Source organism: Devosia aquimaris (assembly GCF_020169335.1).
Taxonomy (GTDB): Bacteria; Pseudomonadota; Alphaproteobacteria; order Rhizobiales; family Devosiaceae; genus Devosia; species Devosia aquimaris.
Window position 1 is genome coordinate 447,220 of the sequence record NZ_JAIEZN010000002.1, and the last position, 112,593, is coordinate 559,812.

Annotated in this window: 108 protein-coding genes and 2 tRNA genes (2 of these 110 cut by a window edge); 66 read left to right on the forward strand and 44 right to left on the reverse strand. The window is 64.7% G+C overall.

Going from position 1 to position 112,593, the window contains the following annotated elements:
- The 3 genes from pyrF to K1177_RS15075 form a co-directional block, all read right to left on the reverse strand.
- Window positions 1–316 carry the 5' end (the start) of an orotidine-5'-phosphate decarboxylase gene (gene pyrF / locus K1177_RS15065; protein ID WP_224704202.1) on the reverse strand. It extends 383 nt beyond the left edge of the window, so the window shows 316 of its 699 coding nt (coding positions 1–316); the start codon lies at window positions 314–316; its stop codon lies beyond the left edge, outside the window.
- A 65-nt stretch (window positions 317–381) separates the two neighbouring features.
- Entirely contained in the window at window positions 382–987 is a 606-nt protein-coding gene (locus K1177_RS15070) for a histidine phosphatase family protein (RefSeq protein ID WP_224704204.1), read from the reverse strand.
- Between the two features lie 3 nt (window positions 988–990).
- Window positions 991–1,536, reverse strand: a complete 546-nt coding sequence (locus K1177_RS15075) for an NADPH-dependent FMN reductase (RefSeq protein ID WP_224704205.1) — start codon at window positions 1,534–1,536, stop codon at window positions 991–993.
- Between the two features lie 122 nt (window positions 1,537–1,658).
- Here K1177_RS15075 and K1177_RS15080 point away from each other — a divergent pair, with 122 nt between their 5' ends.
- Complete coding sequence (locus K1177_RS15080) at window positions 1,659–2,066, forward strand: VOC family protein (protein WP_224704212.1); 408 nt, start codon at window positions 1,659–1,661, stop codon at window positions 2,064–2,066.
- A gap of 209 nt (window positions 2,067–2,275) precedes the next feature.
- Here the strand turns inward: K1177_RS15080 and dnaJ are convergent, their stop codons facing one another.
- From dnaJ to K1177_RS15100, 4 genes are all read right to left on the reverse strand, one after another.
- On the reverse strand, window positions 2,276–3,406 hold the full coding sequence (gene dnaJ, locus K1177_RS15085) for a molecular chaperone DnaJ (RefSeq protein WP_224704214.1): 1,131 nt from the start codon (window positions 3,404–3,406) through the stop codon (window positions 2,276–2,278).
- Window positions 3,407–3,722: 316 nt separating this feature from the next.
- The gene (locus tag K1177_RS15090; protein ID WP_224704216.1) at window positions 3,723–4,181 is read right to left on the reverse strand and encodes a hypothetical protein; all 459 of its coding nucleotides are present in this window, start codon (window positions 4,179–4,181) and stop codon (window positions 3,723–3,725) included.
- An 80-nt stretch (window positions 4,182–4,261) separates the two neighbouring features.
- Complete coding sequence (gene dnaK, locus K1177_RS15095; protein ID WP_224704218.1) at window positions 4,262–6,175, reverse strand: molecular chaperone DnaK; 1,914 nt, start codon at window positions 6,173–6,175, stop codon at window positions 4,262–4,264.
- Between the two features lie 269 nt (window positions 6,176–6,444).
- A complete protein-coding gene (locus K1177_RS15100; RefSeq protein ID WP_224704220.1) occupies window positions 6,445–6,777 on the reverse strand; it encodes a hypothetical protein in 333 nt (110 codons plus the stop codon).
- A 132-nt stretch (window positions 6,778–6,909) separates the two neighbouring features.
- Here K1177_RS15100 and pabB point away from each other — a divergent pair, with 132 nt between their 5' ends.
- The 3 genes from pabB to K1177_RS15115 are packed head-to-tail and all read left to right on the forward strand — an operon-like array spanning window position 6,910 to window position 9,726.
- Window positions 6,910–8,679: an aminodeoxychorismate synthase component I gene (pabB, locus tag K1177_RS15105; protein WP_224704222.1), complete on the forward strand. Its 1,770-nt coding sequence runs from the start codon at window positions 6,910–6,912 to the stop codon at window positions 8,677–8,679.
- A gap of 22 nt (window positions 8,680–8,701) precedes the next feature.
- Window positions 8,702–9,337, forward strand: coding sequence for a bifunctional nicotinamidase/pyrazinamidase (pncA, locus tag K1177_RS15110; RefSeq protein ID WP_224704224.1), 636 nt, complete (start codon window positions 8,702–8,704; stop codon window positions 9,335–9,337).
- Window positions 9,334–9,726: a GFA family protein gene (locus tag K1177_RS15115; RefSeq protein WP_224704226.1), complete on the forward strand. Its 393-nt coding sequence runs from the start codon at window positions 9,334–9,336 to the stop codon at window positions 9,724–9,726. The genes pncA and K1177_RS15115 overlap by 4 nt, the downstream gene beginning before the upstream one ends.
- Before the next feature lie 49 nt (window positions 9,727–9,775).
- Here the strand turns inward: K1177_RS15115 and K1177_RS15120 are convergent, their stop codons facing one another.
- From K1177_RS15120 to hrcA, 4 genes are all read right to left on the reverse strand, one after another.
- Window positions 9,776–10,522, reverse strand: coding sequence for a class I SAM-dependent methyltransferase (locus K1177_RS15120; RefSeq protein ID WP_224704228.1), 747 nt, complete (start codon window positions 10,520–10,522; stop codon window positions 9,776–9,778).
- 70 nt (window positions 10,523–10,592) lie between these two features.
- Window positions 10,593–11,189, reverse strand: coding sequence for a nucleotide exchange factor GrpE (gene grpE, locus K1177_RS15125; RefSeq protein ID WP_224704230.1), 597 nt, complete (start codon window positions 11,187–11,189; stop codon window positions 10,593–10,595).
- A gap of 93 nt (window positions 11,190–11,282) precedes the next feature.
- The gene (locus K1177_RS15130; protein ID WP_224704232.1) at window positions 11,283–12,500 is read right to left on the reverse strand and encodes an MFS transporter; all 1,218 of its coding nucleotides are present in this window, start codon (window positions 12,498–12,500) and stop codon (window positions 11,283–11,285) included.
- 88 nt (window positions 12,501–12,588) lie between these two features.
- On the reverse strand, window positions 12,589–13,662 hold the full coding sequence (gene hrcA / locus K1177_RS15135; RefSeq protein WP_224704234.1) for a heat-inducible transcriptional repressor HrcA: 1,074 nt from the start codon (window positions 13,660–13,662) through the stop codon (window positions 12,589–12,591).
- A gap of 139 nt (window positions 13,663–13,801) precedes the next feature.
- Here hrcA and rph point away from each other — a divergent pair, with 139 nt between their 5' ends.
- Genes rph through hemW form a run of 4 tightly spaced genes read left to right on the forward strand, consistent with a single transcriptional unit; the run spans window position 13,802 to window position 16,446 of the window.
- Window positions 13,802–14,518 (forward strand): ribonuclease PH, encoded by a 717-nt coding sequence (gene rph, locus K1177_RS15140; RefSeq protein ID WP_224704236.1) that lies wholly within the window; start codon window positions 13,802–13,804, stop codon window positions 14,516–14,518.
- Window positions 14,515–14,661 (forward strand): hypothetical protein, encoded by a 147-nt coding sequence (locus tag K1177_RS15145; RefSeq protein WP_224704237.1) that lies wholly within the window; start codon window positions 14,515–14,517, stop codon window positions 14,659–14,661. Before rph ends, K1177_RS15145 begins: the two co-directional genes overlap by 4 nt.
- Window positions 14,658–15,299, forward strand: a complete 642-nt coding sequence (locus tag K1177_RS15150; RefSeq protein WP_224704239.1) for a non-canonical purine NTP pyrophosphatase — start codon at window positions 14,658–14,660, stop codon at window positions 15,297–15,299. The genes K1177_RS15145 and K1177_RS15150 overlap by 4 nt, the downstream gene beginning before the upstream one ends.
- Window positions 15,289–16,446 carry a radical SAM family heme chaperone HemW gene (hemW, locus tag K1177_RS15155; protein WP_224704241.1) on the forward strand — a complete coding sequence of 386 codons (1,158 nt, stop codon included), beginning with the start codon at window positions 15,289–15,291 and terminating at the stop codon, window positions 16,444–16,446. The genes K1177_RS15150 and hemW overlap by 11 nt, the downstream gene beginning before the upstream one ends.
- Here the strand turns inward: hemW and K1177_RS15160 are convergent.
- Window positions 16,443–17,642 carry a penicillin-binding protein activator gene (locus K1177_RS15160; RefSeq protein WP_224704242.1) on the reverse strand — a complete coding sequence of 400 codons (1,200 nt, stop codon included), beginning with the start codon at window positions 17,640–17,642 and terminating at the stop codon, window positions 16,443–16,445. The two genes, hemW and K1177_RS15160, sit on opposite strands and share 4 nt — an antisense overlap.
- Before the next feature lie 148 nt (window positions 17,643–17,790).
- Between K1177_RS15160 and rsmI the strand changes: the two genes are divergently transcribed.
- From rsmI to K1177_RS15180, 4 genes are read left to right on the forward strand one after another with little or no spacing between them, the layout of a single operon-like run.
- Window positions 17,791–18,678, forward strand: coding sequence for a 16S rRNA (cytidine(1402)-2'-O)-methyltransferase (gene rsmI / locus K1177_RS15165; RefSeq protein ID WP_224704244.1), 888 nt, complete (start codon window positions 17,791–17,793; stop codon window positions 18,676–18,678).
- Window positions 18,647–19,033 carry a YraN family protein gene (locus K1177_RS15170; RefSeq protein ID WP_224704246.1) on the forward strand — a complete coding sequence of 129 codons (387 nt, stop codon included), beginning with the start codon at window positions 18,647–18,649 and terminating at the stop codon, window positions 19,031–19,033. Before rsmI ends, K1177_RS15170 begins: the two co-directional genes overlap by 32 nt.
- Before the next feature lie 8 nt (window positions 19,034–19,041).
- On the forward strand, window positions 19,042–19,986 hold the full coding sequence (gene gshB, locus K1177_RS15175) for a glutathione synthase (RefSeq protein ID WP_224704248.1): 945 nt from the start codon (window positions 19,042–19,044) through the stop codon (window positions 19,984–19,986).
- Window positions 19,986–20,366: a hypothetical protein gene (locus K1177_RS15180; protein WP_224704249.1), complete on the forward strand. Its 381-nt coding sequence runs from the start codon at window positions 19,986–19,988 to the stop codon at window positions 20,364–20,366. The genes gshB and K1177_RS15180 overlap by 1 nt, the downstream gene beginning before the upstream one ends.
- Before the next feature lie 18 nt (window positions 20,367–20,384).
- Here K1177_RS15180 and K1177_RS15185 read toward each other — a convergent pair whose 3' ends face one another.
- Window positions 20,385–20,894 (reverse strand): hypothetical protein, encoded by a 510-nt coding sequence (locus tag K1177_RS15185; RefSeq protein WP_224704251.1) that lies wholly within the window; start codon window positions 20,892–20,894, stop codon window positions 20,385–20,387.
- Window positions 20,895–21,029: 135 nt separating this feature from the next.
- On the opposite strand from K1177_RS15185, the gene K1177_RS15190 reads away from it, so the two are divergent.
- On the forward strand, window positions 21,030–21,662 hold the full coding sequence (locus K1177_RS15190) for a MarC family protein (protein ID WP_224704253.1): 633 nt from the start codon (window positions 21,030–21,032) through the stop codon (window positions 21,660–21,662).
- Window positions 21,663–22,134: 472 nt separating this feature from the next.
- Here the strand turns inward: K1177_RS15190 and K1177_RS18435 are convergent, their stop codons facing one another.
- Together K1177_RS18435 and K1177_RS15195 are read right to left on the reverse strand one after the other, a co-directional pair.
- Window positions 22,135–22,257: a hypothetical protein gene (locus K1177_RS18435; RefSeq protein WP_263574972.1), complete on the reverse strand. Its 123-nt coding sequence runs from the start codon at window positions 22,255–22,257 to the stop codon at window positions 22,135–22,137.
- A 113-nt stretch (window positions 22,258–22,370) separates the two neighbouring features.
- Window positions 22,371–23,210 carry a glycoside hydrolase family 25 protein gene (locus K1177_RS15195; RefSeq protein WP_224704255.1) on the reverse strand — a complete coding sequence of 280 codons (840 nt, stop codon included), beginning with the start codon at window positions 23,208–23,210 and terminating at the stop codon, window positions 22,371–22,373.
- 177 nt (window positions 23,211–23,387) lie between these two features.
- Between K1177_RS15195 and K1177_RS15200 the strand changes: the two genes are divergently transcribed.
- Complete coding sequence (locus tag K1177_RS15200; RefSeq protein ID WP_224704257.1) at window positions 23,388–24,914, forward strand: YifB family Mg chelatase-like AAA ATPase; 1,527 nt, start codon at window positions 23,388–23,390, stop codon at window positions 24,912–24,914.
- A 215-nt stretch (window positions 24,915–25,129) separates the two neighbouring features.
- Window positions 25,130–25,768, forward strand: coding sequence for a DUF1294 domain-containing protein (locus K1177_RS15205; RefSeq protein WP_224704259.1), 639 nt, complete (start codon window positions 25,130–25,132; stop codon window positions 25,766–25,768).
- Window positions 25,769–25,810: 42 nt separating this feature from the next.
- Here the strand turns inward: K1177_RS15205 and aceA are convergent, their stop codons facing one another.
- Window positions 25,811–27,094, reverse strand: a complete 1,284-nt coding sequence (aceA, locus tag K1177_RS15210) for an isocitrate lyase (RefSeq protein ID WP_224704260.1) — start codon at window positions 27,092–27,094, stop codon at window positions 25,811–25,813.
- 132 nt (window positions 27,095–27,226) lie between these two features.
- Window positions 27,227–27,454, reverse strand: a complete 228-nt coding sequence (locus tag K1177_RS15215; RefSeq protein ID WP_224704262.1) for a hypothetical protein — start codon at window positions 27,452–27,454, stop codon at window positions 27,227–27,229.
- A gap of 156 nt (window positions 27,455–27,610) precedes the next feature.
- Here K1177_RS15215 and K1177_RS15220 point away from each other — a divergent pair, with 156 nt between their 5' ends.
- Entirely contained in the window at window positions 27,611–29,020 is a 1,410-nt protein-coding gene (locus tag K1177_RS15220) for a helix-turn-helix domain-containing protein (RefSeq protein WP_224704264.1), read from the forward strand.
- Here the strand turns inward: K1177_RS15220 and K1177_RS15225 are convergent.
- Entirely contained in the window at window positions 29,017–29,709 is a 693-nt protein-coding gene (locus K1177_RS15225; RefSeq protein ID WP_224704266.1) for a helix-turn-helix transcriptional regulator, read from the reverse strand. The genes K1177_RS15220 and K1177_RS15225 overlap by 4 nt on opposite strands.
- 212 nt (window positions 29,710–29,921) lie before the next feature.
- On the reverse strand, window positions 29,922–30,932 hold the full coding sequence (locus K1177_RS15230; RefSeq protein WP_224704268.1) for an aldose epimerase family protein: 1,011 nt from the start codon (window positions 30,930–30,932) through the stop codon (window positions 29,922–29,924).
- Between the two features lie 122 nt (window positions 30,933–31,054).
- Here K1177_RS15230 and K1177_RS15235 point away from each other — a divergent pair, with 122 nt between their 5' ends.
- From K1177_RS15235 to K1177_RS15290, 12 genes are all read left to right on the forward strand, one after another.
- Window positions 31,055–32,098, forward strand: coding sequence for a LacI family DNA-binding transcriptional regulator (locus tag K1177_RS15235; RefSeq protein WP_224704270.1), 1,044 nt, complete (start codon window positions 31,055–31,057; stop codon window positions 32,096–32,098).
- A gap of 92 nt (window positions 32,099–32,190) precedes the next feature.
- On the forward strand, window positions 32,191–33,654 hold the full coding sequence (xylB, locus tag K1177_RS15240; RefSeq protein ID WP_224704272.1) for a xylulokinase: 1,464 nt from the start codon (window positions 32,191–32,193) through the stop codon (window positions 33,652–33,654).
- Window positions 33,651–34,958 carry a xylose isomerase gene (xylA, locus tag K1177_RS15245; RefSeq protein WP_224704274.1) on the forward strand — a complete coding sequence of 436 codons (1,308 nt, stop codon included), beginning with the start codon at window positions 33,651–33,653 and terminating at the stop codon, window positions 34,956–34,958. The genes xylB and xylA overlap by 4 nt, the downstream gene beginning before the upstream one ends.
- Window positions 34,959–35,133: 175 nt before the next feature.
- The gene (locus K1177_RS15250) at window positions 35,134–36,759 is read left to right on the forward strand and encodes a glycoside hydrolase family 43 protein (RefSeq protein WP_224704276.1); all 1,626 of its coding nucleotides are present in this window, start codon (window positions 35,134–35,136) and stop codon (window positions 36,757–36,759) included.
- Between the two features lie 476 nt (window positions 36,760–37,235).
- Window positions 37,236–38,465 carry an MFS transporter gene (locus K1177_RS15255; protein WP_224704278.1) on the forward strand — a complete coding sequence of 410 codons (1,230 nt, stop codon included), beginning with the start codon at window positions 37,236–37,238 and terminating at the stop codon, window positions 38,463–38,465.
- A gap of 57 nt (window positions 38,466–38,522) precedes the next feature.
- A complete protein-coding gene (locus K1177_RS15260; protein WP_224704280.1) occupies window positions 38,523–39,440 on the forward strand; it encodes an ABC transporter substrate-binding protein in 918 nt (305 codons plus the stop codon).
- Window positions 39,441–39,830: 390 nt separating this feature from the next.
- A complete protein-coding gene (gene mutS, locus K1177_RS15265; RefSeq protein ID WP_224704281.1) occupies window positions 39,831–42,545 on the forward strand; it encodes a DNA mismatch repair protein MutS in 2,715 nt (904 codons plus the stop codon).
- The gene (locus K1177_RS15270) at window positions 42,526–45,321 is read left to right on the forward strand and encodes a [protein-PII] uridylyltransferase (protein ID WP_224704291.1); all 2,796 of its coding nucleotides are present in this window, start codon (window positions 42,526–42,528) and stop codon (window positions 45,319–45,321) included. The genes mutS and K1177_RS15270 overlap by 20 nt, the downstream gene beginning before the upstream one ends.
- A 45-nt stretch (window positions 45,322–45,366) precedes the next feature.
- Window positions 45,367–46,962, forward strand: coding sequence for a murein biosynthesis integral membrane protein MurJ (murJ, locus tag K1177_RS15275; RefSeq protein WP_224704293.1), 1,596 nt, complete (start codon window positions 45,367–45,369; stop codon window positions 46,960–46,962).
- Between the two features lie 61 nt (window positions 46,963–47,023).
- Window positions 47,024–48,055, forward strand: a complete 1,032-nt coding sequence (gene trpS, locus K1177_RS15280; RefSeq protein WP_224704295.1) for a tryptophan--tRNA ligase — start codon at window positions 47,024–47,026, stop codon at window positions 48,053–48,055.
- A gap of 12 nt (window positions 48,056–48,067) precedes the next feature.
- Window positions 48,068–48,538, forward strand: a complete 471-nt coding sequence (locus tag K1177_RS15285; RefSeq protein WP_224704297.1) for a universal stress protein — start codon at window positions 48,068–48,070, stop codon at window positions 48,536–48,538.
- Window positions 48,539–48,644: 106 nt separating this feature from the next.
- The gene (locus K1177_RS15290; protein WP_224704300.1) at window positions 48,645–49,211 is read left to right on the forward strand and encodes a NifU family protein; all 567 of its coding nucleotides are present in this window, start codon (window positions 48,645–48,647) and stop codon (window positions 49,209–49,211) included.
- A gap of 199 nt (window positions 49,212–49,410) precedes the next feature.
- Here the strand turns inward: K1177_RS15290 and K1177_RS15295 are convergent, their stop codons facing one another.
- From K1177_RS15295 to rpsO, 3 genes are all read right to left on the reverse strand, one after another.
- Complete coding sequence (locus K1177_RS15295; RefSeq protein WP_396120246.1) at window positions 49,411–50,046, reverse strand: L,D-transpeptidase; 636 nt, start codon at window positions 50,044–50,046, stop codon at window positions 49,411–49,413.
- 240 nt (window positions 50,047–50,286) lie between these two features.
- On the reverse strand, window positions 50,287–52,419 hold the full coding sequence (gene pnp / locus K1177_RS15300; RefSeq protein WP_224704302.1) for a polyribonucleotide nucleotidyltransferase: 2,133 nt from the start codon (window positions 52,417–52,419) through the stop codon (window positions 50,287–50,289).
- Window positions 52,420–52,788: 369 nt separating this feature from the next.
- A complete protein-coding gene (rpsO, locus tag K1177_RS15305) occupies window positions 52,789–53,058 on the reverse strand; it encodes a 30S ribosomal protein S15 (protein ID WP_224704304.1) in 270 nt (89 codons plus the stop codon).
- 277 nt (window positions 53,059–53,335) lie between these two features.
- Here rpsO and miaB point away from each other — a divergent pair, with 277 nt between their 5' ends.
- Together miaB and K1177_RS15315 are read left to right on the forward strand one after the other, a co-directional pair.
- Entirely contained in the window at window positions 53,336–54,739 is a 1,404-nt protein-coding gene (gene miaB / locus K1177_RS15310) for a tRNA (N6-isopentenyl adenosine(37)-C2)-methylthiotransferase MiaB (RefSeq protein ID WP_224704313.1), read from the forward strand.
- 22 nt (window positions 54,740–54,761) lie between these two features.
- Window positions 54,762–55,244 (forward strand): GNAT family N-acetyltransferase, encoded by a 483-nt coding sequence (locus K1177_RS15315; RefSeq protein WP_224704322.1) that lies wholly within the window; start codon window positions 54,762–54,764, stop codon window positions 55,242–55,244.
- Between the two features lie 9 nt (window positions 55,245–55,253).
- Here the strand turns inward: K1177_RS15315 and K1177_RS15320 are convergent, their stop codons facing one another.
- The gene (locus tag K1177_RS15320; RefSeq protein ID WP_224704324.1) at window positions 55,254–55,751 is read right to left on the reverse strand and encodes an SRPBCC domain-containing protein; all 498 of its coding nucleotides are present in this window, start codon (window positions 55,749–55,751) and stop codon (window positions 55,254–55,256) included.
- Window positions 55,741–56,094 (reverse strand): ArsR/SmtB family transcription factor, encoded by a 354-nt coding sequence (locus K1177_RS15325; protein ID WP_224704326.1) that lies wholly within the window; start codon window positions 56,092–56,094, stop codon window positions 55,741–55,743. Before K1177_RS15325 ends, K1177_RS15320 begins: the two co-directional genes overlap by 11 nt.
- Before the next feature lie 192 nt (window positions 56,095–56,286).
- On the opposite strand from K1177_RS15325, the gene K1177_RS15330 reads away from it, so the two are divergent.
- From K1177_RS15330 to K1177_RS15340, 3 genes are all read left to right on the forward strand, one after another.
- The gene (locus K1177_RS15330; RefSeq protein ID WP_224704328.1) at window positions 56,287–57,318 is read left to right on the forward strand and encodes a PhoH family protein; all 1,032 of its coding nucleotides are present in this window, start codon (window positions 56,287–56,289) and stop codon (window positions 57,316–57,318) included.
- Between the two features lie 137 nt (window positions 57,319–57,455).
- Window positions 57,456–57,932, forward strand: coding sequence for an rRNA maturation RNase YbeY (gene ybeY / locus K1177_RS15335; RefSeq protein WP_224704386.1), 477 nt, complete (start codon window positions 57,456–57,458; stop codon window positions 57,930–57,932).
- Between the two features lie 183 nt (window positions 57,933–58,115).
- Window positions 58,116–59,033: a hemolysin family protein gene (locus tag K1177_RS15340; protein ID WP_224704388.1), complete on the forward strand. Its 918-nt coding sequence runs from the start codon at window positions 58,116–58,118 to the stop codon at window positions 59,031–59,033.
- A gap of 74 nt (window positions 59,034–59,107) precedes the next feature.
- Here K1177_RS15340 and infB read toward each other — a convergent pair whose 3' ends face one another.
- The 4 genes from infB to rimP all read right to left on the reverse strand — a co-directional run bounded on the left by infB (window position 59,108) and on the right by rimP (window position 64,893).
- Entirely contained in the window at window positions 59,108–61,573 is a 2,466-nt protein-coding gene (gene infB / locus K1177_RS15345) for a translation initiation factor IF-2 (protein ID WP_449508576.1), read from the reverse strand.
- 358 nt (window positions 61,574–61,931) lie between these two features.
- The gene (locus K1177_RS15350) at window positions 61,932–62,633 is read right to left on the reverse strand and encodes an RNA-binding protein (protein WP_263574975.1); all 702 of its coding nucleotides are present in this window, start codon (window positions 62,631–62,633) and stop codon (window positions 61,932–61,934) included.
- Between the two features lie 28 nt (window positions 62,634–62,661).
- Complete coding sequence (nusA, locus tag K1177_RS15355) at window positions 62,662–64,269, reverse strand: transcription termination factor NusA (RefSeq protein ID WP_224704390.1); 1,608 nt, start codon at window positions 64,267–64,269, stop codon at window positions 62,662–62,664.
- Window positions 64,270–64,893, reverse strand: coding sequence for a ribosome maturation factor RimP (gene rimP / locus K1177_RS15360; protein WP_224704392.1), 624 nt, complete (start codon window positions 64,891–64,893; stop codon window positions 64,270–64,272).
- A 607-nt stretch (window positions 64,894–65,500) separates the two neighbouring features.
- Here rimP and K1177_RS15365 point away from each other — a divergent pair.
- A complete protein-coding gene (locus tag K1177_RS15365; protein ID WP_224704394.1) occupies window positions 65,501–65,776 on the forward strand; it encodes a hypothetical protein in 276 nt (91 codons plus the stop codon).
- 48 nt (window positions 65,777–65,824) lie between these two features.
- On the opposite strand, the gene K1177_RS15370 is transcribed toward K1177_RS15365, so the two are convergent.
- From K1177_RS15370 to K1177_RS15390, 5 genes are all read right to left on the reverse strand, one after another.
- Entirely contained in the window at window positions 65,825–66,208 is a 384-nt protein-coding gene (locus K1177_RS15370) for a winged helix-turn-helix transcriptional regulator (protein WP_224704396.1), read from the reverse strand.
- 116 nt (window positions 66,209–66,324) lie between these two features.
- Complete coding sequence (gene trmB, locus K1177_RS15375; protein WP_224704398.1) at window positions 66,325–67,047, reverse strand: tRNA (guanosine(46)-N7)-methyltransferase TrmB; 723 nt, start codon at window positions 67,045–67,047, stop codon at window positions 66,325–66,327.
- A gap of 153 nt (window positions 67,048–67,200) precedes the next feature.
- Window positions 67,201–68,529, reverse strand: a complete 1,329-nt coding sequence (gene metK, locus K1177_RS15380; RefSeq protein WP_396120224.1) for a methionine adenosyltransferase — start codon at window positions 68,527–68,529, stop codon at window positions 67,201–67,203.
- Between the two features lie 183 nt (window positions 68,530–68,712).
- Window positions 68,713–68,797: transfer RNA gene (locus K1177_RS15385), tRNA-Leu, on the reverse strand.
- A 57-nt stretch (window positions 68,798–68,854) separates the two neighbouring features.
- Window positions 68,855–69,277 carry a GFA family protein gene (locus K1177_RS15390; protein WP_224704401.1) on the reverse strand — a complete coding sequence of 141 codons (423 nt, stop codon included), beginning with the start codon at window positions 69,275–69,277 and terminating at the stop codon, window positions 68,855–68,857.
- Between the two features lie 134 nt (window positions 69,278–69,411).
- Here K1177_RS15390 and K1177_RS15395 point away from each other — a divergent pair, with 134 nt between their 5' ends.
- The 5 genes from K1177_RS15395 (at window position 69,412) to K1177_RS15415 (ending at window position 76,116) form a co-directional block, all read left to right on the forward strand.
- Window positions 69,412–70,407 (forward strand): complex I NDUFA9 subunit family protein, encoded by a 996-nt coding sequence (locus K1177_RS15395; protein ID WP_224704403.1) that lies wholly within the window; start codon window positions 69,412–69,414, stop codon window positions 70,405–70,407.
- Window positions 70,408–70,559: 152 nt separating this feature from the next.
- Window positions 70,560–71,288, forward strand: coding sequence for a PadR family transcriptional regulator (locus tag K1177_RS15400; protein WP_224704406.1), 729 nt, complete (start codon window positions 70,560–70,562; stop codon window positions 71,286–71,288).
- A gap of 117 nt (window positions 71,289–71,405) precedes the next feature.
- Window positions 71,406–74,321 (forward strand): FAD-binding and (Fe-S)-binding domain-containing protein, encoded by a 2,916-nt coding sequence (locus tag K1177_RS15405; protein ID WP_224704408.1) that lies wholly within the window; start codon window positions 71,406–71,408, stop codon window positions 74,319–74,321.
- 103 nt (window positions 74,322–74,424) lie between these two features.
- Window positions 74,425–75,621 carry a class I SAM-dependent RNA methyltransferase gene (locus K1177_RS15410; RefSeq protein ID WP_224704409.1) on the forward strand — a complete coding sequence of 399 codons (1,197 nt, stop codon included), beginning with the start codon at window positions 74,425–74,427 and terminating at the stop codon, window positions 75,619–75,621.
- A 105-nt stretch (window positions 75,622–75,726) separates the two neighbouring features.
- The gene (locus K1177_RS15415) at window positions 75,727–76,116 is read left to right on the forward strand and encodes a hypothetical protein (RefSeq protein WP_224704411.1); all 390 of its coding nucleotides are present in this window, start codon (window positions 75,727–75,729) and stop codon (window positions 76,114–76,116) included.
- Between the two features lie 84 nt (window positions 76,117–76,200).
- Here the strand turns inward: K1177_RS15415 and K1177_RS15420 are convergent, their stop codons facing one another.
- The 3 genes from K1177_RS15420 to K1177_RS15430 form a co-directional block, all read right to left on the reverse strand.
- Window positions 76,201–77,025 carry a sugar phosphate isomerase/epimerase family protein gene (locus K1177_RS15420; protein WP_224704420.1) on the reverse strand — a complete coding sequence of 275 codons (825 nt, stop codon included), beginning with the start codon at window positions 77,023–77,025 and terminating at the stop codon, window positions 76,201–76,203.
- Window positions 77,022–78,191 carry a dihydrodipicolinate synthase family protein gene (locus tag K1177_RS15425; protein WP_224704421.1) on the reverse strand — a complete coding sequence of 390 codons (1,170 nt, stop codon included), beginning with the start codon at window positions 78,189–78,191 and terminating at the stop codon, window positions 77,022–77,024. The genes K1177_RS15420 and K1177_RS15425 overlap by 4 nt, the downstream gene beginning before the upstream one ends.
- Before the next feature lie 99 nt (window positions 78,192–78,290).
- Complete coding sequence (locus tag K1177_RS15430; RefSeq protein WP_224704423.1) at window positions 78,291–79,442, reverse strand: Gfo/Idh/MocA family protein; 1,152 nt, start codon at window positions 79,440–79,442, stop codon at window positions 78,291–78,293.
- A 260-nt stretch (window positions 79,443–79,702) separates the two neighbouring features.
- On the opposite strand from K1177_RS15430, the gene K1177_RS15435 reads away from it, so the two are divergent.
- Window positions 79,703–80,410 carry a TetR/AcrR family transcriptional regulator gene (locus K1177_RS15435; RefSeq protein ID WP_224704425.1) on the forward strand — a complete coding sequence of 236 codons (708 nt, stop codon included), beginning with the start codon at window positions 79,703–79,705 and terminating at the stop codon, window positions 80,408–80,410.
- On the opposite strand, the gene K1177_RS15440 is transcribed toward K1177_RS15435, so the two are convergent.
- Complete coding sequence (locus K1177_RS15440; RefSeq protein ID WP_224704427.1) at window positions 80,407–81,333, reverse strand: LysR family transcriptional regulator; 927 nt, start codon at window positions 81,331–81,333, stop codon at window positions 80,407–80,409. The two genes, K1177_RS15435 and K1177_RS15440, sit on opposite strands and share 4 nt — an antisense overlap.
- 459 nt (window positions 81,334–81,792) lie before the next feature.
- Between K1177_RS15440 and K1177_RS15445 the strand changes: the two genes are divergently transcribed.
- The 9 genes from K1177_RS15445 (at window position 81,793) to K1177_RS15485 (ending at window position 91,253) form a co-directional block, all read left to right on the forward strand.
- Window positions 81,793–83,082 carry an ABC transporter substrate-binding protein gene (locus tag K1177_RS15445; protein WP_224704428.1) on the forward strand — a complete coding sequence of 430 codons (1,290 nt, stop codon included), beginning with the start codon at window positions 81,793–81,795 and terminating at the stop codon, window positions 83,080–83,082.
- Between the two features lie 3 nt (window positions 83,083–83,085).
- The gene (locus K1177_RS15450) at window positions 83,086–84,036 is read left to right on the forward strand and encodes a carbohydrate ABC transporter permease (protein ID WP_224704436.1); all 951 of its coding nucleotides are present in this window, start codon (window positions 83,086–83,088) and stop codon (window positions 84,034–84,036) included.
- Window positions 84,029–84,910 carry a carbohydrate ABC transporter permease gene (locus K1177_RS15455; protein WP_224704438.1) on the forward strand — a complete coding sequence of 294 codons (882 nt, stop codon included), beginning with the start codon at window positions 84,029–84,031 and terminating at the stop codon, window positions 84,908–84,910. The genes K1177_RS15450 and K1177_RS15455 overlap by 8 nt, the downstream gene beginning before the upstream one ends.
- 4 nt (window positions 84,911–84,914) lie before the next feature.
- On the forward strand, window positions 84,915–85,934 hold the full coding sequence (locus tag K1177_RS15460; RefSeq protein WP_224704440.1) for a Gfo/Idh/MocA family protein: 1,020 nt from the start codon (window positions 84,915–84,917) through the stop codon (window positions 85,932–85,934).
- Window positions 85,931–87,016 carry a Gfo/Idh/MocA family protein gene (locus K1177_RS15465; RefSeq protein WP_224704441.1) on the forward strand — a complete coding sequence of 362 codons (1,086 nt, stop codon included), beginning with the start codon at window positions 85,931–85,933 and terminating at the stop codon, window positions 87,014–87,016. Before K1177_RS15460 ends, K1177_RS15465 begins: the two co-directional genes overlap by 4 nt.
- Window positions 87,017–87,025: 9 nt before the next feature.
- Entirely contained in the window at window positions 87,026–88,078 is a 1,053-nt protein-coding gene (locus K1177_RS15470; protein ID WP_224704443.1) for an ABC transporter ATP-binding protein, read from the forward strand.
- 68 nt (window positions 88,079–88,146) lie between these two features.
- Window positions 88,147–89,259 (forward strand): NAD(P)-binding domain-containing protein, encoded by a 1,113-nt coding sequence (locus K1177_RS15475; protein ID WP_318153300.1) that lies wholly within the window; start codon window positions 88,147–88,149, stop codon window positions 89,257–89,259.
- A gap of 86 nt (window positions 89,260–89,345) precedes the next feature.
- Window positions 89,346–90,275, forward strand: a complete 930-nt coding sequence (locus K1177_RS15480) for an aldo/keto reductase (RefSeq protein ID WP_224704444.1) — start codon at window positions 89,346–89,348, stop codon at window positions 90,273–90,275.
- Between the two features lie 126 nt (window positions 90,276–90,401).
- Window positions 90,402–91,253, forward strand: a complete 852-nt coding sequence (locus K1177_RS15485) for a division plane positioning ATPase MipZ (protein WP_224704446.1) — start codon at window positions 90,402–90,404, stop codon at window positions 91,251–91,253.
- A gap of 95 nt (window positions 91,254–91,348) precedes the next feature.
- Here the strand turns inward: K1177_RS15485 and K1177_RS15490 are convergent.
- Window positions 91,349–91,423: transfer RNA gene (locus tag K1177_RS15490), tRNA-Gly, on the reverse strand.
- Window positions 91,424–91,628: 205 nt separating this feature from the next.
- Between K1177_RS15490 and K1177_RS15495 the strand changes: the two genes are divergently transcribed.
- The 3 genes from K1177_RS15495 to K1177_RS15505 are packed head-to-tail and all read left to right on the forward strand — an operon-like array spanning window position 91,629 to window position 93,536.
- A complete protein-coding gene (locus tag K1177_RS15495; protein ID WP_224704448.1) occupies window positions 91,629–92,579 on the forward strand; it encodes a thioredoxin family protein in 951 nt (316 codons plus the stop codon).
- A gap of 13 nt (window positions 92,580–92,592) precedes the next feature.
- Window positions 92,593–93,261: an LON peptidase substrate-binding domain-containing protein gene (locus tag K1177_RS15500; RefSeq protein ID WP_224704451.1), complete on the forward strand. Its 669-nt coding sequence runs from the start codon at window positions 92,593–92,595 to the stop codon at window positions 93,259–93,261.
- Window positions 93,261–93,536, forward strand: coding sequence for a Trm112 family protein (locus tag K1177_RS15505; RefSeq protein WP_224704453.1), 276 nt, complete (start codon window positions 93,261–93,263; stop codon window positions 93,534–93,536). The genes K1177_RS15500 and K1177_RS15505 overlap by 1 nt, the downstream gene beginning before the upstream one ends.
- On the opposite strand, the gene K1177_RS15510 is transcribed toward K1177_RS15505, so the two are convergent.
- Window positions 93,533–94,771 carry an FAD-dependent monooxygenase gene (locus K1177_RS15510; protein ID WP_396120247.1) on the reverse strand — a complete coding sequence of 413 codons (1,239 nt, stop codon included), beginning with the start codon at window positions 94,769–94,771 and terminating at the stop codon, window positions 93,533–93,535. The genes K1177_RS15505 and K1177_RS15510 overlap by 4 nt on opposite strands.
- Window positions 94,772–95,091: 320 nt before the next feature.
- On the opposite strand from K1177_RS15510, the gene K1177_RS15515 reads away from it, so the two are divergent.
- From K1177_RS15515 to K1177_RS15525, 3 genes are all read left to right on the forward strand, one after another.
- Entirely contained in the window at window positions 95,092–95,430 is a 339-nt protein-coding gene (locus K1177_RS15515; protein ID WP_224704458.1) for a P-II family nitrogen regulator, read from the forward strand.
- 22 nt (window positions 95,431–95,452) lie between these two features.
- Window positions 95,453–96,811, forward strand: a complete 1,359-nt coding sequence (locus K1177_RS15520) for an ammonium transporter (protein ID WP_224704460.1) — start codon at window positions 95,453–95,455, stop codon at window positions 96,809–96,811.
- A gap of 356 nt (window positions 96,812–97,167) precedes the next feature.
- Window positions 97,168–99,927 (forward strand): DNA translocase FtsK, encoded by a 2,760-nt coding sequence (locus tag K1177_RS15525; RefSeq protein ID WP_224704461.1) that lies wholly within the window; start codon window positions 97,168–97,170, stop codon window positions 99,925–99,927.
- Between the two features lie 18 nt (window positions 99,928–99,945).
- Here K1177_RS15525 and K1177_RS15530 read toward each other — a convergent pair whose 3' ends face one another.
- Complete coding sequence (locus tag K1177_RS15530) at window positions 99,946–100,263, reverse strand: hypothetical protein (protein ID WP_224704463.1); 318 nt, start codon at window positions 100,261–100,263, stop codon at window positions 99,946–99,948.
- A gap of 109 nt (window positions 100,264–100,372) precedes the next feature.
- On the opposite strand from K1177_RS15530, the gene K1177_RS15535 reads away from it, so the two are divergent.
- Window positions 100,373–100,999: a LolA family protein gene (locus tag K1177_RS15535; protein ID WP_224704465.1), complete on the forward strand. Its 627-nt coding sequence runs from the start codon at window positions 100,373–100,375 to the stop codon at window positions 100,997–100,999.
- A 17-nt stretch (window positions 101,000–101,016) separates the two neighbouring features.
- On the opposite strand, the gene K1177_RS15540 is transcribed toward K1177_RS15535, so the two are convergent.
- Window positions 101,017–101,826 carry an undecaprenyl-diphosphate phosphatase gene (locus tag K1177_RS15540; RefSeq protein ID WP_224704475.1) on the reverse strand — a complete coding sequence of 270 codons (810 nt, stop codon included), beginning with the start codon at window positions 101,824–101,826 and terminating at the stop codon, window positions 101,017–101,019.
- Between the two features lie 113 nt (window positions 101,827–101,939).
- Here K1177_RS15540 and K1177_RS15545 point away from each other — a divergent pair, with 113 nt between their 5' ends.
- Genes K1177_RS15545 through K1177_RS15575 form a run of 7 tightly spaced genes read left to right on the forward strand, consistent with a single transcriptional unit; the run spans window position 101,940 to window position 106,316 of the window.
- Window positions 101,940–102,617, forward strand: a complete 678-nt coding sequence (locus K1177_RS15545) for a glutathione S-transferase family protein (RefSeq protein ID WP_224704476.1) — start codon at window positions 101,940–101,942, stop codon at window positions 102,615–102,617.
- An 18-nt stretch (window positions 102,618–102,635) separates the two neighbouring features.
- Window positions 102,636–102,941: a BrnT family toxin gene (locus K1177_RS15550; protein ID WP_137150362.1), complete on the forward strand. Its 306-nt coding sequence runs from the start codon at window positions 102,636–102,638 to the stop codon at window positions 102,939–102,941.
- Entirely contained in the window at window positions 102,931–103,182 is a 252-nt protein-coding gene (locus tag K1177_RS15555) for a CopG family antitoxin (protein WP_224704478.1), read from the forward strand. The genes K1177_RS15550 and K1177_RS15555 overlap by 11 nt, the downstream gene beginning before the upstream one ends.
- Window positions 103,179–104,303, forward strand: a complete 1,125-nt coding sequence (queG, locus tag K1177_RS15560; protein WP_224704480.1) for a tRNA epoxyqueuosine(34) reductase QueG — start codon at window positions 103,179–103,181, stop codon at window positions 104,301–104,303. The genes K1177_RS15555 and queG overlap by 4 nt, the downstream gene beginning before the upstream one ends.
- Window positions 104,300–105,169 carry an SDR family oxidoreductase gene (locus K1177_RS15565; protein ID WP_224704489.1) on the forward strand — a complete coding sequence of 290 codons (870 nt, stop codon included), beginning with the start codon at window positions 104,300–104,302 and terminating at the stop codon, window positions 105,167–105,169. The genes queG and K1177_RS15565 overlap by 4 nt, the downstream gene beginning before the upstream one ends.
- Window positions 105,166–105,816 carry a GNAT family N-acetyltransferase gene (locus tag K1177_RS15570; RefSeq protein WP_224704491.1) on the forward strand — a complete coding sequence of 217 codons (651 nt, stop codon included), beginning with the start codon at window positions 105,166–105,168 and terminating at the stop codon, window positions 105,814–105,816. Before K1177_RS15565 ends, K1177_RS15570 begins: the two co-directional genes overlap by 4 nt.
- Window positions 105,813–106,316: a DUF6886 family protein gene (locus K1177_RS15575; protein ID WP_224704499.1), complete on the forward strand. Its 504-nt coding sequence runs from the start codon at window positions 105,813–105,815 to the stop codon at window positions 106,314–106,316. Before K1177_RS15570 ends, K1177_RS15575 begins: the two co-directional genes overlap by 4 nt.
- 9 nt (window positions 106,317–106,325) lie before the next feature.
- On the opposite strand, the gene K1177_RS15580 is transcribed toward K1177_RS15575, so the two are convergent.
- Window positions 106,326–107,303 carry a ribose-phosphate diphosphokinase gene (locus tag K1177_RS15580; protein ID WP_224704501.1) on the reverse strand — a complete coding sequence of 326 codons (978 nt, stop codon included), beginning with the start codon at window positions 107,301–107,303 and terminating at the stop codon, window positions 106,326–106,328.
- A 101-nt stretch (window positions 107,304–107,404) separates the two neighbouring features.
- Entirely contained in the window at window positions 107,405–108,178 is a 774-nt protein-coding gene (locus K1177_RS15585; RefSeq protein WP_224704503.1) for an alpha/beta hydrolase, read from the reverse strand.
- 184 nt (window positions 108,179–108,362) lie between these two features.
- On the opposite strand from K1177_RS15585, the gene infC reads away from it, so the two are divergent.
- Window positions 108,363–108,899: a translation initiation factor IF-3 gene (gene infC, locus K1177_RS15590; protein WP_171015719.1), complete on the forward strand. Its 537-nt coding sequence runs from the start codon at window positions 108,363–108,365 to the stop codon at window positions 108,897–108,899.
- A gap of 727 nt (window positions 108,900–109,626) precedes the next feature.
- On the opposite strand, the gene K1177_RS15595 is transcribed toward infC, so the two are convergent.
- The gene (locus K1177_RS15595; protein WP_224704505.1) at window positions 109,627–110,076 is read right to left on the reverse strand and encodes a GNAT family N-acetyltransferase; all 450 of its coding nucleotides are present in this window, start codon (window positions 110,074–110,076) and stop codon (window positions 109,627–109,629) included.
- Between the two features lie 470 nt (window positions 110,077–110,546).
- Here K1177_RS15595 and K1177_RS15600 point away from each other — a divergent pair, with 470 nt between their 5' ends.
- On the forward strand, window positions 110,547–110,846 hold the full coding sequence (locus K1177_RS15600) for a hypothetical protein (protein ID WP_224704507.1): 300 nt from the start codon (window positions 110,547–110,549) through the stop codon (window positions 110,844–110,846).
- Window positions 110,843–112,593, forward strand: the 5' portion of a protein-coding gene (locus tag K1177_RS15605; RefSeq protein WP_224704509.1) for a methyl-accepting chemotaxis protein. The gene runs 58 nt beyond the window's last position; 1,751 of the gene's 1,809 nt are visible here — the first part of the coding sequence; its start codon is at window positions 110,843–110,845; its stop codon lies off the right edge, out of view. Before K1177_RS15600 ends, K1177_RS15605 begins: the two co-directional genes overlap by 4 nt.

Sequence of the window (112,593 nt, forward strand, 5' to 3'; positions counted from 1 at the left end):
GATTGCTGCCGGCGGCGCCGCGTACGGCAGCGCGCATGCACTGCGGATAGGCATGGACGGTCAGCATGGTCGCGCCAGTCTCGGCGATGGCGGCGACGCCCTTTTCGACCGTATTGTCGATGTCGAGCAGCTTGAGATCGAAGAAGACCTTCTTGCCCGCCTTGAGCAGGTCCTTGCCCAGGGCGAAGCCATCGGCGCCATAAAAGCACTCATAGCCGATCTTGTAGAAATCGACGCTGTCGCCCAGAAGCGCGACGATTTCCTCGGCGCGCGCGCGTGACGAAACGTCCAGCCCCACGATGAGTTGGCCAGCCATGGTCTTTCCTCCGATGTCGATTGATCGGCCCGGACTAGACCAATTTGCCGCGCGCCGCAACGGCTTCAGGCAAACCAGCCGGGCTTGAGATCTTCCATGGCGGTCCAGTCGCAGCCCAGACGGGAGGCTTCGAGATCGAACACGAAGCCATTGCCGCCGCCCCGATGGGCATGGCGGCTCTGGTCCTCGCGCCGGTCGATGCGACGGCCACCGACATGGCATTTGAGCAGCGTGCCCACCGCCCCATGGCCGCAGAACACAGCCGGCGTGCCCCTAGGGACACCAGCCAGCGCCGTCGTCACCGTATGGACGATGCGCCGCTGCGCATCGATGGCCCGCTCCCAGCCATCGATGCTCTCGCGCGGATGGGCAAAGAAGCGGTCGGCGGTCTCTTCGAACAGCGCCGGCGGCAGAAAGCCGGTGGCGCTGCGATCATTCTCGCCCATCAGATGGTCGGTCAGCACCAGCGCCCCGCAGGCCGTGGCGATGATTTCGGCCAGTTCCATGGCCTTGGTCTCGCGGCTCGAAAACACCATGGCGCCCATGGGCACCACGCCCCGAGCCGCAAAGGCTTCGGCGCGCTGGCGGCCCTCTTCGCTCAGCCCCCACAGCGGCACCGGCACATTGGCGTCTATGCGGACCTGCGGATGGGTGACATAGAGCGCCAGCATGGCCTAGCCCCGCGAAAAGGTCGTCAGTTCGGTGACCATCTGCTCGACCTTCTTGATGATGGCCGGCTCGACGAAATCGCCCTTGTCGTCCAGGGCCTGGTCGGCCGGGCCGATCCCCAGCAGCGTCGGCACCACCAATGCGCCAACCTTGGTGAGGGATTCGCGCAGATGGCTGAGGCCCCAGATGGTGCCATATTTGCCCGAGCTCACCCCGCCGATGCCGAAATTGGCATGGCGGAAGGGGCTGGGACGCTGGCGGCTGACCCAGGTGATGGTGTTGACCAAAAGCGGCGTCAGCCCGCCATTGTATTCTGGGCTGGCGATGAAGATGATGTCGTGGCTGCGCCACAGCTCGGCCATCCGCACGGCGGCCTCGGGCACACCATCGGGCTCCAGATCCTCGTTGAAAATCGGCATGGGGAAATCGCTGAGGTCGACGGAGTTGACCGCAACACCCGCCTCGGCCAGTTTCCTGTCCATATAGGCCTGCAGCGTCTTGTTGACGGAGCCCTTGCGGATCGATCCGGAGAACGTCAGTGCGGTTTTCATGCCTACCTCGTGAAACTGAATGTCGAAACTGGCCCGGCCCGACCGTAGAGGCAAGGGTATTGAGCCATTTGCGGCAATGCCAAGGCCATTGAGGCCCCGTTTTGAGAGGAAAGGAAATTGCCATGTCGACAATGATTTTCGTCAACCTGCCCGTCCGTGACCTGCCGGCGGCCATGGCCTATTACAAGGCCCTGGGCTTTGACCACAATCCGCAGTTCACCGACGAGACGGCAGCCTGCATTGTCATCAGCGACACGATCTTCGCCATGCTGCTGACCCATGACAAGTTCGCCCAGTTCTCCAGCGCCCCCATTCCCGATCCCCAGCAGCAGACGCAGGCGCTCTATGCGCTGTCGCGCGACAGCCGCGCGGCTGTCGACGCTATTGCCGAAGCCGGGCTCAAGGCGGGCGGCCGCGAGACGCGCGATGCGCAGGACTATGGCTTCATGTTTTCCCGCGCCATCGCCGATATCGATGGCCATGTCTGGGAATATGTCTGGATGGATATGAGCCAGGTGCCGCAAGAGTAAGGCTGGGGCTTTGCCGGCGTGGCGCCGTCCACTGATCGTCACCACCGGGATTGTCCCGTTGGTCCTTGGCGCCAAAAACGGAATTGCCCGGACAAGCCGGGCAATGACGATAGGGAGGAAAGTTGGGGCGCTTGGCCCAGCCATTCGAGCGGAGCGCGCATGGCCTTGAGGCCTGAAATCGCGCCACCGGCGCGATTTTTTCTATGCCCCTAGGCTTCGAACATCTTCTTGATCTTGTCGAAGAAGCCGCCCGAGGTCGGGTTGGTTTCCTCGGTCTCGAGCTTGGCGAATTCTTCGAGCAATTCGCGCTGGCGACGGCTGAGCGCCTGGGGCGTCTCGATGTCGAGCTGCACATAGAGATCGCCGACATCCTTGCTGCGCAGCACCGGCATGCCCTTGCCCTTGAGGCGCACACGCTGGCCCGGCTGCGTGCCGGCGGCGACCTTGACCTTGGCGCGGGCGCCATCGAGCGTGGGAACCTCGAATTCGCCGCCCAGGGCCGCAGTGGTCATGGCGATGGGCACGCGGGCATAGAGATCGGCGCCGTCGCGCTGGAACAGATCATGCGGGCGCAGCGAGATGAAGATATAGAGATCGCCCGGCGGGCCACCGCGCAGCCCGGCCTCGCCCTCATTGGCGAGGCGAATGCGGGTGCCGTCCTCGATGCCTTTTGGAATATCGACGCTGAGCTTGCGGTTTTCCTGTCGGCGACCCTGGCCACCGCAATCGGTGCAGGGCTGGTCCATCATCTGGCCGCGACCCTGGCACACCGGGCAGGTGCGCTCGATGGTGAAGAACCCCTGCGCCGCGCGCACCTTGCCATGGCCATTGCACTGGCGGCAGGTATGGGTGCCGGTGCCGGGCTTGGCGCCGCTGCCATCGCAGGTGGTGCAGCCCACAAGGGTGGGCACGTCGATCTCGACGGTGCGGCCCTCAAAGCTTTCTTCGAGGCTGATTTCCAGGTTATAGCGCAGATCGCTGCCGCGCAGCTTGGAAGCCCCGCCGCCACCGCGCCGGCCGCCGCCCATGAAGTCGCCAAAAATGTCCTCAAAAATATCGGACATCGACGAATTGAACTCCGGACCAAAGCCGGAGGGACCACGCCCGCCGCCATTCTCGAAGGCGGCATGGCCGAACCGGTCATAGGCGGCGCGCTTCTGGCCATCCTTGAGCGTGTCATAGGCCTCGTTGATTTCCTTGAATCGCGCCTCGGCCGCCGCATCGCCAGGGTTGCGGTCGGGGTGATGCACCATGGCCAGCTTGCGATAGGCGCTCTTGAGAGCGGCGTCATCGGCGCCCTTCTGCACACCGAGCACCTCGTAGAAATCCCGTTTGGACAAGAACCTGTGTCTCCAATACGTTGCCGTCGCGGCGCGCGCGCCCGGCCCGAACCTGGCCCCTAGATGGCAATCGACGGCACGACTCACAAGGGGCACGGGCCACGGGCATGGCCTTAAGCGCGTTTTGCGGTCGTTTTCCGCCCGATTGGCCGCGATGGCGACCGGGGCAAACCAATTGCCGCTGATGTATCAATTGCCGGCCCTGGCTTCAACATGGCTGTTGGCAAGGCTTTTGCGCGCCTGACGCGGGCCTGCTGGCGGTCCGTCCCGGCCAGCGGCGTCTGGATTCACGTGAAACCAAACGCCCGATCTGGCCTCAGCCGATCACGTCGGCGACGGCTACGCCCTTGTCCATCAGCTTCTTGCGGGCGGCATTGACCACATCGACGCTGAAGCTGTCCTCGTGGCGCATGACGATGGCTTCGCCCGTCAGCGCGGCCTTGCCACCGGCCACCAGCTGGTCGAAGCCGTCGCTGATCGCCTCTTCCATCATCTGGTCGGCCAGCACGCGCTCGGCGCCCACCCGCTTGTGCTTGGCACGCACCTTGACCAGCCGCGTCACGCGGCCGTTGTCGGCGGTGCGGAATTCCTCGGCAGCCACCAGGCTGGTCCAGAATTCGCGTTCGATATCGCCGTCATGGGCGTTGCCGGCCAGCTCGGCAATGCGGATCTGGCAGGCAAAGGCCAGGTCCGGATAGCCAAGACGGACGGCATTGGCCATCAGCTTGCGCAGTTTGTCGGGGTCGGTGAAGCTTTGGGGGTCTGGAATGTTCATGGATCACCTTACCCAGTTCCCCGGCAAACAAAAAGGGGCCCGGCTGGCGCCGGACCCCAATATCTGCTCGGTCAGCCCGCTTATGCGGACTTCTTGTCGTCGTCGTCCTTGACCTCTTCGAAGTCGGCGTCGACCACATCGTCGTCGCTGTCATCGGCGGTGCCATTGGCCTTGGCTTCGGCTTCCGCCTGGCTGGCCTTGTACATGGCCTCGCCCAGCTTCATCGATGCCTGGGCCAGCGCCTCGGTCTTGGACTTGATGGCTTCGGCATCGTCGCCCTCGAGCACGGCCTTGAGATCGGCAATCGCCGTCTCGATGGCGCCCTTGTCCTCGGCCGAAACCTTGTCGCCATATTCACTCAGCGATTTTTCGGTCGAGTGGATCAGGCTCTCGCCCTGGTTCTTGGCTTCGACGGCTTCGCGCTTCTTCTTGTCCGCCTCGGCGTTCTGCTCGGCTTCCTTGACCATGGCCTCGATGTCAGCGTCGCTCAGGCCACCCGAGGCCTGGATGCGGATCTGCTGTTCCTTGCCGGTGCCCTTGTCCTTGGCCGAAACCTGGACAATGCCGTTGGCGTCGATGTCGAAGGTCACTTCGATCTGCGGCACGCCGCGCGGTGCGGGGGGAATGCCGGTCAGGTCGAAATTGCCCAGCAGCTTGTTGTTGGCGGCCATTTCGCGTTCGCCCTGGAACACGCGGATGGTCACCGCGCTCTGGCTGTCCTCGGCGGTCGAGAAGGTCTGGCTCTTCTTGGTCGGAATGGTCGTGTTGCGGTCGATCAGACGGGTGAACACGCCGCCCAGGGTTTCGATGCCCAGGCTCAGCGGGGTCACGTCGAGCAGCAGCACGTCCTTGACGTCGCCCTGCAGCACGCCGGCCTGAATGGCCGCGCCCAGCGCCACCACTTCGTCCGGGTTCACGCCCTTGTGGGGCTCCTTGCCGAAGAGCTGCTTGACGATTTCCTGCACCTTGGGCATGCGGCTCATGCCGCCCACGAGCACGACTTCGTCGATCTGCGCGGCGGTGACACCGGCATCCTTCATGGCCAGCTTGCACGGCTCGATGGTCTTCTGGATCAGATCATCGACCAGGCTTTCCAGCTTGGACCGGCTCAGCTTGAGCGTCAGGTGCTTGGGGCCCGAGGCGTCGGCGGTGATGAAGGGCAGGTTGATTTCGGTCTGGGTCGAGCTGGAGAGCTCGATCTTGGCCTTTTCAGCCGCTTCCTTCAGGCGCTGCAGCGCCAGCTTGTCGCTGCGCAGGTCAATGCCCTGTTCCTTCTTGAACTCATCGGCGAGGTAATCGACCAGACGCATGTCGAAGTCTTCACCACCCAGGAACGTGTCGCCATTGGTGGACTTCACCTCGAACACGCCGTCGCCGATCTCGAGGATCGACACGTCGAAGGTGCCGCCGCCAAGGTCATAGACCGCAATGGTGCCGGTGTTCTTCTTGTCCAGGCCATAGGCGAGCGCGGCAGCCGTGGGCTCGTTGATGATGCGCAGCACTTCAAGGCCGGCAATCTTGCCGGCGTCCTTGGTGGCCTGGCGCTGGCTGTCGTTGAAATAGGCCGGAACCGTGATGACCGCCTGGGTGACATTCTCGCCGAGATAGGATTCGGCGGTTTCCTTCATCTTCTGCAGGATCATGGCCGAGATCTGGCTGGGCGAATACTTGTCGCTCGCAGCTTCGACCCAGGCGTCGCCATTGTCGGCCTTGACGATCTTGAAGGGCACAAGGTTCTTGTCCTTGGCCACGACGGCGTCGTCGAAGCGGCGGCCGATCAGGCGCTTGACCGCAAACAGGGTATTTTCCGGGTTGGTGACAGCCTGGCGCTTGGCCGGCTGGCCCACGAGACGCTCGCCATCCTTGGAGAAGGCGACCATCGAGGGGGTGGTGCGCGCCCCTTCCGCGTTTTCGATGACCTTGGGATTGGTGCCATCCATCACAGCCACGCAGCTGTTGGTGGTGCCCAGATCGATACCGATAACTTTAGCCATTACTTAGCCTCTCTTTCAGCAAACCCATTTTGCAACCCCTCTCGCGAGGCAGTTCCGTGGCCGCCAGGGGCCGGGTTCCTTGCAATCAGATTGTGCCCATCGCTGGGCCTGCGGCGTATATAGGGGGGTCGCCGAGTGGCTTCAAGCGCTGCCGTGGCAGAATTGCCGCAGATCTGCGGGCCAGCGGCGCGCGGCGCCGGCACGGGCCATTGGGCCGCCGCGCCGGCGCATTTGGGGGGCGGCGTCCCGGCCGGCCCCCCGCGCGTGCATCAATCGTTGAGCGTGTAGCTGTTCAGGCTGCAGATATCGATCTGCGGCACTTCCAGCACGGCGCCCTCGCCGGTCTCGAAACGGAAGTCATACAGGCACTGGTCCGAACCATCGCCAATGGTCACGGTGCCCTGCATGCCGGGCTCAAGCGTGCCGTCGGCGCCCAGCAGGTCATCGCCCCAATGATCTTCATTGCTGGGCGTGGTGTAGAAATAATGCAGGGATTGGCTGCTGTTGTTGATCAGCGTGAATTCCACGGTCTGGGCAGCAGCAGGCAGGGCGCTGACCAGCAGCGCGAGGGCGGCGACGCCGCCCTTGAAGTAGGCGTTCATTTTTTAGGTCTCCCCGAAGCCGGCGGCACCTGCTGCCGGCGCCCTAATATCTCTCGAAAAGGCAATTAAACAAGGCGTCTGCGGCCCCCTCGACGGCTTTTCTTTATGCCGCCAAGGGCCTAGAAGCGCGCCATGTTCACGCCCGGTTCAGTTTTGCTGCAGGACAGCCTCCAAGAGGGGGCAAACAACCTGCTGTTCACCGCGCCACGGCGGATCCTGGAGGCCCATGGCGCCGCCGGTGTGCGGGCTGCCCTGACCGAGCTTGAGGCTGCACTGGCTGAGGGTTCTTGGGCTGCCGGCTATCTGGCCTATGAGGCCGGCTATGTCTTCGAGGAGCGGTTGGCGCCCCGCCTGCCGGAGCCCGGCCCCCTGCCCCTGGTCTGGCTGGGCATCTATGATGCCCCCCAGCGGCTCGATGCTGACGCGGTTGCCGACCTGCTGGCCGCCAGCGTCACTGGCCCGGCCCGCGTCCACGACATCGTGCCCGGCCTCACCCCAGAGGCCTATGGCGCCATCTTTGAGCAGGTCAAAGCCTATATTGCCGCCGGTGACACCTATCAGGTCAATCTGACACTGCGGGCGCAGTTCCAGCTCGAGGGCGATCCCATCGCGCTCTATCGCGCGCTGCTGCAGCGCCAGCAGGTGGCCCATGGGGCGCTGATCGATACGGGCCGCCACCATATCCTGTCGCATTCGCCGGAATTGTTTGTCTCCAGCCAGGCCGGCCGCCTCGATGCCCGGCCGATGAAGGGCACCATGGCGCGCGGCCAGACGGCAGAGACCGACGCCGCCAATCGCGCAACCCTGGCAGCCGACCCCAAGAACCGGGCCGAGAACCTGATGATCGTTGACCTGCTGCGCAACGACTTGGGTCGCGTGGCGGAAATGGGCTCGGTTGAGGTCACCGACCTCTATACCGTGGAAACCTATCAGACGCTGCACACGCTGACCTCGGGCATCACAGCCCGGCGCCGGGCCGATGTCGGCGTGGCCGAACTGCTGGAAAAGCTCTTTCCCTGTGGTTCCATCACCGGGGCGCCCAAGCTGCGCGCCATGGAGATCATCGCCGATCTCGAGACCGATCCCCGGGGCGTCTATACCGGCTCGATCGGCTATTTCGCGCCCAATGGCGATCTCAAGCTCAATGTCGCCATCCGCACAGCCGTGATCGACCGCAGTGGCGCCGGCACCATCGGCATCGGCGGTGGTATTGTCGCTGATTCCACCGCCGAGGACGAATATCGCGAGGCCCTGCTCAAAATGGCATTCTTCACCCCGCAACCCGAGCCCGTGACCCTGATCGAGACCCTGGCCTGGACGCCGGAGACCGGATACGTCCTGCGGCAGCGGCACCTCGATCGCCTGTTGGCATCGGCTGCCGTCTTTGGCCTCGCCCATGATCCCGACGCCATCAATGCCCTGCTCGACGCAGAGGCCTTTGATGCGCCCATGCGCGTGCGGCTGACACTCGACACCGGCGGCCCCCAGCTCAGCGCCGTGCCGCTGCCGCCCAATCCGGCCGTGTTCCGCTTCATGCTGGCCGAGGACACGCTGCAATCGGACTCGATCTGGCTGGCACACAAGACCACCAACCGCGCCTTTTACGATGGCCCGCGCCAGGCCGCCCACGCGGCGCACGGCGTCGACGAGGTGCTGTTCCGCAATGAGCGGGGCGAATTGACCGAGGGCTCGATCACCAATCTCTTCATCGAGCGCGATGGTCGCCTGCTGACGCCGCCCCTGTCATCGGGCCTCCTGCCGGGCACGCTGCGCGCCGAGCTCATCGCCAGCGGCCGTGCGGTCGAACAGGTTTTGCACCTTGCGGACCTCGAGACGGCCGATGCAATCTGGCTGGGCAATTCCGTGCGCGGCCTGTTGCCGGCGCAATGGATCAGGCCCTGACACACTGCGGAGAGACACGTCCATGACCATCGAGATTTCGCCCCGCGACGTGCTGGTGGTGGTGGATGTGCAGAATGACTTCCTGCCCGGCGGCCGGCTGGGCGTTGCCGGTGGCGACGAAATCGTGCCGCTGATCAATGCGCTGGCCAAGAAGTTCACCCAGGTGATCTTCACCCAGGACTGGCACCCGGCCGATCACATCTCCTTTGCCAGCCAGCATGCGGGCAAGGCGCCCTTCGAGATGATCGAGCTGGATTATGGCCCGCAGGTGCTCTGGCCCGACCATTGTACCTGGCACAGCCATGGCGCCGAACTGGCCGCGGGGCTCGATATTCCCCATGGCCAGCTCATCATCCGCAAGGGCTATAACCGGGCCATCGATTCCTACTCCGGCTTCCAGGAGGCCGATCGCGAGACGCTGACGGGCCTGGCCGGCTATCTCAATGAGCGCGATCTCGACCGGCTCTATCTCGTGGGGCTCGCCACCGACTTTTGCGTGGGCTGGACCGCCATCGACGGCGCCGCCGCCGGCTTTGACGTCACCGTCATCGAGGACGCGACGCGGGCCATCGACAGCAATGGCAGCCTTGCCAGGGCCTGGGCCGACATGGAAGAGGCTGGCGTGCAGCGCATCATGAGCCGGCAGATCCTGGGATGATCGAGGGGGCCTGCCATTGTGGCGCCGTGCGCTGGCGCTTTGACAGCGCACCCGATGCGGCCACCGCCTGCAATTGCACCGTCTGCCGCCGCTATGGCGCGCTGTGGATCTATGGCCATGAGAACGAAGACGTCTTTGTCTCCGGCCCTACCACGGCCTATGTGCGGGGTGAGGGGAGCCTGAGCTTCAATTTCTGTCCGCACTGCGGCTGCATTGCCTATTGGCGCGGGCTGGACACGGACACCGACGGGCGGCGGCGTCTGGCCGTCAATGTGCGGCTCGCCGAGCCCGAGGCGGTCACGCATATCCCCATCCAGCGCTTTGATGGCCTGCACAGCTGGGACGACCTGCCCCAGGACGGCGCCACGGTCGGCGACCGCTGGTTCTGAAACGGTCGAGAGCTGACGATTCACGTGAAACGTTGCCGGTGCTGTGGCCTCAGGCCAAGGCGCAGATAAGGACCTGCCGCATGCTGGTGGGCATGAGCGGGCTGCGATCAAATCCACCAAAACGCTCGACAACGGCAAATCCACCGCGCTCCAAAAGGAGCAGCAGTTCCTGCGGGTAAATCTGGCGCATTTCCAGCTTGGTATGGCGGAACTCACCCTTTCCGGGCTGCGACCAATACCAGTCGATATGACTGATCTGGGTGATCGGATCGTAGGCGATGGTCTCTTCGACCGTGATCATGCCCAACTGGGGATGGGTGAACGCTCCCATGTGCTGGCGATCGCCGTGTGGCCGGCTGAGCAGCCGGGCGCTGGGAACGAAAATGTCGAATATCAAGCGCCCATCCGGCTTGAGGTGCCGCTTCACGGCGGCCAGGAAAGCCAGGATTTCGGACGCTTCGGCGAGATGCAGCAGCGAATTGGCCGCGATGGTCACCGCATCGAAACGGCGCCCGAGATCGAAGTCGCGCATATCCAGCGCGACAAAGCTGATGGCGAGAGCTTCTGCTGCCGCTCGCTGCCGGGCTGCCGCCAGCATGCCTTCGGACAGATCCCCGCCTGTCATCGCGGCGCCCGACCGCGCCAGCGGCAGGGTGAACCGTCCGGTGCCGCAGGCCAGGTCCAGCACCTGCCGTCCGGCACCGCCGGCAGCCTCGACATAGAACCGTTCCATTTCGGGGTTTGCCGGCAGGACGAGGTCATAGAGTTCAGGCCAGTCATAGAGCCCATCCGCCATGTCATCCTCCCCAATGCAAAAAGGGCGCCATTGCTGGCGCCCTTCAGATTGATGCCCGGAATCTCCGGCGTCAAACGCTCTTGTCGATGGCCTCGTCGGCGGGGGCGTGGCTGGGGCCGCCCTTGGCGACGCCGACCATGGCCGGGCGCAGGATGCGGTCGCCGATGGCAAAGCCGGCCTGCACCACCTGCACCACAGTGCCCTCGGGCTGGCTGGGGTCGGGGACTTCGAACATCGCCTGATGCTTGTGGGGGTCGAACTTTTCGCCCTGCGCCTCGATCGGCTTGACGCCATGCTTGGCCAGCAGGCGCTGCATTTCGCGCTCGGCCAGCTCGATGCCCTCGATCAGCGTCTTGGTGGTGGCGTCGCCTGATTCGCGCGCCTCGGCCGGCAGCATCATCAGCGCGCGGCTCAATGCGTCGGTGGCGCTCAGCATGTCGCGGGCAAAGCCGGCGATGGCATAGGTGCGCGTGTCGCTGACTTCGCGTTCGGTGCGCTTGCGCAGGTTTTCCATCTCGGCGACGGTGCGCAGCACACGGTCCTTGAGCTCAGCATTTTCGGTGCGCAGGGCTGCGGTGGGGTCAATGCTCTCGATGTTGTCTGGGGTCTCTTCGACCGGGATCTCGACTTCAGGCGTTTCGCCCGAGGCGGCGTTTTCGTCGCTCATCATCGCTGTCTTCCGCAATTACCAAAGGATTTGCCCCGCATATCGGCCAATATGGGGGCGATTTCAAGCCCAAGGCGTGTTGCCGCGGCCGCGCTAGCCGGCGGCGGGCGCCAGAGCATGGCGGCGCTGGCGCGCCAGCAGCAGCAACAGCACAAGCGCCAGGCCGCAAAACCCCATGGTTGTGGCCAACAGGGCGGTCGGGCCCGGCCCGGTGAGCAGGCTGGCGAACAATGGCGCAGCCAGCGCGGTCAGCACATTGAGCGGCAGCGCGATGCGCATGCTGGCCCGGGCAAAATCGGCCCCATCGTAAAAGGTCAGCGGCATGATGGCGCGCGTGACCGCCAGCGAGCCGGCGCTGAGGCCATAGATGACCACAAAGGCGCCGATCAGCAGCGGCGTGCCCTGGCCCAGCAGCAAGAGGGCAAAGGCCATCATGACCCCTGCGGTAGCCAAGATGCCGGTGGTGATGGCATCCCAGCGGCGGGCGCCGACAAAATCGAGCAGCCGAGCACCCACCTGCAACAGGCCCAGCATGGACGCGAAGGTGATCGCCTGGCCAGGCGGCAGGCCCTCGGCCTTGAGCAGTTCGATAAAGAGGGCATTCAGGCCAAAGGTGACGATGGCATTGAGCACGATGGCGCCGGTGATCAGGACAAAGATCGATTTGGGCACCGGCCGGGTGATTGGCTTGGCCGGCTCGGTGGCGCTCGGATTCGGCGCTGGCGGCGTTCGTCGCGGCAGGGCCAGCCCATAGAGCGGGATCGAGACCAGCCCGATCAGCGCCGCCAGAACCAGGCACAGCCCGCGCCATCCCAGATGGTCCGATACCAGCGCCGAGACCGGCCAGAAAATACTGCCTGAAAGCCCCGTCACCAGCATCAGGGCGCCAATGGCCCGGCGGCTGGCGGCGCCGGCCACTTCATTGACCAGCACATGGGAGGTGGTGGTCAGCGTCGCCGCGCCCGCCAGGCCCAGCAGCGCCCAACTCAGATAATAGCCGATTGCGCCGCTGGCCATCGACAGCAGCACAAAGCCCGGCGCGGCAAGTGCCGAACCGGCCAGCATGACCCATCGGGCGCCCCAGCGCGCCATTGGCCGTGCCAGCAGCGGCGAGGCCAGGCCCATGGTGATATAGAACACGGTATTTCCGGCAAACACTGCCGGCACGCTCAGCCTGAGGTCAGCGGCGATAGCGCCGGCCACCACGGCCAGCAGCCCCACCGAGCCCCAGCCGATGTTCTGAGTGATCCCCAGAACCAGCAGCGTCTGGATGATGCGACGCGTCGTGTCCTGCGTCTTGGCCGTGTTCACCCGTCGATCCCATCAGTTGCAAATCATTTGCATCTGCACTGACCAGATCTTCATGACAGCGTGAATACGCCCCGCCGGCGAACCGATCCTAGCGCTTGCGCGCCATCATGGCGGTGATGACATGGGCGGTGTAATCGACCACCGGCACGATGCGGGCATAGTTGAGCCGGGTCGGCCCGATCACGCCCAGCACGCCCACCACCTTGTCATTGGCGTCCTTGTAGGGGCTCAGGATCACCGACGAACCCGAGAGCGAAAAGAGCTTGTTCTCCGAGCCGATGAAGATGCGCACGCCCTGGGCCTTTTCCGCATCCCCGAGCAGGTCGAGCAGGCCATCCTTGCTTTCCAGCTCGTCGAACAGCTGACGCATGCGGGACAGCTCGTCGCTCGCCATGGCGTCATTGATCAGGTTCGCCCGCCCGCGCACGATCACCGTGGGCTGGCTGCCGGGCGAATCCTGGCTGAGCGTGGCAATGCCGGCGTCGACCAGGCGCTGGGTCAATTCGTCGAGCTCTGCCCGCTGTTCGGCGCGCTGCGCCGCCAGCACCTTGCGCGCTTCGGCCAGGGTGCGGCCCACCACATGATGGGCGATATAGTTGCCGGCCTGGGTCAACGCGCTCGAGGTCAGTCCTGCCGGGGTCTCCATGATGCGGTTCTCCACCTGCCCGTCCTGGCCCACCAGAATGGCCATGGCGCGGTTGGCGTCGAGCCGCACGAATTCGAGATGCCGCAGCACGAGATCGGCCTTGGTGGCGATGACCACGCCGGCGCCCTGGCTGAGCCCGCTGAGCAATTGGCTGGCTTCGGTGAGCACATCTTCCACCTGGCCGCGGCGCTGGCCCTCGATGGATTGGGCAATCTGGCTGCGCTCGGCCTCGTTGACCGCGCCGACCTCGAGCATGGCATCGACGAAAAAGCGCAACCCCTCCTGCGTCGGGGCCCTGCCGGCAGAGGTATGCGGCGCCGCGATCAGCCCGAGATCTTCGAGATCGGCCATGACATTGCGCACCGAGGCCGGCGACAGCCCGCCCTGCAGCATGCGGCTCAGATCACGCGAACCCACCGGGCTGCCAGTGTCGAGATAGCGCTCGACAATCTTGCGAAAGATGTCCTGGCTGCGGCTGTTGAGCACGCTCAAAAAATCTTCTGCCGGCTTGCTCATGCGGTTTTGCTAAAATCGTTCGTTTTAACTGTGGTGCATCATTTAAGCGCATTGCAGCCTCCCGCCAAGCGCCCGCGGCTTGTGAGGCGGACCGAGGAGGGTTAAGAGGCGGTTAACAGCAATTGCAGTCGGAGAATCCATGCGCCCGTCCGGACGTGAGCCCAACCAGATGCGCAGCGTCAGCATCGAACGCAATGTCTCCATGAAGGCCGAGGGCTCTTGCCTCGTCAGCTTTGGCAACACCAAGGTTCTGGTGACGGCGTCGGTCGAGACCAGCGTTCCGGGCTGGCTGCGCGGCAAGGGCCAGGGCTGGGTCACCGCCGAATATGGCATGCTGCCCCGCGCCACCGGCAGCCGCACCCGCCGCGAGGCGACCGCCGGCAAGCAGACCGGCCGCACCCAGGAAATCCAGCGCCTGATCGGCCGCTCGCTGCGTGCCGTGGTCGACATGCAGCTCTTGGGTGAAGCCCAGATCACGCTCGACTGCGATGTGCTGGAGGCCGATGGCGGCACCCGCACCGCTGCGATCACCGGCGCCTATGTCGCCCTGGCCGATGCCATCGCCTGGATGGACGAGCGCAAGCTGACCAAGGGCAAGGCCCTGCGTGATTCGGTGGCTGCCGTGTCCTGCGGCATCTATCGCGGCACGCCGGTGCTCGACCTCGATTATCTCGAGGATGTCGAAGCCCATACCGACGCCAATTTCGTCATGACCGGCGCGGGCCGTTTCGTTGAAATCCAGGGCACAGCCGAGCAGGTGCCCTTTACCCGCGATGAACTCGACAGCCTGATGAGCCTGGCCGAACAGGGCATTGGCGAACTGACCGTGCTGCAGAACAAGGTGCTGGCAGCATGATGGGCTGGTTCAGGAAAGCCCTGGCCGCCAAGCCGGCCGCCCGTCCCGCCACCAGCCCGCGCCAGGTGTCGCCGGAAAACTGCGCGCTCTGGCGCGATGTGACCCGGGCCCTTGACGCCAAGCCCAAGGGGTTGAGCAAATGAGCATTCCGCGCCTGGGTCCTGGCGATCGACTGGTGCTGGCCACCCACAATGCCGGCAAGCTCAAGGAATTCCGCGAACTCTTTGCCCCCTTCGGCCTTGAGATCGTTTCGGCAGGCGAGCTGGGCTTGCCCGAGCCGGAAGAAACCGGCACCACCTTTGCCGAAAATGCGCGGCTCAAGGCGCACGCTGCGGCCCAGGCGACCGGCCTGCTCGCGCTCAGCGATGATTCGGGCCTCTGCGTGGATGCGCTCAATGGCGATCCCGGCGTCTATACCGCCGACTGGGCCGGCGTGCCGCGCAATTTCGACCATGCCATGAAGCGGGTGGAAGATGCGCTGCAGGCGGCCAATGCCACCTCGCCCGGCCTTCGAGGTGCCTCGTTCAATGCCACCATGTGCCTGGCCCATCCCGATGGCCGCGACGTGCTCTATGTCGGCAAGGTCGAGGGCACGCTGGTCTGGCCACCGCGCGGCACGGTCGGCCATGGCTATGATCCGGTGTTCATGCCCAAGGGCTATGACATCACCTTTGGCCAGATGCCGGCCGAGATGAAGCACTCCTGGGCGCCCGGTGAACCCGGCCTCAGCCATCGCGCCCGCGCCTTTGCCCAGTTCTACGAGGCCCAGATTGAAAAATAACCCCAACGATCTGTTCGGGGTTTATGTGCACTGGCCCTTCTGCGCCAGCAAATGCCCATATTGCGACTTCAACAGCCATGTCCATCGCGGGCCGTTCGACGAGGATGGCTATGTCGCCGCCTATGAGCGCGAGATCGCCACGGCGGCCGCGCTGGTGCCGGGCCGCGTCGTGCAGTCGATCTTTTTCGGCGGCGGCACGCCCTCGCTGATGTCGCCCAGCGCCACCGGGCGCATCATCGATGCCATCGCCAAGCACTGGACGGTTGAACCGGGCGCTGAAATCACGCTCGAAGCCAATCCCACCAGCGTCGAGGTTGACCGCTTCCGCGGCTTCCGCACCGCCGGGGTCAATCGTGTGTCGCTCGGCGTGCAGTCGCTGCGCGAAGGGCCGCTGGCCGAGCTGGGCCGTCGCCATACGGTCGACGAAGCCATCGCCGCCGTGCGCATCGCCCAGTCGGTGTTCGAGCGTTCGAGCTTTGATCTGATCTATGCCCGCCCGCGCCAGACCCTTGAGGACTGGGAAGACGAGCTCAAGGAAGCGCTGTGGATGGCGCGTGGCCATATCAGCCTCTACCAGCTGACCATCGAGCAGGGCACGCGCTATTTCGACCTGCATCGCGCCGGCAAGCTGATCATGCCCGATGAGGACCTGGCGGCCGATTTTTATGAGCTGACGCAGGAACTGACGGCGGCGGCGGGCCTGCCGGCCTATGAGATTTCCAACCATGCCCGCCCGGGCCAGGAGAGCACGCACAACATGCTCTACTGGCGCTATGGCGAATATGCCGGCATCGGGCCGGGCGCCCATGGAAGGTTGATGATCAACAACCAGCGCCATGCCACGGCCGCCGAAAAACTGCCCTTTGAATGGCAGAAGCAGGTGCTGGCCAAGGGCCACGGCATGGTGGTCGACGATGTGTTGACCTGGGAAGAACAGGGCGACGAATTCCTCGTCATGGGCCTGCGGCTCAAGGAGGGCATTTCGCCCGCCCGCTTCAGCGCGCTCTCGGGCCGCCAGATCTCGCCGCGCCAGATCGATGCGCTCAAGGGCTATGGATTTGTCGAGACCCTGCCCAACGGCAATATCCGCGTCACCGACCGCGGCTGGCCCGTGCTCGACGCCGTGGTGGCGGACCTGGCCGCCTAAAGCGCGGCCGGTTCGACCTGCTGGGGGCCAGCGGGGGTCACCCGCTTGATGGCCAGGGCATAGTCGGCGCGGCCATCGCTGTTGAAGCGGAACATGCCGTCCCTTCCATTAAAGCCCGTCGGCGCCGTCATGATCATCGGATTATAGGGCGGGCTGGCCAGCGACAGCGTCTTGGCATTGGCCAGGATCGTCGCCGTGTAGGCGATGGTGGTCAAGGCATGCGGCGGGCTGCCGAAGCGGGCCTGGTAGTCCAGCGAAATCGCCTTGAGGCCAGTATCATCGACGCCCGGATAGATGGCGCCGGCCAGAGCCGGCGTACCCGAGATGGCGGGATCGCCCTGCCAGTCGGCAGAGCCGACGATCACAACGTCGTCGGGTTTTACCCCGGCCTGGGCGAGGAGATTGGCGAAGCTGGGGGCGCTGAGTCGGTCGGGCAGGAAGAAGCTGTCGATCAACCCCTTGTCGATCAAGGGCTTGGCCTGATCGATGATGCCCTTGGCCTCGCTGACATCGGAAAAACTATAGACCGCCGAGGGCGAAAAGCCGGTGGCAATGGCCTGCTGGCGGAACGCGGTCTGCTGCGCCTGGCCATAGGCCGTGTTGGGAAAGGCCCCGGCCACGCCGCGCCGGCCCTGGGCCTTGAGATAGGTCAGCGCGCGTTTCATCTCGGTCTGGGGCAGGACGCTGAGCAGATAGACCCCCGGCCCGGCCGCACTGGCATTGTTGGAAAAACCAATGAGTGGCAGGCCGTTAGAGCGGGCGACCGCGCCGGCGGCCGTGACTTCATCGCCCCTGAGCGGCCCCAGGATCAGCTTGGCGCCCTGCCGCGCGGCAGTCGTCACCGCGCTGGTCGCGCCGGCCACCGTGCCGCCGGTGTCGTAGAGGGTGATGGTGGTGTTCTCGGCGATATTGGGATTGGCCTCGATAAAGCTCATCGCCAGCCGGCTGCCATTGGCCATGGACTGGCCGACACTGGCCAGGGCCGGATCACCGGACAGCGGCAGCAGCAGCGCCACCTGCACTGGCCCATGACCGAAAACCTGTTGTCCGCCAGCTGTTTGCAGCGGTTGCATCATTGCGGGCGAGTTGCCATTGGCCGGGGTCAGCGTGCCGGGCGGGCGCGCGCCACCGCCGAAATCGATGGTGCGCGACCCCAGTTGGATGGGCGAACAGCCCGCCAGCACAATCAGCGCCACGCCGGCCCATACCCGTGCTATGCCGTGACATGCCATGCGCTTGCCGGTCACTCCTTGCCCCAATTGGTGAGCAGTGTGTTAACACTCTGGCCGCAATTGCTTAACCAAGTCTTGTCCCGCAAGGCTTCAGCCGAGGAAAACCCCGCCCATGGCCGATGCCGCCCCAGGCTACTTCATCTTTGGCAGCGCCTTTACGGCGCCGCCGCTGGCGCCCGGTCTCTATGTCGTGGCGACGCCCATCGGCAATCTGCGCGACATCACCATCCGCGCGCTCGAGACGCTGGCGGCGGCCGATGCGATCCTGTGCGAAGACACGCGCATGTCGGCGCGCCTGCTCGACCATTATGGCATCAAGGCGCGGCGTATCGCCCTGCATGAGCATAATGAACGCGCCAAGGCGGACGACATCGTCGCGCGTATCGCGGCCGGGCAGAGTCTGGCGCTGATTTCGGACGCCGGCACACCGCTCTTGTCGGACCCCGGCTTCCCGCTGATCCGCGCGCTGGCCGAAGCGGGCCTGCCGGTCTATCCCATTCCCGGCGCCTCAGCGCTGCTGTCGGCACTGGTGACGGCGGGCCTGCCCACCGATGCCTTTGCCTTTCACGGTTTTTTGCCCCCCAAGGCCGGCGCCCGGGCCAATGCCATCCGGGCTCTCAGCGATTCACGTGAAACGCTGGTGTTCTATGAAAGCCCGCGCCGGCTCGACGATACGCTGGCAGCCATGGCCGAACTCTGGGGCGACCGCCAGGCTGCCGTGGCGCTCGAACTCACCAAGCGCTTCGAGCGGGTGATGCGCGGCACGCTGGCCGAACTGGCGGCCCAGTTCGCCGATGCCGAAACCAGGGGCGAGGCCGTGATCGTGGTGGCCGGCGCCGCCGAAGCCGCCCAGCCTGACGAAGCCGACTGGCAGGCCGCGCTTTTGGCCGAAATGGCCAGCCAGCCGCTGCGCGCCGCCGTTGATGCGGTGACGGCCCGGTTCGGCCTCAAGCGCAAGGAGGTCTATGATGCCGCCCTCGCCCTCAAGGCCGAAAAGTAAGGCCCGCATCGCCGCCCAGCGTGGCGGCCACCTGGCCGAATTTCTGGCCGGCTGGCTGCTGCGCGCCAAATTCTATCGCCTTTTGGCCCGCCGCTACAAAACGCCCCTGGGCGAGATTGACCTCGTCGCCGAACGCTTCGGCACCATCGTGTTTGTCGAAGTCAAGGCGCGGGCATCGGCCCGGCTGGAGGCCGAGGCCCTCGAGGCCGTCAACCAGGCCCGCATCCTGCGCGCCGCGGCCTATTGGCAGGCGCGCCACCCCAGGCTGGCCGACCGACCCTGCCGCTTCGATGTGATTTTCCTTGCGCCCGGCCACTGGCCGCGCCATGTCATCAACGCCTTCGACGCCAATTGAGAGACACCATGACGCTCAAAGTCGCGGTCCAGATGGACCATGTCGCCACCATCAACCCCATGGGTGATTCCACCTTCGCCATGATGCTGGAGGCGCAGGCGCGCGGCCATGAGCTGCTGCACTATACGCCCGATACGCTGGCGCTGCGCGGCCATGAGGTGAGCGCGCTGGCCCAGCCCATCACCGTCTTCGACAAGCCCAAGGGCGAGCATTTCACCCTCGGCGAGGCGCGCCGCGTCGATCTGTCGACCCAGGACGTGATCCATATGCGCCAGGATCCGCCCTTTGACATGAACTACATCACCCTCACCCATCTGCTCGAAAAGCTGCATCCCAAGGTGCTGGTGGTCAATCCGCCGGCTGCCGTGCGCAATGCGCCGGAAAAAATCCTGGTCACCGACTTTCCCGAGCTGATGCCGCCTACCCTGGTGACGCGTGACCGCGCCATGATCCATGCCTTCCGCAAGGAGCACGGCAACATCATCGTCAAGCCGCTCTATGGCAATGGCGGCGCTGGCGTCTTCTTCATCCAGGAAGGCGATCATAACCTGGCGAGCCTGCTTGAGCTGTTCGAGAGCAATTACCGCGAACCCTTCATGATCCAGAAATACCTGCCCGACGTGCGCAAGGGCGACAAGCGGATCATCATCATCGACGGCGAGCCGGTGGCGGGCCTCAATCGTATTCCCGCCGATGGCGAGGCGCGCAGCAATATGCATGTCGGTGGCCGGCCCGAACTGTCGCCGCTGACGGAACGCGAGCGCGAAATCTGCGCCACCATCGCCCCGGCGCTGAAAGAGCGCGGCATGATCTTTGTAGGCATCGACGTGATCGGAGACTATCTCACCGAGATCAATGTCACCTCCCCCACCGGCATCCGCGAGATCAAGCGCTTCGGCGGGCCCGACATTGCCGTCATGATCTGGGACGCCATCGAAAAGCGCCGCGCCTGATGTGGCTGGCGCTGACGGCCCTGGCGGCGGGCATCGGCTGGTTCCTGCTGCGCCGCTGGCGCCGCGGCCTGCCCGTCGATGAGCGGCTGACGCTGCGCTACTGGCGCGATTCGGCCATTGTGCTGGGCGCCTATCTGCTGCTGGTGCTGGCCGGCGCCGGCGTCACCCGGGTCATGGTGGGGTTCAACCGCTCCGGCTGGGCCGACCTGCTGATGGTGGCCTTCTTTGCCGTCTGGGTGCTCTATGGCGCGGTCTGGCTGCTGCGTTTCCTGCCCAGCTCGCGCCCCCGCCCCGCCTGGCTGGTCCGCTCGCGCGGCTGGCTCGACGGCCTGGCGCTGGTGTTGCTGGCGGCGCTGGCCACGGGCGCACGCATGCTGTGAAAACGCGGCCGGTTGCGGCTAGCCCGCCAGATGCCGACCGTGGATCAGCAGCGTGTGCAGGATGTGGCAGACAAGGAACCCTGCCGCTGAAATGGCATAGCCCCGACCGACCCAGCGCTGCAGCCGTGTGTCGGCACGCGTCCCGATCAACCCGATCCCAGCCAGCCAGAGCATGGGCGTATAGGCCGGTGCGGCAAACCCCACAGCGCTCGTGCTCCAGGCACTGTCCGGCATGGCGATCAGCGGCCACCACGCAAGGGCATAGGCCAGCACGCCCAGGCAATAGATGACAGCGCCCAAGCGCTGACGGGGTGTTTGCAGGCTGAGGGGCATCAGCAGCGGCAGGCCGGTGACCAGAACGCGGAGCACCGATTCGGGCCACGCCAGAGCCGGCGGAATGTCGCGCCAGAACACATCGGGCTGGAAAACGGGCGGCAGCAGGCCGCCCAGCAACCCGCTGATGGCCAGCGGCGGCAGCATGAGCCAGAAGCAATTGGCGGCATATCGGGCAAACCGGCTGTGTTGCATCTGGTCCTCGGGTGTCGGCGTACCGCATGGATCGTGTCGCAAGTCCCGTTGCCGGGTGCAAGCCAAGGTTCTGAGCGGGGTGGGCAAGGCCGCCACAAACCGCTAGGTCTAGTCAGAGCCACAGGAGACCCAGCCATGCCCACCACGACATTCCTGGTTGCCTTTGCGACCCTGTTTGCCACCGTGGGCGTGGCCGATATCGCCTTCATCTTTGCCGCGCTGACCAAGCACAATACCGCCCAGCAGCGCTTTGCCTTCGCCACCCGCGGCGTCATTATCGCCGGGCTGATCCTGCTGCTGTTCGCGGTATTGGGCAGTGCGATCCTGGAAGTCTTCGGCATCACCATTCCGGCCCTGCGCACGGCCGGCGGCCTGCTGCTGTTCCTGATCGCCATCGACATGGTGTTTGCCCGCCATTCGGGCGGCACCGACATCACCGATCAGGAAGAGGTGGAAGCCCGCTCGCGCGACGACATCGCCGTCTTTCCGCTGGCCATGCCACTGCTGGCCGGGCCGGGCGCCATCAGTGCGGTGATCCTGCTCACCACCGGTGCACGCAGCGATCTCGAGTTCTGGGCGGTGTTGCTGGCGATCGTGGTGATCCTGTTCCTGGCCTGGCTGACCCTTCTGGTGGCCATTCCCATCCAGCGCCTGCTGGGCGTCACGGGCCTGGCCGTGGTGTCGCGCGTGATCGGCATCCTGCTGGCCGCCCTGGCCGTGCAGTTTGTCTTTGATGGCGTCAAGGCCAGCGGCCTGCTCGCCGGCTGAGGCCGACGGTCTTAATATTGGGTAAAATTCTATCGTTAAGCACGTCTTAACAGTGCCGTTGACCACCGCCTGAGGCGGGCGCAATCCTGAGCCCTGTCGTGGCAAAGGAGGAACGGTGCCATGCGTTTTGCGGCGCTTCTGTGCCTTGTGATCATCGCCATGATGGCGGCCAGCGGCGGCAATGTCGCGGCGCTGATGCCCCTCGACCCGCCGGCGCCGCTGGCGCACGCGCTTTAGAGCATTTCACACTTGAATTGATTTTCGGCTTCTTTGCCTCCCTCCCCCTTGAGGGGAGGGACCGAGGGAGGGGGTCTCACAGTGGCCCTCAGAACGACCCCCACCCCGACCCTCCCCTCAAGGGGGAGGGGGCGACAGAGCCGGGTTAATCTGAACATGAAACGATCTGGCGCGTAGGCAAACAAAAGGCGGCCGACCCGTGTCGACCGCCCAACATGCATCAGGTCTGGCTGGCTTACTTCTTGCCGGTGTGCCCGGCACTGCCTGCGCCCAGGCCGGTGATCGGCTTGGCGACCTCGATCTTGTCCTTCTTCGGCTTCTTGGCCTCTTTGTTGCTGCGCATCTGACCCTTGGCCATCTCACGTCCTCCTGCCTCCGGGCCCCGTGGCCCGGATCGAATACACCATCACGCTATGCCTGTGCCCAGACGCTGGCAAGGGCCGGCAGCGGCGCCCGGCGTGGCCGGATCCCTTATTTTGAGGGCAGGCAGCGGCCGGTCGGCATCAGCGCGGAAATGGCGCGCGGATCGCATCCCGTCTGCAGGAACATCAGCCAGTCATTCTGGTTGCCGAAGAAGGCATTGCGGTCCACCTGGCCCTTGACGCCACGCACCAGCCCGGTCTGCGTCCACTGCCAGAAGGTCCAGGTGCGGTTGCGATAGCGCTCATGCGGCTCGGCCGCCGTCGAGCGCAGCCAGAAGGCATTGGGGAAGTATTCGCCCTCCAGCACATCGCGGTGGAAATTCATGTCGGTGTAGATGATGGGCAGCTTGCCGGTATGGCGCTCCATGGCGTCGAGCATGACGCGGATCTTTTCCAGGGCATCGGCGCGATTGGGCTTGGTCTTGCAGGAAGAGTGGTTGTTCCACTCCAGATCGAGCACTGGCGGCAGCGCATCGGCGTCATTGGGCACATTGGCGACAAACCAGGCCGCCTGTTCGGACGCCAGCGAGCACCAGGTCATGAAGTGATAGGCGCCGCGCGGCATGCCGGCCTCGCGCGCCCGCACCCAATTGGCGCGGAAATTGGGGTCGACATAGTCCTTGCCCTCAGTGGCCTTCATGAACACGAAGTGGATGCCGGACTGGAAGGCGGTGCGGAAATCGACATTTTCCTGGTAGCGCGCCACATCGATCCCCTGGATGGGCATGTTGCGCGCCCGATCGACACCGGAATGCGGGCGGGCATCGCCATCGATGGCGCCATAGAGCCCGCCGCCCGATGAACACGCCACCAGGACCCCCGCCAGCAGCGCCGATGCGGCGGCCTTGGTGAATGCGGTCAGACGGAAAAATGGCCGGCTCGAAGGCATGGGAAACAAACTCTGCGCAGGAAACTCAGCCTTTGATTCAACATGACGCGGTTAACGCCTGCTTAGGTTAACCAGTGTGGCAACCGGCATGGTTAACATGCCGTATTGCGTTCGCTATACGTTCTTGTTGCCCGGCCCCGCCTTTGCTAAACTGGCCCTAGGCTTGAGGATCAAGGCATGGTCACGCGTGTCCCCACTGTCGCTTTTCAGGGCATTGAGGCGGTGCCCGTGGATGTGCAGGTGCAGATTGCGCCCGGCATGGCCAAGTTCATTCTCGTCGGCCTGCCCGACAAGGCGGTCAAGGAAAGCGGCGAGCGGGTCCGCGCCGCGCTGGTGGCCTCGGGGCTGGGCCTGCCGCCCCGCCGCATCACCGTCAACCTGGCGCCGGCGGACCTGCCCAAGGAAGGCAGCCACTATGACCTGCCGATCGCCTTGGGCATCATGGCCGCCATCGGTGCCATTCCCCAGGATGCGCTGGACGGCTATCTGGCCCTGGGCGAACTGGGGCTCGATGGGCGCCTGGCCCATGTGGGCGGCGTGCTGCCCGCCGCCATTGCCGCCCAGAGCCGCGACCTCGGGCTGATCTGCCCGGCGCCATCGGGGCCTGAAGCCGCCTGGGCGGGCGACGACATCGACATCATCGCCGCCGACAGCCTTTTGGCCCTGGCCAATCATCTGACCGGCCACCAGCGTGCGGCCAGGCCGCAGCCGCGCCGCCAGATCGCTGGCAGCACCCTGCCCGACCTCAGCGACGTGCGCGGGCAATTGGTGGCGCGGCGGGCGCTCGAAGTGGCGGCTGCGGGCGGGCATAACCTGCTGATGATCGGCCCGCCCGGCGCCGGCAAATCCATGCTGGCCTCGCGCCTGCCCTCCATATTGCCGCCGCTCGATGCGCGCGAACTGCTCGATATCTCGATGATCCAGTCCATTGCCGGCGAACTGGTGGGCGGGGCCATTTCCGACCGGCGGCCGTTTCGGGCGCCGCATCACTCCGCCTCCATGGCGGCGCTGGTCGGCGGGGGCCTGCGCGTGCGGCCCGGCGAGGTGAGCCTGGCGCACAATGGCGTGCTGTTTCTCGACGAACTGCCCGAATTCGCCCCCGCCGTGCTCGACAGCCTGCGCCAGCCGCTCGAAACCGGGGAAACCGTGATCGCGCGGGCCAACGCCCGGGTCAGCTATCCCAGCCGCGTGCAGCTGGTGGCGGCCATGAACCCCTGCAAATGCGGCCTGGCCGGCACGCCCGGCCACACCTGCAAACGCGGCGATGCCTGCGCCAGCGACTATCAGGGCCGCGTTTCCGGCCCCTTCATGGACCGCATCGACATCCGCATCGATGTGCCGGCGGTGAGCGCCGCCGACATGATTGGCCCCGCCGCTGCTGCGGAAAGCTCGGCCGACGTTGCTGCGCGCGTGGCCCAGGCCCGCGACCGCCAGAAGGCGCGCTATGCCGCTTTGGGCGCCGACACTGTGCTCACCAATGCCGCCGCCGGGCCGACGCTGATCGAGCAGGTGGTCAATCCCGATGGCGACAGCCAGAAACTGCTGCTGCAGGCGGCCGAGCGCTTCAATCTGTCGGCCCGCGCCTATCACCGCGTGCTCAAGGTGGCGCGGACCCTGGCCGATCTCGCCGGGGTCGACCGGGTGGGCCGGCCCCATATTGCCGAGGCCCTGAGCTATCGCCTGCCCATCATGGGCGGGCACTAGACGGGGCCTGTGCACAAGTCTGTGGAGAAGTGTTTCACGTGAATCCCGCGCGGCCCCGGTCGTGCGGGGGGACCAATCACATTTCTTTCAGTGATTGTGACAGGGTAACGTTTCAGATTGCCAATCACGGCAATCCAGACTATCGCAGGCCCGGTAAAAGTTCTGCCGACAATGTTCGGCCGGAACCTGACTGTCAGGTGCAGTTTCGGGCGGCCATGCGTAGATCCGGCAAACTGGTGCAATGGAATAATAATGCCGGCTTTGGCTTTGTCCGCGACAGTGCCGGCAATGATTTCTATGTGCATATTTCCAAGCTGAAACCCGAGCAGCCGCGCCCGCGTGTCGGCGATACGCTGGAGTTCGCCCTGGTCACCGGGCGCAAGGGCCGGCCTGCCGCCAGCGACATCACCGTGACGCCCGCTGCCGCGCCGCCGCCTGATCGTGGCATGCGCGATGTGACGCGGCCGCCGCCGGGCGTCTCGCGCTACACCATCGGCCTGCGGGTGGTTGCCGCCACCATGATGACGCTGCTGCTGCTGCTCGCCATGGTGAGCCAGCACGCCCCGGTCTGGCTGGGTGCAACCTATGCACTGATGGGGGCGGCCTCGGCCCTGCTCTACCGCTTCGACAAGCTCTACGCCCTCAGTGGCCGCTGGCGCGTCAGCGAGACCAATCTGCATGTGGTCGACCTGTGCTTCGGCATCATTGGCGGGCTGGCCGCGCAGGAGCTCTATCGCCACAAGACCGTCAAGCCGGCCTTTGTCGCCACCACCTGGGCCATTGCCCTGCTGCATCTGGTGGGCATCACGGCCGTGGCGCTGGGCTGGTTCAACGCTGCGCTGGCCATGCTGTGACAATCGCGCCGCCCGGATGGGCAGCGCGATCGACGTCCGGCATCAGTGGAACTGCGCCGTCTCGGTGGATTCACCCATCGCCGTGGTGGCGCTGCGCCCTTCGCTGACCGCCATCGACACGGCATCGAAATAGCTGGTGCCCACTTCGCGCTGGTGCCGCACGGCGGAGAAGCCGTGCTTTTCGGCGGCGAACTCGGCCTGCTGCAGCCGCGAATAGCCCGCCATGCCATCCTGCTTATAGGCCCGGGCCAGCTCGAACGTGGTCAGGCTCAGATTGTGGAAGCCGGCCAGCGTGATGAACTGGTATTTGTAGCCCATGGCCGCGATCTCGCGCTGGAAGCTGGCCATGGCCGTTTCGTCCATATGCTTGGCCCAGTTAAAGCTCGGCGAGCAATTATAGGCCAGCATCTGCTCGGGATGTTCCTTGCGCACGGCTTCGGCGAATTTCCGCGCTTCGGCCAGGTCGGGCTTGCTGGTTTCGCACCAGATCAGATCGGCATAGGGCGCATAGGCAATGCCGCGGGCAATGGCGGCATCGATCCCGCCCTTGAGCTTGTAGAAGCCCTCGGGCGTGCGCTCATCGGTGACGAAGGGCGCGTCATAGGGATCGATATCGGAGGTGATCAGCCGCGCGGCCTCGGCATCGGTGCGCGCCATGATGAGCGTCGGCACGCCCATCACATCGGCCGCCAGCCGCGCCGAATTGAGGGTGCGGATGAACTGGCTGGTCGGGACCAGAACCTTGCCGCCCAGATGGCCGCACTTTTTTTCGCTGGCCAATTGGTCCTCGAAATGCACGGCAGCGGCGCCTGCCTCGATCATGGCCTTCATCAGCTCAAAGGCATTGAGCGCGCCGCCAAAGCCGGCTTCGGCATCGGCAATGATGGGCACGAAGAAATCGAGATCGGTGGTGGCGATGCCCTCGGCCTGTTCCATGGTCTGGATCTGGTCGGCCCGCTGCAGCGCCTTGTTGATGCGCTTGACCACCGACGGCACGCTGTCGACCGGATAAAGGCTCTGGTCGGGATACATATTGCCCGAGCTGTTGGCGTCGGCCGCCACCTGCCAGCCGCTGAGATAGATCGCCTTGAGCCCAGCCTTGACCTGCTGCACTGCCTGGTTGCCGGTGAAGGTGCCCAGCGTGGGCACGAAGTCCTCGCTGTGCAGCAGCTCCCACAGGCGCCGGGCGCCATTCTCGGCCAGGGTATGGCGAATGGGCATCGAGCCGGACAGCCGCGCCACATCGGCCTGGCTATAGGTGCGGGCAATATTGCGCCAGCGGTCGGGCGCATAATCGGGGGTGGGGAACAGGGGCTTGTCGAGCATTTGGGGTTTTCCTCCTCATCGGAAATGGCTGGAATTTGGACATGGCTGCGCCGGTCCGGCGGGCCGGTATCGACGGTGATTCACGTGGAACAGGGGACGGGATGGGCCGGGACGAGCCGGCCCGGAATGGGCCTAGCCCAGGACCTTGCGGCTGAAGGTGGCGGCGATCATGCCGTCGCCGGCGAACAGCGACGTGCTGCCCTCCTCACCCACCAGCGAAATCTGGTGCCGGCCGATCTTGCCGGTGATGGCATAGCCCTGGGCATCGAGCCCCTGGGCCTTGAACTGCGCCATGGCCTGGCTGGCCGTAGGCGCGATGATGGTCAGATATTCTTCGCGTTCGCTGATCGACGGGCTCATGGACACATCTCCTCGTTGTGTTGATGTAAAGATTTGACAAAACGCTGAGACATGCAAGAAATAAGCGAAGATGGCTCTGTAAACCAGTAAATCGCTACACAGATCGCGCGGCGAATTCTGTAAAGCGTGTAAAGCTGAGGGGCCGGGAGGAGTGCGATGAACGAGAGTGGAGACCGCCAGATCGGCGGCCGCATCAAGCGCCTGCGGCGCATCCGCAAGCTGGCCCAGGCGGACCTGGCGGCCGCGCTGGGCATTTCGGCCAGCTATCTCAACCTGATCGAGCACAATCGCCGCAAGGTGACGGTGCCGCTGCTGTTTTCCATCGCCGGCTATTTCGGCGTCGAGCCGGGCGAACTGGTCGACAGCGACGATGGGCGGCTGCTGGGCGATCTGATGGAAGCCTTTGGCGACGACATCTTTGCCGATAGCGACGTCACCAATCTCGAAATCCGCGACCTCGCCCAGGCCAATCCGGCCGCCGCCCGCGCCATTCTCAAGCTTTATGACCGCTATCGCGCCGTCACCAAGCCGGGCCTGGCCAATCCGGTGGAGCCGGGCACCGAACCCTTTCACCTGGCGACCGACGCCATCTCGGATTTCCTCCAGGAAAACGCCAACCACTTCCCCTCCCTCGAAGCGGCAGCCGAACGCATGCGCGCCGACATTGATCGCTCGGGCGAGGGTTTTGAGGCGGCGCTGCGCAGCTATCTGTTCAATGTGATGGGCGTTGAGGTGCAGCTGGCTTCCCTGCCCCATGGCATTGCCCGCCAGTTCGACGCCGCGCGCCAGCGCCTGCTCGTCTCCGACCTGCTGCCGCCCGAATCGGCGCTGTTCCTGGTGGCGCACCATCTGGGCCAGGCCGCGGCTGGGCCCGAGATCGCCGAGATCATCGCCGCCTCGAGCCTGCCCGAGGGCGATGCCCCGGCGCTGGCGGCCAATGTGCTGGCGGCCTATCTGGCAGCGGCGCTGGTGATGCCCTATGCGCCCTTCCTGCGCGCCTGCCGCGACTATCGCTATGATATCGAGCGCATCGCCCGCCGCTTCGGCGCCAGCTTCGAGCAGGTCTGCCACCGCATGACCACGCTGCAGCGGCCCGGCGCCAGCGGCATTCCGCTACATTTGGTGCGCACCGATATTGCCGGCAATATCTCCAAGCGCTTTTCGCTCTCGGGCATTCATATCCCGCGCCATTCCGGCGCCTGTCCACGCTGGAATGTCTATGCGGCGTTCCTCTCGCCCGAGCGCATCAATATCCAGCTCAGCCAGATGCCGGACGGGCAGCGCTATTTCTGCATCGCCCGCACCATCGCCAAGGGCGACTACCGCTACAATGCGCCGCGCCGCTACATGTCCATCGGGCTGGGTTGCGCCATCCACCATGCCCGCGAGATGATCTATTCGGACGGCATGGACCTCAATGGCGACAGCCAGCTGGTGCCCATCGGCGTGGGGTGCCGCATCTGCCCGCGGCTGGAATGCGGCCAGCGCGCCCATCCGCCCGCCGATCATCGCTTTGCGCTGGACCCGACCAATCGACCGGAAAGCCTTTATGGCCGCATTGGCTAGGGATTGTGCTCCCAGCCATCGCGCCATTCCTTTTCCAGCACGGCGCGGCGCTTGCCATAGCGCTCCTCGGTGACGGTCAGGGCAAGGATGCGATCGGTGCGGAAATTGCGGAAGGCGTCGCGCAGGCAACACCAGGCGGCAATAGTCTGCTTGCCCTCGTAATAGGCCAGCTGCACCGGCCAGATGGTGCGCTCCGAGGCCTGGCCGGCCTCGTCCTCATAGCTGATGCGCACGGCCTTTTCGGTGCGCATGGCCAGGCGCACCTGGCCCAGAATGGGCATGGGCGGCCGCGACCGTGCGCTCCACACCGCCACCGGCCACAGGCCCGTGTCATTGATGCGGTCGCGCAGATCCTCGGGCGAAGCGGTGGCAATCTTGGCCAGGGCATTCTTGGCGGCAGCGCCCAGCCCGTCGTCGGGCTGCGCCCCCACCCAGCGGGCGCCCAGCACCAGGGCTTCGAGCTCTTCGGGCGTGAACATCAGCGGTGGCAGGAAAAAGCCGGGCTTCAGCATGTAGCCGACCCCCGCTTCGCCATCGATTGGCGCGCCCAGCCCCACCAGGGTCTGCACGTCGCGATACATGGTGCGGACGGAAACGCCCTGTTCCTCGGCCAGTCTTGCCGCCGTAACCGGCTGGCGGTGACGCCGCAATGCGTCCATGACGGCAAACAGCCGCTCGGTCTTGTCCATGCCCGGCTCCCCTGAACAAAACCGGAATGCCAGATTCCCCCGGTGTCGCCAAGGCCTTGCCGCACAGCATTTGCGGCGGGGTCGGGTCCATATCTGTCCGAAGCGATTGGTCTTTGGGCCATGGCCCGCTCCCCTGCTGGTCAGGGAAGCAGTCTCTCATGGCCTGCTGACGGGGCGCGGCAGCAGTCGATCCGGCGGGACGGCAGCGGTCGTCAGGCGATCTCGATGTCGCACCAATGCTGATAGGGGCGCTCGGGCGTGCAGATCACATTGGGGAAATGCGGATTGTGCACGGCATCGGCAAAGGCCTGGTCTTCCAGGCACAGGCCGGAATGCTTGCCATAGTGGCGGCCGCCCAGGCCCGGCACTGGGCAATCGGTCCAGACGCCATTGTAGACCTGCAGGCCCGGCCGATCCGTCCAGAGCTTGAGCGTCAGCGCCTTGTCCGGGCCCACGACGGTGGCGACGGGATCGCTGGTTTTGCGGCCGGAATCGAGCACCATGCCAATGTCATATTCCACCGGATTGCCCTTGGCGTCGCGCATGGTGCGCGCCTGGCGCAGATCATACTGCGTGCCGCGCGAGGGCAGGATGGCGCCGGTCGGCGCCAGATCGGCACCCAGCTCGGTATAGGCGCTGGAATTGACCTGGATGGAATGGTCGAGCACGTCATCGCCGGTGCCCAGGTTGAAATACTGGTGCTGCACGAGGCTAATCGGCGTCGCCGTATCGGTGGTGGCGCTCAGCTCAAGCCGCAGCTTGTTGCCCTTGAGCGAATAGGTGGCGGCAAAATTGACATTGCCGGGATAGCCCATGGCGCCATCGGGGCTGAAAAAGGTGAAGCGCACGGCATTGTTGGCCTCGTCCACCTGCCCGTCCCAGACCTGGCGGCCCAGGCCCTCGGTGCCGCCATGCAGGTGCAGTTCACCGGCATTGGGCGGCAGCTGATAGGTCTTGCCATTGAGCTCGAAGGAGGAATTCTTGATGCGGTTGGCGACTCGGCCGGCCAGGGCGCCAAAATGCGGGCTGTGCTCGATATAGGGGGCCAGCGCATCAAAGCCGAGCACCACGGTGCGTTCGCCGCCGGCCACCGGCACGCGCCAGTCCCGCACGGCCACGCCATAGCCGATGATGTCCACGCTCACGCCGGTGTTGCTGACCAGCCGGAACTGGTCCACCCGCTTGCCGTTGACGTCGCCGAAAGTTGAAACCGCGATGGCCATAATGGCACTCCCCCTGAGTTTTGCGCAGTGGTCTACCCTGCTTTGTCGGTGGTCTGCAACGTCGCACTTGACCTTTTGCAGGCGCCTGCCGAAGCTTGGCGGATGACGGCCGGGGACCCAGCGTGAACGAGATCGAACTGAAACGGCGTGCGACGGTGCATGATGTGGCACGCGCAGCAGGGGTATCGCTGGCCACGGTGGACCGCGTGCTCAATGGCCGCGCCGGCGTGCGCGCGGCCACGGCCGAAAAGGTCGCCGCCGCCATTGCCGCCATTGGCTTCCAGCGCGATCTCTCGGCTTCGCTGCTGGCGCGCGGGCGCGACCTGCGGCTGACCTTCATCATCCCCGACGGGTCCAATGAGTTCATGGCCAGCCTTGCCGATGCGGTCAGCGCCCGCGCCGACCAGGCCCTGGCCGAACGCATGCATATCCAGACCCGCCGGGTGCGGGCGCTCGACGGCGCAGCCTTGGCCGCGAGCCTTGACGCGCTCAATCCGCATGACTGCGACTGCGCCATCATCGTGGCCAGCCAGGAGCCCGCCGTTGTCGCCGCCGTCGATGCGGCCAGCCGGCGCGGCGTGGCGGTGATGACGCTGGTGTCGGACCTGCCGGGCACGCAGCGGCGGCTGTTCATCGGCATCGACAATGTCGCGGCCGGCCGTACGGCGGCCTCACTGATGGGCCGTTTCCTGCCCCAGGGTGGCAGCGTGGCGGTGATCGCCGGCTCGCTGCACCTGGCCGACCATATCGATCGCCTCGCCGGCTTCCGCGCCGCGCTGGAGGCCGAATTTGCCGACATCCCCCTGCTCGGCCCCATCGAGGGGCATGACGAGCGCAGCGAAACCCAGGCGATTGTCGGCGACCTGCTCAAGCGCCATCCGGACCTGGGTGGCATCTACAATCTGGGCGCCGGCAATGGCGGCCTGGTGGCGGCGCTCGAGGCCTCGGGGCGCGGTGGCGCCATTCGCGTCATCGCCCATGAGCTGACCGAACCGACGCGGCGCGGCCTCAGATCGGGGGCGATCGATGTCGTGCTCGACCAGAATCCGGATGGCGAAATCCGCGCCGCTCTGGCCGCCGCCAGGACCCTGGCGCTGGGCGACAATCGCACTGTTGTTGCCGACCCCATTGAAATCGGGATTTTCCTGCGCGACAATCTGCGCTAACAAGACGCCATTCACAAAACCGGCGGGACCCGAAAATCGGGTCGGGAGGACGTTCCGATGTTTGACTTTCCTGCTCATGAGGTACGTGCCTCATGACCTATCTCGGCATTGATATCGGCACATCGGGCGTCAAGGCGCTGCTGATCGACGAACACGGCCGCGCCCTGGGCGAAGCCTCGGCCGCCGCCGTCGAGCCGGTGCGCCCGCACCCCGGCTGGTCCGAGCAGAACCCCGCCGACTGGTGGAAAGCGACCCTGGCGGCCATCGATGCGCTGTCCAAGTCGCACCCGACCGAACTGGCCAGCGTGCGCGGCATTGGGCTCTCGGGTCACATGCATGGCGCGACCCTCCTCGACAAGAACGACGAGGTGCTTCGCCCCTGTATCCTCTGGAACGACGGCCGCTCGGCCGCCGAATGCCGCGAGATGGAAGCTGCCCTCCCCAGCCTGCGCGATATTGCCGGCAATATCGCCATGCCGGGCTTTACCGCGCCCAAGATCGCCTGGGTGCGCAAGCATGAGCCCGAGATCTTCGCCCGCATCGCCAAGGTGCTGCTGCCCAAGGCCTATGTGCGGCTGCTGCTGACGGGCGAACATGTCGAGGACATGTCCGACGCCGCCGGCACGCTCTGGCTCGATGTCGGCAAGCGCGACTGGTCCGACGAGCTGCTGGCCGTCACTGGCCTCGACCGCAGCCACATGCCGCGCCTCGTCGAAGGCTCGGCGCCCTCGGGCGCGCTCAAGCGCGAATTCGCCCAGCGCTGGGGCATGGACGCCAATGTGGTGGTGGCCGGCGGCGCCGGCGACAATGCTGCGGCGGCCTGTGGCATCGGCGCCATCCGGCCCGGCGAGGGGTTTGTTTCACTCGGCACCTCGGGCGTGCTGTTTGTCTCCAACGACCGCTTCCGTCCCAATACCAAGGGCGCCGTGCATGCCTTCTGCCATGCCGTGCCCGACACCTGGCACCAGATGGGCGTGATCCTCTCGGCCACCGATTCGCTGAACTGGCTGAGCCATATCACCGGCCAGAAGCCGGCGGCGCTGTCGGGCGCGGCCGAAGCCCAATTCACCGGGCCGGGCGAGGAAATCTTCCTGCCGTATCTCTCGGGCGAACGCACGCCGCACAACAATGCCGGCGCACGCGGCTCCTTCGTGGGCCTCAGCCATCTCTCCGATCCGGCCAAGCTGGCCCAGGCGGTGATGGAGGGTGTGACCTTTGCCTTCCGCGACAGCCAGCGCGTGCTCAAGGACGCCGGCACGCGCATCGATCGCCTGCTGGCAGTGGGTGGCGGCAGCAAGTCGGCACTGTGGCTCAAGATGATCGCCACCAATCTGGACATGGAAATCGCCCTGCCCGAGGACGGCGATTTCGGCGGCGCGCTGGGCGCGGCCCGGCTGGGGCTCTGCGCTGCCGAAGGCGCCGACCCCGCAAGCGTCATGACCATGCCGCCCATCGCCAAGACCATTGCGCCCGACCGTTCGCTGTCGGCCGCCTATTCCGATCAATATGCGCGCTATCGCGCGCTCTACCCTGCCATCGAGGAGGCACGTTCGTGACTGATTTTTTCAAGGGCCTGAGCCAGGTCAAGTATGAAGGCCCGGAGAGCCGCAACCCGCTCGCCTTCCGGCACTACAACAAGGACGAGGTGATCGCCGGCAAGCGGATGGAAGACCATGTCCGCCCCGCCATCGCCTATTGGCATACCTTCGCCCAGGAAGGCGGCGACCCCTTTGGCGGCCGTACCTTTGATCGCCCCTGGTTCGACAAGGGCATGGACGGCGCCAAGCTCAAGACCGAAGTCGCCTTCGAGTTCTTTGACCTGATCGACGTGCCCTTCTTTGCCTTCCACGATGTGGACGTGGCCCCCGAGGGCGAGACCCTGGCCGAAAGCAACAAGAACCTGCGCATCATCGGCGACCTGATCGCCGCCAATATGCAGAAGAGCGGCAAGAAGCTGCTCTGGGGCACGGCGAACCTGTTCTCCAACCGCCGCTATATGGCAGGCGCCGCCACCAATCCCGATCCGGAAGTGTTCGCCTATGCCGCCGGCCAGGTGAAGGCCGTGCTGGAGCTGACCAATGAACTGGGCGGCGAGAACTATGTGCTCTGGGGCGGCCGCGAGGGCTATGAAACGCTTCTGAACACCAAGATCGGCCAGGAACAGGACCAGATGGCCCGCTTCCTGACGCTCGTCATCGAGCATGCCGAAAAGATCGGCTTCAAGGGCCAGATCCTGATCGAACCCAAGCCGCAGGAACCGAGCAAGCACCAGTACGACTACGACGTCGCCACGGTCTTTGGCTTCCTGCAGAAGTATGGCCTGGAAAAGAAGGTGAAGTGCAATATCGAGGTTGGTCACGCCTTCCTCGCCGGCCACTCCTTCGAGCATGAACTGGCTGTTGCGTCCTCGCTGGGCATGCTCGGCTCGGTCGACGCCAACCGTAACGACCTGCAGTCCGGCTGGGACACCGACCACTTCCCCAACAATGCGGGCGAAATGGCGCTGGCCTTCTATTACATCATCAAGCAGGGCGGCCTGGGCAAGGGCGGCTTCAACTTCGACGCCAAGGTGCGCCGCCAGTCGCTGGACCCCGCAGACCTGCTGCACGGTCACATCCTGGGCCTCGATACCCTGGCCCGCGGCCTCAAGGGCGCTGCCGCGCTGATCGCCGACGGCGAGTTCGACAAGCTGCTCGACGAGCGCTATGCCGGCTGGAACCAGAAGGGCGCCGCCGCCATGCTCAAGGGTGAACGCTCGCTCGAGGAGATCGCTGCCTGGGTGCATGCTGAAAACATCAACCCGCAGCCGCGCTCCGGCCGCCAGGAATATCTCGAAAACCTGGTCAACCGCTTCGTGTAAGACCGGCCCCGTGGGCGGGGCATGATTGTGCCCCGCCCACTGACCGTCACCCTCGGGCTCGACCCGAGGGCTCTTTACTTGGCCGGGCCCCCGCAAGTGCAGTCCCCTCGGGTCAGGCCCGAGGGTGACGCGCGGTGGTTGTGGCTATCGTGAGCGCGCCCAGAGGAAAGCCACCATGTCCCAGATTACCAATCCCATCCTGCCCGGCTTCAACCCCGACCCTTCGATCCTGCGGGTGGGCGAGGACTATTACATCGCCACCTCGACCTTCGAATGGTTCCCCGGCGTGCAGATCCATCACTCCAAGGACCTTGCCAACTGGACGCTGCTGACCCGGCCGCTGACGCGCCAGAGCCAGCTCGACATGCGCGGCGATCCCGATAGCTGCGGCGTCTGGGCGCCCTGCCTCAGCCACGACGGCGAAAAATTCTGGCTGGTCTATACCGACGTCAAGCGCAAGGACGGCTCGTTCAAGGACGCGCATAATTACATCGTCTGGGCCGACACCATCGAAGGGCCCTGGAGCGATCCGATCTACATGAATTCCTCGGGCTTTGATCCGAGCCTGTTCCACGATGACGATGGCCGCAAATGGTTCGTCAACATGCTGTGGGACCATCGCCGCCGGCCCCTGCTGTTTGCCGGTATCGCGCTGCAGGAATTCGACCCCAAGGCCGGCAAGCTCGTCGGGCCGATCAAGAACATCTATCAGGGCACCGACCTCAAGCTGGTCGAGGGCCCCCATCTCTACAAGCGCAAGGGCAAGGACGGCACGCCCTGGTATTATCTGCTGACCGCAGAAGGCGGCACGGCCTATGACCATGCCTGCACCTTCGCGCGCTCGCGTAATATCGATGGCCCCTACGAGACCCATCCCGAGAAGTATATCCTGACCTCCAAGGACGCCCCGCTTGCGCCGCTGCAGCGCGCCGGCCATGGCGATTTGGTGGAAACGCCCGATGGCAAGACCTTCCTCGTGCATCTCACCGGTCGCCCGACCACCCAGGAGCGCCGCTGCGTGCTGGGCCGCGAGACGGCCATCCAGGAAGCCTATTGGGGCGATGACGACTGGATTCACGTGAAACACGGCCCCGTGCCGTCCCTGCATGTCGAGGTGCCCGGCACGCGCGACGACGCGCCCTATTGGGCCGAGCAGCGCTATAGTTTCGACAAGGGCCTGCCGCTGGACTTCCAGTGGCTGCGCACGCCCGAGACCGAGCGGATCTTCCAAGTTGCGGACAACAAACTCCGCCTGTTCGGCCGTGAATCCCCCGGCTCCTGGTTCGAGCAGGCGCTGGTCGCCCGCCGGCAGCAACACTTCTCCTATGATGCCGAAACCACGGTGGATTTTGCCCCCACCGATGAACGCACCATGGCGGGGCTGACGGCCTATTACAGCCGCTACAACTTTTTCTATCTGGCAGTGACGGCCCATTCGGACGGCAAGCGCGAACTGCTGATCATGAGCTCGGAAATGAGCTGGCCGGATGGCCACCTCACCTTCCCGGCCGCCCCGGTGTCCATCCCCCAGACCGGCAAGATCCGCCTGGCGCTGAGCATCCGCGGCCGCGCGCTGCAGTTCTTCTATGGGCTGGAGGGGGGCGAGCTCACCCCCATCGGCCCGGTGCTCGACGCGTCGCTGCTCTCGGATGAATGCGGCGGCCACCAGGCCCATGGCAGCTTCACCGGCGCCTTCGTCGGCGTCGCGGCCCATGACCTCAACGGCACGGCCAGCCCGGCGGACTTTGACTATTTCGTCTACCGCCCGGTGCGCCACGAGAGTGACCGCTACGAGGTCTAGGGGCCCGGCTGGGGTGCTGGATTGCCCGGACGAGCCGGGCAATGACGGGGACATGGGGCTGGGGGAGAGGGAGAGCACTTGCCACCTCATCTCGCCAGACGCCCCCACCTAGCCTCCCCCTGAAGGGGGAGGAATCCGCCCGGGGGGTGGGGCGAGATCGAGGAAATCCACAGCGTGACCCCTCCCCCTTCAGGGGGGGCGGGGGATGTCAGAGCCCTGATGGGAGGCTAGCGCCCCACTTTGAACCCTCGACAACCACCAGCGTCATCACCCGGCTTGTCCGGGTGATCCATGGACGGCCCGTGAACCTGGTGCTGGATTGCCCGGACGAGCCGGGCAATGACGCGGCGAGGGGGGGGCTAGCCTAAGCGCCTGACCCGCAACGCTTCCTGCTTAAAACAGGACAAAAACACTCTTGTTTTCTTCGGCCTGCTGCGGCAGTGCTGCGCGGTCTGTTGTCCTGTTCGGATTCCCGCGTGCCGGTTCATCCCTTTCTGCTGCTGTCCAACCAGCTGGTCTTTAATCTCGGCTTTTACATGGTGGTGCCGTTTCTGGCGGCCTATCTGCGCGATGACCTGCTTCTGGCCGGTGCCAGCATCGGCCTGGTGCTGGGGCTGCGCACCTTTTGCCAGCAGGGGCTTTTCGTCTTCGGCGGCGCCCTCTCCGATCTTCTGGGCACGCGACGGCTGATCCTCCTGGGCTGTGTCGTCCGCGTGCTGGGCTATCTCTGCCTGGGTCTGGGCGGCAGCCTGGGCATGGTTGTCTTGGGCGCCTGCCTCACCGGCGTCGGCGGCGCGCTGTTCTCGCCGGCGATTTCAACGCTCGTGGCACAGCTTGGCGCGGCGAGCGAAGCCAGGGGCAAGCGCACGCGGGCGCAGTATTTTGCCCTCCTTGCCGTCTGGGGCGAAAGCGGCGCCGTGCTGGGGCCGCTGCTGGGCGCGCTGCTGATCGGCATCGGCTTTCAGGCCATCGCGCTGATCGGCGCGGCGGTGTTTGTCGTTGCCGGGCTGATCCTTGCCCGCTTCCTGCCGCAGGATGCGCCGGCGCCCTCCCCCACGCCGCGCGGGCTCGACTGGGGCACCATCTTCACCGACCGGCTGTTCCTCGCCTTTGTCACGGCGCATGCCGCGTTTCTCTTCAGCTACAACCAGCTCTATCTGGCCCTGCCGGTCGAGATCAGCCGCACCGGCGGCAGCGACCATGACCTGGCGCCCATGTTCATGATTGCCTCGCTGCTGGTCATCACCCTGCAATTGCCGATCGCCCGGCTGGCGCGCGCCATGGGCTATCATCGCAGCCTGCCGCTGGGCTTTGCGCTGATGGCGCTGGGCTTTGCCGCCGTGGCGCTCAGCGCCCCCCAAGAAGCGGCGCCCGGGCTCATGCGCCTCGCGCCGGCGGTGACGCTGGTGGTGCTGCTGACGCTGGGCCACTGCATCGTCCGCCCCATCGGCATGGATCTGGTGCCCCACTTCGCCCAGGGGCGGGCGCTGGGGGTCTATTATGGGGCGCTCGCGTCCTCGGGTGGCATCGCCGTTCTTGTGGGCAATGTGGCGCTGGGTGGCCTGCTCGACCGCGCCCTGGTCCCCGGGGTCGACGCGGCCCTGCCCTGGTTCGTGCTGGCCGCCGTGCCCGCCGCCAGCGCCCTGGCCATGCTGCTGATTCTGCAGCGCCTGTCCCGCCGCGTCGACGCACCACAGCCCGCTTGACAGGCCCAAGGCTGGCACCATAAATGCTGAGTATTATACTCCACTTATAGGAATGCCATGTCTTTTCATCATGTCCTGCGGGCTGGCCTGCTGACGCTTGCCCTCGCCCTGAGTGCTCCCGCCCAGGCGCGCGACATTACCCATGCCATGGGCACCACGACGGTGCCGGACCATCCGCTGCGCGTGGTGACACTGACCAATGAAGCGACCGAAGACATGGTGGCGCTGGGCATCATTCCGGTGGGCGCCGCCCGCTCGGCCAATTCCGATCCCTGGTATGATTATCTCCAGACCGACCTTGCCGACACCGTCGTGGTGGGCGAGGAACTGGCGCCCGATCTCGAGGCGATTGCCGTGCTGCAGCCCGACCTGATCCTGGGCAACAAGCGCCGCCACGAAAAGATCTATGACCAGCTCGCCGCCATCGCCCCGACCGTCATGGCCGACACCATCCAGGGCACCTGGAAGCAGAACATGGCGCTCTATGCCGATGCGGCCGGGGACGCCGACAAGGGCCAGGCCCTGCTCGATGCCTATGCTTCCCGCGTCGCCACCATCCAGACCGGCCTGGGCGAGCATGCCCATGACGTGATTTCGGTGATCCGTTTCCTCGCCGGGCAGAGCTACGCCTACTATCCCGCCAGCTTCTCGGGCGCCATTCTCGCCGACATCGGCTTTGGCCGCCCCGAGGCGCAGCAGGCCGAGGGCCTGGCCGGGCTGATCACCAAGGAGCGCATCGGCGAACTGGCGGCCGACCATATCCTGCACTTCACCTATGAAACCGGTGACGGCCAGGCCGACAGCGAGGCCCAGTCCTGGCAGGCCGAGCCGCTGTGGCAGAATCTCGAGGCTGCCAAGGCCGGCCATGTCCATGCCGTGTCCGATGCCGTCTGGGCCACCGCCGGCGGCATCATGGCCGCCAACCTTGCCCTGGACGATATCGAAAAGATCTATGGCCTGCCCGCATCGCGTTAATTGGGGTGGCCCTCACCTGGCCTCCCCATCAGGGGAGGCCGGGTGGGGTGTGAGCGCCCGGACAGAAGGCCCGCGCGCCCGTCTGTGAACCCTCGACAACCACCGGCGTCATCACCCGGCGTGTCCGGGTGATCCATGGGTGACCCGGCGTCCAGGTCTGGATTGCCCGGACGAGCCGGGCAATGACGAGGTTGGATGGAAAAGGCGCTGCACGAGCGCGAAGGCTCCAAGCGCCAGGCGTGACCCACCTAGATTCCTTCACAACCACCGGCCTCATCACCCGGCGCTGTTGCGCCCACCTAAAGCCGAGCAAATCTGTCCTGCGCCCGGTTGGCTTATCGGTCACAAACGCCTAAGTTCGCGCCTTGTTTGCCCGAACCGCCCGAGCCCATGGACCACTCCACCACCGCGGCCATCGCCAGTTCGCCCACCGCGGCGCTGACGCCCATGATGGCGCAATATTTCGAGATCAAGGCGGTCAATCCCGGCTATCTGCTGTTCTATCGCATGGGCGATTTCTACGAGCTGTTCTTTGAGGACGCCGAGATCGCCAGCGCCGCCCTGGGCATTGTGCTGACCAAGCGCGGCAAGCATCTGGGCGAGGACATCCAGATGTGCGGCGTGCCCATTCATGCCGCCAATGATTACCTCAACAAGCTGGTCAAGCTGGGCCACCGCGTCGCCATCTGCGAACAGGTGGAAGACCCCAAGGAGGCCAAGAAGCGCGGCGCCAAATCGGTGGTGAAGCGCGATGTGGTGCGGCTGATCACCGCCGGCACGCTGACCGAGGATGATCACCTCGACGCCCGCGCCTCCAATTTCCTCGCCGCGCTGGCCATGCTGCGCCATGGCGAGGCCGACTTTGCCCTGGCCTGGGCCGATGTCTCGACCGGGGAGACCTTTACCGCCGATCTCGGCGCTGAACAATTGCAGGACGAACTGGCCCGCATTGCCCCTGCCGAATTGTTGCTGGCCGATGCCACGCGGCAGGCGCTGCGCGAAAGGCATTTGTTTGCCCCGGCCTGGGACGCCATCGCCCATGCCGCGCCACCCGAGAACTTCGACAGCCAGGCCGCCGGCGACAGCCTGCGCACCGCCTTTCCCGCCGAAAGCTTTGATCCCACCAGTCTCTCGCGGGCGGCGCGCGGCGCGCTTGGGGCGCTGGTGGCCTATGTGCGCGACAGCCAGAAGGGCGTCGGGGTGGCGCTGCGCGCCCCGGTCGCGGAGGCTGCCGAGAGGCACATGGCCATCGATGCCGCCACGCGGGCCAGTCTCGAACTGCACCAGACCCAGCGCGGCCAGACGCGCGGCGCCCTGCGTCATGTGATTGACCTGACGGTCACTGCGCCCGGTTCGCGCCTGCTGTCCGCACGATTGGCGGCGCCACTGGCCGACGCCAATGCCATCAATGCGCGGCTCGACGCGGTGGACCGCCTCAGCAATGACACCATGCTCACCGCCCGGCTGCGCAGCGACCTCAAGGCCGTGCCGGATCTGGCGCGCGCACTGACCCGGCTGGCGCTCGACCGTGGCGGCCCGCGAGACCTGGCCGCCATCGGCAAGGCCATCCTGGCGGCCAGCGCCGTGGCAGCGCAATTGCAGCGCCTCGAGCTTGCGCCCGAGGTTTTGGCCCGGCTGGGCGCGACCCTGGCCACGGCACCGCGCGATCTCGCCAGCCAATTGGCGCTGGCGCTGGACGATGATTTGCCGCTGTTGGCGCGCGACGGCGGCTTTGTCCGCCCCGGCTATGACCAGGGGCTCGATGACGAGCGTGCGCTGGCCAGCCAGACCCGCGAGGTCGTGGCGGCGCTGCAGGCGCGGCTGATCGAGGAGACCGACGTCCGCTCGCTCAAGATCCGGCACAATGGCGTTCTGGGCTATTTCGTCGAAGTGCCCGCTGCCCATGGCACGCGGTTGCTCGAGGAGCCGCATCGCCAGAGCTTCATCCACCGCCAGACGCTGGCCAATGCCATGCGCTTCACCACCACCGAGCTGGCCGAGCTCGAGGGCCGCATCGCGCGGGCGCATGAGGCTGCGCTCGATATCGAGCTGCGCCTCTTTGCCAGCCTGCGTGGCGCCGTACTCAACCAGACAGGCCTGTTGCGCAGCCTCGCCGATGCACTGGCCGAGCTGGATGTGACGGCGGCGCTGGCCCATCTGGCGGCCACGCGCAGCTACACAAGGCCCGAGATCGACAACTCGCTCGCCTTCGAGATCGTCGGCGGCCGCCATCCGGTGGTCGAGGACATGGTAATGGCAGAAGGCCAGAGCTTTGTCGCCAATGATGCCGACCTCTCGGGCGACGAGGCTAGGGGTGGCGGACGGCTCTGGCTGGTCACCGGGCCCAATATGGGCGGTAAGTCCACCTTTTTGCGGCAGAACGCGCTGATCGCCATTCTGGCGCAGATGGGCAGCTTCGTGCCGGCCAGCAGGGCCCATATCGGCGTGGTCGACCGTGTCTTCTCCCGCGTCGGCGCCAGCGACGATATCGCCCATGGCCGCTCGACCTTCATGGTTGAAATGGTCGAGACAGCAGCGATTTTGAACCGCGCCACGCGGCGATCCCTGGTGGTGCTCGATGAAATCGGCCGCGGCACGGCGACCTTTGACGGGCTCTCCATCGCCTGGGCGGCGGTGGAGGCCCTGCATGACGCCACCGGCTGCCGGGCGCTGTTTGCCACCCATTTCCACGAGCTGACCAGCCTCGCGCGGACCCTGGCCCGGGTCTCCAATGTCACCATGAAGGTGCGCGAATGGGAGGGCGAGGTGGTGTTCCTGCACGAAGTGGGCCCCGGCGCCGCTGACCGCTCCTATGGCATCCAGGTGGCCCGGCTCGCCGGCCTGCCCGAGCCGGTGCTGGCGCGGGCCCGCCAGGTGCTGACCGTGCTCGAACAGCGCTCGAGCGGAACCGCCTCTTCCAGCCAGAAAGCCAGCGTGCTAGACGATCTACCTCTGTTTGCGCACCAAACGCCGCCCAGGCCGGTGCCGAACGACCCCGTATTGACAGCGCTCGACGCGGTTCGCCCGGACGAGATGACCCCAAAGCAAGCGATCGAAGCGCTCTACGAACTAAAGAAACTCCGCGATGACGCTCGCCGAAGCTGACGCAAAACCGCGAAAATCGCTGTTCGTGCTCAAGTCCGCCGAAACCATTGTGGGCGAACTCGATGCCGTGATCGGCGAGAATGCGCCCAAGTCCGCGGCGGCCCGTGCTGCCGTTCTCGCCCATATCCGCCAGACCCTGGCCGAAGCGCGCAAGAGTGCTGAGGCCGAGCTGCTGGTGTCCGGCAAGGGCCAACGCTGCGCGCAGAACCTGAGCAATGCCCAGGACGAGATCATCACCGCCGTGCATATGTTCGCCACCCGCCGGGTCTATCCGGTGGACAATCCCTCCGGCGCCGAGGCCATCGCGCTCTCGGCCGTCGGTGGCTATGGCCGCGGCACGCTGGCGCCGGGCAGCGACATCGACCTGCTGTTCATCCTGCCCTACAAGCAGACGCCCTGGGGCGAGCAGGTCACCGAATATATTCTCTATATGCTCTGGGACCTCGGCCAGAAGGTCGGCCACGCCGTGCGCTCGGTGGATGAGTGCATCCGCATGGCCCGCGCCGACATGACCGTGCGCACGGCCACGCTCGAAGCCCGGTTCCTGACCGGCGACAAGGCGCTGTTCAGCCAGCTCGTGCAGCGCTTCGAGACCGAGATCATGCCGCGCACGGGCCCCGAGTTCATCGCGGCCAAGATGAGCGAGCGCGACGACCGCCACAAGGCCATGGGCAATACCCGCTATGTGGTCGAGCCCAATATCAAGGACGGCAAGGGTGGTCTGCGCGACCTCAACACGCTGTTCTGGATCGGCAAATATTTCTACCAGGTCAAGACCAGCCATGAGCTGGTCGGCAAGGGCGTGCTCAGCGCCGCCGAATACCGCCTGTTCTTCCGCGCCGAGGATTTCTTGTGGGCGGTGCGCTGTCACCTCCACTTCATCACCGGGCGCGCCGAGGAAAAGCTGACCTTTGACGTGCAGCCCGAGCTGGCCCAGCGCATGGGCTATGCCCAGCGCGTCGGCATGCTGGGCGTCGAGCGCTTCATGAAGCGCTATTTCCTGGTGGCCAAGGATGTGGGCGACCTGACCCGCATCATCTGCGCGAGCCTTGAATTCAACCACGCCAAGGACATGGACCTGGTGGGCCGCGTGCTGGCCCCCTTCCGCCCCGGCAAGTCCAAGATCAAGGGCGAGACCGATTTCGTGCTCGACACCGGCCGGCTCAACATCGCCGACAAGGACGTGTTCGAAAAGGACCCGGTCAACCTGATCCGCATGTTCCTAGTGGCCGGGCGCGAACAATTGCTGTTCCACCCCGATGCCATCAAGCACATCTCCCGCTCGCTGCGCCTGATCGACAACAAGCTGCGCAATGACCCCAAGGCCAATGAGCACTTCCTGACCATTCTGACCGCGCCGCAATCGGTCGAGCGCATCCTGCGCCAGATGAACGAGAGCGGCGTATTGGGCAAGTTCGTGCCCGAGTTCGGCAAGATCGTCGCCCTGATGCAGTTCAACATGTATCACCACTATACGGTGGACGAGCATCTGATCCGCTCGGTGGGCGTGATGGCCGATATCGCCAATGGCGGCCTGCGCGACCAGTTGCCGCTGACCCATGAACTGCTGCCCCAGCTCAATGACACCCGCCTGCTCTATGTGGCGCTGTTCCTCCACGACATCGCCAAGGGGCGCCCGGAAGACCATTCCATCGCCGGCGCCCGTGTGGCCCGCCGCTTCTGCCCGCGCCTGGGCCTGTCGGATGCCGAGACCGATACGGTCGCCTGGCTGATTGAATATCACCTTCTGATGAGCGAGATCGCCCAGGCCCGCGACATCCAGGACCCCGAGACGGCCAAGGCCTTTGCCGATGTGGTGCAGTCGCCCCAGCGCCTGGCGCTGCTGATGATCCTGACCGCCTGCGATATCCGCGCCGTTGGCCCCGGGGTCTGGACCGGCTGGAAGGGTAGCCTGTTGCGCGCGCTCTACTATGCCACCGAGCCCCTGCTCTCGGGCGGCCATAGCCAGGTGACCCAGTCCGACCGCATCGGCGATGCCCGCCAGCAGCTGGCCCAGGGCCTCAGCGCCTGGCCGCAGGACGACGTGCAGGCCTATCTGGCCCGCCACTACGACCATTACTGGCTGCGCGCCGAGCCCGAACTGCAGCTCGAACACGCCCGCATGATCCGCCAGGCCGACAAGGCCGGCGAGGCCTTTGCCGGCTCGATCCGCATCAAGGCCTTCGAGAGCATCACCGAGGTGAGCTTCTATACGCCCGACCACCCGCGCCTGCTCTCGCTGATCGCCGGCGCCTGCACCATGCAGGACGCCTCCATCATCGGGGCGCAGATCTTCTCGACCCGCGACGGCCGCGCCATCGACACCTTCCGCCTACGTCGTGCCTTCACCAGCGACGAGGACGAAAAGGTGCGCGCCACGCGCATCATCGACACCGTCAAGCAATTGCTGCAGGGCAAGCGCCAGGTGCAGATCGACCAGAGCAAGGACAGTCGCCACAACCGGCGCCTCAAACCCTTCTCCCTGCCCGCCCAGGTGTCGGTCTCCAATGCGCTGAGCGAGAAATTCACCGTCATCGAGGTTTCGGGCCTGGACCGCACGGGCCTGTTGCACGCACTGACCCACCAGATCTCCGACCTGAGCCTCACCATCGGTTCGGCCCATATCGGCACCTATGGCGAAAAGGCCGTGGACGTTTTCTACGTCACCGACCTGACCGGCCAGAAGATCATGAGCAAGCCGCGCCAGCGCAAGATTCACGACGCGCTGATGGGCGTGTTCCACCCCCGCGGCGCCGAGAAGGCCAGCAATGGGTAATTCAGGGCCTTCGGCTCCATGGCTTCCCTCCCCTCTGAGGGGTGGGTGGGCAAGCGGCCCGGTTCCGGCCCGTTCCCGGCCATGAGCCTTTATCGCAATTTCCTGTCGGTGGGCGGGCTGACCCTGGTGTCGCGCATCGCCGGCTTTGCCCGCGATGCCCTGATGGCGGCGGTGCTGGGCATCGGCCCGGCGGCGGACGCCTTCAACGCCGCCTTCCGCTTTCCCAATCTGTTCCGGCGCCTGTTTGCCGAAGGCGCCTTCAACACCGCCTTTGTGCCCATGTTCTCCTCCGCGCTCGAAACGCAGGGCGAAGAGCAGGCCAAGCTGCTGGCCAGCCGCATCATGAGCTGGCTGGTGGCGGCCATCATCGTGATCACCATCCTGGCCGAAATCTTCATGGAACCCATCATGCGGGTCTTCGTGCCGGGCTTTGCCGATCCGGACAAATTCGCGCTGACGGTGTTCCTCACCCGCATCATGTTCCCCTATCTGGCCTGCATGTCGCTGATGGCCGCCTATGGCGCCATCCTCAACACGCTGGGGCGCTTCTTTGCCGCCGCCTTTGCCCCGGTGATCCTCAATATCGTCAATATCGCCGCGCTGGTGCCGCTGGCCATTCTCGTGCTCGAGGACAAGGCCGACGCCGCCTTCTGGGTGGCCATCGCCACCATGCTGGGCGGCATTGCCCAGCTGGCGCTGGTCTATGCCGCGGTGCGCCGCTCGGGCTTTGTGCCGCGACTGGGCCTGCCCTGGCCCAATGCCGAGGTGCGCCGCTTCTGGCTGCTGGCCATTCCGGCGATCCTGGCCGGGGGCATCACCCAGATCAATATCGTGGTCGGTACCGTCATCGCCTCGACGGCGCCGGACGCCATTTCCATCCTCTCCTATGCCGACCGGCTCTATCAGCTGCCGCTGGGCATCATCGGCATTGCCATCGGCACGGTGCTGCTGCCCGAGCTCAGCCGCCATCTGAGCGCGGGACGGAATGACGAGGCCAAGGCCAGCCAGGACCAGTCGCTGCTGCTGGCCATGCTGCTCTCCATGCCGGCGGCGGCGGCGCTGGCCTCGCTGGCCCTGCCCATTGTGCGGGTGCTGTTCGAGCGCGGTGCCTTTGACGCCAGCGCCACCGCCCATGTCGCCGAGGCGCTGGTGGGCTATGCCTGGGGCCTGCCGGCCTTCGTGCTGATCCGCGTGCTGCAGCCGGGTTTTTTCTCGCGCAAGGACACTGTCACCCCCACGGTTTTCGCCGGCATTTCGGTTGTGGCCAATATCGGCCTGTCGCTGCTGCTGTTCCCCAGCCTGCAGCATGTCGGCATTGCGCTGGCCACCACCCTCTCATCCTGGCTCAACGCGGCCATGCTCGCCTTCTTCCTGGCGCGGCGCGGCTACTTCGCCCTGCCGCTGGCCTCGCTGCGCAAGCATGTGCTGACCATTGCCAGCAGCCTCGTGATGGCCGGCGTGCTCTATGTGCTGGCCCACCGCGCCAGCGCCATCTTCGCCCCCGGCGCCAGCTTTCCCATCCAGGCCGCGGCGCTGTTTGCCATCTGCGTCTTCGGCACCGTGCTCTATTTCACCCTCGTCCATATCTCCGGCGCGCAGCCGCTGGGCATGCTCTGGCGCCGCTTGCGGCGGCGGGGCTGACTTGCTCCCTTTGGCCTGCGGGTGTACTTCGGCAGGCTGCTAAACCTGATCGGTGTGACTTATGACTTTCACTCCCCGCGTCTTTTCGGGCATCAAGCCCTCGGGCGATCTGCATCTGGGCAATTTCCTGGGCGCCATCCGGCGGTTCGTGCCGCTGCAGGAGACGCATCAGACCATCTATTGCGTGGTCGACATGCATGCCATCACGGTCTGGCAGGACCCCGAGGATCTCAAGCGCTGGACCTATGAGATCGCGGCCGCCTATATCGCCTCGGGCCTGGACCCCAGAAAGTCGATCATCTTCAACCAGTCCCAGGTGGTCGAGCATGCCGAGCTAAGCTGGATCTTCAACTGCGTCGCCCGCATGGGCTGGATGGCGCGCATGACCCAGTTCAAGGACAAGGCCGGCGAAAATTCCGAGAATGTCTCGCTGGGCCTGTTCGCCTATCCCAGCCTGATGGCGGCTGACATCCTGCTCTACAAATCCACCGCCGTGCCGGTGGGCGAGGATCAGCGCCAGCATCTCGAACTGACCCGCGACATCGCCAAGAAGTTCAACCACGACTTCAAAAAGCAGATCAAGGCGCAGGGCATCAAGGGCGACTTCTTCCCCATCACCGAGACCCTGGCCACCGGCCCGGCCATGCGGGTGAAGAGCCTGAAAGACGGCACCAAGAAGATGAGCAAGTCCGACGCCTCGGACCTCTCGACCATCTATATGATGGACGACGCCGACCTGATCGCCAAAAAGATCAAGCGCGCCACCACCGATGCCGACGCCCTGCCCAGCGAAGCTGCGGGACTTGAGGGACGCCCCGAGGCAGAAAACCTCGTGGGCATCTATGCCGCGCTCGCCAACAGCAGCGTCGATGACGTGCTGGCCCAATATGGCGGCCAGGGCTGGGGCAGCTTCAAGCCGGCGCTGGGCGATCTCGCCGTGTCGGTGCTGGCCCCGGTGGCTGAGGAAATGCGGCGCCTGGTCGCCGATCGCGGCGAAATGGATGCCATCCTGCGCGACGGCGCCGAACGCGCCCGGGCCATTGCCCAGCCGGTCATGGAAGACGTGCGCAGAATTGTCGGCTTTGTTCGCTAGGGAGGTCCGGCCATGTACGCGACCGAATACAAGCGCAAATTCCTGGTGGTGATCGACGAGACCGTCGAATGCGATCGGGCCCTGACCTTTGCCGCCTATCGCGTCAAGCGCACCGGCGGCACGGTGGTGCTGATGAGCATCGTGCAGAAGCCCGAATTCATCGGCCTGGGCGTGGAGGACGTATTGCGCGCCGAGGCCGTGGAACAGGCCGAGCGCAACCTCGACACCCGCCTCGCCCGCATCCGCGACATCGGTGACGTCAAGGTCGAATCGGTGATCCGCGAAGGCGAAGGCGCCGAGGAAATCGAGCGGCTGATCGGGGAAGACCGCGACATCGCCATCCTGGTGCTGGCGGCCTCCACCGGCAATGAGGGCCCCGGCCCGCTGGTGACCCATTTTGCCGCCCGCGCCCATGCGCTGCCCATTCCGCTGACCGTGGTGCCCGGCCGCATGAGCGATGACGAGATCATTGCCATCTGTTAAGGCGCACAGCCGCCATGCAGGCGGACGGCAAGCGGGGTTTTCCCTTGCATCCTGAGCCCAGAAGACTATTTTAGAAGCGTTCTAATCGTAAACCGCAGGCGCCCCGATGTTCATTCAGACCGAAGCCACGCCCAATCCGTCCACGCTCAAATTCCTGCCCGGACGCGACGTGCTGGTGGGCGAGCCGCGTGATTTCCGCGGCCCCGAGGCCGCCAGCGCCTCGCCGCTGGCCACCGGCCTGTTCGCCATTTCCGGCGTGACCGGCGTGTTCCTGGGCTCCGACTTCATCTCGGTGACCAAGGACGACACCAACTGGGCCCATATCAAGCCGGCCATCCTGGGCGTGATCATGGATCACTTCCTCTCCGGCAAGCCGGTGATCGCCGAAGGCGGCCCGGCCATTGCCAATCTCGACGAGGTCGATGAGTTCTTCGACGACGACGACAGCGAGACCGTCGAAGTGATCAAGGAGCTGCTGGCCACCCGCGTGCGTCCGGCCGTGGCCATGGACGGCGGCGACATCACCTTCAAGGGCTTCAAGGAAGGCACCGTGTTCCTGCACATGCAGGGCGCCTGCTCGGGCTGTCCCTCCTCCACCGCCACGCTCAAGAGCGGCATCGAGAACCTGCTCCGCCACTTCGTGCCGGGCGTGGAATCGGTGCAGCAGGTCTGATCGACCCGCCAGCGGCTGCGGGCTCCGCCCCCGCCAGACAGATATGCAAAAGGCCCGGTGAGTGATCACCGGGCCTTTTGCTTGTCATATTCGTCTTGGGGGCCGGGCCAGTGTCGCGACAGCAGTGAACTTCGCTTCGGTGACTACGGATTCCGAAGCAAGGCGCCCCGCTGTCGCGGCATTGGCCCGGCGGACGTGATCAGGCGTTGATCACGACCACGCGCGTCCCGGTGGGCACGCGGCCATAGAGGTCGATAATATCCTGGTTCATCAGGCGGATGCAGCCCGAGGAGACATTGGTGCCGATGGTATAGGGTTCGGTGGTGCCATGCAGGCGGAACAGCGTGTCGCGGCCATCCTTGTAGAGATAGAGCGCGCGCGGCCCCAGCGGATTGGTCGGGCCGCCTTCCATGCCGCCGGCATAGGGGCCATAGCGCTCGGGTTCGCGCTTGATCATGGACTGGGTCGGCGTCCAGCGCGGCCATTCGGCCTTGCGGCCAATGGTGGCGGTGCCGCGGAAGACCAGGGCCTCGCTCTTGCCCACGCCCACGCCATAGCGCAGCGCACGACCGCCTTCCATCACCAGATAGAGGAAGTGGTTGGGTGTATCGACCACCAGCGTGCCCGGCCGCTCGGAGGTGACATAGGGCACTTCCTGACGCCAGAACTGGGGATCGACGCGGCGCAGGTCCATGGCCTGCACGACGAACTTCTCATTGGTCATCGTGCCGTACATCGCCTGGTAATAGGGGTCGATGCGCGGTTCGGTGGTCACCGGAGTACGGGTGCTGGAGCAGGCTGCGAGTGTGACGGCCGGCAGGCCGATCATGAACATGCGACGAGAAAGCAAGGTAAAACCTTATTGCGGAGTTCGAGCGTTGCGGACGATACTTGATCTGTTCACTAGGGGTTGCCGGGAAGCTCGACTAGTGCAGGAAAGCCTCAATACGAAGCTGGCGTGTGCCCGGACCGGTCTCTCTCGAAGATGTGATTGCAATCACGCCGCCAGCCCAGGCCACGACAGCAAAAAGGCCCGGATTGCTCCGGGCCTTGATGTGTGAGGAAAGCGCCCCGATTACTCGGCGGCTTCTTCCTTGAGTTCCTTGCCGGTGGCCTGATCGACCACCTTCATGGACAGGCGCACCTTGCCGCGCTCGTCAAAGCCGAGCAGCTTGACCCAGACCTTGTCGCCTTCCTTGACCACATCGGTGGTCTTGGCGACGCGCTGTTCGGCCAGCTGGCTGATGTGCACCAGGCCGTCCTTGGCGCCGAAGAAGTTCACGAACGCGCCGAAATCGGCGGTCTTGACCACGGTGCCCTGGTAGATGGCGCCCACTTCGGCTTCGTCGGTGATCGACTTGATCCACTTGATGGCCGCTTCGATCTGGCTGCCGTCGCTGGAGGCGATCTTGATGGTACCGTCGTCCTCGATGTTGATCTTGGCGCCGGTCTTTTCCACGATCTCGCGGATCACCTTGCCACCGGTGCCGATCACTTCACGGATCTTGTCGGTCGGGATCTTCATGGTCTCGATGCGCGGTGCGAACTCGCCCACTTCCGAACGGGACGCGGTGATGGCCTTGGCCATTTCGCCCAGGATGTGGATACGGCCGCCCTTGGCCTGCTCGAGGGCGATCTTCATGATCTCCTCGGTGATGCCGGCGATCTTGATGTCCATCTGCAGGCTCGTGACGCCCGCTTCGGTACCGGCCACCTTGAAGTCCATGTCGCCCAGGTGATCTTCGTCACCCAGGATGTCGGACAGCACGGCGAACTTCTCGCCTTCCAGGATCAGGCCCATGGCAATGCCGGCCACCGGACGCGCCAGCGGCACGCCGGCATCCATCAGGGCCAGCGAGGTGCCGCACACGGTTGCCATCGAGGACGAGCCATTGGACTCGGTGATCTCGGACACCACGCGAATGGTGTAGGGGAATTCCTCGATCGAGGGACGGATCGGGTTGATCGCGCGCCAGGCCAGCTTGCCATGGCCGATTTCGCGACGGCCCGGGGAACCCATGCGGCCAGCTTCACCCACCGAGTAGGGAGGGAAGTTGTAGTGCAGCAGGAAGTTCTGCTTGTAGGTGCCTTCCAGGCTATCGATGTACTGCTCGTCATCGCCCGTGCCCAGCGTGGCCACGACCAGCGCCTGGGTTTCGCCACGGGTGAAGATGGCCGAACCATGGGTGCGCGGCAGCACGCCCACTTCCGACACGATCGGACGCACGGTCTTGAGATCGCGGCCGTCGATGCGCAGGCCGGTGTCGAGCACGTTCCAGCGCACGATCTTGGCCTGGAGGTTGTGCACCACCTCGCCCAGATCTTCCTTGGAGAATTCGCCGGCCTCGACGCGGGCGGCAAAAGCCTCCTTCACCTTGGCATTGGCGGCATCCACGGCAGCATAGCGCTGCTGCTTGTCGGTGATCTTGTAGGCAGCGCGCAGGTCAGCCTCGGCAACAGCCAGGACTTCCTTTTCCAGCGCCGAGTAATCGGGCGGGGTAAAGTCGCGCGGTTCCTTGGCAGCGAGCTCGGCCAGCTTGATGATGGCCTGGATCACCTTGCGGCTCTCGGCATGGCCGAACATCACGGCACCCAGCATCACTTCTTCGCTGAGTTCCTTGGCTTCGGACTCAACCATCAGCACGGCGTCGTCGGTGCCGGCCATGACCAGGTCGAGCTTGGATTCGCTGCGACGATCAACGGGCAGGTTCAGCACATACTGGCCATCGACATAGCCGACGCGGGCAGCGCCGATCGGGCCCATGAAGGGCACGCCCGAAATGGTCAGGGCAGCCGAGGCGGCAACCATGGCCAGCACGTCGGGATTGTTTTCCATGTCGTGCTGCAGAACGGTGACGACCACCTGGGTCTCGTTCTTGTAGCCTTCGGGGAACAGCGGGCGGATCGGACGGTCGATCAGGCGCGAGACCAGGGTCTCGTTCTCGGTCGGACGGCCTTCGCGCTTGAAATAGCCACCCGGGATCTTGCCGGCGGCAAAGTATTTTTCCTGGTAGTTCACGGTCAGCGGGAAGAAGTCCTGGCCCGGCTTGGCGGACTTGGCGCTGACAACGGTGGCCAGCAGCACGGTTTCGCCCAGGGTGGCGAGCACGGCGCCGTCGGCCTGGCGGGCAATCTTGCCGGTCTCAAGGGTCAGCGGCTGGCCGCCCCAGTTGAGCTCGACCTTGTGGTGATCAAAATTGATCGTCATTGCTATCGTCTTTCCATTCTGCCGGCTGAGCGGTAACGCGGGAGGCGTAGGTCATCCCGCGAACTCATCCGGTGCGCCCGCACCTGCGACCCCACCCCATGTGTGGCCCAGGCTCAAAATCAGGCACTGTTGCGTCTGGCGAAGACGAAACATGGGCAAGACAACAAGCAGCTCCCGGTCGAAAACGGGATGCCTCACGAGACCAAAACCAGGGACTGATTTTGCCAAGCGTGAGGCGAGGGAGCGGCCAATAATCCTGCCATGCTCCGGCATGCGCCGGTCTACGCTAGTCGTTGCGCCGCCTGGGGCGGCAAAACGTTGGCGAGTGCGGAAGGCATCCCCCCGCACCCGCAATTCAGCTGGCGCGCCTTAGCGGCGCAGGCCGAGCTTTTCGATCAAGGTCTTGTAACGAGCCTCGTCGACCTTCTTGACGTAGTCGAGAAGGCTGCGGCGGGTCGAAACCAGCTTGAGCAGGCCGCGGCGGGAATGGTTGTCCTTGGCGTGGCCCTTGAAGTGCTCGGTGAGGTTGGCAATGCGCTCGGACAGGATAGCCACCTGAACTTCCGGCGAGCCGGTGTCGTTGGCAGTGGTGGCGTATTCCTTGATCAGAGCGGTCTTGCGCTCGGCAGTGATCGACATCGGATAGATCCCTTCAACAGTGAGGATTGCGGTCGCCCCGGCCGGGATGTCGTCCAGGAGGGGCCATGACTGCCGCGGCCCGATGGGCGCGCGACAGGCGTCCCTATAGTGCAAATGCCGCGCCAACGCCAGACCATATTGAGCCGCACTGCGGCCCACAGCCCCGGCCAGCGGGCCTGTCCCGCCGCAAGCCTCTTCGCCTTGCTGGCCTGAAAGGCGCTGCCAGACCGCTTTCAGCGGCTATGACGCTCACCGCAAAGTCTGGTAAAGAGCCGGCATGACCGAGATGACCCCGACCCGCCCCAACACCAAGAAGCTGTTCATCAAGACCTATGGGTGCCAGATGAACGTCTATGACAGCGACCGCATGACCGATGCGCTGGCGCCGCACGGCTATGAGACCACGCTCGACATGGCCCAGGCCGACCTGGTGCTGCTCAACACCTGCCATATCCGCGAAAAGGCATCTGAAAAGGTGTTTTCCGAGCTGGGCCGGCTCAAGGAACTGCAGACCGAGCGCCGCGCGCTGGGCGGCGACATGCTGATCGGCGTGGCCGGCTGCGTGGCCCAGGCCGAAGGCGAGGAGATCGCCCGCCGTGCGCCGGTGGTCGACATGGTGTTCGGACCCCAGGCCTATCACAAGCTGCCCGACATGCTGGCCCGCGCCGAAGGCCAGCGCCACATGCACCCGGCGCTCAAGAAAGCCATCATCGACACAGACTTCCCCGAGGAAGACAAGTTCGAGCACCTGCCAGCCGCCCGCAAGGAAGTGACCATCAAGCGGGGCCTGACCGCCTTTCTGACCGTGCAGGAAGGCTGCGACAAATTCTGTAGCTTCTGCGTGGTGCCCTATACCCGCGGCGCCGAAGTCAGCCGCCCGGTGCACCAGGTGCTGGCCGAAGCGCGGGGCCTGGTCGACGCCGGCGTCAAGGAAATCACCCTGCTGGGTCAGAACGTCAACGCCTATCATGGCGACGACAAGGGCCGCGTGGTGGGCCTCGGTGAGCTGGCGTATCTGCTGGCTGAAATTCCCGGGCTCGAGCGCCTGCGCTACACCACCAGCCATCCCCGCGACATGGACGATGCCCTGATCGCAGCCCATCGCGACCTCGATATCCTGATGCCCTATCTGCACCTGCCGGTTCAGTCGGGCTCCGACAGCATTCTCAAAGCCATGAACCGGCGCCACACGGCAGCCGAATACCTGGCCGTGATCGAGCGCATCAAGACCGCTCGACCCGACATGGCGCTCTCGGGCGATTTCATCGTCGGCTTCCCCGGCGAGACGGACCAGGATTTCGAGGACACGCTGAGCATCATCCGCGAGGTCGGTTATGCCTCGGCCTATTCCTTCAAATATTCCACCCGCCCCGGCACGCCGGGCGCAGGCCTCTCCGATCAGATCGCCGAAGAGGTCAAGACCGAGCGGCTCTATCGGCTGCAGGAACTGGTCAATGCCCAGACCACGGCCTTCCATCTCAGCTGCGTTGGCAAGACCCTGCCCGTGCTGATCGAACGCCCCGGCCGCATGCCCGGCCAGGTCGGCGGCCGCTCGCCCTATCTGCAGGCCGTGCATCTGGAAGGCTCGACCGACCTGATCGGCGCGATCCATCCGGTGGAGATCATCGGCACCAGCACCAACTCGCTGGTCGGCCGGCTCAAGCAGGCGGTGGCGGCTTAGTGGCGCCATGAGCAAGGGCGGCTTGCTCCAGACAGCACTTCCCGGCCTGGACCTGCGGCCGCTGACGGCAAGCGATGCCCCCGCCCTGCACCGCCTCGTCGCGGAAAACGCCACGCACCTGACCGCCCATGGCGACTATGCCGACCTCTTGGCCGCCACCCAACAAGCCATGGAACTGGCGCTGTCGGAGGCTTCCAATCGCCATCTGCGATTTGGTCTTGTGGTCAATGACCAGCTGGTGGGGCGTCTCGATCTCGTTCCGGTCGAGCCACCGCGCTATGGCATCGGCTATTGGCTCGCCAGCGCCGCGACCGGCAAAGGCTATGCCACGGCGGCCATCACCGCGGCCTGCGCCTATGCCAGGGATGATCTGGGCGCGTCTGACATTTTTGCCGGCGTGACCCATGGCAACCACAAGAGTGCTGCCGCGCTGGGCCGCGCGGGCTTTCGCAAGGTCGAGACTTTCGAGCGCTATGCGCGCTTTCACCTGTCCTTGCGGACATAGGCCCCAGCCTCAGCCCGCCAGTTCGACAAGGATCGCGTCGAGCTGGGTGAACTGTTCGGGCGCGGCGTCGAGGCCACCCAGGGAGGTTTCGAGGGCGGCCTTGCTGGGATAGACCTCGCTGAAGGTCAGATGCGTTCTGCCATCCTGTTCCACCAGGGTGACGGTGGAAATGGCGCCGTCCGGGCCTTCATCATTGCTCCAGACGATGCGGTGGGGCGGGACGACATCGAGATAGCGGCCGAAAAAGGCAAAGCTGCTGTCGCCCTCGCCGGCGAATTCGAGGCGATAGGTGCCGCCGGTGCGCACATCCATCTCGCAGGAACGCAGGGCAGCGCCCAGTGACTTGGGCACCCACCAGCGTTGGAACAGCGCCGGATTGCTCCAGGCCTCGAACACCAGCCGCGCCGGCGCATCAAACACGCGCGTCACCGCCATTTCGGTGTCGGACACGCGCCGCACCACCGTCTGGCCAAGGTCCTGGTTCATATCGACCTGCCTAGTGTCCATTGCTGTTCTCCCTGCGTTTGAGTTCGTCCACGACTGCGTCCAACCGGTCAAAGCGCTGGTCCCAGAGCTGGCGATAACGCTCGATCCAGGCCGCTTCCTGTTCCAGCCGGCTGCTGCCCAGCCGGCAGGTGCGCACGCGCCCAACCTTGTGGGTGGTCACCAGCCCCGCCCGCTCCAGCACGCCCACATGCTTTTTCATGCCGGTGAGCGTCATCTGGAAGCGCGTTGCCAGATCGGTGATCGAGGCATCCGAGCGCGTGAGCTGTTCGAGCACGCCGCGGCGCGTGGCGTCCGAGAGGGCGGCAAAGGCGGTATCGAATTGTGTCTGCTGAAACTGAACCATGTAGTTCAGTATAGTGCCTGTCCCGTGAGGAGCAAGCCCAAAAGAGGGCCGTGGCTCGCCCTTGCCGTTCATCGGCCTTGTCACAATATTGCTACAGACACGGGCGCCAAATCATCCTAGCCTCGTCAATGTAGTCGCGGCGCAAGCCCGCAGCCGCGCTGAGCGTGGAGCCACACCAGTTTGAGCAGGCATTTGTCCCCGACCGCAGACAACGCACTCGCATCCCAACTCGAACTCGCTTTTGAAGACAACCGCCTGGCTGCCCAGCTGTATGGCGACTTCGACCAGAACCTGGCGCTGATCGAACAGCGTCTGAAGGTAACGGCCACCCCCCGCGGCAATCATGTTCTGCTCAAGGGCGCTGCCAGCGCCGTCGACCAGGCGCGTCGCGTGCTGGAATCGCTCTATGGCAGCCTCGAGGAAGGCCACAGCATCGATATCTCCGATGTCGATGGCGTGATCCGCATGATCCAGACCGAGGACAGCCAGCTCACGCTCCCCACGCTGGAGCGCAAGGGCAAGGTGCGCATGGCCCAGATCGCCACGCGCAAATCCACCATCGTCGCCCGCACCCCCTCGCAGGACGCCTATATGCGCGCCATGGACCGCAGCGAACTGGTGTTCGGCGTCGGCCCGGCCGGTACCGGCAAGACCTACCTGGCGGTGGCCCATGCAGCCAGCCTGCTCGAACGTGGCGATATCAACCGCATCATCCTCTCCCGCCCCGCCGTCGAAGCCGGCGAGCGCCTGGGCTTTCTGCCCGGCGACATGAAGGAAAAGGTCGATCCCTATCTGCGCCCGCTCTATGACGCGCTCTATGACATGATGAAACCTGAGACGGTGGAACGCTGCATCACCTCGGGCATCATCGAGGTGGCGCCGCTGGCCTTCATGCGCGGCCGCACCCTGGCCAATGCCGTGGTGATCCTGGACGAAGCCCAGAACACGACGTCGATGCAGATGAAGATGTTCCTGACCCGCCTGGGCGAGAACTCCAAGATGATCGTAACCGGCGACCCCACCCAGGTCGACCTGCCGCGCGGCGAGAAATCCGGCCTTGTCGAAGCCGTCAACCTGCTCGATGGCGTCGAGGGCGTGCATATCTCGCGCTTTGGCGACAAGGATGTGGTGCGCCACGCCCTTGTGGGCCGCATCGTGCGCGCCTACGAAGCCGACACCGCCAAGCGCCTAGCCGACAATGCCACCGACGGTGCCGCCCGCTGAGGGCATTGGCGCCTGACCACCGCAAGTGCACCGCGGCCTGACCTGAGATTTCGGGCCAGGCCGCAGCGCATATGCGGCGTGACACCGGGGATCGCCATGGCGTATGCCATGCCCCTGAGCTGAACAGATTGAGTGGCATGCCCCCAACCCCACCCCTTGATATCGCCGTCATCATCAATGACGAGGCCTGGCCCGACACCATGGAGCCGCTGGCCGAGCGCGCCGTGCTCGAGGCGCTCAAGCAGTCCAAGGCCAAGGTCAAGGGCGCGGCCGAGCTGGCCATCGTGCTCACCAACGATGCCGAGCAGCGCGAGCTCAACCAGCAATGGCGCGGCAAGGACAGCTCCACCAATGTGCTGAGCTTTCCCCAGATCGAGCCGTTTGAGCCAGTCATTGGCATTCTGGGCGACATCACCCTGGCCCGCGAGACCCTGATTGCCGAAGCTGCCGACCAGGGCACCAGCTTTGAGGATCACTTCACCCACCTTGTGGTGCATGGATTTCTGCACATTTTAGGCTATGATCACCTCACCGACGACGAGGCCCACATCATGGAAAGCCTTGAGACCCGGATTCTGGCCAGCCTGGGGATTGCCGATCCCTATGCAGATTGAGGCGGACCGATCCGCCTGCCGGCCCAGAGCAATTTTTAGGACAGTGAGCTGCTGTTGTGGCGGCGAGAAAACATGAACGATAGCGACAGTCTGGGCCCCGTAGCGCCCGCCAATCCCGAGCCTCCTTCTAGCACCGCCTCCGTGCCCGCACGGAGGCCATCGATCTGGAACCGCGTCCGGTCCATGCTGGCCCGGGGCACGGTGTCCCTGCGTGACGATCTGCAGGTTGCGCTCGATGAACAGGGAAGCGCGGAAGCCGCCGACTTCTCCGAAAGTGAACGCACGATCCTGCAGAACGTGCTCAAGCTCTCCAATGTCTCGGTGGGCGACGTCATGGTCGAACGCAGCGACATCCAGGCCATCGAGGCCGATGTGAACCTGGGCACGCTGCTCGCCCGGTTCCGCCAGGTGGGTCATTCCCGCCTGCCCGTCTATGAGGACGGGCTCGACAATATTGTCGGCTTCATCCACGTCAAGGATGCCCTGGGCAAGATCACCGAACCGGTGACGGACCCGGCCAAGGACGTGCCGGTCAAGCTGGTCTCAAGCGTGCTCAAGCAGAAGATCGGCAAGTTCGACCTGGTGCGCACGGCCATGTTCGTGCCCACCTTCATGCCGGTGGGTGACCTGCTGCAATCCATGCGCGCCAGCCGCGTGCACATGGCCATTGTGGTCGATGAATATGGCGGCACCGATGGCCTGGTCACCATCGAGGACCTGCTCGAGGCCGTGGTCGGCGAGATCGAGGACGAGCACGACGAAATGGCCGCTGCGCTCATCCGCAAGGTCGGCCCCGATACCTATATTGCCGACGCCCGTGCCGAACTGAACGATGTGCAGCAGATGCTGGGCCCCGAGTTCGACCCCGGCGACTATGCCGAAGAGGTCGATACCATTGGCGGCCTGGTGTTTGACCTGGCCGGCCATGTGCCCAAGCGCGGTGAAAAGGTCACCAAGCTGGACGGCTTCCAGTTCGAAATTCTCGCCGCTGACAGCCGCCGCATCAAGCGCCTGCGCATCCGCCGCGTACGGGAAGAGGCCGCCGAGCCGCTGGCCATCACCGACCAGCGCAGCGACGCCGAAAAGGCCGCTGCCGAGTAGCCGCTCAATCAGAACCAGACATGAAAAAGGGCGCGGTGTGAACCGCGCCCTTTTTGTTGTGATTGCAGAGGAGACTACAGCGTGCGCTGCACGGTCTCGACGCGGAAGCATTCGATGACGTCGCCCTGGCGCATGTCTTCGTAGTTTTCGAAGGCCATGCCGCATTCCTGGCCGGTCTGGACGTCCTTGACTTCGTCCTTGAAGCGCTTGAGCGTCTTGAGCTTGCCTTCGTGGATCACGACGTTGTCGCGGATCAGGCGCACGCCGGCGCCGCGTTCCACGATGCCCTCGGTGACACGGCAGCCGGCCACCTTGCCCACTTTGGTGATCTGGAACACTTCCAGGATCTCGGCATTGCCGATGAAGGTCTCGCGACGTTCCGGCTTGAGCAGGCCGCTCATGGCGTTCTTCACGTCATCCACGAGGTCGTAGATGATGTTGTAGTAGCGGATTTCGATGCCGTCGCGGGTGGCGAGATCGGTCGCCTGCTTGTTGGCACGCACGTTAAAGCCGATGACGATGGCATTGGATGCCGACGCCAGGGTTACGTCCGACTCGGTGATGCCGCCCACCGCGCTCATCAGGATCTGCGCCGACACTTCGTCGGTCGAGAGCTTGTTGAGCGAGGCAACAATGGCTTCCACCGAACCCTGCACGTCGCCCTTGATGATCAGCGGGAACTTGGCAATGCCGGCCACCTTGAGCTGATTCATCATCTGCTCGAGGCTGGTGGCGCCGCCGCCGGCCGTCTTTTCACGGATGGCGCGCTGACGATATTCGGTGACTTCGCGGGCACGGGCTTCGGTCTCGACCACCGAGAAGCGGTCGCCTGCGCTCGGCACGCCGGTAAAGCCCAGCACTTCCACGGGCGTGGAGGGGCCGGCCGTCTTGACCTGCTCGCCCTTGTCGTTGATCAGCGCACGGACGCGGGCAAACTCGGTACCGGCGACCAGGATGTCGCCGATCGCCAGCGTGCCGCGCTGCACCAGAACCGTCGCCACCGCACCGCGGCCGCGATCGAGCTTGGCTTCGATGACCAGGCCCTCGGCACGACCATCGCGGGCCACGCGCAGTTCGAGCACTTCGGCCTGCAGGAGGATGGTCTCGAGCAGCTTGTCGAGGCCCTTCTGCGTCTTGGCCGAAACCTCGACGTCCAGCACGTCGCCGCCCATGGATTCCACGAACACTTCATGCTGCAGCAGTTCGGTCCGCACGCGCTGCGGATCGGCATCGGGCTTGTCCATCTTGTTGATGGCCACGATGATCGGAACGCCTGCCGCCTTGGCATGCTTGATCGATTCAATGGTCTGCGGCATCACGCCGTCGTCGGCGGCCACCACCAGAACAGCAATGTCGGTCGCCTGTGCACCGCGGGCACGCATGGCGGTGAACGCCTCGTGGCCCGGAGTGTCGAGGAAGGTGATCTTGCTGCCGTTCTTTTCGACCTGATAGGCGCCGATGTGCTGGGTGATGCCACCGGCTTCGCCCGACACCACATTGGCCTCGCGGATCGCGTCCAACAGGCTGGTCTTGCCGTGGTCGACGTGACCCATGATGGTCACCACCGGCGCGCGATCGGTCAGATCCTCGGCCTTGTCGTCGGCGGGGATGTCATACAGACCTTCTTCCACGTCGGCATCGCTGACGCGGCGCACGGTGTGGCCCAGCTCCGAAGCGATCAGTTCGGCCGTATCGGCATCGATCACATCGTTGATGGTGGCCATCTGGCCCTGCTGCATCAGCATCTTGATGACGGTGACGGAGCGTTCGGCCATGCGGTTGGCCAGTTCGGCGACCGTAATGGCTTCCGGGATCACCACTTCGCGGCTGATCTTGGGCGCATCCTGCTGGTTGCGGCCCATCTTCTTGTCGCGGCGGCGGCGCATGGCGGCCAGGGACGGACCCTTGTCGCGATCGCTCTCGGCGCCGGCATTGGTGACAGTCAGGCGGCCACGGGCATTGTTGTCCATGCCGGCCCGGCGAGCGGGACGCTCCGGCGTGGCGCGCGAGGCGCGACGGGCATTTTCCATTTCCGCTTCGGTGGTCGGACGCACCTGGGGTGCGCCGGTCCGGGTCTTGCGGCCATCGGCTTCGCTCGGCGGTGCGGGGGGCACATTGCCGATCGGCGCCATGCCGGCACCGGCAGGGCGACGCTCACCGGCCGGCCGCGTGGCCGTGCCGGAGGGACGGGCACCGGCAGTACCGGGACGGATCAGCGCATTGGCGCCGCGCTCGTTCTCGGGGCGGGTATTGCCGCTGGGGCGTTCGCCGGCCGGACGGGTCGGGCGCGGCGGCTGGCCGGGACGGCCGGCAACCACGCGCACGCTGGACGGGCCAGGATTGCGCTGCGAGGCGGGAACAGCCGGGGCCGATTCTGCAGCGGGCGCAGCAGCGCTCGGGGCTTCGGCAGCCGGCGCCTGTTCGACAGGCTTGGCTTCTTCGGCTGGAGCAGCCGATGCAGCAGCCTCGGCAGCCAGGCGTTCGGCCTCGGCGCGGGCAGCTTCTTCACGAATCTGCCGGCGGCGGGCGTCTTCTTCCATGCGGCGGGCTTCTTCAGCCGCGAAACGCTCACGGTCCTCAGCCTGGCGGGCGCCGGCCAGCGCCAGAGCCTGGCGGCGGGCTTCAGCCTCGGCAGCCGACAAGCCCAGCGGCGCGCGCGGCGCCTGCTGGCCCGGGCGTCCACCCTGCGGCCGGCTGTTCTGGCTCGATCCGCCGGCAGCGGGGCGCTGGGCACCACTGGGCACATTGGGCTTGGGGACCAGGCGCGTGCGTTTCTCAACGACCACCGTCGAGCGGGAAGGACCGCGCGACATGCCGGGACGGTTGCCCAGGCCTGGGCCGCCCTTCAATGTCAGCGTCTTCTTCGCGCCATTGTCGTCGGTGCGCTTGTCGTCGTTATCAGCCATGTATCTCGCGTCTTTCGTCTTGTTCCTCGGGCAAAAGGTCACCGTCAACCGCAGGGCGGCCGGTGTCCGTTTCCGTCGGTTTGGCAGTGAAAACAGCCAGTCTTCTGGCCTTTTCTACTGCCGCTTGGGCTGCAGCCCCTCTTGTGAGGGCAGCATGTATCACATTTTCTATCCCGAGTGCCAAACCCATTTGCTCTGAGGAGAGCAATTCGAAATGGGGCACCGAAAAGCCGGCAATTCCTTCTTCGGCAGCGGCATAGTGCAGCGCCTTGAGCGGGCCGAGCATCTTGTTGCGTCCGTCTTCGGCTGCATCGGTCGCCGTAATCAGCGCGACCAGGTCACCGGTGGCCAACAGGCCGCGCACCTTGGTGGCGCCAAAGGTCAGCTGCCCGGCCTTGCGGGCCATCCCCAGCGCACTCAGATAGCGCTGCTGCAGGCGCAGCTCGGTCAGACCCGGCAGATCATCGGGCAAACGCACGGCAGTTTTGAGGCTGCGTGCGAAAATATTCTTCTTTACCGCCTCGGCGACAGCCGTGCGGCTCAGACTGATCCAGACGCCACGGCCTTCGGCCTTGGCGTCGGTATCGGGCACCAGCAGATCATCGGGCCCGAGGACAAAACGGATCAGCTCTGCCACGGGCTTTTCAACCCGTGTCAGCGCGCACATCCGTTCCGTTTCCTCGCGCCGGGCCATTTCTGGTGCCCTCGCCCGGTTCCGGCCGTTAGGCCGAAACCTCATCGCCATCGACGGCCACTTCGCCGTCGTCTGCACCGGCAACATCCTCGGCATTGATCCAGCCGGCCTTGATACGGGCCTGCATGATCATGTCCTCGGCTTCTTCCCTCGAAACCGGGAAGTCCTTGAAGGTGCCTTCAAAGCGCTTGGTCTCGCCATCCTTGCGTTCGCTCCAGCCGATCAGGTCGTCGGCGGCGCAGCCGGCAAAGTCTTCCACCGTCTTGACGCCATCCTTGCCCAGAGCCACCAGCATGGAGGCGGTGAGCCCGGCAATCTCGTAGAGCTCGTCCTCGACGCCAAGCGCCTTGCGCTCTTCGTCATGGGCGCGGTCGATGGCAGCCAGATATTCGCTGGCGCGGTTCTGGATCTCGCCGGCGGTCTCCTCGTCGAAGCCCTCGATGGAGGCGATTTCATTGGTGTCGATATAGGCCAGCTCTTCCACCGAGGAGAAACCCTCCGAGGCCAGCAGCTGGGCCACCATCTCGTCAACGTCGAGCGCCTGCATGAACAGGCTCGAGCGCTCGGTGAATTCCTTCTGGCGGCGTTCGCTCTCTTCCTGCTCGGTCAGGATGTCGATGTCCCAGCCGATCAGCTGGCTGGCCAGGCGCACATTCTGGCCACGACGGCCGATGGCCAGGCTCAGCTGCTCGTCGGGCACGACCACTTCGATGCGCTCGGCCTGCTCGTCCAGCACCACCTTGGCCACATCGGCCGGCTGCAGCGCCGAGACCACGAGGTCGGCAATGGTGTCGGTCCACGGGATAATGTCGATCTTTTCGCCCTGCAGCTCGCCAACCACGGCCTGCACGCGCGAGCCGCGCATACCAACGCAGGCGCCCACGGGGTCGATCGAGGAATCCGAGGAGGTGACGGCGATCTTGGCGCGGCTGCCCGGATCGCGGGCGATCGAGCGGATGGTGATCACGCCATCATAGATCTCGGGCACTTCCTGCATGAAGAGCTTTGCCATGAACTGCGGATGGGTGCGGCTGAGGAAAATCTGCGGGCCGCGCTGTTCGCGGCGCACGTCATAGACATAGGCTCGCACGCGATCACCATAGCGGAACATCTCCCGCGGGATCAGCTCGTCGCGACGGATGATGGCTTCGCCACGACCCAGGTCGACAATGACATTGCCATATTCGACGCGCTTGACGGTGCCGTTGACGATCTCGCCGATGCGGTTGAAGTATTCGTCATACATGCGCTCGCGCTCGGCATCGCGCACCTTCTGCACGATGACCTGCTTGGCCGACTGGGCGGCAATACGGCCGAACTCCATCGGCGGCAGCGGCTCGGTGAGGAAATCGCCGATCTTGGCTTCGGGCGACTTGATCTGCGCGTGCTTGAGATCGACCTGGCGGCCGGGCTCTTCGACCGATTCCACGATCTCCAGCAGGCGCCACATGCGCGTCTCGCCCGAGCGCGGATTGATCTCCACCTTGATCTCGGTCTCGGCGCCGTAACGGCCCTTGGCGGCCTTTTCCATGGCATCCTGCATCGCCTCGATCACGACCATGCGGTCGATCGACTTTTCGCGGGCAACGGCGTCTGCGATCTGCAACAGTTCAAGGCGGTTCGCGCTAACGGCCATTTAGTGTGTCTCCTCGGAGATAGTGTCGTCGTCAGTATCGGCGACTTCGACCGTTTCGGTCTCGTCGTCATCAAGGGGATGCTGTTCCTGGTCGATCCGCGCCTTTTCCATCAGGGCGTCGGTCATCACCAGCTTGGCCTCGGCCAGGGTGGACAGCAGCAGGCGATGGTCGGGATCGGTGCCGCCGGGGGCGTCGGGCAGGGTGATGGTGACGCTCTCGTCATCCACCGCCTTGATGAAGCCGCGATAGCGCTTGCGACCATTGATCATGTCGCTGAGCTCGATCTTGGCCTCGTGCCCGATATAGGCGGCAAAGTCGCGCTGGCGCACCAGCGGGCGGTCGATGCCGGGGGAGGAGACCTCCAGGTGATATTCGCGGTCGATGGGATCTTCGAGATCAAGGACCGGCGAGACGTCCTTGGACAGCGTCTCGCAGTCAACGATGGTGAAGCGACCATTGGCGTCTTCCGCCATGATCTGCAGCGTCATGCCATTTTCCTGCGTGATGCGTACGCGCACCAGCGCATAGCCCAGGCCATTGGCAACCGGCTCGACGATACGAGCCACGCGAGCCTCCAGGCCCGTCTCTTTGATAAAGCGTGGTGCAGTGAGATCGAAGCTCATCGGTCCCTTCAGGTAATAAAAAAGAGCGGGGCCGGGCGGCTCCCACTCTGCAAACTTGCTGAGATGTTGTCGCCTTTATAGCGCCGTTGGCCGCATCTAGCAAGGCCGCGCGCCCAGACGGTCCGGGCCGGGGCAGGGACCTGTGCAGCCAAGTCCGGCCCCTGGTCGGGCCGATTACCCATCCGCATGCCGCAATTGATGCGTTTGGACGAGGGCGCGCACCGGTCCTGGACCGGTGCCAAGCGGCGGTTCACACTAAAAAAGCGTCGAGGCATGATTTTTTTCGCTTTTTGTTGGACTGTCACGCGCCTGTGATGTCATGCTTCCAAAAGGGCCACAGCCTGCTTTGAGGCGCGGTGATTTCACCGTGCTCGAACCTGTTTTGCGGATGCAAAACCGGCGCAGACCCCAGCGGTTCCGGACCGTCACTCCCAGCATATCTGGTTGCTAAAAGGAAACCGAGGCACGTTTTAATGCCTTGATTTCCTTAGAAAAACTCTCGTGACGATTGCGCGGGTTTCAACCCCTTCAATGTGCAAAAAGCCCCCTTGAGGGTTCGGCCGGGCAGGATCATTTCCAGGGTGTTCAAAACGAAAGGAACACTGAAATGATCAAGAACACTGTTATCGCCCTTATCGCTGCTGCCTCGTTTGCTGGTGTGGTTGCACCCGCCATGGCCGACACCGAAGCCTTCGGCACGGGCTCGACCGAAATGCGCGAGTTCACCGCCGACAGCATCCTGTCCAGCCTGCAGCAGAAGGGCGTGAACGCAACGTCCGTGGAAGAATGGGGCGGCCTGATCCGTGCCTATGTCACCCTCGACAACGGTCACCAGGCCATGGAACTGTTCCAGCCCGGTTCGCTGGAAAAGGTCTCCCTGTAATTTCGGCCGACCACGGCGCCGCCGGATCTTTCCGACGGCGCCCGTAGATCAGACGGGATGGCGAAGCTCGATTTCGGGCTCGCCACCCGCTGCATCGAATCGCTCACGTGCTGCGTGGATTTCCGCCCGGTGGCGCACCGTAAAGACGCGCAGATGGTCGGCCAGCTCAAGCAGGCCCCGACCCAGTTCGGTCAACTGATAATCGACCCGCGGCGGAATGGTGGCGAACATCGTGCGCTGCACAAAGCCGTCCCGCTCCAGCTCCCGCAGGGTAATGGTCAGCGTCTTTTGTGAAATGCCACCGGCATTGCGCCGGATTTCGCTGAACCGCAGCGTCTGGTCACGCAACAGCGTCACCACCGTCAATGTCCACTTGCCAGGCCTCACCGTCAGCGCATCATCACCTGTCGGGGAACTGGCTGGAACGGACATTTGACGCCTCAAAGATGTGGTAGAGGCCCCGCATATGGGGCCAAAACCTCAATTATCCAGTCCTTTGAACATTAAATTTGCGAAAGTCCGCGCCGGTATACCGGCGCGACCGGCGTTCAGCGTGCCGCGACGCGGCGGAACGTGAAGTAGAAGCTGACCATGCGCCCCTCGCGGCGCGCCTTCTGCTCGTAGCGTGTCGCCTGCCAATCGGGATAGGGCTGATGCCAGTCACCGGGGGACTGGGTTTCGAACGCAAAGCTCGGCTCCCGCAGCACATGCGCCAGCGTCCAATTGGCATAATCTTCGATATCGGTGGCAAAAAAGAAGCGACCACCCGGGCGGATCACCCGCGCCAGCTCGGCCAGCGTCGTGGGCGAGACAAAGCGCCGCTTGTGATGACGCGTCTTGGGCCAGGGATCGGGATAGAGCAGATAGACCGCATCCAGGCTCGCATCCGGCATGGCCATCAGCAGCTTGAGCGCGTCATCGGTAAACAGGCGGATATTGTCCAGTTCCCGCGCGGCGATGGTCTGCACCATCTTGCCGATGCCCCCGGTGAACACTTCGCAGCCAATATAGCCGGTTTGGGGATGCAACCCCGCCTCAAGGGCCAGGTGCTCGCCGCCGCCATAGCCGATTTCGACCACGAGTTCCTTGGCGTCCGGGAACAGGCTGCGCGGATCAAGCGGTCCGTCCAGCACGATTTCGAGTGCAGGCAGGCTGGCGTCAAAGATTGCCTGCTGGCCACCATGCAGCTTCTTGCCCGAGCGGCGGCCGAAAAACGCGCGCGGCTCGCCCGAACGGGTCTTGGGCAATTGATGATCGGGCTTGGCGGTCATGAGCGGGCCTGGGCGAAAGAGAAGCTGAGCTGCCCCTTAGCAAGCCAACCCGGGGTCAGGCCAGCATTATCCAAGCAGGACAAGGCCCGGACAGCACAGCGCGGCGTCCCCGTTGCCAAGGCGCCGCGCTGGAAATGAGCATGCGCCGAGCGCTTATGCGCTGGCCTTGACCGCGGCCTTGAGGGCCGAGACCAGATCGGTCTTTTCCCAGGAGAAACTGCCGTCGCGGCCCGGCTTGCGGCCGAAATGACCATAGGCCGATGTCTTGGCATAGATGGGCTTGTTGAGGTCGAGATGGGTGCGGATGCCGCGCGGGGTCAGGTCCATCACCTTGGACAGCGCAGCCTCAACCACCTCTTCATCGACCGTGCCTGTGTCGTGCAGATTGACGTTGATCGAGAGCGGCTGTGCCACGCCAATGGCATAGCTGAGCTGGATGGTGGCGCGTTCCGCCATGCCGGCAGCGACCACATTCTTGGCCAGGTAGCGCGCCGCATAGGCCGCCGAGCGGTCAACCTTGGTCGGGTCCTTGCCCGAAAACGCGCCGCCGCCATGCGGGGCTGCGCCGCCATAGGTATCCACGATGATCTTGCGACCGGTCAGGCCCGCATCGCCATCGGGGCCACCGACGACAAACTTGCCCGTCGGGTTGACGTGCCAGACGGTTTCTGCGGAAATCCAGCCCTCGGGAAGGACCTGGCGGATATAGGGCTCCACGATCTTGCGCACATCGGCCGAGGTCAGTGTCTCGTCCAGGTGCTGGGTCGACAGCACGATTTGCGTCACGCCGACCGGCTTGCCGTCCTGATAGCGCACGGTCAGCTGGCTCTTGGCGTCGGGGCCCAGCGCCTTGGCCGGGCCGGTGCCTTCCTTGCGGGCCTGGGTCAGCACCTCAAGGATCTTGTGTGCATAATAGACTGGCGCCGGCATCAGCTCGGGCGTTTCGCGCGATGCGTAGCCAAACATGATGCCCTGGTCGCCCGCGCCGACATCCTTGTTGCCCGATTCGTCCACGCCTCGGGCAATATCGGCCGACTGGCCGTGCAGCAGCACGTCAATCTTGGCCGTCTTCCAGTGAAAGCCGCTCTGCTCATAGCCGATGGCGCGAATCGCCTTGCGCGCCGTCGACTTGAACTTGGACGGATTGACCGTCGGCGCGCCGGACGCATCCAGGATAACATTGCCGTCCCGGTCTTTCTTGAGCAGGGACGGGGGCACGCGCACTTCGCCGGCGATCACCACGCGATTGGTCGTCGCCAGGGTCTCACAGGCGATTCGGACCTGCGCCGGGTCCATATTGGCCTTCTTGGCTTCGCGGAACACCAGATCAACAATCTCATCGCTGATCCGATCGCAGACCTTGTCGGGATGTCCTTCAGACACCGATTCCGAGGTGAAGAAAAATGACGATCGGACCACGAGAAATCCCCTGAGCTTGTCAAAAGCGGCCCAAAACGAGCCATTATAGCGAGTTTGTGACACCCAACGCCCAACCGGTCAAGGCGGATATAAAGAAAGCTTGATATGATGCGGGACGAGGTCAACGGGAGGTTACGGAGGCCTTTTGGCGCGTCCGCATGGACCGATACGGACTTGTGGCCCTTGGGGGAGGGGCCCGGAAAACCAAAACCCCGGCCCAACTTGCGTTGGACCGGGGTCAAAACTTGGTGCCCAGAAGAAGACTCGAACTTCCACACCTTGCGGTACACGGACCTGAACCGTGCGCGTCTACCAATTCCGCCATCTGGGCAGGCAGGGGGTAACTATTGGCAGTCATGCCCGATGTCAATCACCTATTCGCACGCAATCAGAAGTTCGCACCGTCCCAATGCGTGATCGCACCCGGATCGACCCGCACCGTGGGCTCAAGACAGTTGATGTTGATCATCACCAGCTCATTGCCGCGCCCGTCCGTGCCGCGGGCAAACGACTCAATGCCGCAGACGCGACAGAAGCTGTGGTCGATCGTCTCGGTATTGAAACGATAGGGCGTCAACGCCTCAGCACCGCTGATCAGCGTGAACGCGCTGGCCGGCACCGATTGCATGATCCAGCCCAGGCGTCGGCAGTGCGAGCAATTGCAGTCGCTCGGATTCGACAGGTCGCTCACCACGCTGAACCGCACCGCGCCGCAATGGCACTGGCCATGGTAGGGCCGCGCCGGCGGGATAGCTCCGTCTGGCGCAACGCGGGTTTTGGATTTGTCGTCCGATTTGTCCTGATCGGTCATGGTCGTCTCCTGTTGTGAGAACATAACAGGAACAAACGCCAGGCCGAGTCAAGGCGATTCCTGCCCTTGGCCCTCGACAGTGTCGCGCCGCCTGGGCTAGAAGCGGACACAATTGAACCTTGCCGGAGTTCCCCATGGACAGCCTTGATCCAAAGCTCGTGACCGTTTTCGGTGGTTCGGGTTTTGTCGGCACGCAGATCGTCCAGCTTTTGGCCCGCAATGGCCATCGCGTCCGCGTTGCAGTGCGCCGCCCCGACCTGGCCGGTCATCTGCGCACGCTGGGCACCGTGGGCCAGATCGTTCCGGTCCAGGCCAATATCCGCAATGAAGCCTCCATCCAGCGTGCTGTTGCCGGTGTCGACATCGTCATCAACCTGGTGGGCATCGCTGCCAATCGCGGCGCTCAGACCTTTGATGCCGTCCATACCGATGGCGCCGCCGCCATTGCCCGGGCCGCCAAGGCAGCCGGAGTTACCCAGCTGGTGCACATGTCGGCGCTGGGCGTCGACAAGGCCGCCGAGGTCAGCCGCTACGCCGCCTCCAAGCTGGCCGGTGAAGAAGCCGTGCTGGCGGCCTTTCCCGAAGCCATCGTCATGCGCCCCTCGCTGCTGTTCGGGCCGGGCGACGGTTTCTTCAACCTGATGGGGACCCTGGCCCGCCTGCTGCCGGTCATGCCGGTGATCGAGGGCAAGACCCTGTTCCAGCCCGCCTATGTGGGTGATGTGGCCCAGGCCTTTGTGCTGGCGGCCGAAGGCAAGCTCAAGCCGGGCAAGATCTACGAACTGGGCGGCCCGCAGGTCGAAACCCATCGCCAGCTGCTCGAGCGAGTCCTGCACGAGGCCATGCGCAAGCGTCCGCTGCTGCCCGTGCCGTCGGGCCTGGCCAAGTTCAAGGCGGCGCTGCTCGGCATCCTGCCCTTCCCGCCGCTGGTGACGCCGGACCAGGTCGAGCTGCTGGGCGTCGACAATGTCGTCTCCGAGGCTGCCATCAAGGACAAGCGGACCCTGGCCGGCATGGGCATCGTGCCGACATCCATGGATACCATCCTGCCCGGCTACATGTGGCGCTTCCGCAAGCATGGCCAGTTCGACAAGACCGCGCCCGCTGCCGTAGAGCAGGAAAGCCTCTAGCCGCCAGCCGCCGCGCCGAATTCGGAAAGCCCGCGACCACACTGGTCGCGGGCTTTTTCATGCCCGATTATTTCGTAAGATATATCTTGAATGACGGCGGGCCGCGCACGATCTTGGCTGCAACGCAGTCAACGATATATCGGAGACACATCATGAGTACCTATTGGAAGAATGGCGAACCCAACTGGCGGCGCATGGAAGCCATGGCGCGCCGCGGCTGGGGCCGACTGGCCTCGGGCATGGACAATGCCGATCGCTGGGGCAATGCCGGCGGCAATTTCCGCATCGGCCGCATGCTGGCCTCGGGCGACCTGCGCCTGGTTGCGCTCTATCTGATCGAGCAGCAGCCGCGCCACGGCTATGACCTGATCAAGGTGATCGAGGAGAAGTCCGGTGGCTTCTATTCCCCCAGCCCGGGCGTGGTCTATCCGGCCCTGACCTATCTCGAGGAAGCTGGCTTTGCCACGGCCGAGGCCGACGGCAACAAGAAGCTCTATGCCATCACTGATGCTGGCCGGGCCCATCTTGCGGACAATCGCGAGGCCATCGAATCAACCCTGGCGTTCCTCGCCAAGGCTGGCGAGCAGATGCAGCGCTTCCGCGATTTTGCCCGCTCCGAATGGCCATTTGACCGCGAGCGCGGCCCCGAGCACGGGCATGACGCGCCTCATGGGCAAGGCGGCGACCCTCGGCCCGGTCCGGACACGGATCGCGACATGGCCGATGTGGTGCCCGAGCTCAACCACGCCCGCCGCGCGCTCAAGGCCGCCATCAAGAAGGCTCGTCGCGGTGGAGACGAGCAGCAGCATCGTGCCGCCGAGATCCTGCGCCGCGCCGCTGCCGAGATCGATGCGCTCGACCAGGACGACGTCGACATCTGACGCCTCGTGCCCCGGCAACGGCGACTATCGTGTCGCGGTTGCCGGGCGCGCGCAAAACTGCGCGGGGCAGTGACGGAATCCCTTCGCAGCTGGGCGCTAACATGTTAGTGCTGGTGCATGCAGCAAGCCCCTCTCGCCCCCCTTCATCACATTACGCCCGAGCGCCACGCCGCCGGTCAGCGCCTGGTCAGCCGCCTGGCCGGCCAGGTTCGCGCCGCCATGCATACCGATCCGCTGATGACCTATGCCTGGAGTGGCGATGCCAGCTCCTATCGGCTGATCCCGGCGGCGGTGGTGTTCATCAACACCGAAGACGAAGTGCGCGCGGTGATGACGGCGGCACGGGCCGAACACCTGCCCATCACCTTCCGGGCGGCCGGCACCTCGCTCTCGGGCCAGGCCGTGACCGATGGTGTGCTCGCCGTGCTCGGCGATGGCTGGCGCAAGCTCGAAATCCATCCCGGCGCCGACCAGATCACCCTGGGTCCGGCCATTATCGTGGCTCAGGCCAATGGCGCGCTCAAGCCTTTCAACCGCAAGATCGGTCCCGATCCGGCTAGCCAGGCCACCTGCAAGATCGGTGGCGTGGTCAACAACAACTCGTCCGGCATGTGCTGCGGCGTGGCGCAGAACACCTATCACACCATGGCGCGGCTGCGCATCGTGCTGGCCGATGGCACCATGCTCGATTCGGGCGACCCACAAAGCTGCGCGGCCTTCCGCCAGAGCCACGCGCCCATGCTAGCGGCGCTGCACGATCTGCACCACCAGGTGATGGCCGATGCCGAACTGGTGTCGCTGATCCGGCGCAAATACGCGATCAAGAACACGGTCGGCTATTCGCTCAATGCCCTGGTCGACTACCACGACCCGCTCGATATCCTCATCCACCTCATGGTGGGGTCCGAAGGCACGCTCGGCTTTGTCTCCGAGGTGACCTACAACACCGTGCCCGAGCATCCCTTCAAATCGACGGCGCTGGTGCCCTTTCCCGATCCGCAGTCGGCTGGCCGCGCCATCATCGAAATGGCCAATGGCGGCGTGCAGGTGACGACGGGCGTCACCGCCGCCGAATATATCGAGCGCCGCGCCCTGGCCACGGTGGAGCATCTGCCCCCCATGGCGCCGCTGCGACCCTGGCTGACGGACAATTCGCCCGCTGTGCTGATCGACGTGACGGCGCCGGACGAGGCGACGCTGCTGGTCGAAGTGGCCAAGGCCGAGGCATTGCTGGCGCGCCACGCCGCCACCCATATCGATTTCTCCACCGACCCCGACCGCAGCCATGCGCTCTGGGATATCCGCAAGGGCTTCTTCGCCTCCGGTGGCGCCGCGCGGCCCAAGGGCACATCCATGCTGACCGAGGACGTGGCGGCGCCCATCGAACGCCTCGCCGAATTCGTCATCGACATGCGCGCGCTGCTCGACGAGCACGGCTATGAGGATGCCATCATTTTTGGCCATGCCCTGGCGGGCAATCTGCATTTTCAGATGAGCGACGATTTTTCCCGCCCGGACTCGGCGGAGAAATTCGACGCCTTCTCCAAAGCGCTGAGCGATCTGGTCTCGATCCAGTACGGTGGCTCGCTCAAGGCCGAGCACGGCACCGGCCGGGCCATTGCGCCCTTTGTCGAAGCCGAATGGGGCAGCAAGGCCTATGGGCTGATGCGCCAGATCAAGGCGCTGTTCGACCCCGAAAACCTGCTCAACCCTGGCGTCCTGCTCAACACCGACGACAAGATCCACATCAAAAATCTCAAGGTCATGCCGCTGGCCGATGACCTGGTGGACCTCTGCATCGAATGCGGCTTCTGCGAACCGGCCTGCCCCAGCCAGCACATGACGCTGTCGCCGCGCCAGCGTATTGCCGTCACGCGCGAACGCGCCCGCCTGCGCGAAACCGGCGAGGACGATGCCCGGCTGGCGCAGCTGGACGCCGATTTCCAGTATCCCGGGCTCGACACCTGCGCCGCCTGTAACCTGTGTTCGCTGCGCTGTCCGGTCGGCATCGAGACCGGCACCATGATCCTGGGCCAGCGTGCCGAACGGCGTGGCAGCACGGCGCGATCCATCGCCGGCTTTGTCGCCGACCATCGCGGCGCAGTGGAATCCATGATGCGCGGTGGCGTTGCCCTGGCCGATGCGGCCAGAACCATTATCCCCGCCGCCGCCGTGGAAGCCATCACCGAAACGGCGCGCCGCGCCACCGGCAAGCGCGTGCCCCGTGTGTCGCGGGCGCTGCGCCATGGTCCGGGTGCGCCCAGAGCCAGGACCACGCGCCAGGATGCCCGCGCCACGGGCTTCCCCGTGCCCATTGCCCAGAGCGGGCGACCATCGGTGGTCTATTTCCCCAGTTGCGCCACGCGCATGTTCGGGGCGCCCAAGTCCGAGCATGACCTGCTCGCGGTGCCCGATGCCATGCTGGCTCTGCTCGAGCGGGCCGGCTTTGACGTCATCGTCCCCGAAAACCTCAATGGCCAGTGCTGCGGCCAGCCCTTCCAGTCCAAGGGTTTTCCCGAACAGGCAGCCGGAGTGGGCGGCGATCTCAAGCGCAATCTCTCCGCCCTCTCTGACGCCGGGCGGTTGAGCGTGGTCACCGATGCCTCGACCTGCGCCAAGCATCTGCGCGATTTCCCCGGCGATGCGCCGGTGCTGGATTCGGCGCAGTTCCTGCTCGCCCAGGTGATGCCGCGGCTGACCATCACGCGGCAATTGCCGGTGGTGGCGGTGCATCACAATTGCTCGGCGCAGCGCTTGAGCGAACAGCCCATGACCGAGGCCATTGCCCGCGCCTGTGCCAAGCAGATCGCGGTGCTCAGCGCCGTGACCTGCTGCGGCTATGCCGGCGACAAGGGCCTGTTCGTGCCCGAGCTCAATGCCCATGCCACGCGCTTTGCCAAGGCCAACATACCGGCAGACTGTACCCTGGGTGTCTCGACCGTCAGCACCTGTGCCTCGGGCTTGAGCGAACATGCCGGCGTGCCCTTTGTCGGGCTGGCGAGCCTGCTCGAATGGGCGAGCCGACCACTCTAGGGGCGTCGGGGATGGGCCACGTCATGGCTGTCCCCGCGGCATCGGCCCTTGCGATGGCTGGCTGTGGCGGCTACTGAACCGCCTCAGCAAGCCCCGGATCGTCATGACCATCACCACCACCATCTCCAGCCTCGGCCATAAGGGCGAAGGCATTGCCGACGTCGATGGCCGCAAGGTCTTCGTGCCGCTCGTGCTGCCCGGCGAACGGGTGGAGATCACGGCCGATGGCGAACGCGGCACGCTGCTGGGCGTCATCACCCCGGCCCCCAACCGCATCGAACCGATCTGCCCGCATTTCGGCGCCTGTGGTGGTTGCCAGCTGCAGCACATGGATCGCGCCAGCTACGAGGCCTTCAAGACCGGTCTGGTGGAAACGCCGCTGCAGTTTGCTGGCATCGACGTCAAGGTCAGCCGCTTCATCGATGGCTCGGGCGCCGGCCGCCGCCGCGCCACCCTGCACGCCCGCAAGGAAGGCGCCGGCTATATGCGCCTGCGCAGCCACCAGGTGCATGACCTCGACGCCTGCCCGATCCTCGTGCCGGGCCTGGCCAAGGCGCCTGACATTGCCCGGGCCGTGATGCAGGCGGTGGGCGAGGCCGATGTGAGCTTTGTCGCCTCGCTGACCGGGCTCGACGTTGCCATCCGCACTGAAAAGAAACAGGCCCGGCCCGACCGCGTGGCGCCGCTGGTCAGCCGCTTCAAGCTGGCGCGTCTGGCGCTCAATGGCGAAATGGTGCTGCAGGCCCAGCCGGCGATCATCGCCATGGGCCGCGCCCAGGTGGAACTGCCCATCGGCAGCTTCCTCCAGGCGACCGAACAGGCCGAGCACCTTTTGGCCGACTATGTGCTGGCGGCGGTCGGCCCCAAGGTCAAATCCGTCGCCGATCTCTTCTGCGGCATTGGCCCCTTCGCGCTGCGCCTGGCCGAACGCTGCACCGTCTCGGCCTTTGACAGCGACAAGCCCGGCATCGCCGCGCTCGACAAGGCGCGCCGCTTCACCAAGGGCCTGCGCGACGTCACCGCTAAGGCGCGCGACCTGTTTCGCGATCCGCTGACCCAGTTCGAGCTGCCCTATGATGCGGTGGTGCTCGATCCGCCGCGGGCCGGTGCTGAGGCGCAGGTACGCGAACTGGCCAAGTCCAAGGTCAAGACCGTGGTGATGGTGGCGTGCGACCCCCGCACTTTTGCCCGCGACGCGGCCATCCTGGTGGGCGCGGGCTATGTCATGAGCGATCTGATCGCCGTCGATCAGTTCATTCATTCCACCCACATCGAAATTGCTGCCACATTTCGCCGCTAACAGGAGCGCGTCGCGTGCTCTGATCCTTTTGTCGGGCTGCGACGTTTAACCTTTCAACCGTGAACTGCGACGCGTGGGGCGGCGCTGTCGACGTGGAGACCGAACATGCATTTCTTCAAGACCAGCCTTGTTGTCGGCCTGCTGTGTGCGGCCAGCATCGCGCCAGGCTATGCCGACAGCAAAAACGTGCCGACCGGCCAGTTCAAGGATTCCTATGGCACGGCGTTCAAATTCGCGCCCTGCGGCTCGGGCACGGATCTGTGCGGCGTGCTGCTCGATATCCAGGGCCAGTCGCGCACCAAGGAAAACCTCGCCCTGGTGCAAAAGCAGGTGGTGAAGGCCGAGCAGGTGTCCGAGAACCAGTGGAAGGGCACCGTGGAGCTCAATGGCAGCGTGGCTGAAGCCACCATCACCCAGGTCAGCCCCGACCAGGTGGAAATCCAGGGCTGCCGCGCCGCCATCCTTTGCCAGACCCTGGTGTTCAACCGCGTCTGATCGGCGCCTCGGCCTCTCGATCGTCACAAAAAACCCCCGGCGACGGCCGGGGGTTTTGCTTTTTGGGCCTGGAGCCGCAGGTGCCTAGCACACCGTCGCGACGCGCTCCTTGATCACCGCGAGCACCTCGTCGCCATCGCGCTTCCACCAATTGTCCTGGCTGAAGATCTCGACCTCCTGCGGGCCGAAGAAGCCGGCATCCTCGATCATCTTGCGGATGGCGGGCAGGTCGATGACGCCATCGCCCATCATGCCGCGATCAAGCAGCATGTCCTTGGTGGGGACCAGCCAGTCGCAGATGTGATGGGCAAAGATGCGGTTCATCCGTCCGGCCCGGGCAATGGCCTGGGCCAGCCTTGGGTCCCACCAGACGTGATAGACGTCGATGGCCACGCCAACCGTTTCGCCCAGGGTCTCGCAGATATCGAGCGCCTGGTCGATGGTGTTCACACAGGCCCGATCGGCGGCATACATCGGATGCAGCGGCTCGATAGCAATTTTGACGCCACTGGCCTTGGCATGGGGCAGCATGGCCGCGATGCCATCGTTGACCATCTGCCGGGCGCCCGGCAAGTCTTTCGATGACCCCGGCAGCCCGCCCACCACCAGCACCAGGCAATCGGCATTGAGTGCCGCGGCCTCGTCGATGGCGCGCAGATTGTCGTCGATCTGTGTCTGCCGACCCGCAGCCGTCTCGGCCGGGAACATGCCGCCCCGGCACACGCCGGTGACCTGGAGCCTGTTCTCGCGGACGATGCGGGCAGCTTCATCCAGCCCGATCGCCGCGATCTGGTCGCGCCAGGGCGAGATGGCGGTGATCCCGGCACGCAGGCACCCCTCGACGGCCTCCTTGAAGCCCCAGACCTGGCGCGTGGTGGCCAGGTTCAGCGAAATGGCGCGCGGGCTCATGCCGAAACACCATTGACCTTGAGCACCGCCTGCATGCGCTGGACGGCCAGCTCCGGATCACCCAGCACGCCGGCCTTGTCGGCGAGGCGGAACAGTTCGGCCAGATGCTGGACCGAGCGCGTCGACTGCTGCCCGCCAATCATGCTGAAATGATCCTGCAAGCCATTGAGATAGGCCAGGAACACCACCCCCGTCTTGTAGAAGCGGGTGGGCGCGGCAAAGATGTGCCGGCTCAGCGCCACGGTGGGTTCGAGCACCGCATGGAACGCCTGGGTGTCGCCCTTGCCCAGTGCCGCCAGGCCCGCCGAGGCGGCCGGGGCAATGGCGTCGAAAATGCCGAGCAGGGCGTGCGAATAGCCCTGCGCATCGCCGGCGATCAGCTCGGCATAGTTGAAGTCGTCGCCGGTATACATCTTGACCGATGCCGGCAGGCGCCGGCGCATGGCGATCTCTTTTTCGGCCGAGAGCAGCGAAATCTTGATGCCATCGACCTTGTCGGCATGGGCGGCGATGACGTCCAGGCACACATCCATGGCCGCGTCGTGATCGGCTTTCCCCCAATAGCCGGCCAGGGCCGGATCGAACATTTCGCCCAGCCAGTGCATGATCACCGGTTGTTTGACCTGGCTGAGGATGCGGCCATAGACCTTGGCATAGTCATCCGGCGTCCTGGCCGCTGCCGCCAGCGCGCGGCTGGCCATCAGGATGACGCGGCCGCCCTGGCCCTCGACAAAGCCGACCTGTTCTTCATAGGCGGCGATGATCGCATCAATGGTGACGTCGGGGCCGGGCAGGAGATGGTCGGTGCCGGCGCCATAGGCGATCAGGCTGTCGTCGCGCGTCCGCGCTTCGGCCTGGGCGCGGCGGATCAGCTCCTGCGCCTCGGCCCAGCCCAGGCCCATGCCGCGCTGGGCGGTGTCCATGGCTTCGGCAACGCCCAGGCCGAGATCCCACAACCGATGGCGGAATTTCAGCGTCGTGTCCCAATCGATCGCCGGGGTGAGCCAGGGATCATTGCTGGCCAGCGGATCGGCCACCACATGGGCCGCCGCATAGGCGATGCGGTTGAAGTCGCTCGCCTTGTGCTGGACGAAGGGGATGGGCGTGCCGGTCAGTGTATAGGCGCTGATGGACCGGTCGGCATTGGGCAGGCTTATGGTGGTCATGTTCGACTTCCTCAACGTCTCACCAAAACGCGGTGTCATCCCGGCTCAAGGCCGGGATGACACCGTGGGTGGGCTGGATTGTGCCATGCACTGTGTGTGTCAGAACTCGAGCTTGGGCACGTCGAGCCAGCGGCGTTCCGCCCAGCTCTTGAGACCCAGCTCGGCCAGCTGCACGCCCTTGGCGCCCGCTTCCAGCCCATAGGGCCAGGGCGCGTCCTCGGCGACATGGCGCAGGAACATTTCCCATTGCGCCTTGAAGCCATTCTGCGCCGGCCAATTGTCCGGCACCTCTTCCCAATCGGCAAAGAAGTTCATGGTCTGCGGCTGGTCGGGGTTCCACACCGGCTTGGGCGTATTGACGCGATGCTGGCTCCAGCATTTGTGCAGCCCGGCGACGGCCGAGCCATGTGTGCCGTCGACATGGAAGGTGACCAGGTCATCGCGGCGCACGCGGGTGGTCCAGCTCGAATTGATCTGGGCGATCACGCCGCCCTCGAGCTCGAAGGTGGCATAGGCGGCATCGTCCGTATCGGCCTTGTAGCGATTGCCCTTTTCGTCGACGCGGCTCGGGATATGCGTGGCGCCCAGGCAGGAGACCGCCTTGACCTCGCCGAACAGATTATCGAGCACATAGCGCCAGTGGCACAGCATATCCAGAATAATGCCGCCGCCATCGGCCTTGCGATAGTTCCAGCTTGGGCGCTGCGCCGGCTGCCAGTCGCCTTCAAAGACCCAATAGCCGAACTCGCCGCGCACCGAGAGGATCTCGCCGAAAAAGCCGGAGTCGCGCAGCATCTTGAGCTTCATCAGGCCGGGCAGGAACAGCTTGTCCTGCACCACACCATGCTTGAGGCCGGAGGCGCGGGCGGTCTTGGCCAGGTTGACGGCAATCTCGAGGGAATCGCTGGTGGGCTTTTCGCAATAGACATGCTTGCCGGCGGCCAGCGCCTTTTCGATCAGCGACGCACGCATCAGCGTGGTGCCGGCGTCGAAGAACACCGTGTCGTCGGGATTGGCCAGCGCCGCGTCGAGATCGCTGCTCCAGCGCTTGATGTCGTGCTTTTTGGCCAGGCGCTCGATCTTGTCGGCGTCGCGGCCCACGATGATGGGGTCCACCACCAGCCGGTCGCCATTGGCAAGCGCAATGCCGCCCTGGTCGCGGATCGCCAGGATCGAGCGCACCAGATGCTGATTGTATCCCATGCGGCCGGTGACCCCGTGCATGATCAGGCCAAGACGTCTATCCGCCATCGCAGAACCTCCCTACGCTCTATCGCGTGTAACTGATTAGTTACTTAGCTACACGCAGCGCTGCATACTCGTCAAGCAGGCGCAATTGGATTCCGGCAAGTGTTTGCATTTTGGGCGCTTGCGCGGGCACGCGACGCCGACACGCTGGCGCGATTGTTCCGGGCAAACTCACCGGCCCGTTCTTTACCGCCCGCTGGGGGACTGCTATCTGAAAACAAGGGCATGGGATGGACCATGCCGGAAAGCCAGGCGGAGCCGAAGTGACCGAGCCGACCCTATCGCGAGACGGCGCCGCAAGGCCCAAGGCGCGGACGCGTTCCGCCGCCGGCGCCGCCACGGGCAAGCGCCCGCGCGATAGCGCCCGCACCAAGGCGGAGATCCTGGTGGCGGGACGCGCCGAATTTGCCGAACGGGGCTTCGAGGGCGCTCGGGTTGACGCCATTGCCGCCCTGGCTGGCGCCAATAAGCGGCTGCTCTACCATTACTTCGGCAACAAGGAAGAGCTCTACCGGGCGGTGCTGCTCGATGCCTATCAGGAAATCCGCCGCGGCGAACGGGCGCTGAGCCTGGATCAATATGGCGCCGTCGAAGCCATGGACCGTCTGGTGCGCTTCACCTTCCGCCATTTCCTGGCCAATCCCTGGTTCCCGCGCCTGCTCAACACCGAGAACATCGAGAACGCCCGTTTCCTCAAGACCATGCCCGATATCCAGGCGCTGCATTCGCCCTTGGTCGGGCAGATCACCACCATTGTCGAGCGCGGCGCTGACGCCGGTGTGTTCCGCCGCGATGTCGATCCGGTCCAGCTCTACATATCCATCGCGGCGCTGGGCTTTTTCTACGTGTCCAACATGGCCACGCTGTCGGTGATCTTTGCCCGCGACCTCAGTGGCATCGACATGGTGCAGGAGCGCGAGGCCCAGGCCGTGCAAATGGTGCTCGACTATCTGCGCACCCGGCCGGCCTAGGGCTGGCTGGCAGGCAGGGCGGCATTGGCCGCGCCCTTGAGCCAGCCGATCAGTTCCACAACGCGCGGCTCGTCCGCCCGCTCGTCGAGCACATAGAGCCCCACCTGGCTCTCCCGCGTGGCTTCTGTCACATCGACCCGCCTCAAGCCGCGCCGGGCAAAATCGGCCGCCATGACGGCCGTGTGGTTGATCACCGCATCGGTGCGGGCGACATAGTCGACGCAGGCCGCCAGGGAATTGGACGCAAAGGCATATTTGCCCTGGTCAAAGCGGGCGCCGGCCGCGGTGGTGCGGCTCCAGGTTTCAAAGAAGCGCTGGTGCCGCGCCTCGGGCAGCGAGCTGGTGACGGCTGGAAAAGCCTCGATCTCGGCTATGCTGCGCGGCTTTTCGAGCAGGGCATGGCCGACCCGAACGAAATAGCCATGGTCCACGCGCGCCAGCGGGATGAAGCGCGCGCCAGTGCTGCGGTTGAGCCCCTCGATCTCATGGCCGACGAAAACCGAGATGTCCCCGCTCAGCAACTGGTCCATCAGGCGAAGCTGGTTGCCCAGGCTGACATGCACCCGCGCATTGGCGAAGCTGCGCGAATAGTCCACCACCATGTCGCGGATGAACAGCGTCCACCACGAATAGCCCGTGCCGATATTGAGGCCCTGTTCGATCCGCCCCTGCTGCTCGGCAATGGCCTTGAGCGTATTGTCGTAGAGCCGCTGCATCAGCCGGGCGTTCTGATAGAGCGTTTCACCATAGGCGGTCAGCGTCACCCCGCGCCCGGAGCGGTTGAGCAGGGGAACGCCCATGGTCCCTTCCAGCTTGCGCATGTTGAAGGTGAGCGTTGGCTGGGTGATGAACAGCGCCGTCGCCGCACCGCTGATCGTGCCTGCCTCGGCCACCGCCACAAACTGGCTCAGCAACTTGTCCATCATGCACCCATAGAAACAATCTATATCTCAAACGATATTTCGTATTTTTCTTTTGGTCCAGCCTGGTTCAGACTTGGGGGCGTCGGACAAGTCTGCCCAGCAAGGGTGACGCTGACAGCCAGCACGCGGCGCGACACAGGGTCGACCGGGATGCACAGGGAGGGGTTCAACACCCGCAAAAAGCCAAGGCGCTGATTGGGCGCAGCAGCGGTGTTCACGACGTCGGCAATCTTCCATACAAGTCGATTGCGCGCCGTCAAACCAGTGTGCTATGTCGTAACCAGTCGGTTATTTGCGGAACTGCCGGACTGAAAAAACCGCAAAAAACGCGAAACTCCGCTCTGGACATGGCGGAGTGCTTGCGGGAGTATGTAACCGATTAGTGACTTAGCGGCGGGAGGCTGCTGGTCAACCCGCATTCCGGACGCCGGAGTGCTAGAGTTCATGGGAGGAAACCTTATGACAATTCGTATCGATCGCCGTCAGTTCCTGATGGGCAGCACGGCGCTGGTTGCGGCCGGTGCCGCCGGCGTTGTGCCGGCCTGGGCCCAGTCCGACAGCCTGCGCCTGCTCTTCTGGGGCGGCCAGGCCCGTGCTGATCGCACCTATGGTGTGACCGACCTCTATACCAAGGCCAATGGCACCGCCGTTGAAGGCGAGTTCCTGGCCTGGAACGACTACTGGCCCAAGCTGGCCACCCAGACCGCCGGCGGCAATGCCCCCGACGTGGTGCAGATGGACTACCGCTATATCGTTGAATACGCCAAGCGCAACGCCATCGCCCCCTTGGACGAATTCGTCGGTGGCGCCCTCAAGCTCGATACCTTCGATGCCGACCAGCTCGAAGGCGGCAAGGTCGATGGCAAGCTCTATGGCATTTCGCTGGGCGCCAACTCGGTGGCCATGATCTACAATCTGGCGGCTTTCGAGGAAGCTGGCGTCGCTCCGCTCACCAATGCCTGGACCTATGATGACCTGATGGCCGTTGGCGAGGCCTTCAAGGCCGCCAACATCCGTGGCGGCATGAAGGCCATCATGGACGGCTCCTATTCTGAGCCTATGCTGCAGAACTGGCTCCGCCAGAAGGGCAAGGACCTCTACACCGCCGACGGCAAGCTGGCCTTTGACGAGGCCGATGCCGTGGAATGGTACACCATGTGGGCCAAGTTCCGCGATGCCGGCTATTGCGTCTCCGCTGAAGACCAGGCGCTCGACACCGGCCCGCTCGAAACCACCATGCTGGTGCTGGGCAAGGCGGCCATGATCCCGTCCAACTCCAACCAGCTGGTGGCGTTCCAGACCCTGATGCAGGACAAGCTGGGCATGAACGGCTTCCCGCGCGTCGCAGCCGGCGTTGGCGGCGGTCACTACCGCAAGCCCTCGATGTTCTTCTCGGTCGGCGGCACCTCCGCCAACAAGGAGAAGGCAGCAGAGTTCCTCAACTTCTTCATCTCCGATCCGGAAGCGGCCAAGATCCTGGGCGTCGAGCGCGGCATCCCCTGCATTCCGGCAACCCGTGACGCTGTTGCACCCACTCTGGACGAGCAGAGCCAGGTCGCTCTGAACTTTGTGTCCTCCCTGGGTGACCTGCTCGGTGCCCTGCCGCCGCCGCCGCCGGCTTCGGCGGGTGAAATCGACGCCTCCCTGATCCGGACCCTCGGCCAGGAAGTCGGTTTTGGCGCCAAGACGCCCGAACAGGCTGGTGCCGAGCTCATCAGCGGCGCCAACGACATCCTCAGCCGAGCCTAAGACATGACCGCGCGCTCTCTTCAATCGGGCGCTCCCGCAGGGGAGCGCGCGGCCACCACTCCGTCGCTTTGGGCTCGGATCTGGCACAACGATGCCCCGGGCTACCTGTTTCTGCTGCCCTGGCTGATCGGTTTCCTCGGGCTGACCATCGGTCCGATGATCACCTCGTTCTACCTTAGCTTCACCGATTTCGACCTGTTGACCTCCCCCGACTGGGTGGGCGCCAACAATTACATCCGCATGTTCTCCAACGACCCCAAGTTCTGGGCGTCCATGCGGGTGACCATGTTCTTTGTGGTGTTCTCGGTGCCGCTCAAGCTGGCCTTTGCCCTGGCGGTGGCCATGCTGCTCAACCGCGGCATCCGCGGCCTGCCGCTCTATCGCGCGCTGTTCTATCTGCCGAGCCTGTTGGGCGCGTCGGTCGCCATCGCCATCCTGTGGCGCCAGATCTTTGCCAGCGACGGCCTGATCAACAAGCTGCTCGCCATGGTGGGCATCATGGGGCCGAGCTGGATTTCCAACCCCAAGACCTCGCTGTGGACGCTGATCATCCTGTCGATCTGGCAGTTCGGCTCGCCCATGATCATTTTCCTGGCCGGCCTGCGCCAGATTCCGCAGGACATGTATGAGGCGGCTAGTCTGGATGGCGCCAGCAAATGGCGGCAGTTCGTCAAGATCACCCTGCCGCTGCTGACCCCGGTGGTCTTCTTCAACGCCATCATCCAGACCATCGAGGCCTTCAAGAGCTTCACCCCGGCCTTCATCATCTCGGGCGGCACGGGCAACCCGATCAATTCGACGCTGTTCTACACGCTCTATCTCTACCAGGAGGCCTTCGGCTTCTTCCGCATGGGCTATGCCTCGGCCCTGGCCTGGGTGCTGCTGGCGCTGGTGAGCGTGTTCACCGCCGTCTCCTTCCTGACCTCGAAATACTGGGTGCACTACGATGAGTGATGCTACCGGGCTGACGGTTGTCACCGGCGCGGTGTCGCCCACGCGCAAGCGCCTGACCTCCATACTGATCCATGTCGCGCTGCTGTCGGCATCGGTGTTGATGCTCTATCCGCTGCTCTGGCTGCTGGCCGCCTCGTTCCGTCCCGAAAACGAGATCTTCACCTCGGCCAGCATCATCCCCTCGTCCTGGAGCATCGATTCCTATATCCGCGGCTGGAACGGGCTGCGCACCGGCTTTGGCACCTTCTACCTGAACAGCTTCATCATCTCGGGCCTGTCGGTGATCGGCAATGTCATGGCCTGTTCCATGGCCGCCTATGCCTTTGCCCGCCTCGAGTTCAAGGGCAAGAACTTCTGGTTCGCCATGATGCTGATGACGCTGATGCTGCCCTATCAGGTCACGCTCATCCCGCAATATGTGCTGTTCCGCCAGCTGGGCTGGGTCAACACCTTCCTGCCCCTGGTGGTGCCCAAGTTCCTGGCTGCCGATGGCTTTTTCATCTTCCTGATGGTGCAGTTCTTCCGCGGCCTGCCCAAGGAGCTCGATGAGGCCGCCCAGATGGACGGCTGCTCGCCCTGGCGCATCTATTGGAAGATCATCCTGCCGCTGTCGACGCCCGTTCTGGCCACAGCCGCCATCTTCACCTTCATCTGGACGTGGGACGATTTTTTCGGGCCGCTGATCTATCTGAGCGAGATGAAGTCCTACACGGTCATGCTGGGCCTGCGCACCTTCACCGACAGCACTGGTGAAAGCGACTTCGGCGGATTGTTCGCCATGAGCGTGCTCAGTCTCGTGCCGATCTTCCTGTTCTTCCTCTTCTTCCAGCGCATGCTCATCGAGGGCATCGCCACTACCGGTATGAAACGCTAGACCCATGACTGATATCAAGTTTGCCGCGATCGGCATCAACCACGCCCATATCTATGGTCAGGTCGACTGCCTCAAGCGCGCCGGCGCCCAGTTCGTCGCCTTCCATGCCGTCGAGGATGATCTGGCGGCCGCCTTCTCGGCAAAATTCCCCGAGGCGCGCCGCGTGGCCGACCCCAGGGAAATCCTGGAAGACAGCTCCATCTCGGTGATCACCACGGCGGCCATCCCGGCCGATCGTGCCGCCATCTCCATCGCTGCCATGCAGCATGGCAAGGATGTGCTGTCCGACAAGCCGGGCATGACCACCTTTGCCCAGCTCGACGAGATCAAGCGTGTCCAGGCCGAGACCGGCCGCATCTATGGCGTGCTGTACTCAGAGCACTTCGAGGTGCGCGCTGCCGTCGAGGCCGGCAATCTGATTGCCCAGGGCGCCATCGGCACCGTCATCAACACTGTCGGCCTGGGGCCGCATTCGCTGCGGCTCAACAACCGCCCCGAATGGTTCTTCACCCGCCAGCGCTATGGCGGCATCCTGTGCGACATCGCCAGCCACCAGTTCGAGCAGTTCCTGTTCTTCTCCAATGCCATGGATGCCGAAGTCGTGTCGGCCAGCGTTGCCAACCGCGGCCACCCCGACAAGCCGGGCCTGCAGGACGTGGGCGACGTGCACCTCAAGACCGCCAATACCTCGGGCTATATCCGCGTGGACTGGTTCACCCCCACGGGCCTGCCCACCTGGGGCGACGGACGCCTGACCATCCTGGGCACCGAGGGCTATATCGAGCTGCGCAAATATATCGACATTGCCGGCCGCCCTGGCGAGGACCATCTGTTCATCGTCAACAGCGAAGGGCCGCGCCACATCGACTGCTCCAAGGTTGACCTGCCCTTTGGCCGCCAGTTCCTTGACGACGTGCGCAACCGCACCCAGACCGCCATGCCGCAGGAGCGGTGTTTCAATGCCATGAAGCTGGCGCTGACCGCCCAGCAACTGGCCGAACGCGGAACGGAGTGGGCCCAATGAGCCGGATTTTCAACGTCGCCGTCGTGGGTGTCGGCATCGGCCGCAGCCATATTGTCGAGGGCTATCTGCCCAATTCGGACAAGTTCAAGGTGCTCGCGCTCTGCGATCTCAATGAAGAGCGCATGGCCGCAGTGGCCGATGAGTTCGGCATCGAGCGCCGCATCACGGCCTTCGAGCAGTTGCTGACCATGGCAGACATCGACGTGATCGACGTCTGCACCCCGCCCATGCTGCACCATCCCATGGTGCTGGCTGCGCTCAAGGCCGGCAAGCATGTGATCTGTGAAAAGCCGCTGGTCGGCTCGCTCGCCCAGATCGACGAGGTCATGGCCGCTGAAAAGCAGTCCAGCGGCAAGCTGATGCCGGTGTTCCAGTATCGCTTCGGCGATGGCATCGAGCAGGCCAAGGCCGTGATCGATGCGGGCCTGGCCGGCAAGCCCTTTGCCGCCACCGTGGAAACCTTCTGGCGCCGCGACGCCGACTACTATGCCGTGCCCTGGCGCGGCAAATGGGCGACCGAGCTGGGCGGCGTGCTGATGGGCCATGCCATTCACCCGCACGACATCTTCACCTATCTGATGGGCGATATCGACCGCGTGTTCGGCCGCGTCGCCACCCGGGTCAACCCTATCGAGGTGGAAGACACCATCTCGGCCTCCGTGCTGCTCAAGAGCGGTGCGCTCGCCAGCCTCACCGCCACCCTCGGCGCGGCGGACGACACCACCCGCATTCGCCTGGTGTTTGAGAATGTGATGATCGAGAGCGATCACGCCGCCTATAATCCCGGCGAGAAGTTCTGGAAGATCCAGCCGCGGAATGAGCAGACCAAGGCCGCCATCGACGCCCTGCTCAAGGATTGGAAGCACGTTCCCTCGCGCTTCCAGACCCAGATGGCCCGGTTCCACGATGCCCTCACCGGCGCCGGCCCGCTGCCCGTGACGTCGGCCGATTCGCGCCGCTCGCTCGAGCTGGTCACCGCCTTCTACCATTCGTCCAGCACGGGCACGGATGTGGTGCTGCCGCTTGGCGCCGACCACCCCCTTTACCAGAGCTGGGTCCCGGCCCAGTTCCGGACGGCATAGGAGTTCGCCATGGCGACCAACATCGAACTGCGCAAGATCGTCAAATCCTACGGCGACGTGAAGGTCGTTCATGGCATCGACCTGACCATCAACCCCGGTGAGTTCACGGTTTTCGTGGGTCCGTCAGGCTGCGGCAAGTCCACCCTGCTGCGCATGATCGCCGGGCTCGAGCCCATCACCGGCGGCGAACTGCTGATCGATGGCGAGCGCATGAACGAAGTGCCGGCGGCCCGCCGCGGCATCGCCATGGTGTTCCAGAGCTATGCGCTCTACCCGCATATGAATGTCTATCAGAACCTGGCGTTCGGCCTTGAGACCGCCAAGATGCCCAAGGCCGAGATCGCCCAGCGCGTCGCCAAGGCTGCGGCCATCCTCAAGATCGAGCCGCTGCTGCAGCGCAAGCCCAAGCAGCTCTCGGGCGGCCAGCGCCAGCGCGTGGCCATTGGCCGCGCCATCGTGCGCGAGCCGCGCATCTTCCTGTTCGACGAGCCCTTGAGCAACCTGGATGCCGAGCTGCGCGTGCAGATGCGCGTCGAGATCGCCAAGCTGCACAATGATCTGGGAAACACCATGATCTATGTGACGCACGACCAGGTCGAGGCCATGACCATGGCCGACAAGATCGTGGTGCTGCGCGCCGGGGTGATCGAGCAGGTCGGTGCCCCGCTCGAGCTCTACAATTCGCCGCGGAATCTCTTCGTGGCCGGCTTCATCGGTTCGCCCAAGATGAACTTCCTGGCGGCCACCGGCTCAGGCAATGCCGTCAATGTCGCCGGCGGGACCATTGATGTGGGCCGGCCGACCACCGGCACCGTGACCCTGGGCGTGCGCCCCGAGCACATCACCCTGGCTGAAGGCAGCGGCGTCAAGCTGGCCGATGTCCGCGTCGACCTGGTCGAAAGCCTGGGCGGCCAGACGGTGATCTATGCCACCACCGCTGACAACCAGCCGATCAATATCGTGCTCGAAGGTCAGCGCGACGTGGCGCTTGGCACCATGGTGTCGGCCCATATCGACCCGGCCCGCCTGCACCTGTTCAATGCCGAGGGCAATATCGTCTGAGCCCTCGCCACACCTTGTCTTCAGGCGCCTCTGCACCAACATGAGCGCCTGACCGACAGGAGCACGGCGTGACAGAGCAGACATCGGCCGTGCGCATGGCCCTCAAGCGCGACATCGTGGTGATCGGCGCCGGCCAGGCGGGCCTGAGCGCCGGCTATCACCTCAAGCGCCTGGGCCTTGAGCCGCAACGGGACTTCACCATTCTCGATGCCGCGCCCCGGCCCGGCGGCGCCTGGCAATACCGCTGGCCCTCGCTGACGCTCTCCACCGTCAACCGCGTGCATGACCTGCCGGGCATGAGCTTTGCCGAGCGGGCAGGGGGCGATACCAGCGTGCTCGCCTCGGTGGCCGTACCCGACTATTTCGCCGCCTATGAGGAACGCTTTGCCCTCGCCGTGCAGCGCCCCACCAATGTGACCCTCGTCTGCAATCGCGGTGACCGCCTGCGCATCGAGACCGACCGGGGCCTGCTTTCGGCCCGCGGCATCATCAATGCCACCGGCACCTGGGAAAAGCCCTATATCCCCGACTATCCCGGCAAGGACAGCTTTGCCGGTCGCCAGCTGCACACCCATGACTTTCACCGGGCCGAGGATTTTGCCGGCCAGCATGTGCTTGTGGTCGGCGGCGGCATTTCGGCCATCCAGCTGCTCGACCAGATCTCGGCGGTCACCCGCACCAGCTGGGTGACCCGCACCCCGCCCCGCTTCCGCGAGGGCCCATTCGACGAGGAGGCGGGGCGTGCCGCCGTGCGCATGGTGGAAGAGCGCGTCCGCGCCGGCCTGCCGCCCAATTCGGTGGTCTCGGTTACCGGCCTGCCCATGACGCCAGCTATCGCCGCCATGCAGCAACGCGGCGTGCTCAATCGGCAACCCATGTTCGATACTATCACCCCCACGGGCGTGCGCTGGGCCGATGGGCGCGAGCTGGCGGTGGATGTCATCCTGTGGTGCACCGGCTTTCGCAGTGCGCTCGACCATCTGGCGCCGCTGGACCTGCGGGAGCCTTCAGGTGGCATTACCATGACCGGGCGGCTGGCCACCCAGGTCGCAAGGGACCCGCGCATCCACCTGGTCGGCTATGGCCCCTCCGCCTCGACCATTGGCGCCAATCGCGCCGGCGCGGCTGCGGCTGCCGAGCTGGTGCAGACGTTGGGAGAGGCTGCCAGTGCCTCTCCGTGAGGCCAGACCCAAAATGAGGGTCGCCCTGGCGCTATGTTAGCGTTAACATAGCAGCCTGTTCGCTCGTGATTCCGGAATACTCATCCATGAAGACCTATCGCCTGCCCCATTCAGACCGCGTCCTCTCCAGCGTCGTGCTGGGCCTGATGCGCATCGTCAAGATGAGCGACGCCGAAGTGCAGGCGCTGTTCGGCGCCGCGCGTGAGGCCGGTATCGACACTTTCGACCACGCCGATATCTATGGCGGCGAGCGCCATGCCTGCGAGGCCCGCTTTGGCGAGGCCATTCACCTCAGCGCTGCCGAACGCGACGCGGTGTTCATCCAGTCCAAGGCTGGCATCCGCAAGGGCTATTTCGACTTCTCGGCCGAGCATATCCTCAATTCGGTCGATGGCTCGCTCAAGGCGCTGCGCACCGACTATCTCGACCTGCTGCTGCTGCACCGCCCCGATACGCTGGTGGAGCCTGAGGAAGTTGCTGCGGCCTTTGACAAGCTGGCCACCTCCGGCAAAGTGCGCCACTTCGGTGTCTCCAACCAGACACCGGGCCAGATCGACCTGCTCAAGACTGCCGTGACCCAGCCCCTGGTGGCCAATCAGGTGCAGCTCTCGATCACCCATGCGCCACTGTTCGCGCAGGGCGTGGCCGCCAATATGGCCGGGCTCGACCAGTCGATCAGCCGTGACAATGGCCTGCTGGAATATTCGCGCATCAACAAGATGATGCTGCAGGCCTGGTCGCCCTTCCAGAAGGGCTTCTTTGATGGCGTCTTCCTCGGTGACCGGGTCAATTTCCCCGAGCTCAACGACGCCATCGATGCGCTGGCCAAGAAATATGGCGTCACGCCCACCGGCATTGCCGTCGCCTGGATCACCCGCCATCCCGCCAATATCCAGGTGGTGCTGGGCACCACCAATCCCGGCCGGGTTCGCGATTCGGCCGCCGGCTCCGATGTCACGCTGACACGTGAAGAATGGTATCGCCTGTTCACCACCGCCGGCCACACCCTGCCGTAGGGCAGCGCGCGAATCGGTCGAAAACCCCGGGTAGGACCCGGCCCGGGGCGTGCCTCTTAGGGCTTTGTTAACCATGCCGACACTTCATGGATCAGGGGGATGCTCCCCTGATTTGGAGTGACGGACATGGGTGGAAACGGCGCACATATCATTGCCGTGGGTAACGAAAAGGGCGGCTCGGGCAAATCGACCACGGCGCTGCACCTGGCCGTCTACCTGCTGCACCTGGGCCACCGCGTCGCCACCATCGATGTCGACAGCCGCCAGCAGACGCTGACCCGCTACGTGCGCAACCGCCGCGCCACTGTCGATGCCACGGGCCGCGACGTGCCCATGCCGCGCCATGTGCATCTGCCCACCGCCTGGGGCGATTCGATTGCCGAGAATCAGCGCGCCGAGCGCGACATCTTCACCCGCGCCCTGGCCGAGCTGCGCGACAGCACTGACATCATCGTGATCGACACCCCCGGTTTCGACGGCAATCTGGCGCGGCTGGCGCATGGCTTTGCCGATACGCTGGTGACCCCGGTCAACGACAGCATGATCGACCTCGATGTGCTGGCGCGCGTTGACGCGGTCAGCGGCGAACCCATCGAGACCAGCCCCTATTCGCGCAATGTGCAGAAGGCGCGCGCCGAGCGCCTCGCCGCCACCGGTGCTGGCATCGACTGGGTGCTGGTGCGCAATCGCATTTCCAACCTGGGCTCGCGCAATGCCAGCCAGGTGCAGTCCACCATCGAGCGTGTTGCTGAGCGCCTGGGTTGCCGGGTGGCCGACGGCATCGCCGAGCGGGTGATCTTCCGCTCGCTGTTTTCTATCGGCATGACGGTGTTTGATCCGCTCGATGCGGCCATGCTGGGCGGCGCGCCGTCCATGTCGCACGTCAATGCCCGCCAGGAGTATCGGGCGCTCGTGGCCGCGCTGCGCCTGCCTGCCCCGGTCCATAGCCAGGCTGAACCGGTGCGCCTCTCCGCCTGAGGGGCGCGCGCCGAAAAAGCACCAATCGGAAAAACGAAAGGCCAGGCACGAATGCCTGGCCTTTTCATCGTGTCTTCTCTTGCGAAGGAGAAGATTGGAGCGGGCGAAGGGATTCGAACCCTCGACCCTAACCTTGGCAAGGTTATGCTCTACCCCTGAGCTACACCCGCACTCCATATTGTCAGCGCCAGCGTCTTGTTTGGCGGCGACGAGGCGCTATATGCCCAATCACTTGCCCGAATGCAACCCACATTTTGACGTGAACGTCATCTTCGTGTTGCTCTGTGGATTGTGGGGCTTGTCACACCGCCGTCTGCGGGCGCAAGAAAGGCCCGCATCATTGTCATTTTGCCTAGCTGCAAGGGCCTTTTCGCCATGTCTTCCCCGTTCAACGACATTGCCCCCGCCAACACTGGTTCCGCCCCGGCCGGCGCACTGATCAAGGAGTCCAGCGATTCCGCGTTCAAGGTCGATGTGATCGACGCCTCGCTCGAACAGCCAGTGCTGGTCGATTTCTGGGCGCCCTGGTGCGGCCCCTGCCGCCAGCTGACGCCGTCGCTGGAAAAAGTGGTCAATGAGAAGGCCGGCGCCATCAAGCTGATCAAGATCAATATCGACGAGCATCCCCAGATTGCCGGCCAGCTCGGCGTGCAGTCCATCCCGGCCGTGTTCGCCTTTGCCGGCGGCCGCCCGGTCGATGGCTTCATGGGCGCCATGCCCGAGGGTGAGGTGCGCCGATTCGCCGACAAGGTGATCGCCGCTGCGCCGCCCGCCCCGCCGGCCCGCGGCTCGCTGGAAAACCAGATTGCCGACGCCCTGGCCGCCGCCACCGAGGCGCAGACTGCCGGCGACCTCGGCGCCGCCGCCCAGATCTACGGCATGGTGCTGCAGCACCAGCCCGAGAATGCCCCCGCCCTCATCGGCCTGGCCCAGGTCTATCTGACCGCCGGCGAAGCCGAGCAGGCCCAGGCCATGCTCGACATGGTGCCCGAGGCCGAGCGCAAGGGCGACGCCTATAGCCGCGTCGCCAATTCGCTGCGCCTCGCCGCCGAGGCGGCCAATGTCAGCGAGACCTCGGCGCTTGAAGCCGCCATCGCCGCCAACCCGGACGACCACCAGGCCCGCTATGACCTGGCCCTGGCCCTCAATGCCGAAGGCAAGCATGTCGAGGCCGCCGAGGCGCTGGTGGCACTGTTCAAGCGTGATCGCAGCTGGAACGACGACGGCGCCCGCAAGAAGCTGCTGGAATTCTTCGATGCCTGGGGTCCAAAGGATCCTGCCACACTCAAGGGCCGCCGCATGCTCTCGGCGGCGCTGTTCTCCTAAGGAAGGCTGCCGCATGCTCAAGCGCCCCACATCTCCGGCTGACCTGCCCAAATCGGTGCCGGTGTTCCCGCTGTCGGGGGCGCTGCTGCTGCCATTTTCGCACCGGCCGCTCAATGTGTTCGAGCCGCGCTATATCGACATGGTCGATGCCGCCCTGCGTGGCGACCGGCTGATCGGGCTGATCCAGCCCGAGGACACCTCCGAGGAAAGCCCGCGCGGGCCGGGGGCCTTGCAGCCGATCGGCTGCCTGGGCCGCATCACCCATTTCGAGGAAAGTGGCGAGGGCCGCTACTTCATCATCCTCGAAGGAGTGACGCGCTTCCGCCTGACCCATGAGCTGACGGTGATGACGCCCTATCGTCAGGCCACCATTTCGGCTGAGGAATTCGCCACCGATTTCACCCGCGCCTTTGGCGAGGAGGCGGTGGACCGCGAGCGCTTCGTCAAGATGATGCGCGACTATGCCGAATTCGCCAATATCGAGCTCAACTGGGACGAGATCGAACGCACCGGCACGGCCGAGCTGGTCAATTTCTGCTGCATGGTGGGCCCCTATGGCCCGGCCGAAAAGCAGGTGCTGCTTGAAGCCACGACGCTCGAGCAGCGCGCCGAGACGCTTATCGCCATGACCGAATATGAAATGGCGCGCGGCGCCGGCGGTAGCGGGACGCCGCTCAACTGATGGCCGAGCCGACCCCAGATCCGCGGCATGTCTTCGACGTCAAGACGCTCGAAATGCTGGTCTGTCCGCTGACCAAGACGCGCCTGGTGCTCTCGGCCGATCGCAGCGAGCTGATCTCGGTGGCGGCGCGCCTGGCCTTTCCCATCGTCAAGGGCGTGCCGCTGCTGGCGCTGGACGAGGCGCGCAATGTCGATCCGCAGACCCTGCGCCGCCTCCCCGAGCTGGACGGCGGCGCTGCCCCGCGCGCCGCGCTGCCGCCGGGGGCCAAAGGCTAGATCGGCAGGCCGCTGAGCAGGCGCGGGCCGCCCGAGGTCAGCCCGGAGGCGGTGCGGATGAGGGCCGACTTGACCGGTCCGGTGCGATCGACAAGGCCCAGTCCGAAATCGCGCAGCGCCCGCACCGGCGCCACATCATTGGAGAACAGGCGGTTGAGCGTATCGGTCATGGCCGCCATGCTGGCGACATCGAGCCGCCGCCAGGCCTGGTAGCGCTCCAGCACCTCGGCACTGCCATGGTCGAGCCCCAGGCGGATGGCCGAGACCACAACTTCTGCCAGCGCGGCCACGTCCTTGAGGCCCAGATTGAGCCCCTGGCCGGAAATGGGATGCACCACGTGGGCGGCGTCGCCAATCAGCGCCAGGCGCGGCGCCACGAAAGAGCGCGCGATCTGCAGGCGCAGCGGGAAACCCGCCAACTGGTCTTCAACCGTCACCGCGCCCAGCGACGATCCCATGGCCGCCTCGATCTCGAGTGCCAGGGCAGCAGGGTCGAGCGCCAGCAGGCGCTTGGCCTCGTCCTGCCGCTCGGTCCACACCAGCGAGGAGCGCTGGCCGGGCAGGGGCAGGCTGGCAAACGGGCCGGCGGGGCGGAAATGCTCATAGGCCACGCCGTCATGGGGCAGGGCATGGCTGATGGTCGCCACCAGCCCGGTCTGGCCATAGTCGCTGGCAATGACATCAATGCCGGCCATGCCGCGCAGCATGGAGCGGGCGCCATCGGCGGCAACCAAGAGCGGCGCGGTCAGCACGCGCCCATCGGCCAGCACCAGCCGGGCGCTGCTGCCGTCGGCACTGTAGCTGGCCACTTCAGCTGGCGCGATGACACTGGCCTGCTCTCCAAGCTGGTCAAGCAGGGCGCGAGCGCTGGTCTGGTTGGGCACCATATGGGCAAAGGGCTCGCCAGGCGCCACTTCGCCCTCAAACGTGAGGAACAGCGGCCGGGAGATATCGCCCTGACCCGAATCGGTGATGCGCATGGCCGTGATCGCCTGGCTCTCCGCGATCATCTGTGGCCAGGCGCCCAATGCCTCGAACACCCGCCGCACGCCGGCGGCAATGGCTGAGGCGCGATTGTCGCGCGGCACTTCCAGCGGGCGCCGATCGACCAGCGCCACTTTGATGCCACGCGCCGACTGCACCAGCGCCAGCGCCAGGGTCAGCCCAACATGGCCACCCCCGACAATGATGACATCGAACGAATTCTGCTGCGGCGCTGCGGTCTGCATGGGCATCTCCATCTGACGGCTTCGACCCCTACGCCCATCGGACGAGCCTGCCAAGCGGCTGGCGGGGGTGGGGACGGCACACGTGCCGCTATGTCGCGGCTGTCTGCTCAGAGCTGCCTCACCGCCACATCTTTGCCTCAATATTGCACACGGTTTGAACAACTTGCCTATTTTGCGGGCAAAATGACGCTCAACTGCTGAGCCATCCGCAAGGCGTGTTTCTAACATATTGGTATCAAAGACAATTTTATGGCGCGCCAACTTGGCACGGCTCTTGAGTCTACTGGGGCTATCCAGACCAAGCGCCAAGCTGAAAAGGGGCACACATGAAACTGGTGATCGCAATTATTAAGCCATCACGCCTCGAAGAGGTTCGCCAGGCTCTCAACTCGCTCGACGTGCACGGCATGACCGTCACCGAAGTGAAGGGCTACGGCCGCCAGAAGGGCCATTCGGAAATCTACCGTGGCACCGAATATGCCGTGCATTTCCTGCCCAAGCTCAAGGTTGAGATTGCCGTCGACGACACCATTGCCGACGCCGTTTCCACCGCCATTCGCGACAGCGCCCAGACCGGCCGCATCGGCGACGGCAAGATTTTCGTGCTCGACCTGCTGGCCGTCACCCGCATCCGCACCGGTGAGACCGGCGCGGCAGCCCTCTAAGCGTCATCGGGAGAAACAACAGATGAAGATGTCAAAGATCCTGGGGAGCGCCGCGCTGGCCTCCCTCCTGCTGGCGGTGCCAGCTTTCGCCCAGGACGCCGCAGCTCCCGCAGCTGAAGCCGCCGCCGTTGTCGACAAGGGCGACGTCGCCTGGATGCTCGTCTCCACCATGGTGGTGATCGTCATGACCGTGCCGGGCCTGGCCCTGTTCTATGGTGGCCTTGTGCGCGCCAAGAACATCCTGTCCGTGCTGACCCAGGTGTTCCTCGGCTTCTCGATGATCTCCATTCTCTGGGTCGCCTATGGCTACTCGCTGGCTTTCGCCGGCCCGACCGAAGGGGGCCTGTCGGCCTTCTATGGCGACTTCTCGAAGTTCTTCCTCTCCGGCGTGACGCTGGACTCGCGTGCAGCGACCTTCTCGGCCGGCTTCGAGCTGCCAGAAATGGTGTTCGTGATCTTCCAGCTCACCTTTGCCTGCATCACCTCCACCCTGATCGTGGGCGGCATTGCCGAGCGCATGAAGTTCGGCGCGCTGATGGCATTCCTCGCCATCTGGTTCACCTTCTCCTACATCCCCATGGCGCACATGGTCTGGGCTGGCCCGGGCCTGCTGTTCGGCCTGGGTGCCTATGACTTTGCCGGCGGCACGGTCGTGCACATCAACTCCGGTGTTGCCGCCCTCGTGGCTGCCATCGTGCTCGGGCCGCGCCTGGGCTACATGAAGGAACCGATTGCCCCCCACAACCTGGTCTGGACCTATGTCGGTGCCGGCCTGCTGTGGTTCGGCTGGTTCGGCTTCAACGCCGGCTCCAACCTGGAAGCCAACGCCCTGACCGCCGTGGCCCTGGTCAACACCATCGTGGCGCCTGCTGCTGGTGCCCTCGCCTGGGCCCTGGCTGAACGCGTGACCCGCGGCCATGCTTCGGCTCTGGGTGCTGTCTCGGGTGCTGTTGCCGGCCTGGTTGCCGTCACGCCTGCCGCCGGCTTTGCCGGTGTGGGTGGTGCCATCATCCTGGGCGCTGTGGCCAGCGTCATCTGCCTGTGGGCCGTGGTCAACCTCAAGCCCATGCTCAAGTATGACGACAGCCTGGACGTGTTCGGCATTCACGGCGTCGGCGGCATCGTCGGTGCCCTGGGCACCGCCATTGTCGCGGCTCCCGGCCTGGGCGGCTATCCGCTCGGCGATGCGGAAGCCTATTCGATCGGTGGCCAGTTCATGATCCAGCTGACCGCTGTCGGTATCGCTGTGGTCTGGTCCGGCGTGGTGGCTCTGATTGCCATGTTCATCGTCAAGGCCATCTTCGGCGGCGCCCGCGTGGCCGAATCGGCCGAAAGCGACGGCCTGGATCTCTCCAGCCACGGCGAACGCGCCTACAACTAAGCCTTTCGGGGTCGGCGGCATTGCCCGCCGGCCCCACCTCCTCAGGTTGATCGTGGCGTGCGGTTCGTGTCCCTCTTGGCCCGCCACAGAGGCTTCCCACTCGCAAAATGCACGGGCCGCACTCCACGATCAATTTCTCCGCTGCCTATCCTCCCTCTCCAGGCCAGCGGCTATCTGGGCCCGCCCTTCCGGCGGGCCCTTTTGTTTGGGCCCGCAGGCTTTTGTGCTGGCGCCAGCGGTTTGGGCAGCCGCACAAAGGGTGGGCGCTGGCGCGGGCTTAGCCTTGGGTTAACCCTACCGGACTAGCATGACGCCAGATCGCGCCCGGACCGTACCGGGCCACTCCGGACACGCCCATGCCCAGTTCTCCCTCGCCCGTCCTCGACGAAGTCCGCTCCATGCCCCAACGCAGCAGCCGCAGCGCGACCAAGGCCCTTCCGGCCCCGCCGCCGGCGCTGTCGATTCGCATTCCCGTGCGCCTGGCCGGCCTGATCCTGCTGGCGCTGGTGGGCATCTGCCTGGCGGCACTCGCGTCCTGGTCGGTCGATGATCCGAGCTTTTCCTATGCCACGGCCAAGCCCGCCGCCAATTGGCTGGGCTTTCCGGGCGCCGTCATTGCCGACACGCTGTTTCAGGTCTTTGGTCTGGCCGCGCTGGTGATGCTCGTGCCGCCGGCGCTGTGGGGCTGGGCCTTTGCCCGTCGCCGCATGCCCAGCCATCTCGGCTTGCGCCTGCTCGGCTGGATCGGCGCCAGTGTTCTGGCCGCCGGGGCCTTCGCCTTTGTCGCCATGCCGGCCACCTGGCCGCTGCCCACCGGCCTGGGCGGGCTGGTCGGCGCCGGCTTCATGGGGCTGGCCACCCTGGTCAGCGGTGCCCAGCCGCAGGCGGTCACTGAAGTGCTTTTCGCCATTATCATTGCCGTGCCGGCGCTGGCCCTGTTCTGGATTGCCATGGGCCTGGGCAGCTCGGTCCCCACCGGACCGCGCAAGCCTGCGTCTGCCGCGACAGGCCGCAAGGGCGCCGCTGCGGCTGCCCAGGAGGTCGATGAGCCTGAAACCAACCCGATCATCGATGTTGCTTTGGGCGCCATGGTGCACATGGGCTATTCGCTGCGCACCGCCTATCGCCGCGCCCGCGCCAACCACGCTGAACGCCGTGCCGCTGATGCTGCCACCTGGCGCGACGAAGAGGTCGAGCCCGGCCTCGAGACCGCCCCCGCGGCCCGCACGGCCGGCGCCGAGCGTCGCGAGCCCGCCCTGACACCGGCACCGCGCCGTATCCACGCCCCGGTCGAGCACGCAGTCGAACCCGCGTTCGAAGACGAGCCCGGCTTGGCCGCCGCGCCCGAAACGGCCTCGCGCATCAATGCCCGTCCCAGCTATGACGAGGACGAGCTCGACTATCCCGACGAGGCCGACGACGACATTCCCTTTGTCCCCGACGTGCCCGCGCCCGCCGTCAATCATCGCCAGCAGGGCGACTCCCGCTTCCACCCGGTCGATCCGGCCAAGCCGCGCGTCACCGCCCCGGCGCCTCGTCCCGCCCAGGGCCAGCGCATCATGCGCGAAGCCCAGACGTCGTTCCTGGACGAGCCCGGTGGCTTCGAGCTGCCGCCGCTCAGCCTGTTGGCCGAACCCAAGCACAAGGGTCCTTCGCCCGAGCACGCCCCCGAGCGGCTCGAGGAAATGGCTCGCCAGCTCGAAGGCGTGCTGGAGGATTTCGGCGTCAAGGGTGACATCATCAATGTCCGCCCCGGCCCGGTCGTGACCCTGTTCGAGCTTGAGCCGGCACCTGGCATCAAGTCGAGCCGCGTCATTTCGCTGGCTGACGATATCGCCCGGTCGATGTCGGCAATCTCCGCCCGCGTCGCCGTGGTGCCGGGCCGCAATGCCATCGGCATCGAGCTGCCCAACCAGATGCGCGAGACCGTCTATTTCCGCGAGATGCTGGCCAGCTCTGACTTCGAGAAGATGAAGGGGAAGCTCCCCATCTGCCTGGGCAAGACCATCGGCGGCGAGCCGGTGATCGCCGACCTGGCGCGCATGCCGCATCTGCTGATCGCCGGCACCACCGGCTCGGGCAAGTCGGTGGGTATCAATACCTTTATCCTCAGCCTGCTCTATCAGATGACGCCCGAGCAGTGCCGCATGATCATGATCGATCCCAAGATGCTCGAACTGAGCATCTATGACGGCATTCCCCATCTGCTCACGCCCGTGGTGACCGACCCGCAAAAGGCCGTGGTTGCGCTCAAATGGGCTGTGCGCGAGATGGAAGACCGCTATCGCAAGATGAGCAAGATCGGCGTGCGCAATATCGACGGCTTCAACCAGCGCGTCAGCGAGGCCGCCGCCGAAGGCAAGACCATCACCCGCACGGTGCAGACCGGCTTTGACCGCGAGACCGGCGAAGCCATCTTCGAGAGCGAGGAATTCAACCTCGAAGTACTGCCCTATATCGTGGTCATCGTCGACGAAATGGCCGATCTGATGATGGTGGCCGGCAAGGACATCGAAGGCGCCATCCAGCGCCTGGCCCAGATGGCCCGCGCCGCGGGCATTCACATCATCACTGCCACCCAGCGCCCGTCGGTGGACGTGATCACCGGCACCATCAAGGCCAACTTCCCCACGCGCATCTCGTTCATGGTCACCTCCAAGATCGATTCGCGCACCATCCTGGGCGAACAGGGCGCCGAACAGCTGCTGGGCAATGGCGACATGCTCTACATGGCCTCGGGCGGCCGCACCAAGCGCCTGCACGGCCCCTTCGTTTCGGACGCCGAGGTGGAGGCCGTGGTGGCCCATCTCAAGAGCCAGGGCCAGCCGGACTACCTCGATTCCATCACCGAGGATGAGGACGAGGCCGCAATGGCGGCCGAGGGCGGCGCCGGCGGCGGTGACGATTATGCCGGCTCGGGCGACGAGCTCTATGACAAGGCCGTGCACATTGTGCTGACCGACAAGAAGGCCTCGACCTCCTATGTGCAGCGGCGCCTGGCCATTGGCTATAACAAGGCCGCGACCCTGATCGAGCGCATGGAGCGTGAAGGCGTCATCAGCCAGGCCAACCATGCCGGCAAGCGCGAAATCCTGGTGGGCGGGGATCAATACTGATCCCCGCTGCCCAAGCCGCTATTGGCTGCAGGCCGGCGTGCCCAGCACGACCTTGAACTCGCGCGGGCCGGCCCAGCCGGCGTCATGCGTATTGGGCAGGTCCTCGATGGTGACCGACAGCACGCAGGCGCCGCCGCGCACCAGATAATGGTCTGGCGCAATCAGCTCGATGGCATCCACGCCCGCAAAGCCGAAGGCTTCGGCCACGCCCATGTCGGCGATGATGGCCGCCAGTTCGGCCTGGCGCTGGTATTGTGGTGGCAGCGCCGCCTCAACAGGCAGGGCGGCTGTCAGCCCGGCGAGAACCGCAAGGCCGGGCAAGGCAAAGGCACGCATGACTCAAATTCTCCCTCGTGGCGGCGGTGGCTCTGGGTCCCGAACCCGCTGTTGCCGCAATTGCTTTCTAGGCTAGCCTGAGACGAACCAACAGTCAGGAACTTCAACCATGATTCGCCGCGATGCCTTGTTGCTCGGACTTGCAGCCGTCTTTGCGATGGGAACCTCGGCCTGGGCGCTCGACAGGGCGCTGACGCCTGAGGAACAGCAGCTGATCGACAGCATTGGCGCGCACAATTCCACCATCCGCAGCATGGTTGGCCGGTTCCTCCAGATCGACACCAATGGTGGCCGCACCGAAGGCACGTTCTTCCTGGAGCGCCCCAACAAGATCGCCTTCCGCTATGCCCCGCCCAGCCGCGAGGAGATCGTCTCGGTCGGCAATGGCTTTTATGTGCTGAACCGGCGCGACGAGACCTATTACGCCTATCCGCAGGACACCATTCCGCTGCGCCAGTTCCTGGGCGACAAGATCAACCTGATGAATGCCAATGTGGTCAATGTGGCGACCTCAGACGGCTACATGACCGTCACGGTGATCGACGAGACGGTCGCCGGCACGGTGCAGGTATCACTGGTGTTTGGCACCGATACGCTCGATCTGGTGCAATGGAGCCTGGTTGAGCCCAGCGGCGCCGAGCTGACCTTTTCGCTCTATGACGTTGAAAAAGACGTCAAGATTCCCTCGACCTTCTTTTCCATCCCCGCCAACTACAAGGCCGTCCAGCGCGGCTGAACGGCCTCCCATGAGGCCTAGTGCATGGTGAGCAGCGCGACGATGCCCGCGCCGCCCACCAGGATGCGCCACCAGGCAAAGGGCGCAAAGCCGTAGTTGGAGACGAAGGCCAACAGGTATCGCACCACGATGGCGCCAACCACGAAGGCCGCTGCAAAGCCGACCGCCACGTTGAGCGCGATGCTGGTGTCGATCAGGTCGCGGCTCTTGTAAAGGTCATAGCCAAAGGCGCCCACCATGATGGGCAGGGCGACAAAGAAGGTGAATTCCGCGGCGCTGCGCTTGCTGGCGCCGAACAGCATGGCACCCACCACCGTCGAGCCCGAGCGCGACACGCCGGGAATGAGGCTGAGCATCTGGAACAGGCCGATGATCAGCGCCAGATGCCAGGGGAAGTGGTAGATGTCGTCATAGGTCTCGCGCTTGGGCATGCGGTCGACCAGCAGCAGCACAATACCGCCAACCACCAGCGAGACGCAGATGGTCATCGGCGATTCCCAGAGCGCGCCCTGGATGAAATCGCGCAGCAGCACGCCGGCAATGATCGCCGGGATACAGGCCAGCAGCACCGAGCCGGCGAACTGCCAGGCATAGGCCTTGCCGCGCAGTGCATCGCCGATCAACTGGGCCAGCTTGGCGAAATAGATAGTCACAATGGCCAGGATCGCGCCCAGCTGGATCAGCACGATGAAGGTGGCCGGCTGCGTCAGACCGAAAAAATGGCCGGCCAGCAGCAGATGACCTGTCGAGCTGACGGGTAGGAATTCGGTAAGCCCTTCGAGAACTCCGAGCACCAACGGCACAAAAAGACCTTGATCGGCGTTCATTTGATCCCCTAATTCTGTCCATTGGTCCCAAGCGGATGGGCAAGCTCTATCGCGCTTCGCAAAAGCCGCCAAGCTGGCTTGCCGCGCTGGACCCAAAAAGAGACAAGCATCATATGCCAAGCCTGTTGCACCATCCCCTCGATCCTTCCTCCCGGCTGATCCGCCTCATGTGCGCCGAATATGGCGTGCCGCTGGACATGGAAGAGATCAAGCCGTGGCTGCGCACGCCCGAACTGCTCGAGATCAATCCGGCGGCAACGCTGCCCATCATGATCGACGAGACCGACGAGCCCATCATTGGCCTATTGGCCAATATCCACACCATCGAGGATCTGCACACGCCCGCCGTCGTCACCGGGCTTATTCCGGCCGAGGCCGTGCGCCGCGCCGAGATGTGGCGGATGATCGAATGGGTGATCTCCAAGCTCAATGACGAGGTCACCCGCTATGTGCTGGAGGAAAAGATCGTCAAGCGCGACCAGCGCGGGGCGACGCCCGATCCGGCCGTTCTGCGCGTGGCCAAGGCGAACCTGAACGAGCACATGCTCTATTTCAACTGGCTGTTCGCCAACCGCTCCTGGCTGGCCGGCGACGAAATGACCCTGGCCGATTTTGCCCTGGCGGCCCATTTGTCCACGCTCGATTATCTGGGCGATATCGACTGGGGCAAGGCCGGGGAGACCCGCGACTGGTATTCGCGCATCAAGTCCCGCCCCGCCTTCCGGACTCTCCTCAACGACCGCGTCGTCGCCATGCCGCCGCACAAGGGCTATGCTGACCTCGATTTCTAGTCTCTTGCGAGAGTGTATATGCAGTCGTATATACAAATCATCGATGCAGCAGGATTTGACTGGGACGATGGCAACAGCCTGAAGTGCCAAAAGCACGGCATGTCGCAGAGTGATATCGAACAGGTGTTTGCCGATATCATCCACGTCGCCATGGATGAGGCCCATTCGATGACCGAGCCGCGGCAATTGGCCATCGGCCGCACTGCCGCCGGAAGGCCAGCTTTCGTGGTCTTCACACTCAGGGTGGTTGAGGGGCAAACCATGATCCGACCGGTGAGTGCCCGCTACATGCACGACAAGGAGCTCAAACGCTATGACCGGTAGGCGCGTTCCCCATTTCGAGACGGACGAAGAAGCGGCAGCCTTTCTCGAGCAGGACCTGTCTGATCTCGATTTCAGCCAGTTCAAACCCGTCAAGTTCGAGTTCAGTCCCAAGGCGGCGCAGTTGAACATGCGCCTGCCCGAGGCGCTTCTCGAGGCCGTCAAAAGCAAGGCCAAGGCGCAGGGCATTCCCTATACGCGCTATATTCGCCAGTTGCTCGAGCACGACATTTCCCGGCGTTGACCTCCGCCCAGACCATTGTCGCCGAGCTGAAGACGCGCGCCCGGGCCTTGGGCTTTGAGAGCTTTGGCATTGCCGCGGCCGATGCGCGGCCGGACCTGCCCGAAAAACTGCGGGCGGCGCTCGATGCCGGCTGGCATGGCGATATGGACTGGATGGAAACCACCGCCGATCGCCGCGGCAGCCCCCGCGCCATGTGGCCCGCGGCGCGCTCGGTGATCGTGCTGGGCATCAACTATGGCCCCGAAGCTGATCCGCTGGCGCTGCTCGACCAGCCCGACCGCGGCATCATCTCGGTCTATGCCCGCAACCGCGACTACCACGAGATCATCAAGGGCAAGCTCAAGGAACTGGCGGGCCTCTTGGCGCGTCGGGCCGGGGCCCAGGTCAAGGTGTTCGTCGATACCGCCCCGCTGATGGAAAAGCCGCTGGCAGAAGCTGCGGGCCTGGGCTGGCAAGGCAAGCATACCGTGTTGGTAAGTCGCGATTTCGGCTCCTGGCTGTTTCTGGGCGCCATCCTAACCGATGCGGACTTGCCCGCGGATAAGCCGCATGCCGAGAGCTGTGGCAGTTGTACGCGCTGCCTCGACATCTGCCCGACCAATGCTTTCCCGGCGCCGTTCCAGCTCGATTCCCGCCGGTGCCTCGCCTATCTCACCGTCGAGCACAAAGGGCCGATCCCGCTGGAGTTTCGTGCCCCCATGGGCAATCGCATCTATGGCTGCGATGATTGCCTGGCCGTCTGCCCCTGGAACAAGTTTGCCAGCGTCAGCCGCGAGGCGCGGCTGCAGGCCCGGTCCGAGCTCGATGGCCCCGCGCTGGCCGATCTGGTGCGGCTGGATGATGCGGGCTTTCGTACGCTGTTCGCCGGCTCGCCGATCAAGCGCATCGGCCTACAGCGTTTTCTGCGCAATGTCTTGATTGCCATCGGCAATTCGGGCGATGTGAGCCTGCTGCCGCTGGTGGAAGCGCGGTTGGGCGATTCTGCGGATGTGGTGCGCGGCGCTGCGATCTGGGCGCTGCGCCGGCTCGATGCGGATCGTGCAGGGGCATTGCGGCCCGCCGCTTTGGCCGGTGAGCAGGACGACGCCGTGGCGGCCGAATGGACAGGTGAACTGGCATGAAGACGTTTTTCTTTGGCATGGGCTTTTCCTCGTCTGCGGCGGCCGATTTTTTGCGCACCCAGCATCCCGATGCGCCAATAGCCTGCACGGTCCGTACGTCGGAAAAGGCCGCGCGCCTGAGCGCAGAGGGCTTTTCGGCCCATGTGTTTGACGGCACGGCGCCGGGCCTGACCCTGGGGCCGGACCTGCGCGCCTCGACCCATGTCGTTTTCTCCATCGCCCCCGGTGCCGAGGGTGATCCGGCGCTGGTCCACCACCGGGCCGATCTCGACGCCGCGGCTGGGCTTGAGTGGCTCTGCTATTATTCCACAGTCGGGGTCTATGGCGATTTCGGCGGTGCCTGGATCGACGAAAGCGCTCCGCTGGTGCCGCGCAATGATCGCTCGGACCGACGCGTATTGGCCGAACAGGCCTGGCGCGACTATGCCGCGCAAAGGGGCGTGCCGCTGACCATCCTGCGCCTCGCCGGCATCTATGGTCCCGGCCGCTCGACCTTCGACAAGCTCGAGGACGGCACCTCGCGCCGCATCGTCAAGCCGGGCCAGGTGTTCAATCGCATTCATGTCGCCGATATCGGCCGTATCACCGCGCTGGCCGCAGAGGCGCGGCTTGACGGCACTTTTAACCTCAGCGACGACGAACCGGCGCCGCCCCAGGACGTCATTGTTTATGCCGCCGAGATGCTGGGCATGGCCCCGCCGCCGGCGCAGGATTTCGCCACCGCGCCGATGACGCCGATGCAGGCGAGCTTTTATGCCGATAACAAGCGCTGCTCCAATGCCGCCATCAAGGCCGCACTGGGCATTGAGCTGCTCTACCCCACCTATCGCGAGGGCCTGGCCCAGATTCTGGAGACGCGATCATGACACCCACGCCAGCCAAGTCTGCGCCGGAACGGATCGATTTGGCGGGCCGCTTTGTGCGGCTCGAGCCTCTGGCCGCCCAGCATGCCCGTGACCTGTTCGAGGTTTCCACCATGCCCGGCGGGCCGGAGCGCTATCGCTGGCTGTTCAGCAATGCGCCCGAAAGCCTGGCGGAACTTGAGGCGCGCATTGCCGAGATGACCTGGGGCGAAAACCGCTATGTCGCCGTGGTCGATCAGAAGAGCGGCAAGACGGTGGGGCAGCAGGGCTGGATGCGCATCCGCCCCGAGCATGGCTCAATCGAGATCGGCGGCGTCTATTGGGGCCTGCCCATGGCCCGCACGCCGCTGGCCACCGAGGCGCTGTACCTGTTTGCCCGCCATGCCTTTGACGATCTGGGCTACCGGCGCTTCGAGTGGAAATGCAACAATCGCAACGAGCCCTCCAAGGCCGCTGCGACGCGCTTCGGCTTCACCTTCGAGGGCATTTTCCGCCAGGATATGATTCTGAAGGGCGAAAGCCGCGACACCGCCTGGTTTTCCATGCTCGACAGCGAATGGCCGGCCCTGCGCGCCGAATATGAGCGCTGGCTGAGCCCGGACAATTTCGACGCCACTGGCCAGCAGAAGAGCCGGCTGGCGACGCGGTGAGCCTGTTTCACATCAGCGAGGATCCGGCGATCCCGTTGTTTGTGCCCCGGCCATCGGCCTATACCGCCGAGCCGGTGGTCTGGGCCATAACGCCCGAGCGCCTGGTCAACTACCTGCTGCCGCGCGACTGCCCGCGCGTCTGCTTCTGGGCGCGTCCCGACAGCACCGTCGGCGATCGGGAGACGCTATTGGCTGATGATGCAGCTGTCGTCGCCATCGAAGCGCGCTGGCTGGAACGCGTGCGGCAGGCGAGCCTTCATTGCTACACCATGCCGCCGGAGGGCTTTGTCGAACTGGACGCCAACGCCGGCTATTGGGTCAGCGCCAAGCCGGTTCGGCCGATCGAGAATGTGGTGGTCAGCGATCTGCCCGACCAGATCGCTCGCCGCGGCGCCAGGCTGCGCATCTTGCCACGACTGGTCGCGTTGCAGGCGGCGGTTGCCGCCTCCAGCCTGGGTTTTTCCATGATCCGCATGCGCAATGCCGCGCCGGAGCTTTAGGGCGTCCGACTAGCCGGCAGTGCCCGTGGCCTTGGGCAGTTCGGGTTCGGAATAGAACAGCGCGCTGACCGATTCCCCGCTGTTGATACGGCGGATGGCTTCGGCCAGGGCCGGGGCCACCGACAGCACGGTCAGCTTGGGGTGCCGCTTGCCGGCCGCGATCGGCACGGTATTGGTGCAGACGATCTCAAGAATATCGGCTTCTGCCGCCAGCCGGGCGATGGCCTCGCCGGCAAAGACGCCATGGGTGGTCGCCACACGCACCGAACGGGCACCATGCGCCCGCAGATGCTGCAGCAGTTCCAGGATCGAACCGCCGCTGGCAATCTCGTCGTCCAGCACGATCACGTCACGATTGCGCACTTCGCCGATCAGCGTCGAGATGCGCACCGTGGTGTCATTGATGCGCTCCTTGGCGCCGGCGGCGACCGGAAGGCCCAGGCGCTTGCCGAAGGCTGCAGCATTTTTGGCATTGCCCAGATCGGGCGACACCACCACGGCATTGCTGAGGTCATAGGCGCGGAAATGGGCGGCCAGCTCGTCCAGCGCATGCAACTGGTCCACCGGCACGCTGAAAAAGCCATGCACCTGGGGGGAATGCAGCGCCATGGTCAGCACGCGATTGGCGCCGGCCGTCGCCAACAGGTCGGCCACCAGGCGCCCGCCCAGCGAAATGCGCGGCGCGTCCTTCTTGTCCGAACGGGCATAGGAATAATAGGGAATGACAGCCGTGATGCGGGCGGCCGAGGCGCCGCGCGCCGCATCCAGCATCAGCATCAGCTCCATCAGATTGTCCTGCACCGGCGCAGTCAGCGGCTGGATGATGAACACATCCTGCGCCCGGCAATTGGCCTGCAGCTGGACTTCCAGACAATCATTGGAGAAGCGCTTGACCCGGGTCGGCGCCAGCGGCACGCCAAGATGGCTGCAGATCTGCTGCGCGAGTTCGGGATGGGCATTGCCGGTGAAAACTGCCAGTTCGTTCATGCCACGACCTCGGTTCCCGATAGCAGCCGATTACGGCATTTGGCCCCGACAATCAACCGCGCTGCAGCATGCGCACCATGCAATTTCCGCCCGGATGGCGCCTATTTGGACTGAGCCAAGGCCAGTACGGCCTGCCGCAGGCGCACCAGATCCTCGTCGCGGCTCAGGCGATGGTCGCCATCGGGGATCAGCGTCAGCGTCACCGGATCGTGCAGGATATGGGTCACCAGTTCGATCGCATGCGCTGGCGGCACGTCCGGATCCTGCCCGCCCTGCAGGATGGTCACCGGACAGCCTGTCTCCACCACCCCGCCGAGCAGCAGATGCCGCGCACCATCTTCGATCAGCGTGCGATTGATGCGATAGGGCGTGTCCGAATATTGGCTGGGCTGGTCCACATAGCCCTGGCTCTTGAGCGCCTGCCGCTCGTCGGGGGTGAAGCCGGGCAGCATCAGCGCATGGGTCATGTCCGGCGCCGGCGCCACCAGCACCAGGCCATGCGCCGGCGTGCCGGCTGCCAGCAGCGCCCGCGCCAGCAGCAGGGCGATCCAGCCGCCCATCGATGAGCCGACGATGATCTGCGGGCCGCTCGTGGTGGCCAGCACTGCCTGGGCCTCTTCGAGCCAGCGGCTGATGGTGCCCTGGTTGAAGTCCCCGCCCGATACGCCATGCCCGGAATAGTCGAAGCGCGTGACGGCCAGGCCCTGCTCGGCGCCCAGCGCATCGAGCGCCATGGCCTTGCTGCCCGCCATGTCGGAGCGGAACCCGCCCAGCCAGAACAGGCCTGGCCCTTTCCCCTGCCGCTGTTCGACGGCAATGTCGCGGGCCGCCGCGCCTGCGCCGACAGTGAGGGTGAAACGGGTCGAGCTGGTCATGAACGGGCCTTTCATCACATCGCGAACTGGGGATTAGCCATTCGGCCAATCAGGGGCTATAATGGCGCTTCAATGGCCCAATGGGCCTGAAATTGTGCGGTTTAGCCAGTTGACTTATGGTGCGGCTAACACGATTTTATGGCGCAATTCACCCCTTGGCTAAACAACAAAAGGATCGTTTGCCATTCGCCGTCCAATGAGACCAGTTGCGCCCCAAAAAGATGGGCCGCCGTCCAACGAAGATATCACCAGCCCCGATGTCCAGCTCATCGATGCTGAAGGCGAGAACCGCGGGATCGTAAACACCCGTGCTGCGCTCGCTGAAGCCCAGGAACAGGGCCTCGACCTTGTCTTGATCTCTCCCAATGCCAATCCTCCGGTCGCCAAGATGCTCGACCTGGGGCGCTTCAAATATGCCGCGCAGAAAAAAGCTGCCGAGGCCCGCAAGAAGCAGAAGGTGATCGAGGTCAAGGAAGTCCAGATGCGTCCGAACATCGACACGCATGACTACGAGACCAAGATGAAGGCCGTGCAGCGGTTCCTCGACGATGGTGACCGGGTCAAGGTGACGATGCGCTTCCGTGGCCGCGAAATGGCGCACCAGGACCTGGGCATGCAGGTGCTGCTCAAGGTGCGCGAGCAGACCGAGACCATTGCCAAGGTCGAGAGCCAGCCGCGCTCAGAAGGCCGCCAGATGGTCATGGTGCTGGCGCCCAAGTAAGGGCAGCCCCACGACAGCTAAAGCATTTCACACTTGAGCTGATTTGCGGTTCTCTTGCCTCCCTCCCCCTTGAGGGGAGGGACCGAGGGAGGGGGTCTCTCAGTGGCCCTCAGAACCACCCCCACCCCGACCCTCCCCTCAAGGGGGAGGGGGCGACAGAGCCGGGTCAGTCTGAACATGAAACGATCTCGTGCAAAAGGCAGGTCCGGTGGACCTGCCTTTTTGTTTGCCGCTGCCTGCGCCAAGAGCGCCACGCGCAAGACATGCGCCGGCGGGACACGGTATGAAGCGGCTTTCGCCCCGGGGGCTTGCGCCCCCTGATTGGTTATTGAAGAGGCGAAAGCCGCTTCACACGAGCTGGTATTCCTGCGCACGCATCGAGCGGTCCCCCTTTCGGGGTGGGCAATTCCGGTTCTGGCAGCTGTGCCCGCTCGTCCGGCACCCACTCCGCCCCCGTCTGCCCGACCGGTGGTCAGCATACACGCATCGGCCTGGGCGACCCCATGCAGCCAGTCCCCCCGCCCGGCGCTTCGTCGGCACCGCGTGACCGGCAGGGGTGGCAGCAGTATGCGGGCGCTGGCGAGGACCGGGGATAAGATTTTTGTTTGTTGGCGCTGCGCGGAGGTGGCGGCGGCCTGCCGCCGCAACAATTTTCGATCACGTGCACAGCAGGATAGGTCCACGCCGAGCCCAGAGTGCCCAATGCTGCAAGGTGTTTGAAGGGCAGCTATTTCGACAGGACGAATCGGGTCATCCCGGCACCCAGCTTGTCGGTGGGGCGCTCCTGGAAGCCAAAATGCCGGTAGAAGGTTTCCTTGCCCTTCGCAGACATCAAACCAATCGTCGCGCCCATCGCAGCGCGTGCCAGGCATTCTTCGAGAAGCTTTGACACAATCTGTCGCCCGATTGAGCGGTTCTGATGGCTTGGTCGCACGATGATGTCTTGCAGGTAGAAATACAGCACCCCGTCCCCGACCACGCGACCCATGCCAATGAGCTGTTCACCTTCAAAACAGGTGAGATCAATGACACTGCGCTCCAACGCTCTCGTTGCCGTGTCGAGACCGATCTCGCCCCATCCGCAGTCAGACCGCAGCTTTACGAAATCGTCCGGTCTTGGTGGGGTAAATCGGTATGAAATCTGATCATTTGGCAAAGCCAGGGCCCTCTGCTCCAAGCTGAGATTCCCCTAGTGGCGTCCCGCTTGCCGCAAGCGGTCGCACGAACCCGGCCGCTGGACAAGGGCTCTTTGCGCCGAGCGGCGGCTGCGGTCGCGCGAACTCCTGGAACAGGCGGATTCGGCAGTCAAGCCAACCTGTTGTCGCCCGGCGGTCATGTTTTCAGCGCAGCAAGCAGAGCTGTCCTGCCGCTTTGGTTCATTTTGGGTACAGAGTGGATAACGCCGATCTGGCCGTCGTACGCTTGTCCGTTTCCGACCCCTTTTCAGTCGTTCGAGTAGCCATTGGGTTAACCCAAAAGCGGACTTGGCGCACTTCAAGTGAAGTACCCCCCAAGCTGCGCTAGAATGAGCGCTGCGACAGTTTTGTAGAGCGGTAGAATTTAATCAAATTGGTAACCCTTCAAGCCTAATTATATGTCCATGAACGTGGTCCGAATGTCCGCGTGAGGCTCGCTAGAATGCGCCAAATGGCTCCAGCGTTTATTTTCTCGGCTGTTTCGGTGCTACTTGTTGCGGCCTTCATGCTGGCGCCTCAGGGCAAGGGCCAAATGGCGGTCGCCTTTCCGCCCTTCACCAGCGAAGAGACAGCCTGGTCGATCGTGCGCGCTGCTGGCGGATATGTCGTGGCACCAACCACCCTTCCCAATATCGTCGTAGCCTATGCTGTCGACGCCGATTTCCAGCAGCGGGCCAGACGCCTTGGTGCGCTTTTTTTCCTCAAGGCTGCCGGGCTCTGTGCTCCTCAACCAGATCGCGAAACAACATGACACTTGACACCATCCGCAGTCGCGCATCGATCTTTGTTGCCGCTTTGGCGGCGACCATGGCCGCGATCGCACTCATCTCTGAACTGAGGTTTCAGGGGGCCTTGGGCCTGGCCAGCATGTTGGCCGGCCTGGGCCTCGCCGCGCTAGCCATCACCTATCTGATCAGCCGCCAGTCAGCCGCATTCCGCTATATGGCAGTCGCCGTCATGATGGCGCAGGTTATGGCCATTTTGATTGCCACTCGGGGTCAGCCCGAACAGAACGACATCCACATGGCTTTCTTTGCCGGGTTGGCTGTCTGCGCCCTGCTCTACGATACCAAAGCCATCTTACTGGGTGCAGCGCTGGTTGCCATGCACCATCTGGTGCTGGGCATGACGCTCGACGACCTGATCTTCTATGGTGGCGGCGGCTTTGGGCGTGTGCTCTTGCACGCCGTAATTCTGATTATCGAAGCGGTCGGCCTGGTCTGGATGACCGTCAATACCCACCACCTGCTTCAGATAGCCGACGAGCGTTCACAACAGGCCAGGTCCAGCGCCCAGGAAGCCGAACTGCTTGCCGACGAAGTACAGCGCACCACGGCCGCCAGCCGTCAGGAACGCCGATCGACGATGCAGCAGCTGTCCAGCGACTTTAACCGCGTGGTAGATGCAGCCAGCAATGGCGACTTCTCGGCCCGCATCGAAACCAGCTACAGCGATCCTGAACTGGCCAATCTGGCCACATCGATCAATGGGCTGATCACCACCATGGACGAGAGCCTTGGGGAAACCGGGCGGGTGCTGTCAAGCCTGGCTGACACCAATCTGACGCAACGCGTTAGCGGCCAGCACAATGGCGCCTTTGCCAAGTTGCGAGAGGACACCAATGCAGTGGCTGACAAGCTGACAGATATCGTGGGTCAGTTGCGCAACACCTCCCGCGGCGTGCGTGCGGCGACCGGCGAGATTTTGGCCGGCGCCAATGATCTGAGCGAGCGGACGACCAAGCAGGCTGCCACGATCGAAGAGACCTCGGCGACCATGGAGCAATTGGCAACCGCGGTGCAGCAGAGCGCCAAGCAGGCCCAGGATGCTAGCGTGAAGTCTCGGGAAGTATCGCAGGCCGCCGAAGAAGGCGGTGTGGTCATGACCCAGGCTACTGGGGCGATGGAGCGGATTACGAGTTCCTCATCCAAGATATCCAATATCATCGGGTTGATCGACGACATCGCCTTTCAGACCAACCTTTTAGCGCTAAACGCTTCGGTGGAAGCGGCGCGCGCGGGTGATGCTGGCAAGGGTTTTGCCGTGGTGGCGGTGGAAGTGCGGCGGCTAGCGCAGTCAGCGGCCAGCGCGTCCTCGGATGTCAAGTTGCTGATCGAGCAGAGCGCCACCGAGGTGGCGGGCGGCTCCAAGCTGGTGGCCGAAGCGGCCAGTAAGCTGGAAGCCATTCTGGCGGGGATCCGCGAGAACAGCCTGGTGATGGAAGCCATTGCACGCGACAGCAAGGAACAGGCATCTTCGATCGAGGAGGTCAATGTCGCGGTGCGGCAGATGGACGAGATGACCCAGCACAATGCTGCCTTGGTGGAACAAACCAATGCGGCAATCGAGCAGACGGAGGGTCAGGCCAGCGAGCTCGACCGGATCGTTGATATCTTCGTACTCGATGAAAGTGTCCGACCGGCGAAGGCTGCGCCGGTGGTCGTCCCGGCCCAGCGCATCGGGATCAAGGGCTTGCAGGAAAAGGTCAAGCACGCGGC

Bases quoted from the DNA above. Each gene is read 5' to 3' on its own strand.
- K1177_RS15600 (WP_224704507.1), top strand. From the start codon at position 110,547: ATGGCTCCAGCGTTTATTTTCTCGGCTGTTTCGGTGCTACTTGTTGCG.
- rimP (WP_224704392.1), bottom strand. From the start codon at position 64,893: ATGAGCTTCGATCTCACTGCACCACGCTTTATCAAAGAGACGGGCCTG.
- K1177_RS15075 (WP_224704205.1), bottom strand. From the start codon at position 1,536: ATGAAAACCGCACTGACGTTCTCCGGATCGATCCGCAAGGGCTCCGTC.
- K1177_RS15535 (WP_224704465.1), top strand. From the start codon at position 100,373: ATGATTCGCCGCGATGCCTTGTTGCTCGGACTTGCAGCCGTCTTTGCG.
- K1177_RS15350 (WP_263574975.1), bottom strand. From the start codon at position 62,633: ATGGCCCGGCGCGAGGAAACGGAACGGATGTGCGCGCTGACACGGGTT.
- K1177_RS15190 (WP_224704253.1), top strand. From the start codon at position 21,030: ATGCCCACCACGACATTCCTGGTTGCCTTTGCGACCCTGTTTGCCACC.
- xylB (WP_224704272.1), top strand. From the start codon at position 32,191: ATGACCTATCTCGGCATTGATATCGGCACATCGGGCGTCAAGGCGCTG.
- K1177_RS15340 (WP_224704388.1), top strand. From the start codon at position 58,116: ATGCTGGCCCGGGGCACGGTGTCCCTGCGTGACGATCTGCAGGTTGCG.
- K1177_RS15580 (WP_224704501.1), bottom strand. From the start codon at position 107,303: ATGAACGAACTGGCAGTTTTCACCGGCAATGCCCATCCCGAACTCGCG.
- K1177_RS15585 (WP_224704503.1), bottom strand. From the start codon at position 108,178: ATGACCAGCTCGACCCGTTTCACCCTCACTGTCGGCGCAGGCGCGGCG.
- K1177_RS15185 (WP_224704251.1), bottom strand. From the start codon at position 20,894: ATGCAACACAGCCGGTTTGCCCGATATGCCGCCAATTGCTTCTGGCTC.
- K1177_RS15555 (WP_224704478.1), top strand. From the start codon at position 102,931: ATGACCGGTAGGCGCGTTCCCCATTTCGAGACGGACGAAGAAGCGGCA.
- K1177_RS15180 (WP_224704249.1), top strand. From the start codon at position 19,986: ATGTGGCTGGCGCTGACGGCCCTGGCGGCGGGCATCGGCTGGTTCCTG.
- rph (WP_224704236.1), top strand. From the start codon at position 13,802: ATGCGCCCGTCCGGACGTGAGCCCAACCAGATGCGCAGCGTCAGCATC.
- K1177_RS15440 (WP_224704427.1), bottom strand. From the start codon at position 81,333: ATGGACAAGTTGCTGAGCCAGTTTGTGGCGGTGGCCGAGGCAGGCACG.
- K1177_RS15430 (WP_224704423.1), bottom strand. From the start codon at position 79,442: ATGGCGGATAGACGTCTTGGCCTGATCATGCACGGGGTCACCGGCCGC.
- hrcA (WP_224704234.1), bottom strand. From the start codon at position 13,662: ATGAGCAAGCCGGCAGAAGATTTTTTGAGCGTGCTCAACAGCCGCAGC.
- gshB (WP_224704248.1), top strand. From the start codon at position 19,042: ATGACGCTCAAAGTCGCGGTCCAGATGGACCATGTCGCCACCATCAAC.
- rpsO (WP_224704304.1), bottom strand. From the start codon at position 53,058: ATGTCGATCACTGCCGAGCGCAAGACCGCTCTGATCAAGGAATACGCC.
- K1177_RS15390 (WP_224704401.1), bottom strand. From the start codon at position 69,277: ATGACCGATCAGGACAAATCGGACGACAAATCCAAAACCCGCGTTGCG.
- K1177_RS15090 (WP_224704216.1), bottom strand. From the start codon at position 4,181: ATGAACATTCCAGACCCCCAAAGCTTCACCGACCCCGACAAACTGCGC.
- K1177_RS15290 (WP_224704300.1), top strand. From the start codon at position 48,645: ATGTTCATTCAGACCGAAGCCACGCCCAATCCGTCCACGCTCAAATTC.
- K1177_RS15115 (WP_224704226.1), top strand. From the start codon at position 9,334: ATGATCGAGGGGGCCTGCCATTGTGGCGCCGTGCGCTGGCGCTTTGAC.
- K1177_RS15410 (WP_224704409.1), top strand. From the start codon at position 74,425: ATGACCATCACCACCACCATCTCCAGCCTCGGCCATAAGGGCGAAGGC.
- nusA (WP_224704390.1), bottom strand. From the start codon at position 64,269: ATGGCCGTTAGCGCGAACCGCCTTGAACTGTTGCAGATCGCAGACGCC.
- K1177_RS15445 (WP_224704428.1), top strand. From the start codon at position 81,793: ATGACAATTCGTATCGATCGCCGTCAGTTCCTGATGGGCAGCACGGCG.
- K1177_RS15470 (WP_224704443.1), top strand. From the start codon at position 87,026: ATGGCGACCAACATCGAACTGCGCAAGATCGTCAAATCCTACGGCGAC.
- K1177_RS15480 (WP_224704444.1), top strand. From the start codon at position 89,346: ATGAAGACCTATCGCCTGCCCCATTCAGACCGCGTCCTCTCCAGCGTC.
- K1177_RS15215 (WP_224704262.1), bottom strand. From the start codon at position 27,454: ATGAGCCCGTCGATCAGCGAACGCGAAGAATATCTGACCATCATCGCG.
- K1177_RS15510 (WP_396120247.1), bottom strand. From the start codon at position 94,771: ATGCCCATGCAGACCGCAGCGCCGCAGCAGAATTCGTTCGATGTCATC.
- grpE (WP_224704230.1), bottom strand. From the start codon at position 11,189: ATGAGCGACGAAAACGCCGCCTCGGGCGAAACGCCTGAAGTCGAGATC.
- K1177_RS15405 (WP_224704408.1), top strand. From the start codon at position 71,406: ATGCAGCAAGCCCCTCTCGCCCCCCTTCATCACATTACGCCCGAGCGC.
- K1177_RS15520 (WP_224704460.1), top strand. From the start codon at position 95,453: ATGAAGATGTCAAAGATCCTGGGGAGCGCCGCGCTGGCCTCCCTCCTG.
- ybeY (WP_224704386.1), top strand. From the start codon at position 57,456: ATGCCCCCAACCCCACCCCTTGATATCGCCGTCATCATCAATGACGAG.
- K1177_RS15545 (WP_224704476.1), top strand. From the start codon at position 101,940: ATGCCAAGCCTGTTGCACCATCCCCTCGATCCTTCCTCCCGGCTGATC.
- dnaK (WP_224704218.1), bottom strand. From the start codon at position 6,175: ATGGCTAAAGTTATCGGTATCGATCTGGGCACCACCAACAGCTGCGTG.
- K1177_RS15495 (WP_224704448.1), top strand. From the start codon at position 91,629: ATGTCTTCCCCGTTCAACGACATTGCCCCCGCCAACACTGGTTCCGCC.
- K1177_RS15325 (WP_224704326.1), bottom strand. From the start codon at position 56,094: ATGGTTCAGTTTCAGCAGACACAATTCGATACCGCCTTTGCCGCCCTC.
- K1177_RS15450 (WP_224704436.1), top strand. From the start codon at position 83,086: ATGACCGCGCGCTCTCTTCAATCGGGCGCTCCCGCAGGGGAGCGCGCG.
- K1177_RS15365 (WP_224704394.1), top strand. From the start codon at position 65,501: ATGATCAAGAACACTGTTATCGCCCTTATCGCTGCTGCCTCGTTTGCT.
- trmB (WP_224704398.1), bottom strand. From the start codon at position 67,047: ATGACCGCCAAGCCCGATCATCAATTGCCCAAGACCCGTTCGGGCGAG.
- K1177_RS15525 (WP_224704461.1), top strand. From the start codon at position 97,168: ATGCCCAGTTCTCCCTCGCCCGTCCTCGACGAAGTCCGCTCCATGCCC.
- K1177_RS15400 (WP_224704406.1), top strand. From the start codon at position 70,560: ATGAGTACCTATTGGAAGAATGGCGAACCCAACTGGCGGCGCATGGAA.
- K1177_RS15170 (WP_224704246.1), top strand. From the start codon at position 18,647: ATGCCGCCCTCGCCCTCAAGGCCGAAAAGTAAGGCCCGCATCGCCGCC.
- infB (WP_449508576.1), bottom strand. From the start codon at position 61,573: ATGGAAGAAGACGCCCGCCGCCGGCAGATTCGTGAAGAAGCTGCCCGC.
- K1177_RS15465 (WP_224704441.1), top strand. From the start codon at position 85,931: ATGAGCCGGATTTTCAACGTCGCCGTCGTGGGTGTCGGCATCGGCCGC.
- K1177_RS15530 (WP_224704463.1), bottom strand. From the start codon at position 100,263: ATGCGTGCCTTTGCCTTGCCCGGCCTTGCGGTTCTCGCCGGGCTGACA.
- pncA (WP_224704224.1), top strand. From the start codon at position 8,702: ATGACCATCGAGATTTCGCCCCGCGACGTGCTGGTGGTGGTGGATGTG.
- K1177_RS15500 (WP_224704451.1), top strand. From the start codon at position 92,593: ATGCTCAAGCGCCCCACATCTCCGGCTGACCTGCCCAAATCGGTGCCG.
- mutS (WP_224704281.1), top strand. From the start codon at position 39,831: ATGGACCACTCCACCACCGCGGCCATCGCCAGTTCGCCCACCGCGGCG.
- K1177_RS15505 (WP_224704453.1), top strand. From the start codon at position 93,261: ATGGCCGAGCCGACCCCAGATCCGCGGCATGTCTTCGACGTCAAGACG.
- pabB (WP_224704222.1), top strand. From the start codon at position 6,910: ATGTTCACGCCCGGTTCAGTTTTGCTGCAGGACAGCCTCCAAGAGGGG.
- K1177_RS15070 (WP_224704204.1), bottom strand. From the start codon at position 987: ATGCTGGCGCTCTATGTCACCCATCCGCAGGTCCGCATAGACGCCAAT.
- K1177_RS15550 (WP_137150362.1), top strand. From the start codon at position 102,636: ATGCAGTCGTATATACAAATCATCGATGCAGCAGGATTTGACTGGGAC.
- K1177_RS15565 (WP_224704489.1), top strand. From the start codon at position 104,300: ATGAAGACGTTTTTCTTTGGCATGGGCTTTTCCTCGTCTGCGGCGGCC.
- K1177_RS15225 (WP_224704266.1), bottom strand. From the start codon at position 29,709: ATGGACAAGACCGAGCGGCTGTTTGCCGTCATGGACGCATTGCGGCGT.
- K1177_RS15485 (WP_224704446.1), top strand. From the start codon at position 90,402: ATGGGTGGAAACGGCGCACATATCATTGCCGTGGGTAACGAAAAGGGC.
- miaB (WP_224704313.1), top strand. From the start codon at position 53,336: ATGACCGAGATGACCCCGACCCGCCCCAACACCAAGAAGCTGTTCATC.
- K1177_RS15395 (WP_224704403.1), top strand. From the start codon at position 69,412: ATGGACAGCCTTGATCCAAAGCTCGTGACCGTTTTCGGTGGTTCGGGT.
- K1177_RS15230 (WP_224704268.1), bottom strand. From the start codon at position 30,932: ATGGCCATCGCGGTTTCAACTTTCGGCGACGTCAACGGCAAGCGGGTG.
- K1177_RS15195 (WP_224704255.1), bottom strand. From the start codon at position 23,210: ATGCCTTCGAGCCGGCCATTTTTCCGTCTGACCGCATTCACCAAGGCC.
- K1177_RS15455 (WP_224704438.1), top strand. From the start codon at position 84,029: ATGAGTGATGCTACCGGGCTGACGGTTGTCACCGGCGCGGTGTCGCCC.
- K1177_RS15285 (WP_224704297.1), top strand. From the start codon at position 48,068: ATGTACGCGACCGAATACAAGCGCAAATTCCTGGTGGTGATCGACGAG.
- K1177_RS15420 (WP_224704420.1), bottom strand. From the start codon at position 77,025: ATGAGCCCGCGCGCCATTTCGCTGAACCTGGCCACCACGCGCCAGGTC.
- K1177_RS15370 (WP_224704396.1), bottom strand. From the start codon at position 66,208: ATGTCCGTTCCAGCCAGTTCCCCGACAGGTGATGATGCGCTGACGGTG.
- K1177_RS15220 (WP_224704264.1), top strand. From the start codon at position 27,611: ATGAACGAGAGTGGAGACCGCCAGATCGGCGGCCGCATCAAGCGCCTG.
- K1177_RS15460 (WP_224704440.1), top strand. From the start codon at position 84,915: ATGACTGATATCAAGTTTGCCGCGATCGGCATCAACCACGCCCATATC.
- trpS (WP_224704295.1), top strand. From the start codon at position 47,024: ATGACTTTCACTCCCCGCGTCTTTTCGGGCATCAAGCCCTCGGGCGAT.
- K1177_RS15200 (WP_224704257.1), top strand. From the start codon at position 23,388: ATGGTCACGCGTGTCCCCACTGTCGCTTTTCAGGGCATTGAGGCGGTG.
- rsmI (WP_224704244.1), top strand. From the start codon at position 17,791: ATGGCCGATGCCGCCCCAGGCTACTTCATCTTTGGCAGCGCCTTTACG.
- K1177_RS15570 (WP_224704491.1), top strand. From the start codon at position 105,166: ATGACACCCACGCCAGCCAAGTCTGCGCCGGAACGGATCGATTTGGCG.
- K1177_RS18435 (WP_263574972.1), bottom strand. From the start codon at position 22,257: ATGGCCAAGGGTCAGATGCGCAGCAACAAAGAGGCCAAGAAGCCGAAG.
- pnp (WP_224704302.1), bottom strand. From the start codon at position 52,419: ATGACGATCAATTTTGATCACCACAAGGTCGAGCTCAACTGGGGCGGC.
- K1177_RS15205 (WP_224704259.1), top strand. From the start codon at position 25,130: ATGCGTAGATCCGGCAAACTGGTGCAATGGAATAATAATGCCGGCTTT.
- K1177_RS15415 (WP_224704411.1), top strand. From the start codon at position 75,727: ATGCATTTCTTCAAGACCAGCCTTGTTGTCGGCCTGCTGTGTGCGGCC.
- K1177_RS15270 (WP_224704291.1), top strand. From the start codon at position 42,526: ATGACGCTCGCCGAAGCTGACGCAAAACCGCGAAAATCGCTGTTCGTG.
- K1177_RS15080 (WP_224704212.1), top strand. From the start codon at position 1,659: ATGTCGACAATGATTTTCGTCAACCTGCCCGTCCGTGACCTGCCGGCG.
- aceA (WP_224704260.1), bottom strand. From the start codon at position 27,094: ATGCTCGACAAGCCCCTGTTCCCCACCCCCGATTATGCGCCCGACCGC.
- K1177_RS15540 (WP_224704475.1), bottom strand. From the start codon at position 101,826: ATGAACGCCGATCAAGGTCTTTTTGTGCCGTTGGTGCTCGGAGTTCTC.
- K1177_RS15260 (WP_224704280.1), top strand. From the start codon at position 38,523: ATGTCTTTTCATCATGTCCTGCGGGCTGGCCTGCTGACGCTTGCCCTC.
- K1177_RS15425 (WP_224704421.1), bottom strand. From the start codon at position 78,191: ATGACCACCATAAGCCTGCCCAATGCCGACCGGTCCATCAGCGCCTAT.
- K1177_RS15320 (WP_224704324.1), bottom strand. From the start codon at position 55,751: ATGGACACTAGGCAGGTCGATATGAACCAGGACCTTGGCCAGACGGTG.
- K1177_RS15515 (WP_224704458.1), top strand. From the start codon at position 95,092: ATGAAACTGGTGATCGCAATTATTAAGCCATCACGCCTCGAAGAGGTT.
- K1177_RS15100 (WP_224704220.1), bottom strand. From the start codon at position 6,777: ATGAACGCCTACTTCAAGGGCGGCGTCGCCGCCCTCGCGCTGCTGGTC.
- K1177_RS15250 (WP_224704276.1), top strand. From the start codon at position 35,134: ATGTCCCAGATTACCAATCCCATCCTGCCCGGCTTCAACCCCGACCCT.
- K1177_RS15295 (WP_396120246.1), bottom strand. From the start codon at position 50,046: ATGTTCATGATCGGCCTGCCGGCCGTCACACTCGCAGCCTGCTCCAGC.
- K1177_RS15120 (WP_224704228.1), bottom strand. From the start codon at position 10,522: ATGGCGGATGGGCTCTATGACTGGCCTGAACTCTATGACCTCGTCCTG.
- K1177_RS15145 (WP_224704237.1), top strand. From the start codon at position 14,515: ATGATGGGCTGGTTCAGGAAAGCCCTGGCCGCCAAGCCGGCCGCCCGT.
- K1177_RS15150 (WP_224704239.1), top strand. From the start codon at position 14,658: ATGAGCATTCCGCGCCTGGGTCCTGGCGATCGACTGGTGCTGGCCACC.